Annotated in this window: 111 protein-coding genes, 2 tRNA genes and 1 riboswitch (2 of these 114 only partly in view); of the genes, 34 read left to right on the top strand and 79 right to left on the bottom strand. The window is 57.8% G+C overall.

All coding sequences use genetic code 11. The annotated features are described in order from the left end of the window. From parC to rpoZ, 11 genes are all read right to left on the bottom strand, one after another. Positions 1–435, bottom strand: partial view of a DNA topoisomerase IV subunit A gene (gene parC, locus ACN0TA_RS06960; RefSeq protein WP_417581160.1) — the beginning only. 1,821 nt of this gene lie to the left of the window's left edge; only the first 435 of its 2,256 coding nucleotides appear in the window; its start codon is at positions 433–435; its stop codon lies beyond the left edge, outside the window. Positions 436–583: 148 nt separating this feature from the next. Then, on the bottom strand, positions 584–913 hold the full coding sequence (locus ACN0TA_RS06955) for a hypothetical protein (RefSeq protein ID WP_417581158.1): 330 nt from the start codon (positions 911–913) through the stop codon (positions 584–586). A 112-nt stretch (positions 914–1,025) separates the two neighbouring features. Further along, a complete protein-coding gene (gene recO / locus ACN0TA_RS06950; protein ID WP_417581156.1) occupies positions 1,026–1,739 on the bottom strand; it encodes a DNA repair protein RecO in 714 nt (237 codons plus the stop codon). After that, positions 1,723–2,193, bottom strand: coding sequence for a GNAT family N-acetyltransferase (locus tag ACN0TA_RS06945; protein ID WP_417581154.1), 471 nt, complete (start codon positions 2,191–2,193; stop codon positions 1,723–1,725). The genes recO and ACN0TA_RS06945 overlap by 17 nt, the downstream gene beginning before the upstream one ends. A 64-nt stretch (positions 2,194–2,257) precedes the next feature. Beyond that, positions 2,258–3,169 (bottom strand): GTPase Era, encoded by a 912-nt coding sequence (gene era / locus ACN0TA_RS06940; RefSeq protein ID WP_417581152.1) that lies wholly within the window; start codon positions 3,167–3,169, stop codon positions 2,258–2,260. Then, on the bottom strand, positions 3,166–3,873 hold the full coding sequence (rnc, locus tag ACN0TA_RS06935) for a ribonuclease III (RefSeq protein ID WP_417581150.1): 708 nt from the start codon (positions 3,871–3,873) through the stop codon (positions 3,166–3,168). Before rnc ends, era begins: the two co-directional genes overlap by 4 nt. Continuing rightward, complete coding sequence (gene lepB / locus ACN0TA_RS06930; protein WP_417582086.1) at positions 3,870–4,625, bottom strand: signal peptidase I; 756 nt, start codon at positions 4,623–4,625, stop codon at positions 3,870–3,872. The genes rnc and lepB overlap by 4 nt, the downstream gene beginning before the upstream one ends. 35 nt (positions 4,626–4,660) lie before the next feature. Beyond that, entirely contained in the window at positions 4,661–5,080 is a 420-nt protein-coding gene (gene acpS, locus ACN0TA_RS06925; RefSeq protein WP_417581148.1) for a holo-ACP synthase, read from the bottom strand. Beyond that, positions 5,077–5,661: an orotate phosphoribosyltransferase gene (pyrE, locus tag ACN0TA_RS06920; RefSeq protein ID WP_417581146.1), complete on the bottom strand. Its 585-nt coding sequence runs from the start codon at positions 5,659–5,661 to the stop codon at positions 5,077–5,079. Before pyrE ends, acpS begins: the two co-directional genes overlap by 4 nt. Further along, positions 5,658–7,949 (bottom strand): RelA/SpoT family protein, encoded by a 2,292-nt coding sequence (locus tag ACN0TA_RS06915; RefSeq protein ID WP_417581144.1) that lies wholly within the window; start codon positions 7,947–7,949, stop codon positions 5,658–5,660. The genes pyrE and ACN0TA_RS06915 overlap by 4 nt, the downstream gene beginning before the upstream one ends. A gap of 101 nt (positions 7,950–8,050) precedes the next feature. Next, positions 8,051–8,419 (bottom strand): DNA-directed RNA polymerase subunit omega, encoded by a 369-nt coding sequence (gene rpoZ, locus ACN0TA_RS06910; protein WP_338607091.1) that lies wholly within the window; start codon positions 8,417–8,419, stop codon positions 8,051–8,053. Positions 8,420–8,611: 192 nt separating this feature from the next. On the opposite strand from rpoZ, the gene ACN0TA_RS06905 reads away from it, so the two are divergent. After that, positions 8,612–9,178 carry an NYN domain-containing protein gene (locus ACN0TA_RS06905; RefSeq protein ID WP_417581142.1) on the top strand — a complete coding sequence of 189 codons (567 nt, stop codon included), beginning with the start codon at positions 8,612–8,614 and terminating at the stop codon, positions 9,176–9,178. Further along, complete coding sequence (locus tag ACN0TA_RS06900; RefSeq protein ID WP_417581140.1) at positions 9,165–9,839, top strand: uracil-DNA glycosylase; 675 nt, start codon at positions 9,165–9,167, stop codon at positions 9,837–9,839. The genes ACN0TA_RS06905 and ACN0TA_RS06900 overlap by 14 nt, the downstream gene beginning before the upstream one ends. Positions 9,840–9,868: 29 nt before the next feature. Here ACN0TA_RS06900 and smpB read toward each other — a convergent pair whose 3' ends face one another. Together smpB and dapA are read right to left on the bottom strand one after the other, a co-directional pair. Next, entirely contained in the window at positions 9,869–10,348 is a 480-nt protein-coding gene (smpB, locus tag ACN0TA_RS06895) for an SsrA-binding protein SmpB (protein ID WP_417581138.1), read from the bottom strand. 10 nt (positions 10,349–10,358) lie between these two features. Beyond that, a complete protein-coding gene (dapA, locus tag ACN0TA_RS06890; RefSeq protein WP_417581136.1) occupies positions 10,359–11,237 on the bottom strand; it encodes a 4-hydroxy-tetrahydrodipicolinate synthase in 879 nt (292 codons plus the stop codon). A 222-nt stretch (positions 11,238–11,459) separates the two neighbouring features. Between dapA and ACN0TA_RS06885 the strand changes: the two genes are divergently transcribed. Further along, positions 11,460–12,422: an alpha/beta fold hydrolase gene (locus tag ACN0TA_RS06885; RefSeq protein WP_417581134.1), complete on the top strand. Its 963-nt coding sequence runs from the start codon at positions 11,460–11,462 to the stop codon at positions 12,420–12,422. Positions 12,423–12,482: 60 nt separating this feature from the next. Here ACN0TA_RS06885 and ACN0TA_RS06880 read toward each other — a convergent pair whose 3' ends face one another. From ACN0TA_RS06880 to ACN0TA_RS06870, 3 genes are all read right to left on the bottom strand, one after another. Then, entirely contained in the window at positions 12,483–12,908 is a 426-nt protein-coding gene (locus tag ACN0TA_RS06880) for a hypothetical protein (protein ID WP_417581132.1), read from the bottom strand. A gap of 209 nt (positions 12,909–13,117) precedes the next feature. Continuing rightward, the gene (locus tag ACN0TA_RS06875) at positions 13,118–14,302 is read right to left on the bottom strand and encodes an OmpA family protein (protein ID WP_417581130.1); all 1,185 of its coding nucleotides are present in this window, start codon (positions 14,300–14,302) and stop codon (positions 13,118–13,120) included. A 191-nt stretch (positions 14,303–14,493) separates the two neighbouring features. After that, complete coding sequence (locus ACN0TA_RS06870) at positions 14,494–15,675, bottom strand: porin (RefSeq protein WP_417581128.1); 1,182 nt, start codon at positions 15,673–15,675, stop codon at positions 14,494–14,496. 449 nt (positions 15,676–16,124) lie between these two features. Between ACN0TA_RS06870 and ACN0TA_RS06865 the strand changes: the two genes are divergently transcribed. Beyond that, positions 16,125–16,709, top strand: a complete 585-nt coding sequence (locus ACN0TA_RS06865) for a hypothetical protein (RefSeq protein WP_417581126.1) — start codon at positions 16,125–16,127, stop codon at positions 16,707–16,709. Positions 16,710–16,753: 44 nt separating this feature from the next. Beyond that, positions 16,754–16,829: transfer RNA gene (locus ACN0TA_RS06860), tRNA-Ala, on the top strand. A gap of 29 nt (positions 16,830–16,858) precedes the next feature. Here ACN0TA_RS06860 and ACN0TA_RS06855 read toward each other — a convergent pair. Genes ACN0TA_RS06855 through ACN0TA_RS06820 form a run of 8 tightly spaced genes read right to left on the bottom strand, consistent with a single transcriptional unit; the run spans position 16,859 to position 26,430 of the window. Continuing rightward, entirely contained in the window at positions 16,859–17,695 is an 837-nt protein-coding gene (locus tag ACN0TA_RS06855; protein WP_417581124.1) for an HpcH/HpaI aldolase/citrate lyase family protein, read from the bottom strand. Further along, positions 17,692–18,144 (bottom strand): MaoC family dehydratase, encoded by a 453-nt coding sequence (locus tag ACN0TA_RS06850; RefSeq protein ID WP_417581122.1) that lies wholly within the window; start codon positions 18,142–18,144, stop codon positions 17,692–17,694. Before ACN0TA_RS06850 ends, ACN0TA_RS06855 begins: the two co-directional genes overlap by 4 nt. Next, positions 18,141–20,042, bottom strand: coding sequence for an acetyl/propionyl/methylcrotonyl-CoA carboxylase subunit alpha (locus ACN0TA_RS06845; protein WP_417581120.1), 1,902 nt, complete (start codon positions 20,040–20,042; stop codon positions 18,141–18,143). The genes ACN0TA_RS06850 and ACN0TA_RS06845 overlap by 4 nt, the downstream gene beginning before the upstream one ends. Next, positions 20,043–21,653: a carboxyl transferase domain-containing protein gene (locus tag ACN0TA_RS06840; protein ID WP_417581118.1), complete on the bottom strand. Its 1,611-nt coding sequence runs from the start codon at positions 21,651–21,653 to the stop codon at positions 20,043–20,045. After that, a complete protein-coding gene (locus ACN0TA_RS06835) occupies positions 21,650–22,801 on the bottom strand; it encodes an isovaleryl-CoA dehydrogenase (protein WP_417581116.1) in 1,152 nt (383 codons plus the stop codon). Before ACN0TA_RS06835 ends, ACN0TA_RS06840 begins: the two co-directional genes overlap by 4 nt. 10 nt (positions 22,802–22,811) lie before the next feature. Beyond that, a complete protein-coding gene (locus ACN0TA_RS06830; protein WP_417581114.1) occupies positions 22,812–24,158 on the bottom strand; it encodes a dihydrolipoamide acetyltransferase family protein in 1,347 nt (448 codons plus the stop codon). Next, a complete protein-coding gene (locus ACN0TA_RS06825) occupies positions 24,155–25,174 on the bottom strand; it encodes an alpha-ketoacid dehydrogenase subunit beta (RefSeq protein ID WP_417581112.1) in 1,020 nt (339 codons plus the stop codon). Before ACN0TA_RS06825 ends, ACN0TA_RS06830 begins: the two co-directional genes overlap by 4 nt. A 2-nt stretch (positions 25,175–25,176) precedes the next feature. After that, entirely contained in the window at positions 25,177–26,430 is a 1,254-nt protein-coding gene (locus ACN0TA_RS06820) for a thiamine pyrophosphate-dependent enzyme (RefSeq protein ID WP_417581110.1), read from the bottom strand. 145 nt (positions 26,431–26,575) lie between these two features. On the opposite strand from ACN0TA_RS06820, the gene ACN0TA_RS06815 reads away from it, so the two are divergent. Genes ACN0TA_RS06815 through ACN0TA_RS06805 form a run of 3 tightly spaced genes read left to right on the top strand, consistent with a single transcriptional unit; the run spans position 26,576 to position 28,770 of the window. Further along, the gene (locus ACN0TA_RS06815; protein WP_417581108.1) at positions 26,576–27,046 is read left to right on the top strand and encodes an Lrp/AsnC family transcriptional regulator; all 471 of its coding nucleotides are present in this window, start codon (positions 26,576–26,578) and stop codon (positions 27,044–27,046) included. 48 nt (positions 27,047–27,094) lie between these two features. Then, a complete protein-coding gene (locus tag ACN0TA_RS06810; RefSeq protein ID WP_417581106.1) occupies positions 27,095–27,844 on the top strand; it encodes an electron transfer flavoprotein subunit beta/FixA family protein in 750 nt (249 codons plus the stop codon). Beyond that, a complete protein-coding gene (locus tag ACN0TA_RS06805) occupies positions 27,841–28,770 on the top strand; it encodes an electron transfer flavoprotein subunit alpha/FixB family protein (RefSeq protein WP_417581104.1) in 930 nt (309 codons plus the stop codon). The genes ACN0TA_RS06810 and ACN0TA_RS06805 overlap by 4 nt, the downstream gene beginning before the upstream one ends. Positions 28,771–28,827: 57 nt before the next feature. Here ACN0TA_RS06805 and ACN0TA_RS06800 read toward each other — a convergent pair whose 3' ends face one another. Beyond that, positions 28,828–31,116: a VWA domain-containing protein gene (locus ACN0TA_RS06800; protein WP_417581102.1), complete on the bottom strand. Its 2,289-nt coding sequence runs from the start codon at positions 31,114–31,116 to the stop codon at positions 28,828–28,830. Positions 31,117–31,437: 321 nt separating this feature from the next. Here ACN0TA_RS06800 and ACN0TA_RS06795 point away from each other — a divergent pair, with 321 nt between their 5' ends. Together ACN0TA_RS06795 and ACN0TA_RS06790 are read left to right on the top strand one after the other, a co-directional pair. After that, complete coding sequence (locus ACN0TA_RS06795) at positions 31,438–33,192, top strand: pyrroloquinoline quinone-dependent dehydrogenase (RefSeq protein ID WP_417581100.1); 1,755 nt, start codon at positions 31,438–31,440, stop codon at positions 33,190–33,192. 76 nt (positions 33,193–33,268) lie between these two features. After that, positions 33,269–34,111, top strand: coding sequence for a substrate-binding periplasmic protein (locus tag ACN0TA_RS06790; protein ID WP_417581098.1), 843 nt, complete (start codon positions 33,269–33,271; stop codon positions 34,109–34,111). A 19-nt stretch (positions 34,112–34,130) separates the two neighbouring features. Here the strand turns inward: ACN0TA_RS06790 and ACN0TA_RS06785 are convergent, their stop codons facing one another. The 8 genes from ACN0TA_RS06785 to ACN0TA_RS06750 all read right to left on the bottom strand — a co-directional run bounded on the left by ACN0TA_RS06785 (position 34,131) and on the right by ACN0TA_RS06750 (position 41,201). After that, the gene (locus ACN0TA_RS06785; RefSeq protein ID WP_417581096.1) at positions 34,131–34,571 is read right to left on the bottom strand and encodes a c-type cytochrome; all 441 of its coding nucleotides are present in this window, start codon (positions 34,569–34,571) and stop codon (positions 34,131–34,133) included. 163 nt (positions 34,572–34,734) lie between these two features. After that, entirely contained in the window at positions 34,735–35,625 is an 891-nt protein-coding gene (locus tag ACN0TA_RS06780; protein ID WP_417581094.1) for a carbohydrate kinase family protein, read from the bottom strand. Between the two features lie 2 nt (positions 35,626–35,627). Then, entirely contained in the window at positions 35,628–36,545 is a 918-nt protein-coding gene (locus ACN0TA_RS06775; RefSeq protein ID WP_417581092.1) for a pseudouridine-5'-phosphate glycosidase, read from the bottom strand. Between the two features lie 99 nt (positions 36,546–36,644). Next, positions 36,645–37,400, bottom strand: a complete 756-nt coding sequence (locus tag ACN0TA_RS06770) for an ABC transporter ATP-binding protein (protein WP_417581090.1) — start codon at positions 37,398–37,400, stop codon at positions 36,645–36,647. Then, the gene (locus tag ACN0TA_RS06765) at positions 37,390–38,400 is read right to left on the bottom strand and encodes a FecCD family ABC transporter permease (RefSeq protein ID WP_417581088.1); all 1,011 of its coding nucleotides are present in this window, start codon (positions 38,398–38,400) and stop codon (positions 37,390–37,392) included. Before ACN0TA_RS06765 ends, ACN0TA_RS06770 begins: the two co-directional genes overlap by 11 nt. Positions 38,401–38,535: 135 nt before the next feature. Next, positions 38,536–39,480, bottom strand: a complete 945-nt coding sequence (locus ACN0TA_RS06760) for an ABC transporter substrate-binding protein (protein WP_417581086.1) — start codon at positions 39,478–39,480, stop codon at positions 38,536–38,538. Then, on the bottom strand, positions 39,477–40,211 hold the full coding sequence (locus ACN0TA_RS06755) for a (2Fe-2S) ferredoxin domain-containing protein (protein WP_417581084.1): 735 nt from the start codon (positions 40,209–40,211) through the stop codon (positions 39,477–39,479). The genes ACN0TA_RS06760 and ACN0TA_RS06755 overlap by 4 nt, the downstream gene beginning before the upstream one ends. A 99-nt stretch (positions 40,212–40,310) precedes the next feature. After that, a riboswitch (cobalamin riboswitch) is annotated at positions 40,311–40,532 on the bottom strand. A 30-nt stretch (positions 40,533–40,562) separates the two neighbouring features. Further along, positions 40,563–41,201 carry a DUF1028 domain-containing protein gene (locus tag ACN0TA_RS06750; RefSeq protein ID WP_417581082.1) on the bottom strand — a complete coding sequence of 213 codons (639 nt, stop codon included), beginning with the start codon at positions 41,199–41,201 and terminating at the stop codon, positions 40,563–40,565. A gap of 292 nt (positions 41,202–41,493) precedes the next feature. On the opposite strand from ACN0TA_RS06750, the gene ACN0TA_RS06745 reads away from it, so the two are divergent. From ACN0TA_RS06745 to ACN0TA_RS06720, 6 genes are all read left to right on the top strand, one after another. Then, positions 41,494–43,047: an ABC transporter substrate-binding protein gene (locus ACN0TA_RS06745; RefSeq protein WP_417581080.1), complete on the top strand. Its 1,554-nt coding sequence runs from the start codon at positions 41,494–41,496 to the stop codon at positions 43,045–43,047. A 187-nt stretch (positions 43,048–43,234) separates the two neighbouring features. Continuing rightward, positions 43,235–44,182, top strand: coding sequence for an ABC transporter permease (locus ACN0TA_RS06740; RefSeq protein ID WP_417581078.1), 948 nt, complete (start codon positions 43,235–43,237; stop codon positions 44,180–44,182). Then, positions 44,179–45,969 carry a dipeptide/oligopeptide/nickel ABC transporter permease/ATP-binding protein gene (locus ACN0TA_RS06735; protein ID WP_417581076.1) on the top strand — a complete coding sequence of 597 codons (1,791 nt, stop codon included), beginning with the start codon at positions 44,179–44,181 and terminating at the stop codon, positions 45,967–45,969. Before ACN0TA_RS06740 ends, ACN0TA_RS06735 begins: the two co-directional genes overlap by 4 nt. After that, positions 45,966–46,766 carry an ATP-binding cassette domain-containing protein gene (locus ACN0TA_RS06730; protein WP_417581074.1) on the top strand — a complete coding sequence of 267 codons (801 nt, stop codon included), beginning with the start codon at positions 45,966–45,968 and terminating at the stop codon, positions 46,764–46,766. Before ACN0TA_RS06735 ends, ACN0TA_RS06730 begins: the two co-directional genes overlap by 4 nt. Positions 46,767–46,770: 4 nt before the next feature. Continuing rightward, positions 46,771–47,574: a FadR/GntR family transcriptional regulator gene (locus ACN0TA_RS06725; RefSeq protein WP_417581072.1), complete on the top strand. Its 804-nt coding sequence runs from the start codon at positions 46,771–46,773 to the stop codon at positions 47,572–47,574. Continuing rightward, positions 47,571–48,638, top strand: coding sequence for an osmoprotectant NAGGN system M42 family peptidase (locus tag ACN0TA_RS06720; protein ID WP_417581070.1), 1,068 nt, complete (start codon positions 47,571–47,573; stop codon positions 48,636–48,638). The genes ACN0TA_RS06725 and ACN0TA_RS06720 overlap by 4 nt, the downstream gene beginning before the upstream one ends. Positions 48,639–48,998: 360 nt before the next feature. Here the strand turns inward: ACN0TA_RS06720 and ACN0TA_RS06715 are convergent, their stop codons facing one another. The 15 genes from ACN0TA_RS06715 to gabT form a co-directional block, all read right to left on the bottom strand. Next, positions 48,999–50,516, bottom strand: a complete 1,518-nt coding sequence (locus ACN0TA_RS06715; RefSeq protein WP_417581068.1) for an aldehyde dehydrogenase (NADP(+)) — start codon at positions 50,514–50,516, stop codon at positions 48,999–49,001. Between the two features lie 115 nt (positions 50,517–50,631). Then, complete coding sequence (locus ACN0TA_RS06710; protein ID WP_417581066.1) at positions 50,632–51,237, bottom strand: ABC-type transport auxiliary lipoprotein family protein; 606 nt, start codon at positions 51,235–51,237, stop codon at positions 50,632–50,634. Positions 51,238–51,308: 71 nt separating this feature from the next. Beyond that, on the bottom strand, positions 51,309–52,976 hold the full coding sequence (locus ACN0TA_RS06705) for an MlaD family protein (RefSeq protein ID WP_417581064.1): 1,668 nt from the start codon (positions 52,974–52,976) through the stop codon (positions 51,309–51,311). 3 nt (positions 52,977–52,979) lie between these two features. Next, on the bottom strand, positions 52,980–53,765 hold the full coding sequence (locus tag ACN0TA_RS06700; RefSeq protein ID WP_417582084.1) for an ABC transporter ATP-binding protein: 786 nt from the start codon (positions 53,763–53,765) through the stop codon (positions 52,980–52,982). After that, the gene (locus ACN0TA_RS06695) at positions 53,762–54,901 is read right to left on the bottom strand and encodes an MlaE family ABC transporter permease (protein WP_417581062.1); all 1,140 of its coding nucleotides are present in this window, start codon (positions 54,899–54,901) and stop codon (positions 53,762–53,764) included. Before ACN0TA_RS06695 ends, ACN0TA_RS06700 begins: the two co-directional genes overlap by 4 nt. A 242-nt stretch (positions 54,902–55,143) precedes the next feature. Further along, positions 55,144–56,064, bottom strand: a complete 921-nt coding sequence (locus ACN0TA_RS06690) for a LysR family transcriptional regulator (RefSeq protein WP_417581060.1) — start codon at positions 56,062–56,064, stop codon at positions 55,144–55,146. A 44-nt stretch (positions 56,065–56,108) separates the two neighbouring features. Beyond that, positions 56,109–57,533 carry an aminobutyraldehyde dehydrogenase gene (locus tag ACN0TA_RS06685; protein WP_417581058.1) on the bottom strand — a complete coding sequence of 475 codons (1,425 nt, stop codon included), beginning with the start codon at positions 57,531–57,533 and terminating at the stop codon, positions 56,109–56,111. A 43-nt stretch (positions 57,534–57,576) separates the two neighbouring features. Then, positions 57,577–58,623, bottom strand: coding sequence for an ABC transporter ATP-binding protein (locus ACN0TA_RS06680; protein WP_417581056.1), 1,047 nt, complete (start codon positions 58,621–58,623; stop codon positions 57,577–57,579). 6 nt (positions 58,624–58,629) lie between these two features. Further along, positions 58,630–59,433 (bottom strand): ABC transporter permease, encoded by an 804-nt coding sequence (locus ACN0TA_RS06675; protein ID WP_417581053.1) that lies wholly within the window; start codon positions 59,431–59,433, stop codon positions 58,630–58,632. Then, a complete protein-coding gene (locus ACN0TA_RS06670; protein WP_417581051.1) occupies positions 59,426–60,250 on the bottom strand; it encodes an ABC transporter permease in 825 nt (274 codons plus the stop codon). The genes ACN0TA_RS06675 and ACN0TA_RS06670 overlap by 8 nt, the downstream gene beginning before the upstream one ends. A 69-nt stretch (positions 60,251–60,319) precedes the next feature. Next, positions 60,320–61,354 carry an ABC transporter substrate-binding protein gene (locus tag ACN0TA_RS06665; RefSeq protein WP_417581049.1) on the bottom strand — a complete coding sequence of 345 codons (1,035 nt, stop codon included), beginning with the start codon at positions 61,352–61,354 and terminating at the stop codon, positions 60,320–60,322. Positions 61,355–61,433: 79 nt separating this feature from the next. Next, positions 61,434–61,907: a DUF3830 family protein gene (locus ACN0TA_RS06660; RefSeq protein WP_417581047.1), complete on the bottom strand. Its 474-nt coding sequence runs from the start codon at positions 61,905–61,907 to the stop codon at positions 61,434–61,436. A 98-nt stretch (positions 61,908–62,005) separates the two neighbouring features. Then, on the bottom strand, positions 62,006–62,749 hold the full coding sequence (locus ACN0TA_RS06655; RefSeq protein WP_417581045.1) for a gamma-glutamyl-gamma-aminobutyrate hydrolase family protein: 744 nt from the start codon (positions 62,747–62,749) through the stop codon (positions 62,006–62,008). Continuing rightward, positions 62,746–64,188 carry an NAD-dependent succinate-semialdehyde dehydrogenase gene (locus ACN0TA_RS06650; RefSeq protein WP_417581043.1) on the bottom strand — a complete coding sequence of 481 codons (1,443 nt, stop codon included), beginning with the start codon at positions 64,186–64,188 and terminating at the stop codon, positions 62,746–62,748. The genes ACN0TA_RS06655 and ACN0TA_RS06650 overlap by 4 nt, the downstream gene beginning before the upstream one ends. A gap of 1 nt (position 64,189) precedes the next feature. Beyond that, complete coding sequence (gabT, locus tag ACN0TA_RS06645; RefSeq protein WP_417581041.1) at positions 64,190–65,464, bottom strand: 4-aminobutyrate--2-oxoglutarate transaminase; 1,275 nt, start codon at positions 65,462–65,464, stop codon at positions 64,190–64,192. A 124-nt stretch (positions 65,465–65,588) separates the two neighbouring features. On the opposite strand from gabT, the gene ACN0TA_RS06640 reads away from it, so the two are divergent. After that, the gene (locus tag ACN0TA_RS06640) at positions 65,589–66,467 is read left to right on the top strand and encodes a LysR substrate-binding domain-containing protein (RefSeq protein WP_417581039.1); all 879 of its coding nucleotides are present in this window, start codon (positions 65,589–65,591) and stop codon (positions 66,465–66,467) included. Between the two features lie 30 nt (positions 66,468–66,497). On the opposite strand, the gene ACN0TA_RS06635 is transcribed toward ACN0TA_RS06640, so the two are convergent. Next, the gene (locus ACN0TA_RS06635; RefSeq protein WP_417581037.1) at positions 66,498–68,171 is read right to left on the bottom strand and encodes a thiamine pyrophosphate-binding protein; all 1,674 of its coding nucleotides are present in this window, start codon (positions 68,169–68,171) and stop codon (positions 66,498–66,500) included. Positions 68,172–68,460: 289 nt separating this feature from the next. On the opposite strand from ACN0TA_RS06635, the gene ACN0TA_RS06630 reads away from it, so the two are divergent. After that, positions 68,461–69,606, top strand: a complete 1,146-nt coding sequence (locus tag ACN0TA_RS06630) for an alpha-hydroxy acid oxidase (RefSeq protein WP_417581035.1) — start codon at positions 68,461–68,463, stop codon at positions 69,604–69,606. A 32-nt stretch (positions 69,607–69,638) separates the two neighbouring features. On the opposite strand, the gene ACN0TA_RS06625 is transcribed toward ACN0TA_RS06630, so the two are convergent. From ACN0TA_RS06625 to ACN0TA_RS06590, 8 genes are all read right to left on the bottom strand, one after another. Beyond that, positions 69,639–70,487 (bottom strand): fumarylacetoacetate hydrolase family protein, encoded by an 849-nt coding sequence (locus ACN0TA_RS06625; RefSeq protein WP_417581033.1) that lies wholly within the window; start codon positions 70,485–70,487, stop codon positions 69,639–69,641. Between the two features lie 21 nt (positions 70,488–70,508). Then, entirely contained in the window at positions 70,509–71,792 is a 1,284-nt protein-coding gene (locus ACN0TA_RS06620; RefSeq protein WP_417581031.1) for an L-fuconate dehydratase, read from the bottom strand. A gap of 16 nt (positions 71,793–71,808) precedes the next feature. After that, positions 71,809–72,540 carry an SDR family oxidoreductase gene (locus tag ACN0TA_RS06615; RefSeq protein ID WP_417581029.1) on the bottom strand — a complete coding sequence of 244 codons (732 nt, stop codon included), beginning with the start codon at positions 72,538–72,540 and terminating at the stop codon, positions 71,809–71,811. 12 nt (positions 72,541–72,552) lie between these two features. Further along, positions 72,553–73,659 carry a mandelate racemase/muconate lactonizing enzyme family protein gene (locus ACN0TA_RS06610; RefSeq protein WP_417581027.1) on the bottom strand — a complete coding sequence of 369 codons (1,107 nt, stop codon included), beginning with the start codon at positions 73,657–73,659 and terminating at the stop codon, positions 72,553–72,555. 2 nt (positions 73,660–73,661) lie between these two features. Continuing rightward, positions 73,662–74,765 (bottom strand): ABC transporter ATP-binding protein, encoded by a 1,104-nt coding sequence (locus tag ACN0TA_RS06605; protein WP_417581025.1) that lies wholly within the window; start codon positions 74,763–74,765, stop codon positions 73,662–73,664. A gap of 3 nt (positions 74,766–74,768) precedes the next feature. Continuing rightward, positions 74,769–75,632, bottom strand: a complete 864-nt coding sequence (locus tag ACN0TA_RS06600; RefSeq protein WP_417581023.1) for a carbohydrate ABC transporter permease — start codon at positions 75,630–75,632, stop codon at positions 74,769–74,771. Then, positions 75,629–76,531 (bottom strand): carbohydrate ABC transporter permease, encoded by a 903-nt coding sequence (locus ACN0TA_RS06595; RefSeq protein WP_417581021.1) that lies wholly within the window; start codon positions 76,529–76,531, stop codon positions 75,629–75,631. Before ACN0TA_RS06595 ends, ACN0TA_RS06600 begins: the two co-directional genes overlap by 4 nt. Before the next feature lie 134 nt (positions 76,532–76,665). After that, positions 76,666–77,991 carry an ABC transporter substrate-binding protein gene (locus ACN0TA_RS06590; RefSeq protein WP_417581019.1) on the bottom strand — a complete coding sequence of 442 codons (1,326 nt, stop codon included), beginning with the start codon at positions 77,989–77,991 and terminating at the stop codon, positions 76,666–76,668. Between the two features lie 192 nt (positions 77,992–78,183). Here ACN0TA_RS06590 and ACN0TA_RS06585 point away from each other — a divergent pair, with 192 nt between their 5' ends. The 7 genes from ACN0TA_RS06585 (at position 78,184) to ACN0TA_RS06555 (ending at position 84,122) form a co-directional block, all read left to right on the top strand. Continuing rightward, positions 78,184–78,951, top strand: coding sequence for an IclR family transcriptional regulator (locus ACN0TA_RS06585; protein WP_417581017.1), 768 nt, complete (start codon positions 78,184–78,186; stop codon positions 78,949–78,951). Between the two features lie 19 nt (positions 78,952–78,970). Continuing rightward, positions 78,971–79,798 carry an amidohydrolase family protein gene (locus ACN0TA_RS06580; RefSeq protein ID WP_417581015.1) on the top strand — a complete coding sequence of 276 codons (828 nt, stop codon included), beginning with the start codon at positions 78,971–78,973 and terminating at the stop codon, positions 79,796–79,798. A gap of 13 nt (positions 79,799–79,811) precedes the next feature. Then, positions 79,812–80,141: an L-rhamnose mutarotase gene (locus tag ACN0TA_RS06575; protein WP_417581013.1), complete on the top strand. Its 330-nt coding sequence runs from the start codon at positions 79,812–79,814 to the stop codon at positions 80,139–80,141. A gap of 116 nt (positions 80,142–80,257) precedes the next feature. After that, positions 80,258–81,331, top strand: coding sequence for a Gfo/Idh/MocA family protein (locus tag ACN0TA_RS06570; RefSeq protein ID WP_417581011.1), 1,074 nt, complete (start codon positions 80,258–80,260; stop codon positions 81,329–81,331). Between the two features lie 57 nt (positions 81,332–81,388). Then, a complete protein-coding gene (locus ACN0TA_RS06565; protein ID WP_417581009.1) occupies positions 81,389–82,543 on the top strand; it encodes a CaiB/BaiF CoA transferase family protein in 1,155 nt (384 codons plus the stop codon). Beyond that, the gene (locus ACN0TA_RS06560; RefSeq protein ID WP_417581007.1) at positions 82,540–83,667 is read left to right on the top strand and encodes an extracellular solute-binding protein; all 1,128 of its coding nucleotides are present in this window, start codon (positions 82,540–82,542) and stop codon (positions 83,665–83,667) included. The genes ACN0TA_RS06565 and ACN0TA_RS06560 overlap by 4 nt, the downstream gene beginning before the upstream one ends. Next, on the top strand, positions 83,667–84,122 hold the full coding sequence (locus tag ACN0TA_RS06555; RefSeq protein WP_417581005.1) for a MaoC/PaaZ C-terminal domain-containing protein: 456 nt from the start codon (positions 83,667–83,669) through the stop codon (positions 84,120–84,122). The genes ACN0TA_RS06560 and ACN0TA_RS06555 overlap by 1 nt, the downstream gene beginning before the upstream one ends. 114 nt (positions 84,123–84,236) lie before the next feature. Here ACN0TA_RS06555 and ACN0TA_RS06550 read toward each other — a convergent pair whose 3' ends face one another. After that, entirely contained in the window at positions 84,237–84,458 is a 222-nt protein-coding gene (locus ACN0TA_RS06550) for a hypothetical protein (RefSeq protein WP_417581003.1), read from the bottom strand. Between the two features lie 106 nt (positions 84,459–84,564). After that, positions 84,565–84,654 (bottom strand) — tRNA-Ser (locus tag ACN0TA_RS06545). Between the two features lie 159 nt (positions 84,655–84,813). Here ACN0TA_RS06545 and ACN0TA_RS06540 point away from each other — a divergent pair. Further along, positions 84,814–85,017, top strand: coding sequence for a CsbD family protein (locus ACN0TA_RS06540; protein ID WP_417581001.1), 204 nt, complete (start codon positions 84,814–84,816; stop codon positions 85,015–85,017). 57 nt (positions 85,018–85,074) lie between these two features. Here ACN0TA_RS06540 and ACN0TA_RS06535 read toward each other — a convergent pair whose 3' ends face one another. Next, a complete protein-coding gene (locus ACN0TA_RS06535; RefSeq protein ID WP_417580999.1) occupies positions 85,075–85,782 on the bottom strand; it encodes a glutathione S-transferase N-terminal domain-containing protein in 708 nt (235 codons plus the stop codon). Positions 85,783–85,895: 113 nt separating this feature from the next. Continuing rightward, positions 85,896–86,336, bottom strand: coding sequence for a glyoxalase superfamily protein (locus ACN0TA_RS06530; RefSeq protein WP_417580997.1), 441 nt, complete (start codon positions 86,334–86,336; stop codon positions 85,896–85,898). Between the two features lie 298 nt (positions 86,337–86,634). On the opposite strand from ACN0TA_RS06530, the gene ACN0TA_RS06525 reads away from it, so the two are divergent. Further along, positions 86,635–87,390, top strand: a complete 756-nt coding sequence (locus ACN0TA_RS06525; protein ID WP_417582082.1) for a sulfite exporter TauE/SafE family protein — start codon at positions 86,635–86,637, stop codon at positions 87,388–87,390. Between the two features lie 20 nt (positions 87,391–87,410). Here the strand turns inward: ACN0TA_RS06525 and ACN0TA_RS06520 are convergent, their stop codons facing one another. From ACN0TA_RS06520 to ACN0TA_RS06505, 4 genes are all read right to left on the bottom strand, one after another. Further along, entirely contained in the window at positions 87,411–88,229 is an 819-nt protein-coding gene (locus ACN0TA_RS06520) for a DUF1206 domain-containing protein (protein WP_417580995.1), read from the bottom strand. A gap of 309 nt (positions 88,230–88,538) precedes the next feature. Continuing rightward, positions 88,539–89,159, bottom strand: a complete 621-nt coding sequence (locus tag ACN0TA_RS06515; protein ID WP_417580993.1) for a hypothetical protein — start codon at positions 89,157–89,159, stop codon at positions 88,539–88,541. Between the two features lie 476 nt (positions 89,160–89,635). Next, a complete protein-coding gene (locus ACN0TA_RS06510) occupies positions 89,636–89,818 on the bottom strand; it encodes a putative immunity protein (RefSeq protein WP_417582080.1) in 183 nt (60 codons plus the stop codon). Next, positions 89,746–89,913 carry a DUF1206 domain-containing protein gene (locus ACN0TA_RS06505; RefSeq protein WP_417580991.1) on the bottom strand — a complete coding sequence of 56 codons (168 nt, stop codon included), beginning with the start codon at positions 89,911–89,913 and terminating at the stop codon, positions 89,746–89,748. The genes ACN0TA_RS06510 and ACN0TA_RS06505 overlap by 73 nt, the downstream gene beginning before the upstream one ends. A gap of 480 nt (positions 89,914–90,393) precedes the next feature. On the opposite strand from ACN0TA_RS06505, the gene ACN0TA_RS06500 reads away from it, so the two are divergent. Further along, on the top strand, positions 90,394–91,062 hold the full coding sequence (locus ACN0TA_RS06500) for a hypothetical protein (RefSeq protein WP_417580989.1): 669 nt from the start codon (positions 90,394–90,396) through the stop codon (positions 91,060–91,062). Positions 91,063–91,267: 205 nt separating this feature from the next. On the opposite strand, the gene ACN0TA_RS06495 is transcribed toward ACN0TA_RS06500, so the two are convergent. Next, complete coding sequence (locus ACN0TA_RS06495; protein WP_417580987.1) at positions 91,268–92,260, bottom strand: DUF1624 domain-containing protein; 993 nt, start codon at positions 92,258–92,260, stop codon at positions 91,268–91,270. After that, the gene (locus ACN0TA_RS06490) at positions 92,257–94,356 is read right to left on the bottom strand and encodes a molybdopterin-containing oxidoreductase family protein (protein ID WP_417580985.1); all 2,100 of its coding nucleotides are present in this window, start codon (positions 94,354–94,356) and stop codon (positions 92,257–92,259) included. Before ACN0TA_RS06490 ends, ACN0TA_RS06495 begins: the two co-directional genes overlap by 4 nt. Before the next feature lie 190 nt (positions 94,357–94,546). Between ACN0TA_RS06490 and ACN0TA_RS06485 the strand changes: the two genes are divergently transcribed. Further along, entirely contained in the window at positions 94,547–95,302 is a 756-nt protein-coding gene (locus tag ACN0TA_RS06485; RefSeq protein WP_417580983.1) for a transferrin-binding protein-like solute binding protein, read from the top strand. 77 nt (positions 95,303–95,379) lie between these two features. After that, the gene (locus ACN0TA_RS06480; protein WP_417580981.1) at positions 95,380–96,687 is read left to right on the top strand and encodes a hypothetical protein; all 1,308 of its coding nucleotides are present in this window, start codon (positions 95,380–95,382) and stop codon (positions 96,685–96,687) included. 69 nt (positions 96,688–96,756) lie between these two features. Here the strand turns inward: ACN0TA_RS06480 and ACN0TA_RS06475 are convergent, their stop codons facing one another. Further along, a complete protein-coding gene (locus ACN0TA_RS06475) occupies positions 96,757–98,295 on the bottom strand; it encodes an MDR family MFS transporter (protein ID WP_417580979.1) in 1,539 nt (512 codons plus the stop codon). A 201-nt stretch (positions 98,296–98,496) separates the two neighbouring features. Between ACN0TA_RS06475 and ACN0TA_RS06470 the strand changes: the two genes are divergently transcribed. Then, on the top strand, positions 98,497–99,120 hold the full coding sequence (locus tag ACN0TA_RS06470; RefSeq protein WP_417580976.1) for a MarR family winged helix-turn-helix transcriptional regulator: 624 nt from the start codon (positions 98,497–98,499) through the stop codon (positions 99,118–99,120). On the opposite strand, the gene ACN0TA_RS06465 is transcribed toward ACN0TA_RS06470, so the two are convergent. Further along, positions 99,100–99,963, bottom strand: coding sequence for a LysR substrate-binding domain-containing protein (locus ACN0TA_RS06465; RefSeq protein ID WP_417580974.1), 864 nt, complete (start codon positions 99,961–99,963; stop codon positions 99,100–99,102). The genes ACN0TA_RS06470 and ACN0TA_RS06465 overlap by 21 nt on opposite strands. A gap of 107 nt (positions 99,964–100,070) precedes the next feature. On the opposite strand from ACN0TA_RS06465, the gene ACN0TA_RS06460 reads away from it, so the two are divergent. Continuing rightward, on the top strand, positions 100,071–100,346 hold the full coding sequence (locus tag ACN0TA_RS06460; protein WP_417580972.1) for a DUF1127 domain-containing protein: 276 nt from the start codon (positions 100,071–100,073) through the stop codon (positions 100,344–100,346). Between the two features lie 103 nt (positions 100,347–100,449). On the opposite strand, the gene ndk is transcribed toward ACN0TA_RS06460, so the two are convergent. Further along, a complete protein-coding gene (gene ndk, locus ACN0TA_RS06455; protein ID WP_417580970.1) occupies positions 100,450–100,872 on the bottom strand; it encodes a nucleoside-diphosphate kinase in 423 nt (140 codons plus the stop codon). A gap of 159 nt (positions 100,873–101,031) precedes the next feature. On the opposite strand from ndk, the gene ACN0TA_RS06450 reads away from it, so the two are divergent. Next, the gene (locus tag ACN0TA_RS06450; protein ID WP_417580968.1) at positions 101,032–102,906 is read left to right on the top strand and encodes an ABC-F family ATP-binding cassette domain-containing protein; all 1,875 of its coding nucleotides are present in this window, start codon (positions 101,032–101,034) and stop codon (positions 102,904–102,906) included. Positions 102,907–103,015: 109 nt separating this feature from the next. After that, positions 103,016–103,879, top strand: coding sequence for a DUF4344 domain-containing metallopeptidase (locus ACN0TA_RS06445; RefSeq protein ID WP_417580966.1), 864 nt, complete (start codon positions 103,016–103,018; stop codon positions 103,877–103,879). Positions 103,880–103,944: 65 nt separating this feature from the next. Here ACN0TA_RS06445 and ACN0TA_RS06440 read toward each other — a convergent pair whose 3' ends face one another. From ACN0TA_RS06440 to ACN0TA_RS06400, 9 genes are all read right to left on the bottom strand, one after another. Further along, positions 103,945–105,363, bottom strand: a complete 1,419-nt coding sequence (locus ACN0TA_RS06440; RefSeq protein ID WP_417580964.1) for a diguanylate cyclase — start codon at positions 105,361–105,363, stop codon at positions 103,945–103,947. 119 nt (positions 105,364–105,482) lie between these two features. Next, positions 105,483–106,100: a YitT family protein gene (locus ACN0TA_RS06435; protein WP_417580962.1), complete on the bottom strand. Its 618-nt coding sequence runs from the start codon at positions 106,098–106,100 to the stop codon at positions 105,483–105,485. Then, positions 106,100–106,549 (bottom strand): DNA polymerase III subunit chi, encoded by a 450-nt coding sequence (locus ACN0TA_RS06430; RefSeq protein WP_417580960.1) that lies wholly within the window; start codon positions 106,547–106,549, stop codon positions 106,100–106,102. Before ACN0TA_RS06430 ends, ACN0TA_RS06435 begins: the two co-directional genes overlap by 1 nt. Positions 106,550–106,701: 152 nt before the next feature. Then, entirely contained in the window at positions 106,702–107,097 is a 396-nt protein-coding gene (locus tag ACN0TA_RS06425; protein WP_417580958.1) for a c-type cytochrome, read from the bottom strand. A gap of 27 nt (positions 107,098–107,124) precedes the next feature. After that, positions 107,125–108,711, bottom strand: a complete 1,587-nt coding sequence (locus tag ACN0TA_RS06420) for an NAD(P)/FAD-dependent oxidoreductase (protein WP_417580956.1) — start codon at positions 108,709–108,711, stop codon at positions 107,125–107,127. A gap of 271 nt (positions 108,712–108,982) precedes the next feature. Continuing rightward, on the bottom strand, positions 108,983–110,113 hold the full coding sequence (locus tag ACN0TA_RS06415; RefSeq protein ID WP_417580954.1) for a substrate-binding domain-containing protein: 1,131 nt from the start codon (positions 110,111–110,113) through the stop codon (positions 108,983–108,985). A 39-nt stretch (positions 110,114–110,152) separates the two neighbouring features. After that, positions 110,153–111,133 carry an ABC transporter permease gene (locus ACN0TA_RS06410; RefSeq protein WP_417580952.1) on the bottom strand — a complete coding sequence of 327 codons (981 nt, stop codon included), beginning with the start codon at positions 111,131–111,133 and terminating at the stop codon, positions 110,153–110,155. After that, complete coding sequence (locus ACN0TA_RS06405) at positions 111,130–112,119, bottom strand: ABC transporter permease (RefSeq protein WP_417580950.1); 990 nt, start codon at positions 112,117–112,119, stop codon at positions 111,130–111,132. Before ACN0TA_RS06405 ends, ACN0TA_RS06410 begins: the two co-directional genes overlap by 4 nt. Continuing rightward, positions 112,116–113,613, bottom strand: the 3' portion of a protein-coding gene (locus ACN0TA_RS06400; RefSeq protein ID WP_417580948.1) for a sugar ABC transporter ATP-binding protein. Its footprint extends 14 nt past the window's final position; the window shows 1,498 of its 1,512 coding nt (coding positions 15–1,512); the start codon falls outside the window, past its right edge; it ends in the stop codon at positions 112,116–112,118. The genes ACN0TA_RS06405 and ACN0TA_RS06400 overlap by 4 nt, the downstream gene beginning before the upstream one ends.

Raw genomic sequence — 113,613 nt, 5'->3', positions numbered from 1 at the left:
CGCTTCGAGCAGACGCGAGGCCACTTCTGTCATGCGGCTTTCGGTATAACGCATGGCCGCAGCACTATCGCCGTCGACCGAACCAAAATTGCCCTGCCCGTCGACCATCGGATAACGCACCGAAAAATCCTGTGCCATACGCACCAGAGCGTCATAGACCGACTGGTCGCCATGGGGATGGTATTTACCGATCACGTCACCCACGATACGTGCGGATTTCTTGTAACCCTGCGCCGGATCGAGTTTGAGCAGGCGCATGGCATGAAGGATGCGTCGGTGGACGGGTTTCAGCCCATCACGCGCATCGGGCAATGCGCGCTGGGTGATTGTAGAGATCGCATAGGAGAGATAGCGCTCTTCCAGCGCACTTCTCAGATCGACTATGCGTTCCCCATCTTTTTTTTCGTCCTTGGGCGTGTCGATGATATCGGCCATTGGCCATCCTTTTCAGGGCATGCGAATCAGATCGCCAGTATAGCCAATGACGGCGGAAATTCCCGGTTTGCTTGGGGGTTTTGTGGAAAACCGCATAGCAAATGAACAATAACCGCGTCGGCATGACCGACGCGGCGGCATCAATCGATCAATCGGCGACCAGCGTGAATGTGCTCAATTCGCAGATGTCGATTTCGAACTCTTCGAGTTCAGGACCCTCGGCGGTTTCAAAACGGAAATCATAGAGGCACTGGTCGGAGCCGTCCCCAATGAAAACTGTGCTTTCATAGCCGGACTCGAGAACACCGATCTCTGCGAGCAGATCATCACCCCAATTTCCATCATCGGAAGCCGATGCATAGAAATAGGTCAGTGTGAAACCGGACTCGTTGACCAGTTTGAACTCGACATTCTGTGCGAGAACCGGACTTGCGAAAAGAGCCGATGCGGCCAGAAAGGGAAGAAGAATCTTATTCATCGCGTCCTCAAAATACACCGCGAATTGCGGTACATACCGAGATACGGGTAAGCGTGAATTGGCGCCAGCCACATTTTTGGCGCCAGGGTGAACAATAGACGGGGTTTGTTCATCACCCGGTCAGGTTGCTTATCAGCCATTCACGCGTTTCGGGTTGACGGATTTGTCGCGCTGACCAGACATGGCGGTCCAAAAAATAACCGGTCAATGCAAAGGCTGCGGAGATGTCCTGAGCACGCGCAGCCCCTTCTCCCGCGAGAAAGCCAGGCAGGGCAAACAGACGATCGCCGTAAGGCGCCGCAGCTTCAGCGCATACGGCCCTGCCTGATCTGGGCGACACGTGCGTGAGATTTTCGTGGACGCCAGTCACCGCGCAGGTTTCGAGATCCAGTCCAAACCCAAGCTCCTCGAGAAGGAACATTTCAAACCGCGCCAACTCGGCACCTAGCGCGAGCGGCTCCCAGTCGTCATCGATCAGTGAGATCACGCCTCCGAGAAGTTCGTCATGCGGATCGCGCTCAGGCAGCAGCCGCAAATGGTCGGCAAGCATTTGCACGAGATAGAGCCGTCTGCGGTCGGCAAGGATTTCCGCCGCCCGCAAGCGGGTGGCTTCGGCGGTAAAGGTGCCCAAATGGTCTTCGAGTCTGGCGCGCCAGGTCAATTGCGCCGAGTTGCCAGCCTGGAGGAACGCTGCGTGCTTTGGCGAGCGCCCGCCGCGCACCAATCCCAGACATCTGCCCCTGCCCGGCACCATGGCTTCAAGGATCAGCCCGGATTCCCCGTGCCGCCTGACCCCGATGATGAGCCCCTCAGAGGACCATTCCATTTGTCGCTCCCAGCGCGGGACGGATGTAAAGATCGGTTCCGGCTTCACCGTTCCAGTCGGTGTTGGCCAGTTCGAACTTGCGACTTTTCAGCAGCCGCACAGAAATCGCATTGTCGCGATCGACAGTGGCGCGCAGCCCGTCATTGGGGCGATTGACACGCCAGACGTCGATAAGTGCGTCAAGCAATTCACCGCCCATCCCGATACCCCAATAGGCATGGGCCAGACCATAGATCACTTCTTCCTCGTCCGGTGCCGGCCGCCCGAAACCGCACCATCCGATCAAGACGCCATCTGTACGATCAACAACAGCGCCAGTGCCGAAGCCGAACCGCTCAAGATTTTCGCGCGAATTGCGAACCCAGAGTTCGGCCATTTCAACACTTAAGGGATCGCCATCCCCGACATAGCGAGCGACGCGAGGATCAGCAAACAGTGCGACAAGATCTGGCACGTCCTAAACGGTGAACGGCCTTATGGCCAAACGGGCGGTTTCGATCCTGCCTTCTCGCAGCATGCTATTTGGTCCAGTCGAGCCCCATTTCCCGGTAACGCTCGGGATCGTCGGCCCAGTTGGCACGGACTTTGACGAACAAGAACAAATGAACGTCGGTTTCAAACATATCGATCAGTTCCTTGCGTGCCTCGGCTCCGATCGTTTTTATTGTCTGTCCCTTGGCGCCGAGCACAATCATCTTGTGAGTGTCGCGTGTGACGTAGATCACCTGCTCGATGCGATAGCTTCCATTCTTTTGGATCTTGAAGCTCTCGGTCTCCACAGTCGCCTGGTAGGGTATTTCGTCGTGGATGCGCAGGAACAGCTTTTCGCGCGTCACCTCGGCGGCGGTCAGCGCCATCGTCAGGTCGGTCAGATGCTCTTCGGGGAAGTGCCACTGCTCAAGTGGCGCCTTCTCGCGGCACCACTCGACAAAGTCTGCGACGCCATGCCCACGCAAAGCCGAGATCATGAAGGTGGTCTCGAAGTTGACTTTCTCATTGATCTTTTTGGACAGTCCGAGCAACTCCTCGTGCTTGACCTTATCGATCTTGTTGAGCACCAGAACCTTGGGTTGACGGATGTTGTCGAGCCCGTCTAGCAGCGCTTCGATCTCGCTGTTCAGGCCCTTTTGTGCATCAACGATCAGGGCGACCATGTCGGCATCCCCTGCCCCGGTCCACGCCGATTGCACCATAGCCCGATCCAGCCGCCGCTTTGGCGCAAAGATGCCCGGCGTGTCGATAAAGACAAGCTGGGATTCCTCGATGGTCAAAACGCCCCTGACCTGCGCGCGCGTGGTCTGGGCCTTATGGGTAACGATGGAAACCTTGGTTCCAACCAGCGAATTGAGCAGTGTCGATTTCCCCGCATTGGGAGCGCCGACCAGCGCGACGAAACCGCATTTGGTCGCCATGGTGTTGTCTTCAGTCATTGGTCAGCCTTCCAGACACCTTCACGCAGCAGGAATTTTTCTGCCGCCTGATGCTCGGCAAGTTTCTTGGATGTTCCGGTCGCTGTAATCGCTTCAAAGCCACGAACCGAGACCGAAATCGTAAAGACCGGCGCGTGATCGGGCCCCGAGCGCGCGGTTTCGACATAGGCCGGAGGTTCTAGCCCCTTGGCCTGCGCCCATTCTTGCAGCGCGGTTTTGGAGTCGGCACGACGCGCCTGGGCCACGTCCAGGTTATCACCGAACATGCGCGCCACGAAGGTGTAAGCGGGATCGATGCCACCATCGGCATAGATTGCTCCGATCACCGCTTCGCAGACATCGCCCAGAATGGCGTCCTTGTCGGCGCCGCCAGTACGCGCTTCGCTCTCGCCGAGCCTCACGAAGGACCCCATACCCAGCTTGCGGGCTACCCGTGCGCAGGTCTCCTTGCGCACAAGACTGTTCAAGGTTCGCGACAACTCGCCTTCATTGGCCTTGGGCAAGCGCTCACACAGCATGTCGGCCACTACCAGCCCAAGCACCCTGTCGCCAAGGAACTCGAACCGCTGATAGGAGTCCGCTGTACGTTTGGAGGGGGATACGGCGCTCGAATGGGTCAGGGCGCGCAACAGCAAGGCGGGGTCCTTAAAGACATAACCCAACCTTGCTTCGAGCGTTTCTCGGTCGCGGACCCTCAAATTCATTCGTAAACCGAGGTGAACATCCGGTCGAACCGGACGTTGCCCGGCCAGCGCCAGATCTGCCAGGGCGGAATGTTGTCGGTGATCGAGAAGAAACGCCATTCGGCCTTCCCAACGAAATTCTCGAAGGGAACGTAACCGACAGAGGACAATGAGCGCGAATCGAGCGAGCGATCGCGATTATCACCCATCATGAAATAATGGCCGGGAGGCACTCTATAGACGCCGGTGTTGTCGAACTGGGCGTTGTCGGAAATTTCCTGGGTGACGTAGCTCACGCCATTGGGCAGCGTTTCACGGTACTCGGTGACTGGAATATCCACGCCGGTGCTGTCGCGGTCGACTGTGGTGCCAACTTCCTCGCGCGGAACGGTTTCGCCATTGATGGTCAGACGTCCATCGATCATCTGGATCTCGTCACCTGGGATGCCAATGACGCGCTTGACGTAGTTTTCACGCTGAGGCACCGGACGGATGACGGCGATATCGCCACGCTGGGGTGCGTTCCCCATGATGCGCCCGTTCCAGGGCACGTCGGAATACGGCAGCGAGTAGCGCGAATACCCATAGCTGTATTTGGACGCCAAAATGTAATCGCCAATCATCAGATTGGACTGCATCGACGCAGTGGGGATCGAAAACGGCTCGAAGGCGAAGGTGCGGAACACCAGAGCGATCAGCAGCGCCTGAACGATGATGACGATGGTTTCGCGAAGTTCGCCCTTGCCGGTTTTCTTCTTGGCGGCGTCCGACATAGGGGTGCTCATGGGTTGGAAATCTCGGGAGTTTGTTACGGGAGCGACCGGGCCGGGTCAACAGGGAGCGCCTCGATGATCACGAAGGCTTGCGCCATGCCGTTATCATCGGTGATCGAGACGTGGATATGGGGCTGATGCCCCTCGGGCACAAGCCTTGCCAGCATTTTGGCCGCTCCGCCAGTGAGTTCCATCGTAGGCTTGCCGCTGGGCAGATTGACCACGCCCATGTCGCGCCAGAAAACGCCGTTGGACAACCCCGTTCCCAGCGCCTTGGCACAGGCTTCTTTTGCGGCAAAGCGCTTGGCATAGGATGCGGCGCGCAACCGCCGCCGGTTAGATTTCGTCCGCTCGATCTCGGTAAAACAACGCTGCGTGAACCGCTCGCCGAAACGCTCTAGCGTGCGCTCGACATGGGCGATTTCGCAGATATCATTGCCAAGGCCGATGATCATTGCAATCCGCGGCTCCCTGGTTTTACCGCCGGCATAGCGGCCAATTCGGGCGGCAGATCGTCTGGCGCGTAAGCGGGAACCTTGTATTGCGTCAGCGACACAAGCGGCACGCCCACATCGGCCTCGCCTCCCGATCGGTCAACGATACAGGCCGCAGCGATCACATCGGCGCCGAGCGCCTTGAGCGCATCAATACACTCGCGGATCGACAGCCCGGTCGAAACGATATCCTCGACAATGATGACCTTCTCTCCCGGCGCAACAGAAAAGCTGCGCCGCAGCTCGAAGACGCCATTCACCCGCTCGGTAAATATCGCTGGCACGCCAAGGTGACGCGAGGTCTCATAGCCAGGGATGATGCCGCCGACAGCGGGCGAGACGACTTGCGAGACGTCGCCAAAGCCTTCGGCCCTGATCTTCTCGGCCAGCGCCCTGCACAGTTTCTCGGCCTTGTCAGCGAACATGAACACACGGTTCTTTTGCAGGAATACCGGTGAGCGTAGCCCCGATGACAAGATGAAATGGCCTTCGAGCAGCGCATCGCACGAGCGGAAAATATCGAGGACGTCGTCCTGGGTCATTGTGTGTCGGTCTCCGTTGTCTCTTGCGTCCCGGCTTCGAGCGCACCTTCCATGCCGGAAATGGCGTTGGCCTGGATTATCGTAGCACGCTGGACCCGCGACAGGCCCGGTGTGCGTTTGAGCGTTGCAAGCACGTCTGTCAACTGAGTCAGGTCATGCACCTCAAGTTCGAAGATCAGCTCGTGGGAATCGGCAGCAAGCGCCCGCATCGCAAGGTTCGAGATATTGGCATCGCACGCAGCAATTGCGCCGGTGATCTGCGCCAGCGAGCCGGGCCGGTTTTGGGAGTACATGGACACGACAACCTTGAACCGCGCTTCTGGCTTTCCGGCCATATCCCAGCGCACGTCGATCCAGCCGACATCGACGTCGTGGAAACCGGCAAGCGCCTCGGATTCCATGGGGTAAACCTCCATGTGCCCAGCCTGGTGGAATATGCCGATGATGCGATCACCCGGAACGACACCCTCGCGCGAAACGTCAACGGGCATATTGAAATCGAATCCGACCATCGTGGCGAATTTCTTGATGGCGCTATGTTGCCCACCGGGCATGCGGAACTTGAAATATTGCGCATTGCGCAGCGAGAACCATCCCTCGGCATCATTGGCAACCGGCAGGACCAGCCTGCCCTTGCGCCGCCGCTTGCCCTTGAGCGAGGTTGTTTCGCGCGCCAGATCTTCGGCGGTAATTCGCCCCTCCCCAATGGCGGCCATCATAGAATTGCGATCCGCAATCGTGAACCGATTGGCAAGCGCGACGACCTCATCCTCGTTGAGTTCCAGTCCCTCGCGCTCGATGACCGCCATAAGCACCTGCTCGCCCAGTGAAATGGCGCGCGCAAATGCCCCCTGGCGTACCGCACGGCGGATCGCTGAGCGCGCCTTCCCGGTCATCGCTATGTTTTCCCAATTGGGCGGTGGGCTGTGGTCGGCATCACGCAGGATCTCGACCTCGTCGCCCGAATGCAATTGGGTGATAAGCGGCATTACTGTACCGTTGACCTTGCAGCCAACACAGGTATCGCCGACGTCGGTATGAACGGCATAGGCGAAATCGATAGGCGTCGCGCCTCGCGGCAAGGCAATGAGACGTCCGCGTGGTGTGAAGCAGAACACCTGGTCCTGGAACAGCTCGAGCTTTGTGTGCTCGACGAATTCCTCGGGATTGTCGCCCTCGGTTAATCGGGCAATCGTCGAGCGTAGCCAGTTGTATGCCTGGCTCTCTTCCTCGAGCCGGTGCATATCGCCGGAAATGGCTTCCTTGTAGAGCTGATGCGCTGCGATACCGAACTCGGCGATGGCGTGCATTTCCGAAGTGCGGATCTGCAGCTCGACACGCTGGCGGCCCGGACCGACGATGGTGGTGTGAATCGAGCGATAATCGTTGGCTTTGGGAACGGAGATATAGTCCTTGAACCGTCCGGGCACGACTTTCCAACTCGTATGGATGACGCCAAGGGTTCGATAGCACTCGTCGATTGTGTCGACGATTACGCGGAAACCGATCATGTCCGAGAGTTGTTCGAGCGCAATCGCCTTGCGCTCAATCTTGGAATAGATCGACCAGGCCGACTTCAGACGCCATGAGACCTTCGCCTTGATGCCCTGCCCGGCAAGATGCTCTTCGAGTTCGCTGCGAATTTCCGCCACGATCTCACGGCTGGAAATTTCCATCTGCGACAGGCGCGAGGTGATAGCGTTGTAGTGCTCGGGATAAAGTGACTTGAACGAGAGGTCTTCGAGCTCGTTGCGCATGTCCTGCATACCCATGCGGCCCGCAAGCGGAGCATAGATATCCATGGTTTCCTGCGCGATGCGGCCACGCTTGTGAACAGGCATGAATTCGAGAGTGCGCATATTGTGCAGGCGGTCTGCCAGCTTGACCAACAGCACCCGTACATCCTGGGAAATGGCCAGCAGCAGCTTGCGCAGGTTTTCCGCTTGGGCTTCCTCGCGCGAGACAAGATTTAGGCGTTCGATCTTGGTCAGCCCGTCAACGATCTGGCCGATCTCGGTGCCGAACATCTCATCGATCTCGGCGCGAGTGGCGTCGGTATCCTCGATCGTATCGTGAAGCAGCGCAACGGCGATAGTCGCGTCGTCCAGCTTGAGATCGGTGAGAATTGCAGCCACTTCGAGCGGATGGGCAAAATAAGGATCGCCCGACGCGCGCGTCTGGCTGCCATGCTTTTGCATGCCGTAAACATAGGCCTTGTTGAGCAAGGCCTCGTCGGCATTGGGATTATAGGCGAGAACGCGTTCGACGAGTTCGTACTGACGCATCATGCGCCGGGGTACTCCAGACAATTTCAGACCACAAACTGCAAAGGCGCCCGGCCCGAGAGCCAGACGCCTTTACAAACACTATAGGGAAAGGCTTGCGCCGATCAATCGTCGCGACGCTCGGGCGGGGCCAGAGACTCGATGCCTCGGAGCAGTTCTTCCTCGGAAATGGTATCGAACACTGGGCCTTCTTCGTCCGAAGACGTTTCGATGCGCGGCGCCGTATCCATTTCGGGTTCGTCGACTTCCACATATTTCTGGAGCGAGTGGATCAGATCTTCCTGCAGATCGTCGGGCGAAATCGTGCCGTCTCCGATCTCGCGTAGTGCAACCACGGGGTTCTTGTCGTTGTCGCGATCTACTGTGATCTGGCCGCCAGAGGAGATCATGCGCGCCCGGTGGGCTGCCGCAAGAACCAGCTCGAAGCGGTTCGGAATCTTTTCAATGCAATCTTCTACGGTGACGCGTGCCACAGCCGGTCTCCATTGCTTTAGGGGAGTTGCCCATTCTATTACACGAGCGGTTTGGCATTGACAAGCAGGGGTTTGCGCCGGCGGGACATCTTAATTTAGCGCTGGAATGAACTTCTTTCCCATCTGCGGCGTTGAGCGATGTGAACGATTGAAGTTTTTTCTGCAGATTTATTGTTTGGAGCTTTTATCCATATGTTCGATCCACGGGAAAAGGTCGTGCTGTTCATCGACGGCGCGAACCTTTACGCAACGTCCCGAGCACTGGGCGTTGATATCGATTACAAGCGCTTGCTGGGCGAGTTTCAAAATACCGGCTATCTGCTGCGCGCCTATTACTATACAGCGCTCGTTGAAGATCAGGAGTATTCTTCGATCCGGCCGCTCATCGACTGGCTCGACTACAATGGCTACACCGTCGTCACCAAGCCGGCCAAGGAATTCACCGACACCCAAGGGCGCCGCAAGGTCAAGGGCAACATGGACATCGAGCTGGCTATCGATGCACTCGAGATGTCCAGCCATTACGATCATCTTGTTCTGTTTTCAGGCGATGGCGATTTTACGGCCTTGGTTGCCGCTCTGCAGCGCCGGGGTAAAAAAATAACTGTCGCATCCACGCTTACCACCCCAACGCCGATGATCTCGGATGACCTTCGCCGTCAGGCTGACTACTTCCTGGAAATCGCGACACTTGCCAAGACTGTCGGTCGTCCCCAGGTTGACCGACAGCAGGCAGCCAGAGAGGATGCTACGGACTGATTCTCGTTCGAGTTTTCCCTTGGCGATCCCGACCAATCCACCACAAGACTGCCCTCTCTGTCCGCGGCTTGCCGAGTTTAGACGGGTTAATCGTGAGCAGTTTCCCGATTGGCACAATGGGCCCGTCGACAATTGGGGCGACGCCGCGCCAAGTCTATTGATTGTTGGCCTTGCCCCCGGTTTGCGCGGAGCCAATCGCACGGGGCGACCTTTCACCGGCGACTACGCAGGAGACCTGCTTTACGCCACACTCAAGAAGTTCGGGCTGGCGACTGGCGAGTTTGAAGCGGACCCTAACGACAGTCTGCGGCTTGTCGATACGCTCATCGTCAATTCGGTGCGTTGCGTGCCCCCACAAAACAAGCCCACCGGTCCCGAAATTGCGACGTGCCGCCAGTTTCTCACTGCGACCATTGATGCAAATCCACAGGCTAACGTGTTTTTTGCCCTTGGTCGCATCGCCCACGAATCACTCTTGAGTGCATTGGGTGAGCGCCGAGCCGCATTTCCCTTCGGCCATGGACGCGAACACCGGCTTACCAGTGGCAAGCTACTGGTCGATAGCTTCCATTGTTCGCGCTACAATACCAACACGGGTCGTCTGACACCGGAAATGTTCGAAGCCGCCATGGGGAAAGCGAAGGCGGCTCTGGCGGACTAAACGAGTTAGGCAGCAGAAATCGAGCGGTTCTATCCGTTCTTCAATATCCGCTGTTTGTCGCGCGCCCAGTCCCGATCCTTCTGGACGTCACGCTTGTCGTGAGACTTGCGGCCCTTGGCAAGCCCGATCAGCAACTTGGCCATGCCGCGATCGTTGAAATAGAGCTTGAGGGGGACGATGGTGTTGCCCTGCCGCTCTACGCCGCGCGCCAGTTTGACGAGCTCACGGTGCGAAACCAGCAGCTTGCGACGGCGCTTCTCGTCATGATTGAAGCGGTTGGCCTGTACATATTCGGGTATATTGGCGTTCACCAGCCACAACTCGCCGCCTTCGGGCGATACATAGGACTCGGCGATCTGGGCCTTGCCGTTGCGCAAGGATTTGACCTCAGTTCCGCGCAGCACAATGCCGGCCTCGATGGTATCGAGAACCTCGTAGTCAAACCTGGCGCGGCGGTTTTCAGACACCATGCCGGTTTCGAGCAGCTCTTTTTCCTTTTTGGGTGCCATTACCTGCCAATCAGTTGATAAGCCCGGCGTGAACCAGCGCAGCGTCGATTGCGGCGCGCGTCGTTTCCGCAGCCGGGACAAGGGGGAGCCGGATCTCGTCGCCAAACAGCCCAAGTCGTGTCGCTGCGTATTTTACGCCCTGCGGGTTAGGCTCAATAAACAGCGCCTTATGAAGCGGTGCCAAACGGTCTTGAATTGTCAACGCTGTTGCGAAATCACCCGCCTGACATGCAGCCTGGAGCGCCGAACACAAGCGCGGCGCCACGTTGGAGGTAACAGAGATACACCCCCTGCCCCCGTGAGCATTGAACCCGAGTGCGGTTATGTCTTCGCCCGACAGCATCGCGAAATCCGGGCCAAGCGCGGCGCGTGTCATTGTTGCCTTGCTCATGTCAGCTGTCGCATCCTTGACGCCGACGATGTTGGGGCAGGCATCGCGCAGCCGCTTCATCGTATCGACGTTGATATCGACCACTGTTCTGCCCGGCACCGAATAAAGAATGACCGGCAGGCTGGTCGCCCTTGCGATCGCCGAGAAGTGCTGGAACAGCCCCTCCTGGTTGGGCTTGTTGTAATAGGGTACGATCGTCAATATCCCGTCAGCGCCCACCTTTTCGGCGAACTCGGCAAGGTGGATCGCTTCACGCGTCGAGTTCGATCCTGCCCCTGCGATAACCGGCACGCGCTTTGCAGCAATTTCGATAGCGATCTCGATGATGCGGCGGTGCTCTTCGTGACTCACCGTCGGACTTTCACCCGTCGTCCCCACGGGCACAAGTCCATTGGTGCCTTCCTCGATCTGCCATTTGACGAAGCGCGCCATGGCGTCTTCATCAACAGCACCATTATGGAACGGCGTTACCAACGCCGTGATCGACCCGGAAAACATGTGAGACAGTCCTTGATTTCAACACTTGGCGTGCCTGGCAGCCGCCCATAGCTGGATTATCGCCCTTGATCCCTAACGGGATGTTTCTTGATGGCGCGAGATGACGGTTTTGTCACCCCCAAAACTGGCGCACCATAATGGCACTTGCGTGGCGCGACAAGCCGAGCATCCAACCGAAGATTACCACGATTGTTTGCACCGCCGGGCGTGGTATGAAGCATCATGTTCAAGCGTGCAACTCCCCTGCCCCAATCAGCGGTTTTTTCCGACCTGCCAATCCGGACTGTGGTTTGCGGTGCCGCCAACACTAGCATTGCCGTCCATATTCACGGTGAAATCCGCGACGATGTCGTGCCGGTTGTTTGCCTGCCGGGTTACGTGCGCAACATGTCCGATTTCGCCAGCCTGCCGCGAGCCGTAAACCGCCAGCCCGACACGGATTTTGCCTTCATCCTCATTGATTTGCCCGGGCGGGGTCGTTCTTCACGCTATCCCAAGAACGCATCATACTCGACGTTGGGCGACGCCGATTGCGTCCTTGCTGTCATGGCAGCGCTCGATGTGCCGCGTGCAGTTCTTGCCGGTGAGGGTCATGGCGGCCAGGTGGCAATGGTCATGGCGGGTCGCCAGCCACTTGCTGTCGCCGGCACCATTCTCATTGATGCGGGACCGGTGACTGACCCGCGCGGTTTGGTACGCACACGCAACAATTTCCGTCACCTGACGAGCATCAAGTCTCCGCAAGTGGCGCGGGCCGCGCTGCGCAAGATAATTGGCACCGACTATCCGGGAGAAACCGAAGCTCGTCTCGACGGTTTTAGCGAACGCTTTTATACTCAGGACGCCCGCGGTCGGCCCCTCGCCCTGTTTGATGGCCGACTGGTTGAGCAACTCGAACAGTTTGAATTCGACGACGTTCTTGAGCCGCAATGGCAGTTGTTCGATACCCTATCGCACGCACCGCTCATGATTTTGCGCTCACAACTCACCGACCAGGTTCGACGCGCAACGTTTGACGAGATGGTGCGCCGTCGCCCGGACGCTGCAACACTGGTGATCTCCGACCAAGGCTCGCCAGCGCTTTTTGAAGACACCGTGGAACATCAGGCAATCGCCGGCTTTTTGCGCGACATCTGCCGCCAGCCTGAAGAAAACCTTCCGACCGAGCACGCCGATTTTGCATGATCCTGGCATAAATGGCCGTATCACCGTACGTCGCAGGCTCGGCACCGCCCTCAATCCCGCTTAAACTTTCGAACCCTTGAGCAGCGCCTTGGCCTGCGAGACCCACTTCTCGCGTTCGATGCGCCCCTTGAAGGACAGCCGCGCATTCATCTCTGCAATGGATTTGGCATTCCAGGCCGCAATCTGGCTGAAGTGATAAACGCCATTTGCATGCAGGACCGATTCAAGTTTTGGACCTACGCCCTTGATAAGCTTGAGGTCATCGGCCTGTCCGCCGATCGGCCCTTCCAGCAACCCAAGAGATGGATCTCCCAAATCCTGAGCGTGCGGCGCAATGGCGGGCGTAGTCTTGGCTGAGTGAGCGGACGAGGGTACGGGCTGGCGCGAGCCCAAGACACGCTTCAGCATATAGCCGACAAGACAGCCGATGAAGAACGCGGCCAAAAGCAGCAAAGCGCTTGGAATGATGTGCGGTGTGGGATTCATGGATTCGCCCTCAACGCAGTTTTTCCGGCGCGCCGTACCACCCGGTCGCGATGCCAATCAGCAAAGCTAAGACCAGAAACGGCCAGTTTATGGCGATAAGATATGCAATATCACTCACTGCCAAGCCCCCCACTTCCCCATTCTTGCGCCATCCAGCGCATCCCGCTCTCGCCTAACGCTCCCAGACCAAACCGAGCGCGTGACGCCGCCTATTGCGCAATGTCCTCGAAACTGAAGACAATACGCCGGTTCTCCGCCTTACCGGAGGACGTCTCATTGGACGCCACTGGAAGGCTGGAACCATAACCGACAGCGAAAAGGCGCTGAGGATCGACCCCCAGCTCCACCAATCGATCGACAACGGCCTCGGCACGGTTCAGTGAAAGAACGAGATTGGTTTCCGTCCGCCCATCGGCGTCAGTATGACCTTCTACATAAACCGGTTGCGAAGGGCAAACGTCTAGTACAGCGGCGATGTTGGCAATCACACCCTCTGAACTCGCTGTCGGCAGCGTACTGCCGGATGCAAACGAGATCGGATTGCCCAGCATGAGGCCAGCCATTTGTTCGCGGCACTGTGCAACTGCTGCCTCATCATTGGCAGCAGACGTATCGCTTGCATCCGGGAAGACCGGTTCTGACTCTTCTACGACGGGCCCGGGTTCAGCACTGATCCCAGTCGGTGTCTCGATTTGATCCTGACCGGTGGCTGTCCCATTTCCGCTGACATCGTGTATCGATGTCGAACTCTCCTCTTGTGGGCTGACCTCAGCATCACGAGGAGGCGCCGACTCCGTACCGGATGCGATCGGCTCACCTTCGGCATTTTCTATTAAAGCCTCGGATCTAGCGCTGGTTTCCTCAAGCAATTCTTCAACGGAATCAACAACACTTTCAGCAACCGAATCGGAACCCTGTACGACCTCGCCGTCGCCATCGGTCGCAGCATCCATGACGTCGGGCTCCTGCGACAATCTGGCGCCAAGCACGTCGGCCAAGTCGTCAAACGTCTCGTCATCACGACGAACGCCTAAAATGACCCAACCAATGCCATCGTAAGCGATCGCTCCGTATTCGAGATTTTCGATTGCCGATATGGCGATCAAGGCGTCGCGCAGGAATCCGAGCGGCGCGCCCTCAGCGACAGTAAGGTTGGCCTCTCCCTCAACTCCGGCACGGCGCGAAAGCAGCGCCGCAACCGATTCATAGGGCACGTTGCCTGACAGTGTGATCTCGCCGCCATCGCTTTGCACGACCCAAGTGAAAGGCTCACTGGCTTCAACGGCTACCTGGGATGTTTCATTTAGCGCTTGATACTGCGCCAATGTGGACTGGGTCGGCATCACCACAAAAATGGCGGGAACGACGCATGCAAAAATACGGGAAGAGATCATTTAGGGCCAATAACTTGCAGCCACGTGTTGCGGCCAGTTCGAGTCGACTCGGTCAGTTGCCTTAGTCTAGACCATTTGACACGCTGGCAAAGCCGTAACCTTTGTCATCACGCGACAGAAACGACCGAATACAAAAAGAAAAGGCCCGGCAAATGCCGGGCCTTCCAAATTCGCCTTGAGGCGAAGAGTTCTTAGAACTCTTTCGAAGCTTCGAAAGTCAGCTTGTAGTGGTCGTCGGTATCGGCGAACACGTTCAGGCTGGTTTCGAAACCGCCGCCCGGTGCGTAGGTCAGGCCAGCAGCGCCGTAGATGTAGTCAGCGCCGCCGTTGTCGACGTAGCCGAGTTCAGCATTGGCAGCGATGGTTTCGGTGACGTCAGCGTTCACACCACCGTAAACGGTGAACTGATCAACAGCGACGACTTCCTGGTAACCGGCGCCGATATAGATGGCAACGGTTTCAGTGGCGTTGAACGAACCTTCGGCAGCAATGCCCCAGTCGTTGTCGCCAGCGATTTCGTCGATGTATGCGTCAACGTCGAGCGCGAACATGTCGAAGGTTGCCGTGGCACCAAGCGAAGCAATGTAGTCACCGGAGTCGTCAAAGATCACCGCAGCGCGGGCTTCGAACGAATCGAACTCAGCATTCACAGCAGCATAGAAGTTGATCGGATCGGTGGCACCATAGAGGTCACCGAGCAGAACAGCAGCTTCAGCAGAGAACATGCCGCCGTCATATTCGACGCCGAGCAGTGCAGTGCCGTCGCCATCGAGGTCTTCGAGACCGGCTATGACGGTGAAGCCATCAGCAACCAGCGATTCGATCGTGATGACGTGGCCGCCCTGAGCAACAGTGTTGGACAGTTCGCCCTCATCGAGATCCCAATCGAACAGTTCGTGCGCATCGCCACCACCATAAGTGCGGTCGAGAACTTCGGTGTCGAGGATCTTGTCTTTCTTACCAGCCGAAAGAACGGTGGTGTCGCCGAACTGGACGTAGGCCTGATCAACAACGGGATCGTCCGAGAACGTATGCACGAAGCCGGTAACGGTTTCGGTGTCGTCGTCAACGAACGAGATGAAGGCAACGGCAGCGCCGGCATCGGTCTGGGTGGTAGCTTCGAAGGCCAGTTCCCAATCGACGTTGGAGTAGATGCCGTAACCAGCACCGATGTCTTCGTGCGTGTATTCGTAGGACACTTCACCCGAGATCGACAGGCAGGTGTCGTCGGATTCGATGGTCAGGCCCGCGATGCCGTAGGCATCGCAAACGCCGAGCGACACAAAAGTCGCCGGAATCGGATCAGCGGCCTGGGCACCCGTCGACAGGGCCAGAACTGCTGCAGAACCCAGAAGAAGGCTCTTAAGTTTCATAATTGACCTCCAAAGTCAGTCATTCAATTTGCGCCGGGCTATCCGGCAGTTTGTCGAAACGCGACCACATTATTGTTGGTGTCGTGTGTTGCCGTCGCGTTGCGACCGACAAACGATCCCATGCATGGATTCGCAAGACCCACTCTAGCGATGCCGGACGGGTTCGCAACAACCGTTCGCCCGGTTCAGCAGCTGTTTGGACTGGTTGCAAAGGCAATGTTGCAAAATATCCACACATACGGAAACCACTCGTTAACACTTTTGGCAATCATCGTTTACGACTCCTTTATCCGTACCCTGCCAAGACCACGCGGCGGCGCCTTCGCAAAACAGCCACATTGGTAATGTGCTTGGTTTTGAGGCGTCGCTTTGGCTCGCAGAGGTATATTGTATTGTCCTATCGCTCATCATTCTTATCCGCCGCCTGCCCCGTTGCCGTGGTCCTCTCTATGCTGATGGTCGGCAATGGCGTGGCGCAGGATGCTGGGATCGATGTCGAGCAGATGATGACCGACGCCGACGCACTTGTTGTCGGTATTGACGTCACGACTCGATGCGCGGTGTTCGACACCTCGGTCAGTTATCTCTCCCCGCTCGAACAGGTGGCTGCCGAGATTCGGCTAGGCGAAATCATTTCGTCGGCTTCCAACGCCTTGGACGACGCGCCCGACAGGATCGCCCAGATGCGTGCGGCGGCGGCAGAGCAAACATGCGGTACAGCCGGGCTGGCACCTTATATGGATTTCAGTCGTCAGATTGCGCGCGACGTCATCGACATAGCGTTGGTCGCCTGGAAATCCATCGATGTGCCCGGCTGCAACTATTTTGCCGATGAAGATTTCATGCGCGCCGCCGAGCTGGCCAGTTCACAAGCTCAGCAGGCTACGCTGGAAGGGGAGGCCAACCGTGTCGCCTATATAGAGCAGCGCGGCGCCGTCTGGTCCGAGGTTTTTGCCGCCAATTGCGCCAATCTCGGTTTTGAGCCTGCAAAGACCCTTCCTGGCCAGATCGCCCTGGCCCTGCCCACCGACTAGGCCACTTCCAGCACATTCGGATTTGCGCTAATCCTTTTGGGGATGGGGCTGTAGCTCAGTTGGGAGAGCGCGTCGTTCGCAATGACGAGGTCGTCGGTTCGATCCCGATCAGCTCCACCATGCTTGTTTCTCGGCATCGGACCACCCCATCACTCAACCTGCGCCAACAACCGCTGTGCGGCGAGGAAATGCGGGCGGTCGATCATGCGCCCATCGAGTTGGATAGCGCCGGCGCCTTCGCTTCCCGCAAACGCTGCTATAACGGCCCGAGCGCGAACGAGTTCGGCTTCACTTGGCGCAAACGCTGCATTGATGACCGGGACCTGGGCTGGATGAACGGCCATCATGCCGGAAAATCCGTCCCGCCGTCCCCGCTCGGCATAAGCCCTGAGCCCTTCACTGTCCGCGATATCGGGATAGACGGTTTCGATGGCTGGTACGCCGGCGGCATGCGCGCCGAAAAGCGTGAGGTTGCGCACCATCTCGTACGGCGAGGTATATTGCCCGTCTTCACTGCGGGCTGTTGTGGCCCCGATAGCGGCGGGCAGATCTTCAGCGCCCCAGGTCAACCCGCACAATCTGTTGGCAATTGCCCCATATGTGCCCAGTCCGAAAACCGCATTGGGCGTTTCGGTCGCAATCGGCAGAACACGGATGTCCGAAAGCCCGAGCATGGCAACAAACTCGGCGACCGAATTGCCGCCTTCCGACTTGGGCAAAACCAAAGCATCGGGCTTGGTGGGCAAAATCGATTCCAGGTCGGCAGCAAGCTCCGGCGAACCCAGCGGATTGACACGGACCATGAGTTTCACATTGCCGTCCGTCGTCGCCAGAAACCGCGCCACATCCTTTCGCGCCCAAGGCTTGCGCTCGGGCAGAACCGAATCTTCGAGATCTACGATCACTGCGTCAGCGCCGCTCCTGAGCGCCTTTTCCATTCGCTCTGGTCGGTCTCCGGGAACAAACAGCAGCGCGCGCAGCCTCATGCCGGTCTCCGCTGGATCAATGCCGTGCGCGTACAGGTGCAGACAATCGCGTCGCGCTGGTTGAAAGCCCGGTGAGCGAAGGTAACAATCCCCGCTTTGGGTCGACTCCCCGAAGCGCGCAGTTCGATCACTTCGGTTTCAACCCGCAACGTATCGCCGATAAAGACCGGCATGGGCATCTTGACAGCATCATAGCCGAGATTGGCGACCAGCGTTCCAAGCGTGGTTTCCGCCACAGATATCCCGACCATCAGCGAGAATGTGAAGGTGCCGTTGACAACGACCTGGCCAAACTCGGTCCCCTTGGCATATTCGGCGTCGAGATGAAGGGGTTGAGGATTATGCGTCAATGCCGTGATCAGTAGGTTGTCAGCTTCGGTCACTGTGCGACGGATCGGGTGCGCTATCTGATCGCCGGACGCCCAGTCCTCGAAATATCGGCCGCTCATTGATCATCCTCCACAATATCGACAAGCACCGTGCCTTCGGTTACCTGATCGCCGTTACCGGCATTGAGTGTTGCGACAGTGCCGTCAAACGGTGCCTTGAGCGTATATTCCATCTTCATCGCTTCGAGCACGATCAGCGTATCGCCTTTCTTGACCCGCTGGCCATCAGCGACTGCAATGGCCGTGACCCTTCCCGGAATGGGTGCGCGGATGGCCCCGTCGGCTGCGCCCCCACCATGGCTCGGTTCAGAGCGGTCGGGCGAAAATGCGAATACAGTGCCCTGCTCGGCAACAAGTATGCTGTTGCCCTCTTCTCGAACGATAAAGGGCCCCGCCGCACCCGGTTCATACCCCTGCCTGCCCGCGCCAGCGCGTTCGGGAAGCGTGACGCTGACCGCACTGCCATCGAGCAGCATCCGAACCTCGCGCGCGGATGGCGCATTCAATCTGAAGCCTGCAAGCGCGTTCCACGCGCCACGCCCGCTTGGCAGCATGGATTGTCCAGCCCGTTCAAGGGCCTTTGCGGATGGCTCGACATTTCGATTCAACGAATCGATATGGCGCTCAACAAAGCCGGTATCGACATCGCCCGCGATGAAGTCCGGCTCGGACAGCGCACGCGCCAGAAACGCAGCGTTTGTCTTGACCGGATGGATTGCAATTGCCCCGCATGCCGACCGTAGCCGATCAATGGCCTCTTGCCGAGTTGGCGCATGTGCAATCAGCTTGGCGATCATCGGATCGTAAAAGGACGTGATGGCATCGCCCTGCGCCACACCGGTCTCGATACGAACCTCTTCGGGCAGCATGAACAGCTCTAGCGTGCCGGTCGAGGGCAAAAAACCATTCGCAGGATCTTCAGCATAGAGCCGGGCTTCAACGGACCATCCCGAAAAGTTGAGGGCATCCTGAGATTTGGGCAGGTTTTCTCCGGCAGCGATTCTAAGCTGCCATTCGACAAGATCAACATCGGTGATCGCTTCGGTTACCGGATGTTCCACCTGAAGACGCGTGTTCATTTCCATGAACCAGATACGGTCAGCCCGCAGCCCATCCGACGCGTCGGCGATAAACTCGATGGTTCCGGCCCCGACATAGTCCACGGCGCGAGCCGCTTTAACTGCAGCTTCGCAGATCGCGGCCCGTGTTTCGGCATCCATGCCGGGGGCCGGAGCTTCTTCGATCACTTTCTGGTGGCGGCGCTGTAGCGAGCAATCACGCTCGAACAGATGCACAACATTGCCATGACGGTCGCCAAATACTTGCACTTCGATATGACGCGGACGCGTGACATATTTTTCAAGAAGCACCCGATCTTCGCCAAAAGCGCTTTTTGCTTCGCGTTGGCACGATTGCAGCGCAGCAGCGAAGTCCTCGCTCTTTTCGACCTTGCGCATGCCCTTGCCACCACCACCGGCGATGGCCTTTATCAGCACCGGATAACCGATCCTGTCAGCTTCTTCAGTCAAGGTACCCGCCGACTGGTCACTCCCCATATAGCCAGGGGTCACCGGCACGCCGGCCCGATCCATCAGCCTTTTGGCTGCATCCTTTAATCCCATGGCGTTTATCGAGGCCGGATCGGGGCCGACCCAGATCAGACCTGCATCGATCACGCTTTGCGCAAATTTTGCGTTTTCGGACAGGAACCCGAACCCTGGGTGGATAGCATCGGCGCCGGCTTGTTGCGCGGCCGCAATTATTCTTTCGCCGCGCAAATAGCTCTCGCTCGCAGCGGCCGGACCGATATGGATTGCCGTATCGGCCATTCGCACGTGCAGCGCGCCCCGATCGGCGTCAGAAAAGACTGCGACGGACTCGATGCCCATGCGCCGCGCCGTGCGGATGATGCGGCAGGCGATTTCGCCGCGATTGGCGATGAGAAGTCTTTTCATCATCTACATCCTGAAAAGCCCGAACTGCGGGCGTTCTGGAATCGGCGCGTTCAGCGTAACCTTGAACGCAAGGCCGAGAACGTCGCGGGTCTGTACGGGATCGACGATGCCATCGTCCCACAACCGCGCAGTGGCGAAATAGGGATTACCCTCCGCCTCGTAGCGCTCGCGAATTGGATTTTTGAAGGCCGTCTCGTCGTCTGTGCTCCAGGTCTCACCCTTTGATTCAAGTCCGTCACGCTTGACTGTCGCCAGCACCGATGCCGCCTGCTCTCCGCCCATCACCGAAATTCGGGCGTTGGGCCAGGTAAAGAGAAACCGGGGCGAGTACGCCCTGCCGGCCATACCGTAATTGCCGGCCCCAAAACTGCCGCCGACAATAAGCGTGATCTTGGGGACCGTCGCAGTCGCAACAGCGGTCACCAGCTTGGCGCCATCCTTGGCGATACCACCGGCCTCGTATTTTCCGCCGACCATGAAGCCCGAAATGTTTTGCAGGAACAGCAGCGGAATCCGGCGTTGGCAGCACAACTCTATGAAATGTGCGCCCTTGAGCGCGCTTTCAGAAAACAGAACGCCATTATTGGCGATGATCCCGATCTGCGTACCCCAGATGTTGGCGAAACCTGTTACCAGTGAAGTGCCGTAATTGGCTTTGAATTCATGAAAGCGTGATCCGTCGACGATGCGCGCGATGATTTCACGGACATCATAGGGTGCCCGCACATCCTGAGGGATAATGCCGTAGAGTTCGGAAATATCGTAACGGCTGCTCTCTACGGCCTGTGTGTCATCGGCCTCTCCACCCGGCAGCGTTGAAACGATATCGCGAATGATGGTCAGCGCGTGCTCATCATTTTCAGCAATGTGATCCACCACACCCGATGTCTTGCCGTGCGTTTCCGCTCCGCCCAGTTCTTCGGCCGAGATCACCTCACCTGTTGCTGCTTTGACCAATGGCGGGCCGGCCAGAAAGATAGTCCCCTGATTGCGCACGATCACAGTCTCGTCGCTCATCGCTGGAACATAGGCGCCACCAGCAGTGCAAGACCCCATGACGCAGGCGATCTGGGGAATCGATTGGGCAGACATCTGCGCCTGATTGAAAAAGATGCGTCCGAAGTGATCGCGATCGGGAAACACGTCTGCCTGATAGGGCAAATTTGCACCGCCTGAATCCACCAGATAGATGCAGGGCAGACGGTTTTCCAACGCGATCTCCTGGGCACGGAGGTGCTTTTTGACGGTCATCGGGAAATAGGCACCGCCTTTGACCGTAGGATCGTTGCACACGATCATAACGAGCCGGCCCGATACCTGCCCGATCCCGCAAATAATGCCTGCGCCCGGCGCCTGGTCGTCATAAAGCCCGTTGGCCGCCAGTTGGCCAACCTCAAGGAATGGCGCGCCAGGATCGAGCAGCCGCTCCACCCGGTCGCGCGGCAGCAATTTGCCGCGATCCACATGGCGCCGGCGCGACGCCTCCGATCCACCGCGTACCACCTTGGCGACTGCGTCGTGCAGTTCCACTGCCAGGGCGTTGTTGTGCGCCGCGTTGGCGCGAAAGGCGTCCGAAGTTGGATTGACTGTGGATGTCAGCTCCGGGCCCGTCATATGCCAATAACCTCGCGACCGATCAGGAAACGGCGGATTTCGTTGGTTCCGGCCCCGATATCATAGAGCTTGGCATCGCGTACGAAGCGCTCGGCTGGCCATTCCTTGGTGTATCCGGCACCGCCCAGCGCCTGCACGGCCTCGAGCGACACTTTTACCGCATTCTCGGACGCTAGGAGAATGGCTCCGGCCGCATCGAACCGGGTGGTAAGGCCCGCATCGCAAGCTTTGGCCACAGCATAGACATAGGCGCGGGACGAATTGAGCGCGACATACATGTCGGCAATCTTGGCCTGCATGAGTTGGAAGGAACCAATGGGCGCACCGAACTGCTTGCGGTCTTTGATATAGGGCAGCACGGTGTCGAGGCACGCCTGCATGATGCCCAACGGGCCGGCAGCCAAAACGACGCGTTCGTAATCGAGCCCCGACATCAAAATCTTCACCCCCTGCCCTTCGTCGCCCAGCACGTTTTCAGCCGGTACCTCGCAATCGGCAAAAACGAGTTCGGCGGTGTCCGAGCCGCGCATCCCCATCTTGTCGAGTTTGGGAGAGACGGAAAAGCCTGTCATGCCCTTCTCGATGATAAAAGCGGTGATGCCCTTTGGTCCGGCGCTCGGGTCGGTCTTTGCATAAACGATCAGCACATCGGCTTTTGGCGCATTGGTGATCCAGAATTTGGTGCCGTTCAGGACGTAGTGGTCGCCCTTCTTTTCTGCCCGCAACGACATGGACACCACATCGGACCCGGATCCGGCTTCGGACATGGCAAGGGCGCCCACATGCTCGCCGGAAATCAGCTTGGGCAGATATCTGCGCTTTTGCGCCTCGGTGCCCCAGCGCCGTGTCTGATTGACAGCGAGGTTGGAATGGGCGCCATAAGAAAGCCCTACCGATGCAGAAGCGCGCGAGACCTCCTCTACGGCAACGCAATGTTCGAGATAGCCCAGCCCGAGGCCACCGAACTCTTCCTCGACTGTGATTCCATGCAAGCCAAGTGCGCCCATTTCCGGCCAGAGGTCGATGGGAAAACTGTTTGTCGCGTCAATCTCTGCAGCGCGCGGCGCAATCTTGTCAGTCGCGAAACGATGGGTGGTTTCGCGGATGGTATCGGCCATGTCGCCAAGGGCGAAATCGAGATGGGTCATTGGGGTCTCCTCAGCTCCATGATCGCTTTTCGATAAAAATCAGCGCAGGATTTTCCAGCAATCTCTTGAGGCGCTGGATGAACTTTGCAGCGTCATATCCATCGACGATCCGGTGATCGAAACTCGAGGACAAATTCATCATGGTGCGTACAGTCACCTGGTTGTTGATGAAGACGGGTCGCCCCATCAACTTGTTGGGACCGATGATCCCGACTTCCGGATGATTGATGATGGGGGTCGCTGCCACTCCGCCGAGCGCGCCGAGGCTGGTCAGCGTAATTGTCGATCCCGACAGCTCGTCGCGCGAAGCCCTGCCCTCACGTGCCGCATTGGTCACCCGGCTCATCTCCCTGGCACAATCCCAGATATCAAGCGCTTCGACGTGCCGGACCACTGGCACCATGAGGCCATCTGCGGTTTGGGTGGCAATACCGATATGGATCGGCTCGAACTGCCGCAGCAGGCCCGCCTCGGCATCGTAGTGGGCATTGATATGCGGAAACTCAGGCAGCAATTGCGCCAGTGCGCGCATAAAGAACGGCAGGAGCGTGAGCTTGGGCTGTGCGCCGTGACGTGACGCATTGATTTCCCGCCGCAAGCCCTCTAGCGCAGTCATGTCGCAATCTTCAACGTAGGAGAAATGCGGAATGGAGCGCGCGGACACCTCCATACGCTCGGCGATCTTGCGCCGTAGCCCGATAATCTTTTTCTCATGCACGCCGTGGCGCTCACGAGCAGCCGGTTCGGGCGTTAGCACTTTGAGATGGGCGTCGAGGTCTGCGTCCGTTATACGCCCTTCCGGTCCGGTTCCGGTGACATCGGTCAGATCTATGCGCAAATCTTCCGCACGTCGGCGTGTTGCAGGCGCGATCAGGATCGATGTGCTTTCGCCGTCACCGTCATCGTCGATCACTTCCCCAGCAGTCGCCACGGATTTGGTACCGTCGGAAGTTGCAGCCGTATCGCCAGCGCTGGCGGTGCGCCGTTCCTTGCCTCTGTCGGGCATGGGTGTGGCTGGAGTGTCAGCGACCGATGTCGCCTCGGCTGTCAGGTCGTCAGCAGATGTATCGGAAGAGGATGGCGTGGCAGTGGAGGTATCGGCGCCGCCCTCCTCGCCCTCGATCTCGAGTTCCACAAGCACCGACCCCACAGGCGCCTTGTCCCCCTCAGCGCCGCAGAGTTTTAGGACTGTGCCCGTAACTGGCGACGTCATGTCGATTGTCGCCTTGTCGGTCATCACGTCGACAAGTGTCTGATCCTCTTCGACGCGATCGCCAACCTTGACATGCCAGGCGGTGATTTCGGCCTCGGCAACCCCTTCACCGATATCGGGTAGACGGAAGCTGTAGGTCTTCATGCTACCGCCTCCACGCACCGTTTGAGCGCCTTTGTTACGCGGACCGGGCCGGGGAAATAATCCCACTCGAATGCGTGCGGATATGGCGTATCCCAGCCGGCGACGCGTTCGATAGGCGCGCGCAGATGATAGAAGCATCGCTCCTGAAGCAGGGCAGACAGCTCGCCACCAAACCCGCCGAACCGCGAGGCTTCGTGAACGATAACGCAGCGGCCCGTCTTCTTGACTGACTTTACTATAGTGTCGATATCGAGCGGGACGATCGATCGCAGATCGATCAGTTCGGCGTCGATGCCGGACTCCGCGATTGCCGCATTGCAAACATGGACCATGGTGCCATAGGCGAGCACCGTCACGTCTCTGCCCTCGCGCATCACTGAAGCCGAGCCGAGCGGCACAGTATAATGACCGGCGGGCACCTCTCCGAACTTGTGTTCTGCCCAGGTCGTCAATGGTTTGTCATGGTGGCCGTCGAACGGACCGTTATAAAGCCGCTTGGGTTCAAGGAAGATCACCGGATCGTCTTCTTCGATGGCCGCCAGCAACAGACCCTTGGCGTCATAGGGGTTGGACGGGATGACCGTTTTCAATCCGGTCACATGGGCGAAGATGGCTTCTGGGCTCTGGGAATGGGTCTGCCCGCCAAAAATGCCGCCGCCATAGGGCGAGCGGACAGTGATCGGACACCAGAACTCGCCATTCGAGCGATAGCGCAGGCGCGCCGCTTCGGAGACCAGCTGATCATAGGCGGGCAGAATGTAATCGGCGAACTGGATTTCAACGATGGGCCGAAGGCCATAAGCGCCCATTCCAATAGCGGTCGCCACGATTCCGCCTTCAGAAATCGGGGAGTCGAAACAGCGGCTTAGCCCGTGTTTCTTCTGCAACCCTTCAGTCACACGGAAGACGCCGCCGAAATAGCCGACGTCTTCCCCGAACACCAGCGTATCGGGATCGCTCGCCAGTTTGACATCGAGCGCCGAATTGAGCGCCTGGATCATGTTCATTGCAGGCATGACTACACTCCTGCCTCTCTGCGCTGTTCGCGGATGCGCCAATCGGGATGGGCAAAAACGTCCTCGAACATTTCGCGCGGATTGGGCTTGGACTGCCCCAGCGTCCCAATGGCTTCGGCCTGCTTGACCGCAGATTTGATCTCCGCGCCCAGGTCCGCCACCAGGGCTTCATGCTGCGCGTCGGACCATTCTCCAAGCCCGATCAAATGGGCTTTCAGACGCTCCAGAGGATCGCCCAAGGGCCACTGCGCTGCCTCGTCTTCGGGCCGATAGCGGGTCGGATCGTCCGATGTTGAATGGCCCGAAGCGCGGTAAGTGAAAAACTCGATCAGCGTCGGGCCATGATTGGTGCGGGCGCGGTCTGCTGCCCATTGGGTTGCCGCATAGACAGCAAGGAAATCATTGCCATCCACCCGCAGACCCGGAATGCCATAGGCAATGGCCTTGGCGGCAAACGTTGTCTCCCCGGCTCCCGCAATGCCCGAAAATGACGAGATCGCCCATTGGTTGTTTTCCACGCAGAGGATAACCGGGGCCTTATAGACGGCAGCAAATGTCAGGGCCTCGTGGAAATCGCCCTCGGCCGTCGTGCCGTCACCAACGTGGCCGACGGCAATCTTGTCGTCCGCCTTGAAAGCTGAAGCCATGGCCCAACCCACTGCATGTCCGAAGCGGGAGCCGACATTGCCTGAAAGCGAATAGAATCCGTATTCACGCGCAGAATACAATATGGGGAGCTGGCGGCCGCGCAGCGGATCGCGTTCGTTGGAATAGATCTGGTTGCACAAATCGATCAGCGGATAGTCCCGCGCCATCAGCCATGAGAGCATCCGATATGTGGGGAAGTTCATATCCCCCGCATCCAGAGCCAGCGCCTGTGCAGCGCCAACAGCCTCCTCGCCGAGCGATTTCATGTAGAAGCTTGTCTTGCCCTGCCGGTGAGCCCGGAACATACGTTCGTCAAACAGACGCGTCTTGAGCATTGCGGCAAGCCCGGCGCGAAGCGTATCGGGATCGAGCCTCGGGTCCCATGACCCAACGGCCACCCCCGCATTGTCGAGAACGCGGATCAGACCATAAGGCAGATCGCGCATGTCGCGTTCGGGTTCGGCCACATCGGGACAACGCACCGCCCCCGCCTCCGGCACTATGATGTGGGAGAAATCTACAGGCTCACCCGGCCGCGCTGGCGGCTCGGGTACGTAAAACGTCAGTGACGGGCGGTTGGATTTATCGCGTTGTGCGACTGTGTCCATGCTGCTCTCCTCCCCGATTGCAACAGTGGGCTATTTTCGAATATTACTACCAATCAAAGGGGAGAACTTGACTTCATTCTCCAACTATCGCGTAATGTTTGGATATTTCATCCTATCATGCAATGCGTATTGAGGAGACGATGACATGGACGATATGGATCGCAAGATACTGGCAGTCGTCCAGGATGACTCGTCTCTCTCTGTCGCCGATATGGCCGAGAAAGTGGGCTTGTCCCATACGCCCTTCTGGCGGCGCTTAAAGCGCCTCGAAAAGGATGGCGTAATCAAGGAGCGTGTTTCGATCCTTGACCAGCACAAGCTGGGGCTCGACATCACAGTCTTCGCCCACATTAAACTCAAGCAGCACGATGAGGAAACGCTTGAATCGTTTGAGCGCGACGTGGCCGGTTATCCCGAGGTCGTGGAATGTTATTCCATGAGTGGGGAGACCGACTATGTGGTGCGTGCGCTGGTGGCTTCTATTGAGGAATATGAGCGGCTTTTGAAACGCAAGCTGTTGCATTTGCCGGGCGTAGTGGCCATCAACTCTCATTTCGCGCTGAAATGCATAAAGCTTACGACCAAGCTGCCGATTGCTGCGGGCATGGCGCGGTAGGCGGGAAACGGCCTCAATTCCGCACAGACTATTAAAGAGGAGACGGCTTTGAAAATTCTAGTCCCGGTTAAGCGTGTGCTCGACGCCAACATCACCGTACGTGTGAAATCGGACGGCACGGGTGTTGATCTCGCCAACCAGAAGATGAGCATGAACCCGTTCGATGAGATCGCCGTCGAAGAGGCGATCAAGCTCAAGGAAGCCGGTATAGCGACGGAAATCGTGGCCGTATCGATCGGCCCGGCCCAGGCTCAGGACACACTCCGCACGGCATTGGCCATGGGCGCCGACAGCGCCATTCTGGTCAAGACCGAAGAGACAATCGAGCCACTTGCCGTCGCCAAGATCCTCAAGGCAATTGCCGGTCAGCAAAACCCCGATCTGATCATCATGGGCAAACAGGCAATCGATGACGATTCCAATCAGACGGCCCAGATGCTCTCTGCGCTGTTCGGCTGGCCACAGGCAACCTTCGCCTCCAAGGTCGAAATCGGCGACGGCACGGCCAGCGTGACGCGCGAGGTCGATGGCGGACTTGAAACCCTCGAACTTGACCTGCCTGCAGTGATCTCGACCGATCTGCGCCTCAACACTCCCCGCTACGCTTCCCTGCCCAACGTCATGAAGGCTAAGAAAAAGCCGCTTGAAGAGATCGATGCGGCAAGTCTGGGCGTAGCGCTCACGCCGACTTTGAGTGTGATTTCGACCACCAAACCTGCAGATCGCAAGCCCGGCTCGATGGTGAATTCGGTCGCCGAACTTGTCGAAAAACTCAAGACGGAGGCGCGCGTTCTATGACCGTTCTCATTGTTGCCGAACACGATAATGCAAACCTTGCCGTTGCCACTGCAAAGGCGGTTGCCGCAGCTCAAAAGATCGGTGGCGACATCGATGTGCTCGTGGCCGGTTCCGGCTGCGGTGCCGTCGCGGATGCTGCCGCCAAACTCGATGGCATATCGAAAGTGCTGCTGGCCGACAGCGATGCGTTTGCGCACCAGTTGGCCGAGCCGGTTTCCGAGCTGATCGTGCATCTGGCGGCGAGCTACAGCCATATCGTTTCAGCGGCCACAACAACTGGCAAGAACATTTCGCCCCGCGTCGCGGCGCTACTCGATGTCATGCAGATCTCCGATATCACTGCGGTCCTGTCTGAAAAACGCTTCGAACGGCCCGTCTATGCTGGTGCTGCAATCCAGACAGTCGAAGCCAGCGCCGATAAGATTGTCATTACGGTGCGCGCCTCAGCATTCGACGCCGTTGGCACCAGTGGTACAGCCAGCATAGAGGCCGTCGATTTCTCGCCCTCCGCTCCCAAAGTCAAATTCGTCTCTCGCGACACCGCGGTCAACGAAGGCCCGGAACTGGCCAATGCCCGGATTGTCGTGTCGGGCGGTCGGGCGCTCGGCTCGGAAGAGAAATTCAACGCAATCATCAAACCTCTGGCCGACAAGCTGGGCGCAGCAATGGGGGCGTCGCGCGCCGCTGTTGACGCCGGCTATGCACCAAACGACTGGCAGGTGGGCCAGACCGGAAAAGTCGTCGCGCCCGATCTCTATATCGCTGTCGGCATTTCAGGCGCGATCCAGCATCTGGCGGGCATGAAGAACTCCAAAGTGATCGTGGCGATCGACAAGGATCCTGAAGCGCCGATTTTCGCAGTGGCCGATTACGGGCTGGTGGGCGATCTGTTCGAGCTGGTCCCCGAGCTCACCGAGACGATCTGATACGCGCTCGCAAAAAATGCGATTTTGAGGGGCGGTGCCGTGGCACCGCCCTTTTCTTTATTCCACGGTGATCGGTGAACGACCCATCACGCTCTGGTTTGCGACATCGAGAAACCGGACTTCATAGGTTCCGGGTTCGTCGGGCAATTGCAGCTTTGTGGCCATTTCGCTGTTGGCCGGTTGCGCCTCGATCCAGGCGAAATCGGCCTGATCCGGGCGTGCCAGGGCGATACGCGCGCCTTCGACATCGGCAGTCCAGCTCACGAGTATCGTCTCACCGGGCGCCGCTGAAGAGGGCGCATCAAGGCCGGCGCCGAAGTCGATGGCACTTCCCTCTTCAAGCACCTCGACTGGCGTGGATGCCAAAGTGCGCGCGCCCTCATCGAGCACATAGCGCACCTCGTAAAGGCCCGGATCTTCGGGTGCTGTAAGATCCTGCTCGGTGTCATCGCCGACACGTCTGTAATCACCGAAATCGCCCTCGTCGGCACCGGCGCGAACAATGGTGACATAGTCGCTGACGTTGATTGCGCCGGTGTAGGTTACGGTAAAGCGCGCATTTGCGATGACGACGCCTGGAGCCGACACGCTGACGTCGCCGGCCACAACTTCCACTGGCGTGGACGCCAAGGTTCGCCCGCCTTCATCGAGGACGTAACGCACTTCGTAAAGGCCCGGTTCGGCCGGAGCCGTTAGCTCCTGGGCTGTAGCATCACCGACGCGCCTGTAATCTGTAAAGCTACCTTCCTCGGCCCCTGCAGCAACGATTGTGACGTAGTCACTGCCATTGACGGCGCCAGTGTAGTCCACAGTAAAACGAGCACCGATCGTGACGGTTTCGGGGGCAGATATAGTTGCCTGACCCTCGACCACTTCGACAGGCGTCGAGGCAAGTGTGCGCCCACCTTCGTCAAGCACATAGCGCACTTCATACAAGCCAGGCTCGGCAGGTGCTGTCAGGTCCTGCTCAGCGGCATCGCCGACGCGCCGGTAGTCTGTGAAACTGCCCTCGTCAGCTCCAACCGGTACAATCGTGACGTAGTCGCTTCCATTGGCCACTCCGTCATATCCGACAGTAAAGCGCGCGCCCACAGTTACCGTCTTGGGTGCGGAAACGCTCACTTGCGCTTCGACAACTTCGACTGGAGCGCTGGCTAAGGTGCGCGCGCCTTCATCGAGCACATATCGCACTTCATAAAGACCAGTTTCAGCGGGTGCCGTCAGTTCCTGGTCGGCGGCATCGCCCACTCGCCGGTAATCGCCATAACTGCCTTCATCGGCACCAACAGGCACAATCGTCACGTAGTCGCTTCCATCGACAGCGCCGGTATAGTCGACGGTAAATCTTGCGCCGGTGGTGACGGTTTCGGGCGCAGCAATTGTGACATTGGCATCGACAACTTCGACCTGGGCCGCACCTGCGGTTTCCCCGGTGCTGTCAACGACGTAGCGCACTTCATAGAGACCGGTTTCGGCCGGCGCGCGAAGCTGCTGCTCGGTTTCGTCGGCAACTCGCTGATAATTGCCGGAGCTGCCTTCGTCGGCCCCGACGGGAACGATCGTCACATAGTCGCTCGCATCGAGCGTCGGTGCCCAGCTCACGGGAAAACGCATCCCCACCGTAACGCTGGAGGGCGCCTTGATATCGACCTGCACGATTTCCGGTTCAGGCTCGGGAGGCAGCTCGGCTTCGGGCTCCGGCTGGGGCTCAGGCGCTGTTTCGATCACCTGCTTGACCTCAGCCAGCGCATCGGCAAGTTCGCTGGCATTGGATGCGGGCACAAAAACGCCCCCGGTATTCTCGGCGATACACGACAATTGAGCGTATTCGTCCGAAGCGACGTCAAAACCGATGACATGGGTGGTGAACGCAATGCCGCGCTCTTCGAGATGGGTTGCGAGCGCGCATGGGTCTGCCTCGCAATTTTCAATACCGTCGGAGATCAGAACCACTGTTGCCGGGTTTTCGAGATAAACCAGCTCTTCGGCGGCGTGTTCGACTGCGGCGGATAACGGCGTACGGCCCAGTGGGTTGATCGCGTTAACGGCATCGGTGAATGTTGCTGGAGAGATCGGCTGTGGCGCAAGCACAGTTTCAATGTCCGAGCAATCGCCCTCCCGGCGATGGCCATAAGCCACAAGACCCAGATTGGTCTCGGCAGGCCATTGATTAACCAGATCGCCCAGCACGTCCCGCGCTATCTCGATCTTGGTGACGCCGTCGATCTGCCCCCACATGGAGCCCGAAGCGTCATAAACCACCATCACGTCCTGCGCGCTTGCCGGGCCAGTGCCCAGCCCGCACGCAAGTATTGCCGCCATTGCACATGTCGGTATGCGTATCATCGTTGTCCCCTCACCGATGCGAAGCACTCGCAAATCAGCGGCCGAACGCAACACTAAAAAGAGGCAGCTCGGGCCGCGTGCGCAGTAAACGCAATTTTCCAACCTCTTGCAATCGTCGGCAGTTCCGCTCCCACAGTTGGGCGGATCCGCCCGGACCAAAGCCTCCCGGGAGGGCAAGAGTTAACCATTGGTTGACGCCCTGCGCGAAGAGGGCGTACGGTGGACTTGTGCTAGCAAGTAACTTTGTAAGTTGACGCTAATACGCCAGCCATAATTGCAGAGGAGACGGCTAGTAATTCTTGGCTTTGGAGGAGGCCCATCATGAAGGGAACTAGGAAATTACTTGGACTGTTGGCGGTCGCTGCATCGTCGGCATCCCTGCTGGCGGTACAAGCCGCTATCGCCCAAGACAATTCAATCGACAACCTCACGCCGGTTACCGACGAGATGTTGATCGATCCGCCAGATGGCGATTGGTTGATGTGGCGGCGCACCTATGACGGTTGGGGCTACAGCCCCCTCGAAGAGATCAATCGCGACAATGTCGGGGATCTGCAGCTGGCCTGGGCCTGGGGCATGTCGCCTGGTGGGCGCTCACAGGAAACCCCGCTTGTTCATGATGGCATCCTGTATTTGCAAAACTCCACCCATCTCATCCAAGCCCTCGACGGCGCAACCGGCGAGCTGATCTGGGAATATGAATACGAGTTGCCCGAAGGCGTAAATCCCAGCGGCCAGCGCTCCAAGGCCATCTACGAAGACAAGCTGATCATTGCCACCCGCGACGCCCATCTGCTCGCGCTCGACGCAAAGACCGGTCAGCTGATCTGGGACAAACAGGTAGCCAACTCCGACTATGGCTACAGCTTTTCGAGCGGGCCGATCGTGGCCAACGGCGTTGTCGTCCAAGGCATGACCGGTTGTGGCGGCGGCCAGCCGGGCGGTTGTTTCATCACCGGCCATGACGTCGAGACCGGTGAAGAAATGTGGCGCGTCAACACGATTGCGCGCGGCGACAGCCCGGAAGGCAACAGCTGGAACGGGCTTCCCGTCGAGAGCCGTCACGGCGGCTCAGCCTGGATCAGCGGATCGTACGATCCAGAGCAGAACCTGATCTTTGCAGGCGTTGGCCAACCCTACCCCTGGGTTGCCGAAATCAGCGGACTGCTACCGGAAAGCTCTGAAGACGGCGTTACAAACGACGCTCTCTACACGAACTCGACGCTGGCGATCGATCCTCAGACAGGCAATCTTGAATGGTATCACCAGTATCTGCCCAACGACTCCCTCGACCTCGATTATGCCTATGAGCGCATGCTCATCGACCTGCCGTTCGATGGCGACGACCGGCAGATGCTGGTCACGACCGGCAAGCTGGGCATCATCGAAGCCATCGACAGGGTTTCGGGCGAATGGTTGTGGGCGCAGGAAACAGTGCCCCAGAACGTCGTCGCTTCCATTGACGAGGAAACCGGCGAAAAGACAATAAATCCTGAAACCATTCCACGCATCGGCGAGACCACGTTCAACTGTCCGGCAGATCCGGGTGGGCGGGCATGGCAGGCAACGGCATACAGCCCGCGCACGCAGATGCTGTATTTACCGACTGTCGAGTTCTGCTCGAACACCACGCCCAATCCGCTCGATCCGGGCGAAATATACACCGGCGGCGGCATGGCGACATTCGCCCGTGTCCCGCATCCGGATGGCGATGGCAATATAGGGCAGGTCCGTGCCATTGACATGACCGATCAATCAGAAGCCTGGCAGTATCGTCAGCGCCCGCCGGTCACAAGCTCCACCCTGCCGACTGGCGGCGGTGTTGTGTTCGTCGGTAGCCTTGATCGCAAATTCCTCGCGCTGGATGACGAAACGGGCGAAGTGCTCTGGAGCAGCGGTTCGCTGAGCAACTCGCTTGAATCGTTCCCGATCAGCTACGAGGCAGATGGCAAGCAGTACGTGGCCGTCGTGGCCAATTGGGCGTCAGGACTGGGCCGACTGGCTTCGTTGACCCCGGACATCCGCCTGCCACCGGACAATCCAGCGACACTCTACGTGTTCGCGCTTCCCGATTGATCGGCAGGCATTTCGACAATGCGGGGGGCGGGCTTGAATTCTCAGGCCCGCCCCGCCTCAATTCGTGAGGTCAAAATTGCCTTCAGCTTTGCGCTTCCCGGTTCTCATCGCGATCTCTGCGATCGCCGCCCTTTCGAGCGCCGCGCCGGCTCAGCAGCCCGAATTTTATGACGTGCCCTTTGCGCCCGGGCAGTGGAATATTGGTCGTACACTCGATCAATCCCATTTGCGCTATTGCGTCGACGAACGCGATCCTGACTGGGAGGTGGCCGTTTCGATCGCCGATGCCATAGCTGCAGGGCTGCTGCTTGAACCGCAGCAATATGTCATCGAAAGCGATATGGTCCGCGAGGACATCACCAAGGTCTATCAGACCCTGCTTGAACACTGTGATGTCCAAATGGGCTTCAAACTGATCCCCGAAGGTTTGCCCGAATGGGTCATCCCTACCCGGCCCTATTACGATGCCCAGTACGTTTTCGTTACGAGCGACCCGGACATTCTCGCGCTTGGAGACATGCCTGCAGGCCGGCCTATCGGGGTGACGATGGGCACGTCGGCCCACCTGCAATTGCTCAGCTACAATACGACATTGCCGGCGGACAATCGCTGGCCCATCTTTCCCATGGGTACCAACGATCTCGCTCTGCAATCGCTGCTCAACGGCACTGTGGTAACCGCGCTGGTCTGGGCACCAAGCCTTTGGCAGCAGCAAAGGGAAAACCCTGAAATAGCCGCGCTGCGCATCATCGATCCCACCCCCTTGCCCGCAACCCGTCTGGGCGTTGGCGGTTTATTGCTCGCCGAGCAGACCTATCTGCGCACGGCAATCGACGAGGCGATTACCGCGCTGACGGCGGATGGCACCATCGGCGCTATCATCGATGATTATGATTTTGTGGCGACGCCGGCTGAATAATCGCCGGCGCTTGCCAACTCTATTTCTCGACAATGAGATTGTTCAGAGCCGCCATATCCGAAGGCAGCGGCTCACCTGCCGGAAACCCGTTCTCTTGCAGGATATAGGCCATCAAATCGGCATAGACTTCAGGGGAGTAACGGCCGGGCGCGTTAGGCGGCATCAGGCTGCTCATGAATACAAACATTGCAGACGCCGGGGCACCATTGGCAAATTTTTGCTCGAATGCTGCGCCGCGTAATGGCGGCCCACCGATCAGCCCACCCCGCAGGTCGTCTCCGTGACAGTCTTCGCAATCGCGCTCGAACCTGTCCTCGCCGCGATCGGCCTGTTCGGATGAATAATGCACAGGGCCGGGAGTCCCCTCGTCCTGGGCATACCCCGGCGCCGAAAGTGACAGAACAAGTCCGACGGCGGCCAGCACCGCGGACGGCGCACAGTTACGAATGATGGAATCCATAAATTTCCTCCCGTTGCGGACCAGCTGCTACGGAATTCAATGTAAAAGCCATTCATAGTCGAAGCAGAATGGTCCTTGCTGCTCAGCAAAGCCGACACCAATTGCAATTGCAACAGTAAATGTTGGCGACCGGCCTGCGAAAACCTAAAGAAACACTGAGCCGTCAAAGCGTCAGCGGCTGTGCTCCCAACCGTGAGACCGCACGTGCACCTGCAGCTATAGCCGCCGCCAGGGCCAGATCGGGCGCCTCACCACGCATTTCGGCCGCTAGAAAGCCTGCCAGGAAGGCATCTCCAGCTCCCGTCGTATCAACGACGTCCACTGCGTCCGCCGGCAAGGCCCGCGCCTGCCCGTTCCTCGCCCCATAAACAGCACCCAGCTTGCCGCGCTTGAGCACCACGCGTGGAAACAATTCCAGCAATGCAGAAACCTGGTCTTCCGCGGCTGATTTTCCGGTCAGCAGTTCGGCCTCATCGGCGTTGGGAAAAATGATCTCGGCGTGACGCGCCCAGCCAAGAAAATTGTCCTGGCCGACGGCCGCAAGAAAACCGGTGGAGGCCGGATCGACGCTGACGGGGATGTTTCTTGCATTGGCGCGGTCGGCAAGCGCCATGACCGCAGCACGCGGTCTTGGCTCGAACAGCGCATATCCCGAGATGTGAAGCCGATCCATGCCGTCGAGCAATTCGAAAGGCAAGTCGGTTTCCCCAAGGTGGGCGTTGGCGCCCCGGTCGGTCAGGAAGCTGCGTTCACCATCGGCGTCAACAAGGCAGATCAGCGTGCCCGTGGGGTTGATTTCATCACCCCCCAGATGGGCCGCGACGCCCTGTCCGTCAAAATGCCGTCCGAGCCGCACCACATCGTTTGCCCCGACCCGCGCAGCAAAATGCGCGTCTATCCCCATCGCCGCCAGCCAAACGGCCTGATTGGCGCCGGAGCCGCCCGGCATCTGTCGAATGGTCGCCGGCGTATCGGTACTATGGGCGATCGGGCCCTGGGGCATGACAGCGATATCGGTCATGACGTCGCCGACAACGAGGATACGACCGGCCACTGTCAGTTGCGCTTGGTTAGCGCAGCGGCAATCCGGGCCGCCACTGCTGCGTTGTTCTTGACCAACGCAATGTTGGCGACCAGCGATTTGCCATCGGTGAGCTCAAATATCCGATTGAGCAGGTACGGCGTCAGATCCTTTCGCGTCACACCCTGCCGCTCGGCGTCGGCAATCGCATCGGCAATGCGAGTGTCGATCTCGTCGGCATCGAGTGCATCGGCTTCGGGGATAGGATTGGCCACCAGAACACCACCCGGCATGTTGAGCGCCGCCTGCGTCGCTATCAGTGCCGCCACGTCCTCGGGCGTGTCCAGTCGGTAATCGACGCCATATCCGCTTTCGCGCGCAAAGAAGGCGGGGAACGCATCGGTGCCAAATCCGATAACCGGAACGCCATTGGATTCAAGCACTTCGAGGGTTTTCGGAATGTCGAGAATCGACTTCGCGCCAGCGCAAACGACAGCGACCGGCGTTTGGGACAGTTCTGTTAAATCGGCGGAAATATCGAATGTGGATTCAGCGCCGCGATGCACGCCCCCAATGCCGCCAGTCGCAAACACCTTGATGCCAGCCATGGCAGCGATCTGCATGGTTGTGGCCACCGTGGTTCCCGCCGTCAGCCCTTTGACGAGGATGGCAGCCAAATCGCGCCGCGACGCTTTTGCGGCCTCAAGTCCGGTCTTGGCCAACGCCTCTAGCGCATCTCCGGCGACGCCGACATGACACTTTCCGCCCATAATGGCGATGGTGGCGGGAATGGCGCCATTATCGCGCACCACCTGCTCGACAGCGAGCGCGGTTTGCACATTCTGGGGATAGGGCATGCCGTGGGTGATAATCGTGGATTCGAGCGCCACGACGGGCTGGCCATCGGCAAGTGCGTATTTGATCTCGGGGGAAATCTCGAGGAAGTCGGACATGTGCGGACCTTTGACGTTTGGCTGATGCAAACCACACGCGCACTGCAAGCGCAAGCGTCACAAGCAGTAGCGCATGTGCCAAAGCATTGGAAAACGGCCCTACCCCGTGATAGCGCCACGGATTCTGATCGCACCGTCGATGAACTGGGCATCGATCCTGTAAACTTCAGCCAGGCGCTCGGGTGTCAACACTTCGGGCAACGTGCCCGAGGCAGCGAGCCGACCATGGTCAAGCAGGAAGGCCCTATCGCAAAACCGGGTCGCTAGCGTCAGATCGTGAAACGACGCCAATACGGTCCGACCGCGCCGTTTGACAGCTTCAAGCAGCACATATTGATAGTGTAGGTCGAGATGGTTGTGCGGTTCATCGAGAATGTAGATTTCCGGGTCGAGTGCCAAAAGTTGGGCAAAAAACAACCGCTGCTGCTCACCCCCCGAAAGATGCGCAGCATCTTCTCCTGATCGTTCGGCTAGCCCGACGAGCCGTAGCGCCTCATCACAGCGCGCATCGGCCTGCTCCCTGCTCAAAGCAAGCGGTAGCAGCCCAAGCGCCACCACCTCATGCAGCGAAAGCCCGGCCAACGACACTGCCTCCTGAACGAGCGCGCCAACCCGCGCCGCATACACTTTTCGCGGCCAGTCCTTGAGCGGCTTGCCCTCGAGCAGCACAGCGCCGGCATTGCCCGATTCAGCGCGATAGAGCACGCGCATCAGGCTCGATTTACCGGCGCCATTCGGACCGAGCAAGGCGTGGAAGCGGCCCCGCTCCAGGGCAAACGACACATCTTCGAGCAACCGCGCCTCGCCCTTGCTGAGCGAAATGGCATCGAGGGTGAGAATGGGCTCACAGTCCACGGCGTACCCTCCTGAGAATGAAAACGAAGGGCGGCGCCGCAAACAGCGCCAGCAGGACACTAAGCGGCAGCTCTTCAGGAGCCAGTACAATGCGGCACAACAGATCGACCACAACCAGCACAATCATTCCGAGCACCACGGCGAGTGGGATCAGCCTTTTGTGGGATGCTCCAACCATCAGTCGCGCCATGTGGGGCACAATCAGGCCCACAAAGCCGATAATTCCTGCCCCCGCGACGGCTAGCCCGGTCAGAAGGGCAGCAAGCGACAAAAGCCCGAAGCGCATCACCGGAAGCGGCACGCCAAGCGCCACTGCCCGCTCGTCACCCAAAAGCACGGCGTCCAGCATCTTGGCGCAGGCAAAAGTGACGATGAACCCAAGCGGCAGCACAATGGCCAGTGGGGGAATATCGCCCCAGCGCGCTCCGGCAGCCGATCCCATCAAAAATGCCAGCGCATTGCGGGTCACATGGGGATCGGCCAGATGCAGAAAAAAGGCCGAGATCGATTGGAAGAACAAAGAAATGGCAACCCCTGCCAATATAAGCACAAGCTTATCCATGCCTCGGCCGGGCTGAAAGGCCAGTCCCAACGTCAGTATGAACGCAAGCATGGCCCCCAGAAATGCCAGAAGCTCCAGCCCGAAACTGGCGACGAATGCGGCCGGCATCCAGACGATCGCCGCTGTCGCCGCAGCCGAGGCGCCTGACGACAATCCAAGAAGATAGGGATCGGCAAGAGGATTGCGCAGCAGCCCTTGCATGATAACGCCCGACAGCGCCAGGCCACCGCCGACAAGCGCCACCATGATAACCCGCGGCAGCCGCCACTCCCAGATAATCAGTTGCAGATTGGGTTGCGCATCAGGCAGCCGCAGCAACGCCCGGATCCGCTCGTCCCACGGCAAATCTGCAGTACCCCAGAAGGCGCCGGCGATCATGGCAAGAGCCAGCGCCGCAATGGCCAGCCCAAGCATGACACCATAATTGGTATGTCTCATAAGCATAACCGGGCAAGTTTGGGAAAATCGGTCATTGAAATCAATTTCATAGTCTGTGGCTGTGCCGAGAAAACAACACTGCAGTTGGAGTTGGCGCCGGACACCTCCGGCACCAGGGTGATTGCCAAGTGCGCGCTAGTGCTCCAGCGCCAATGCTTCAAGACCAGCCGAAAGCCTATCGACGCCATCGACGAACCGCATGCCAAGGATCGTTTCGGAAAACGGCACGATGACGTAGCTCTGCGCCTTCACGGCACGGAGTTGAGACAAAACGGGGTCAGCTTCCATGTAGTCGATCTTTTCCTGTGCGGTGGACCACCCGGCGTCGTTGACCACAATAACGTCGGGATCGGCGGTCACGACCGCTTCCCACGCAAGGTCAGCCCAGCGCCCTTCTACGTCGCCCGAAATGTTGGTCAAACCCACGCTGGACAACAGCAGAGCAGGCGAACCGCAACAGCCTGCCGAATAGGGTGCGTCCGTTCCTGAATCGTAGAGAAAGGCCGTCAGGCCATCACCTGCGTTGGTCTGGAGCGCTGCGTCCAGTCGCTCGCGCAACTCCGCGCTTACGGCCTCGGCACGATCTTCGACTGCAAACAGGCTACCAAGGCGCTCAATATCGACAAAAATGGGTTCGGTCGTCATCGGCTCGGTGCCATCGTAGATCGTGCGGCACTCGGCGTTCACCAGATAGGTGCCAACCCCCATGTCGTGCCACTCTTGCTGTGTTCCCAACTGCTCATCGCGAAATGCCGATACAAAACCGGACAGCAGAAAATCAGCATTGGAGGCCAACACCACTTCGCGAGCCGGCACTTCCTCGTAATGGGTTTCGATACCATCATAGGCAGCCCGCCACTGCTCCGGAATCTCGTCTTCAAGATAGGCGGTCGCGATCAGGTGGTCCTCAAGCCCCAGCGCCAGCATGTATTCTGTCGCCTGTTGAAACACCGATATGGCGCGCGTTGGCGGGCTGTCGTAGCTGAACGCCACCTCGCCGCAACTGTCGATCGATTGTGCGAAAGCGGAACTGGCAAATAGGGAAGCGGCGACGGCAACCGTCAAGCGTGGCAAAGTCATTGCGATACCTCATGGATCACGAATTGGGAGAGTGTTTCGCCATCCTTGAGGACGGTCGAGACAAAGCGGGCAACGTCGTTGCGGTCCCGCAGGCGATACCAACGTCCAGCCGGATAATGGGCCACGACAGGGCCGTTGTTGCAGGGGAAAAGGCATCCGGTCGTGGCAACCAGACACTCTCGCGCCACACCTTGGCGCGTGAGTTCCTCTGCAAGAACGGTCCTGAGCGGTCCGGCTTCGCGGAAATTGCAGCGCGGACCATTGCAGACCAGTAGATGGTGGCGATGCGCGGGCACCTCGTCCCATCCGGCGCCGTCGATAGATCCGGCTTCCGGCGTGACCGGTTTTGCCTCCGCAGCGCGATCGATGCTCGATTGAGCGAGTGCCGCAAGCACGGCCTCATCGTCGATCTGGTCGGCGGCCAGGGCCAGGTTGCCGTCAAAGCCGCGCTCACGCTGCCAATGGGCAAGCGCCCCTGGCAACCAGGCAAATAGGCTGTCGGAAAACGGAATTCCGACCGGCTGAACCACGATAGTGCGCGCGCCTTCGCCGACCAGCGCATCCAGCGCAGTCATCGGCCCCGGCTCCCGACCCTCCATCCGCACAACGGCGCAAGGCACTGGACATGCCCGCGTTAGCGACGCCTGCAATGCCTTGAGGCGCTTACCCTTCAGATAGGGCTGCGAAATGAGAAAGAGTATGGCGTCTGGCGCCGGTGTTTCAGACGTCATCGCCCCACCTTCTCTTGCGAGAAGGCGGTCGGCTTCGTGTCAGCTTTAGTGCTGCGTAAAGATCCATTCCTGCCCCCTGCCGGCACACCTCGTCCGGCTTGTTGGTCTGTTGCAGGCGGCAGGTCTCCTGACTCGCGGCATAGTCTTTTGTTTCAAAGACCTGCAATGCCCCTTCCCGACTCGCGTCAGTGGTCTGGCATCGCAATTCGCCGCTTACAGTTGCGAGGGCAGCTCCGGAATTGGCCCCTTATGGGTAATCCGCACCGGTATTCCCTTTTCATCCGCACTCTACTTGGCGGAACCGTCAGCACAGTCAGTCATAGCGATCGACGTCGGCGGAGGCAATAGGATTTAACGCCTTGGCAGTCCGGCATAGAACTCGGCGTACTCGCCGGACCGAACTTTCTCAATCAATGTGGACAGGTCATCGAGAGGATTGCGCGCATAGTCGACGCGCACATCTATCGCCGGATAGGGCTGATCGACATAGATTTTGATCGCTGCAGACTGAATACCCCGCGCGTCGCCGCCGGCTACATCACCGGCCGTCAAGGCAGCCAGCAGACGTGATTCCAGCGGCCCGCTCGCCCGCTCGAAAGCCTCGACCATGGCTGGAACAACATCGCCATTCGCCAGCAAATTTCCCGCCACGGCAAGATCTGTCTCCAGGTGCATACCCACAGCATCTGTCAGCCCCGAACCGCACCAGCCCGCAGCGTGACCGGTACGATCGAGCACAATGAATTGGCGCCGTTCACGGTCGGGATCGGCAGTGGTCAGCGCATAAACAATGGCCTCGGCACCCTGCCCGGCCTCGAGTGCGGCCAGTCCGTCGAATGCGTAAAGCGGGTTTGTGTACCCTTGCGTCGCAAGCGCGCCCATTCCGGCCCGTGCATGGGGCACGAGCGAACCGACGGCAGGGCCGCCTGTGGCTGTCGCAACGCCGAACGCACCGCTTTTGCGGTCATGGGCAAGAATTGAGAACGTCATGGGCAGTCTATCTCCCTGCCGCCCTGGAGACGGCTTTTCTTGGCTTGGGGGCTTTGAAACGGATTAGCGGGCAACACGCCTTCGAAGCGCCCTCATGCAATTTATAGCGATAAATGTGTTGCCATGTCTATTTATGCTGATAAATTAATTCTCAGGCCAGTGCCTTCAAGACCCGTTCTTGGGGCCAAAGTCAGACCCGGACAACGATCCGGAATGTTCACGAGTCGTCGCGTTCCCGATCCGAGAAAGTGGGAGCCACTTTTTCGGGGAACGCTCCAAAGGAGAGGTTTTCATGAAGAAGCTTTTAGTCGGCGCCGCTATCGCCGCGCTGATGGCCGCATCCCCGGTCGTCGCCCAAACCCCACCCAATGTGCTGATTGTCGGCCAGATCGCAGAGCCGCAGACGCTCGACCCGCAAGTTTCCACAGCGGCCAATGATTTCCGCATCCTGACCAACGTTTTCGAAGGTCTTGTGCGCTTTGCCGAAGGCACGCTGGAAGTCGAACCTGCGCTCGCGACCGACTGGACCATTTCCGACGACGGTTTGATCTACACCTTCAATTTGCGTGAAGATGTCACCTTCCATGACGGCACGCCGTTCAACGCCGAGGCGGTCAAATTCACTTTCGATCGCATGCTCGACGAAAACCATCCCTATTATGGCACCGGCCCCTTCCCGCTTTCGTTCAACTTTGCCGATGTGACGTCGGTCGAAGTGGTTGACGATTTCACCATCGAATTCACCCTCGGCGTGCCCTTTGCGCCGTTCATGACCAATCTGGCGACCAATACTGGCGTTATCGTTTCCCCGGCCGCCGTGGCCGAGTTTGGTGAGGACTTCGGGCGCAATCCGGTCGGCACCGGCCCCTTCAAGTTCGAGGAATGGCAGTCCAACACCCGCGTTGTGGTTTCGCGCAACAATGAATATTGGGGCGACCCGGCCGGGATGGAAACTGTCGTCTTCCGCCCCATCACCGATGCCAATACCCGCGTTGCAGAAATGCTGTCAGGCGGAATCGACATCATGGTGGAAGTGCCACCCGATAACGTCTCCATGTTCGGCGACGATCCCAGCTTCACTGTCTATGACGCCGTCGGGCCGCATACATGGTACGTGATGCTCAATGCCAAGGAAGGCCCTTTCGCCGATCCGCTGGTCCGTCAGGCAGCCAACTACGCCGTCAACAAGGAAACATTGGTCAACGACGTGCTTTCGGGCACTGCCGACGTCTCCGCCGGCCCCATCCCGCCCGCTTTTGCCTGGGCCTATAACGATGCTGTAGAGCCCTATCCTTACGATCCTGAAATGGCACAGCAGCTAATCGAAGAGTCCGGGGTCGAAGACCTTTCGGTGACCTTCTACGTCACAGAAGGGGGTTCGGGTATGCTCGACCCCATCCCCATGGGCACTGCCATTCAGGCCGATCTCGAAGCTGTCGGCTTCGATGTCGAGATCGAAACCTATGAGTGGAACACCTTCCTTGCGAATGTGAACCCGGGCCTCGAAGGCAAGGCGGACATGGCGGAGATGGCCTGGATGACGTCTGACCCTGACACGCTCCCTTTCCTTACTTTGCGCACTGCGGCCTGGCCGGAAGAAGGCGGGTTCAACTCGAGCTATTATTCCAATGTCGATGTGGATGAAATGCTCGATCAGGCCCGCATGGAGACCGATCCTGAAACCCGCGCTGCCCTGTATCGCGATGTGCAGCAGGTCGTCCATGACGATGCGCCTTGGATCTTCGTGGCCAACTGGAAGCAGAACGCGGTTTCCACAGCCAACGTCGATGGGTTTGAACTCCAGCCGGACTTCAACCTGACGCTGCGCAATGTGACCAAGCATTAGCAGCGCCATGGGTAGGGACGAGGCGTAAATTCGCCTCGTCCCTCTCTCGCACTCGTCGCTTCCCGGAAAATCCGGGTGGGCGCGCCGAATGACTGGCCCGCCAGCGCGATAACGAGCTACTCGGCCCCGGTTGCACCGGGGGAGCAAGGCGGGGAGAGACATCGCCCCACAAGGAGGAAGCGCAGACATGCCCGGTTACATCCTCAAACGCCTGATTTCGGCCATCCCGGTCATCGTCGGGCTGTCGGTTATCGTTTTCGGCATCATGGCGCTGATCCCCGGCGATCCGGCGCTGGCCATTCTCGGCTCTTACGCGACACCTGAGAATGTCGCCCGGATCAATCGCGAACTCGGTCTCGACCGGCCCGTCTGGGAGCAGTATTTTGTCTGGGTCGGCAATATGGTGCAGGGCGATTTCGGCCGCTCGTTCATCCTCAATCGCCCGGTGATTGACGAAGTCCTCGAACGCTTCAGCGCCACCCTTATCCTAGCGGGCGCTTCGCTTGTGATGTGCTCGATCCTTGGCATACTCGCCGGCGTGATTTCGGCCGTCCGCCAGTTCGGTTGGACCGATCGGATTGTCACCTTCTTTGTTCTGATCGGGATTTCCACGCCAGCCTTCTGGCTGGGGCTGATCTTCATCCTGTTGTTTGCTGTACAATGGCGCATACTGCCAGCTTCGGGCATGTACGCGGTCTATGGCGGCGGCGACCTGCCTGACCTCCTGATCCATCTGATCCTGCCGGCCACAACGCTGGCCATCGTCGCCACCGGCGTTATTGCGCGTCTAACCCGCGCCGCCATGCTCGAAGTGCTGCGCCAGGATTTCGTGCGCACGGCTCGTGCCAAGGGACTGAACGAAAGCGCCGTCATCTATCGCCACGCCTTCAAGGCTGCCCTTGTTTCGATCATTCCGGTCATCGGCATTCAGGCCGGGTTCGTGATGGGCGGCGCCGTGTATATCGAAACCGTGTTCCAGTGGCCGGGCATCGGCGCGATGCTGGTCAACGCCATTTCCACGCGTGACATTCTGCTGGTGCAGGGCGGCGTATTGGTCGTCGCCGTCACCTATGTGCTCATCAACCTTCTCGCCGACGTGGCGCAGGCCATTCTGGACCCAAGGCTCAAGACATGACACAGGCGATTGCGACCACACCTCCCAAACAATCCTCTGCACGGCTATCAAGCTGGAGCCTTTTGCTCAATAACCGACTGGCGGCCGGTGGACTTGTGGTGCTTGCGCTGATTGGCGCAATGGCACTGCTTGCCCCTCTGCTCCCCATCCCCAATCCCGATGCCACCTTGCCAGCCAACCGCTTGCAACCGATATTTTCAGACGGCCATCTTCTGGGCACCGATCACCTTGGCCGCGACATCCTCGCCCGGCTCATCTGGGGCTCGCGGGTCTCGATTGCCGTAGGGCTGTCGGCCACCTTGATCGCGGCGGTTTTCGGCTCGCTTATCGGTCTTGTCTCGGGCTATGCGCGCGGCATCACTGACAACATCTTGATGCGCGGCATCGATATGCTGATGGCTTTTCCCTACATCCTGCTGGCGCTAGCCATTGTCGCAGTGCTCGGGCCGGGACTGCTCAATGCGCTCTACGCCATCGCCATAGTCAATATTCCCTTCTTTGCCCGTAATGTGCGCGGCATCGCCGTGGGCCTGGCAAGCCGCGAGTTTGTCGATGCGGCCCGGCTTTCGGGCAAATCGCACGCGGCGATCCTTTTCTCCGAAGTGCTGCCCAACGTGCTGCCGGTCATCGTCATCACCATGTCCACCACCGTGGGCTGGATGATCCTTGAGACCGCCGGGCTGTCGTTTCTCGGCCTCGGCGCGCAACCGCCCCAGTCCGATCTGGGCTCCATGCTCGGCGAAGGCCGCCGCCTGTTGTTCAATGCGCCCCACGTTTCCATCATCCCCGGCCTGATGATCTTTGCCATCGTCATGAGCATCAACCTTTTGGGCGACGGGGTGCGCGACGTTCTCGATCCCCGCCTACGGGCGGGAGACCTCACCCGCCCCCTTTCGGTAACGCGCATCGAGCGCAAAAAAGCTGTCGAGCCGCAGGAAAAGCCCACTGCAATCCTCGACGTTCGCAACCTCGAAACCAGCTTCCAGCGCGGCAGGGCCACGATGCCGGCAGTGAAAGACATTTCCTTCACTCTCGATAAGGGGGAATGCATGGGGCTGATCGGGGAGTCCGGGTCGGGTAAATCTGTCACAGCCCTCTCCCTGCTCGGCCTCGTTGCCTCCCCTCCGGGCATCATCACAAACGGTTCGGTTTCTATCGAGGGAGAAGATGTATTTTCGCGTTCGGAGAGCGGCATCAGAGCATTGCGCGGCTCGAAGGTTGCCTATGTGTTTCAGGACCCGCTGACCACCCTTCACCCGCTATACAAGGTGGGTGAGCAGATCGCCGAGGCGATTACCACGCACCAGCCGGTCGGCAAGAGCGAAGCGAAAAAGCGCGCCATTGAATTGATGGAACAGGTGGGAATCCGCGACGCGGCCGAACGCGTTGATGCCTTCCCCCATGAAATGAGCGGCGGGCAACGCCAGCGTATCGGCATTGCCATGGCATTGGCCAACGATCCCGATATCATCATCGCGGACGAGCCAACAACAGCCCTGGACGTTACAGTTCAGGCAAAAATCCTCGATTTGCTGCAAACCCTGCGGCGAGAGCGGGGCATGGCGCTCCTGCTCATCACCCATGATTTCGGTGTGGTTGCCGAGGTCTGCGACCGTGTAGCGGTGATGAAGGATGGCGCCATTGTGGAAAGCGGCAAGACGCTCGATGTCTTGCGCGCGCCGCAGCATGACTACACCAAAAAGCTCATCGCGTGTGTGCCCGAATTGGGCAAGGGCAAGGACTTCCTTGCCACTGTCCGTCCATTGTTTGCGGAGGGCAAATCATGACCAATGCCATCGTCGTAAAGGATCTGGTCAAGACATTCGGCGGCAATCGCGCGCTGTTTGGCGGCAAGAGCCATGAAGTTCAGGCTGTAAAGGGGGTATCGTTCGAATTGCAACAGGGCGAAACCCTTGCAATCGTTGGTGAAAGTGGATCAGGCAAATCTACAATCGCACGTATGCTGGTTGGACTGGAAGCACCAACGTCTGGTTCGATCGAAATCGGCGGCAAGGAATATGCAGCGCTGCAATCGGAAGGATCTCGCGCATTTGGCCAGATGATACAGTATGTGTTTCAGGATCCTGTTGCATCTTTGAATCCGCGCAAGACGATAGACAAGATACTTGATGTCCCGCTCAACCTTTTGCGCGACTATGATGCCGACAAACGAAAGGCCCGCAAGCGCGAGTTGCTCGACGCTGTGCAGATGCCCAAGGATACCCTGGAGCGCTACCCGCACGAATTCTCCGGTGGCCAGGCCCAGCGCATCGCCATAGCTCGCGCGTTGGCGGCAGAGGCCAAGATCATGGTTCTCGACGAGCCGGTATCGGCCCTCGATGTGTCGGTCCAGGCCCAGGTACTGCTGTTGCTTGACGATCTCAAGCGCGAGTTCGGCCTCTCTTACCTTTTCATCAGCCATGATCTGGCTGTCGTCGAGTCCGTTTCGAACCGCGTTGCCGTCATGTATCTGGGCAACATGGTCGAACTCGACACTGCCGAGAAACTGTTTGCCGCACCGGGTCACGACTATACAAGGGAGTTGATTGCCAGCGCGCCCAAGCTGGCCGCAGCAGCCCAATAGACTCATGATCACCCTGGACACACCCTCCCCCCTCCGCCGCAAGCGTACCGACGAAATCGTCGATGCGATCAAGAAGACAATCATCGAGCACGGTCTGCAGCCCGGAGACCGGCTGCCGCAGGAGCGCGAGCTCATGGAGCAGTACGCGGCGTCCAAGGGCACGATCCGCGAAGCGCTGAAATCGCTCGAGGTACAGGGACTGATCCGCACCCGCACCGGGCCTGGTGGCGGGGCGTTCATCGACACCATGTCTGAAAATCGGGCAATGAGCCTGCTGTCGAACTACCTGTTCGCCAAAACCGTGACCATCGGCGAAATCTATGCGCTGCGAAAGGTCCTCGAGCCGTTGGTCGCCGTTAGCGCAATGACCAATATGGATGAAACAGCCTATCGGCGCCTTGATGGCATTATTGCGATTTACGACCATGAGCCCGCCGATGCTCAGGAGCGCTGGGACCAGCGCATGGCCGAGCTCGATTTCCATGCGGTCGTCGCCGAATATGCAGACAACGCACTTCTGGCATTCACCTGCCGCTTCCTGCAACGACTCCTGAAAGATCTCGCTGTCTGCCATGACATCTATATCCAGCCCAAGCCGGTGCTGCGTGCGCAAGGGATCCAATACCAACGCAAGATGATTGCCGCCATGCAGGCCGGCGATGCTGAAAGTGTTCATGCGATCATGTCGGATCATATGGCCTATGCCGAACGTTCAATGCTGGACCTGCAGGCCGAGTTGAACGGTGACTTTCTCCACGATCCCGTGGCCCGCGGTGGTAACGAAAAACGGCGAAAGAGGCAAAAATGATCGACATAGGATACCTCAAGCGCTGCCTTGAAGACCTCGTCAACACCCCGTCCCCCGTCGGAATGACCGAACGCGCCAGTGTCAAGCTCGCCGCCTGGCTTGAAACGCTAGGCTATCAGGTGCGTTACACCCGCCGCGGTGTGCTTAGCGTTACGCTCGGTACTGGCGAACCGCGCCGGGCATTGGCAGCACATATCGACACGCTAGGTGCCATGGTCATAGGCTTCCACAGCAACGGCCGTCCCAGGTTGCGCAATACCGGAACATGGGCGGCACGTTTTGCCGAAGGAGCGCGCTGCACCATCTTTACCGACACTGGCCAATTGCGCGGCACCATCCTGCCCCTCAAGGCTTCGGGTCATCTGTTCAACACCGAAGTCGATACCCAACCCGCCGATTGGGACAACCTTGAAGTGAGGCTTGATGAATTTTCCAATGTTGAGGCAATTTCCGGTCACCGAACGGACAAGTCCACACCTTTTGGCGTCAATGTTGGCGACATAATCGCCATCGACGCACAGCCCGAATTTCTCGAAAACGGCTTTATCGTTTCCCGCCATCTTGACGACAAGGCCGGTGTTGCCTGCCTTTTGGCGGCACTCAAGCACTTCTCAGATCAAGGCATCTCGCCTTCCGTTCCAGTCCAGGTGATGTTCACGATTTCCGAGGAAGTGGGGATCGGGGGAACGCACGGATTTGGTGAACAGGTTCAAGAACTTGTGGCCGTCGACAACGGTGTCACCGGCCCCGGTCAGACCACGCACGACGCCGCTGCAACCATCGCTTTTCGCGACCGGACAGGCCCGTTCGACCTGCCGATCACCAAGCACCTTCTCGCGCTGGCGCAGGCCAATGACATCACCCATGTGCGCGATACCTTCCGCTCCTACCGCTCCGATAGTGCCGCCGCCATCGACGCGGGCTGGGATCTGCGGGTCGGACTGATCTGTTTTTCGCTGGACTCGTCGCATGGCTGGGAGCGAACGCATATCAAGTCACTGGAAGAACTGACGAAATTGATTGTCGCCTATATCGGAAGCGATTTGGTTCCTCTCCCCGTCTGAGCGGAACCGACGCGGTTTATCCCCGCTGTTACTGAACCTGCCATAATGGATGCGGAACTGGTGTATCAGCGCTCGGAACCAATAAGGAATCAGAGCCGCTTTCCGTTGGGCTTTTGCGCAGGGCCGGCAGCACATTGACATCTGCCCTGCCCCAAATCATGACGACGGAAATGTGGCAGCTTGGCATGACTTTGTATCGCTGGCTGCTACCGATCCTGCTGTGCACCGGCCGCAGATGGCGAGGGAAAAGCGCTTTATCACGCTCCGATATCTTCCAGCTGAAAATGAGGACGTGAACGCGCTGGGCTTTCCGTAGCAATTCGGGCCGGAGCGCCTCGCGCTCCGGCCCGTTGGTTATGCTTATCCCTGAAGATCCGCCGGGAGCAGCGCATCGGGGATATTCTGGTAAGACACCGGGCGCAGGAAGCGACGGATCGACAAGGTACCGACCGAAGTATGCCCGAAGTTTGTCGAGGCCGGGTAAGGCCCGCCATGCACCATGGCATCGGCAACTTCAACACCCGTGGGGAAGCCATTGGCCAGAACCCGCCCCGCCTTACGCTCAAGGATCGGCAGCAACGTCCGCCCCAATTCCGCGTCGCCTTGATCCATATGGATCGTGCATGTCAGCTGCCCCTGCAAGGACTTGGCAATCGTGCGCATCTGATCTTCGTCCTTGACGGTAACGATCAATCCTAGCGGACCAAATACCTCTTCACCGAGCGCGTGGTTTGCAAGCCAAGTGTCCCCATCAGTTTCGAAAAGATAGGGCGTCGCGTTCCGTAAATCACAAGTCGAGGTCAAAAGCTCCTGCACGCCGGCGGAACCGGCAATACGGTCCCGCCCGTCGCGGTAGGCCTTGGCGATCCCATCGGTTAACATAGTCTGCGGTCCGACTTCCGAAAGCGCAGCTTTGGCCATTGCGGCAAACTTCGATGCCGTTTCACCTTCTATAACCACTGCGATACCGGGGTTCGTACAGAACTGACCAGCGCCCATAGACAGCGAACCAGCCCAGCCTTTTGCCATTTCATCGGCCCTTGCGTTGAGCGCTTCTGGCAGAACGAACATGGGATTGACCGAGCCAAGCTCGCCAAAGAACGGAATCGGCTCAGGACGCGAAGCACAGAGGTCGAAAAGCGCCCTGCCTCCACCGAGCGAACCCGTAAAGCCGACGGCCTTGATATCGGGATGCTGAACCATCGCCTGACCTACCGAGCGGTCACCACCCTGGACCAGCGAAAACACGCCCGGATGCAGGTCGAGTTTCTGACGAGCGGCATCGATAGCCTGCGCGACGATCTCACCGGTGCCAGGGTGCGCGCTGTGACCCTTTACGACCACCGGACAACCTGCGGCAAGCGCCGCAGCTGTATCGCCGCCGGCGGTGGAAAACGCCAACGGGAAATTTGATGCACCGAACACGGCGATCGGTCCGATAGGGCGCTGTACCATCTTGATGTCCGGACGCGGCGCAGGCTTGCGATCAGGGAGCGCTTCGTCATGGCGACGATCGAGGTAGTCGCCCTTCAGGATGTGATCGGCAAAGAGGCGCAGCTGACCTGTGGTCCGGCCTCGTTCCCCTTCCAGGCGGGCCGCGGGCAAACCGGATTCCTGGGTGCCAATTTCGGTGATTTCTGCGCCGCGCGCTTCGATCTCGTCCGCGATCAGATTGAGGAATTTGGCGCGATCTTCGCGGCTGGAATAGCCATAAGACCAAAATGCCTCTTCGGCCGCTTTTGCAGCCTTATCAACAAGCGCAGGCGTGCCAACAGCGAACTGGTGGCTTGGTCCCGATGCTGGCTCGGACGCAAATGTGCCAGCGCCGTCAACCCATTCTCCCGCGATCAGATGCTTGCCGGTGGGCTCGAAGGTCATGTTGTTTCCTCTTTGGTCTATTGGTCGGCGTGATGCCGAAAAGATTAAGTATGACTTATTTATCGCAGCGCCGGTTTACAACCCCGGACCGCAGTCAGCCGCTACAACTTTTTGCTTAGACGCGCGCTGCGGTCCAATCCACGATCTGGCGCAGCAGGGCGTCAACCGCACTGTTGAGGGCACCGACAACGTTGGTCTGATCGAGAGAGGCCGAAGGCACATCGGCGCTGAACGTCTGGCTGGCGATGACAGTGCGACTGCGATCGCTGACAAGTTGTATGGCGAGTGCAACGCGGGCAATGGCGTCACCACTCGTGGTATCGAGCTCGAACGCCCGGATGTCCGTCGACAAGATCACATCAAGCGCGATGGGGTCGGTGGGTTTGCCGATATTGGTCACGCCGGCATCTCGAAATGCCTGCAACATGCGTGTTTGAACCAGCATGGGAAGTGTATCGGACCATTGAGAATCGCTGAGATAGCTCAACACCCCGCCCGGCTGACGCACGACGATCCTTTGGGTATCATAGGTTGAAATTGTTGCCGGTTCGCGCACGACGATAGTCCGATTGCTGCGCTGCGTGACAGGACTGGGCGCGCCCGGTGTCAGATCATAGGTAACAGGAGCCGATGCCCCCAGCCCGATACAACCGCCAAGCGTTGACGTCAGACCCGCTGCGGACAGCGAGAGAAAGGCGCGGCGGCCAAAATTTGCAGTCATCTGACTCGTCCCTTGTTTCCGTTTCCGCTCTCAAGCCGAAAAATCCCATTCATTCTGACGGGCAGCGTTAGTTACGGGGTGAAATCGCGCACGGTTTCTCCGCCGAAGACCAGTGACTGCGGATTGCGCTCAATTTGTTGCATAACGCGGTTGAACAGCTCAAGGCTCCGAACAGCCTCATTTGCTAGAGTGGTATAAGCACCCAGACCGTTATTGGTGAAGTTGGTAAGACCATTTGATATCGCAAGCGTGCGCTCATCCAGCGCATTTGCAAGGCTTTCGATCGAATTGGCAGCAGTCGCAATATCGGCGATCACCCTCTGTCCTTCTGGCGAAGCAGCGACACGGTTCAGCGTGTCGGAGAGTTCGCGGATCGACGTGGCCGCTTCACTGAAATCGGCGAACAGCGATTGTCCATCATCTGATGCTACCATGCCGTCCACACGGTTGATCAATTGCCGCAGCGAGGTCGCCGTCTCCCCAAATTCCTCAAACAACATGCGCCCGTCCTCGGTGGTTATCATGCCATCGATGCGTGCGATGATCGTGTCAGCGCGTTCGGTCGCGTTACCCAACGTCTCGGTAAATGCGCGCGTATTCGTCAGAATCTGATCAACATTGACGGCGTTGTTGCCCAGCGCAGTTGAAAATGAGTCAATGTTGTCCATGGCGCGCGCGATGACATCAGGGTTTACAGCAGCGGAGGCGCGGTCAATCAGACCGAGTGTATCCTGCAGACCATCGGACACACCCGACAGATTTGTTGCAAGGACGCGGGCATCATCGAAAAAGCCCTGAATGTTGTCCGTGTTGTTTGCAAGCGTCTGCGCGAATGTCCCGATATCGGAGACTGTCGAGCGAACATCCTCTGGAGGAATTGCCGCCACGATTTCTCGCACTTGTACTGTGAGGTCCCGCAATTCGTCGGCCAGCGGGCCTATCCGTTCGCTTGTCTCGGTCATTGAAGTCAGGAAACCGTCAATGCCATCGGAATTGGAAGCAAGCGCCGAAGAAAACGCCTCAGCATTGGCAATGGTTTGCGAGAGATTTTCACGATTATCGGAGACCAACAGCTCTAACTCGGAGAGCGTCGCCGTCGCGCTCTCGAGAGCGGAGCTGACGTTTGACACAACGGTATCAAAATCGGATCCGTCTCCGGCCCCAGCCACAAGGTTGGCCAACCCGCTGGACAATTCATCAATGCTTGCCAGGGTCGAGGCGAGCCGTTCTTCGTTGGAGGCAAAAAAGGTATCTATACGCTCGAATGTGGACTCTGCGCTGGCAATTATGTCACGCGCGCCTTCCATTATGAGCTGGAAATCCGACGCTTCGCCCCGCATCACGGCGATGGTCTGTCCTGGTTGAGGTTCGAGCCGTCCTGCCTCCAATGTGCCGCCGAGCAACTGAATATTGGCGAACCCCGTCAGCCCCTGCACCTCTAGAATTGCGCGCGTGTCACTCATGACAGGCGCATCGGCTTCTACGCCGATCCGCGCCAGCACCTGACTGGGATCATCGGGATTTATAGACACAGCCTCGACGGTACCTACGGGTAGACCGTTGAAGAGAACGTTGGTGCCGGGTGCCAGGCCAGTGACAGCACCATCAAAGACAATGCGATACGCTGCGCGTTCTCTGACCTGGTCGGCAATCGAAAACCAATAAACAAAGCCCATGAACCCGACGAGAACCAAGGTCACGAAGGCTCCGACTATGGCGTAGTTGGCTTTATTTTCCATCGTTTAGGTCCGCTCCAAATGATGTTCGGCGCGGGGGCCGTGGAAATAGTCGACGAGCCATTGATCGTCGGATGCCTGCAGTTCGGCCAGGGTGCCCACCTGCAGCAGCTTGCCCTGCCCCAGCGCTGCAATACGGTCGCAGACCGTTACGAGGCTGTCGAGGTCATGGGTCACCATATAGACGGTTAGGCCCAGTGCCGTCTTGAGGTTCAACACAAGTTCATCGAACCTTGCTGCACCTATTGGATCCAGCCCGGCTGTTGGCTCGTCGAGAAAAATGACGTCAGGATCAAGGGCGAGAGCACGCGCCAATGCCGCACGTTTGATCATGCCGCCGGACAGCTCAGACGGGTAGAGATTTTCCGATTCCGGGCTCAGACCGACAAGATCAATCTTGAAGCGCGCAATCTCGCGACGCAACTTCTTGGGAATTTCAAAATGCTCTCGCATTGGAAATTCGACGTTCTCAAGAACTGTCAGCGAAGAAAATAGCGCGCCTTGCTGAAACAGCACCCCCCAGCGGCGTTCCATCGCAACGCGCTGGCGTGACGAAAGACTGGAATAGTCCTGTCCGAAAACCTCGATTATTCCGCCACGCTTGGGCAACAGACCGATCAACGCACGCAAGGTCACTGACTTGCCCGAACCGGACGGCCCTATGACCCCCAAGACTTCTCCCCTGCGAACATCAAGCGAGAAGCCGTCGATGACCATTCGATCTCCGAACCCCACCTCAAGGTCACGAATGGAAATGATGGGATCTGGGGCTGATGCGACGACCACGGCTATACTCCTATGGCCGCGAAAAACATAGCGAACAGTCCGTCCGCCACGATGACCAGAAAGATGGAGCGGACCACCGATGCCGTTGTATGCCGACCAAGAGATTCAGCGCTTCCCTGGACCTTAAAACCCTCATTGGTGGCTACTAGGCCGATAATGACCGCCATAAAGGGTGCCTTGACCATCCCCACAAGCAGCGTCTGCAAATTGAGAGCGCCTTGCAACCGATCGAGAAATATGTCGAATGGAATTCCGCCATACACCAGAGCCACGATTGCTGCGCCCAAAAGCCCCGACAGCGCGCCAATGAAGGCGAGAAATGGCAGCCCAATCAACAAGGCGATAATGCGTGGCAAAATAAGAACCTGATAAGGGTCGACTCCCATGACCTTTAGCGCGTCAAGCTCTTCGCGCATCCGCATTGAGCCCAATTCCGCAGTGATGGCCGACCCTGATCGACCGGCAATCATGATGGCCGCGAGCAAAAGCCCCACCTCACGCAGCATCAGGATCGCGGCAAGATCAACGACATAGATCGCAACGCCAAAATTGTTGAGTTGCAGGATCGACTGCTGGGTAATAATCGCGCCGACAACGACCGAAATCAGCATCACGATTGGAACTGCCCGAAAGGCGATTAGATCAAGCTGATTGACCAGTGCGGCTACCCTGAAAGGCGCCCGAAACGTCAGAGTTGCGCCCGCGGCGGCAATAACGCGACCGAGCACCGCGTGGATGCTCACGACGTCACCGAGCGCACTTGTCGTCATATGTCCGAGCCGGTCAAATGGCCGCATGAGCCAAGGCAGCTTGGATTTTGCGACGGGAGCATGTGGCTCGATGGCATTAACGTGGCTAAGCAGAGCTTTCTGCGCCTCGGTGGTACCGGTTATCACAGTCTCGACGGACGCGCCGATCTGATCTCTGCGCCGGGCAAGAAGAAACGCACCAACAGTATCCAGAGCTGTCACCCCGGCGAGGTCAAACTCGAGCCGGCTTGGCGCAGCGTCGCCCGAGAAGGCCGCTTCTATTCGTGATTGAATCTGGCGTGTCCACTGCGTCGTCCACGCACCCGAGAGGCGAGCAACGAGAACACCACCGGCGCCGGACATCTCGATCTGGGGCTCATCGAGCTGGGTCATGACGTCTGGTTTCGTACTCCCGTCCCTGCGGCCCCTTCAAGCGAGCCGCGCTCATAGCTCTCTTAGCACGAGGAATCTGCGTTGTCCTGACCGGGTTGCCTTGCAATCGCTCAACTTTTCGGGTTCGGCGTATAGTGATGCAATTGTGCACGTCCAACGGCGGCGACCAGCTATAAATGGATATAGACAGAGGAAAATTAGAATCCAATCAAGGCGCTGGCCACGAAGCCTAGTGCATAGAATTAATCGATCCAGGCGTGTGCAGGGTTAACTTTAGCGCAATAGTGCTCGGCGGTTTCGCGTGCTCTCCTGACGACCCGCCTGATGAAATCCTGCTGGGTCGATGCCTGATAGCTGGCAATTATCGGCATTGGCGGAAACCGTTTGGCAACTTTGATCGGATTGAGCAATCCCGAGTTCAGCTCGCGGCTGATCGTGACGCTCGGCACGGCCCCAACACCAAACCCGTCGATCAACAGATTGATGATGGCGTAAAGCGAATTGCAGCTCGTGAGCTTTGACGCCAGTACCTGTTCGTCATGAAAGTATGGTGCCACCATTTGATAGGGAGGCGAATCTTTTGGGAATGAGATGATCGGCATGTCCGCCAGGGCGGCGACCGAATAGGTACGATCGGGATCGATCAGTTTGGGCGACCCAGCCCAGGTCATCTGAAAGACACAGGCTGTGTAGTTGCGAAAGCCATCGTCGAGCACAGGATGCAGGCAGAAAACCAGGTCGAAGTCGCCCTTGCGCATCCCATTGACCAGCGGCTTGGTGCCATCCACCGTCATCTCAATCTTGAGCTTGGGAAACGTGTGGTGCAGAGAGTCGATAAGAAGTGGCATCCACGTTGACGACACTGAATCAATGGCGCCTATGCGCAACGGGCCCGGAGCGTGTCCTGCACCCTCGCCGATTTCACCGCGCAGTGTTTCCACATTCTCAAGGATCGTTTCGAAATGGCGCAGCACGTGCTCGCCATCCAGCGTTAGAGCGAAACGCCCCTCGCCGCGTTCGACGAGCCTGCAGTCAAACTCCCGTTCAATGGCCGCTAGCCGGCTCGAGATCGCCGGCTGCGTCGTATTGAGTTCTTCAGCCGTCCGTCCGAAGTGGCGATTGCGAGCCAGAACGACGAAAGTTTTCATGTCGAGTGTGCGCATGGCCGTCTTCTAGCTTGCCATGCGCTCGAGAGGAAGCGCCGGGCTCAGGACGCGATCATCACATGCCGGGCCTGGGTGTACTCAAGCAGTGATTGCATTGAGAGATCTGATCCATAGCCGGAGTTCTTCATTCCACCGTGTGGCATCTCTGTCGCAAAGACACCATGCGTGTTTACCCATGTCACGCCATATTCGAGCGCATTGGCAATCGACATTGCAGACGTCGCGTCCCGCGACCACACTGAGGATGCAAGTCCATATTCAGACGCGTTTGCCCAGCCCAGCGCCTCTTCAGGCGACTCAAAGGGCGTAACCGTCACAACCGGACCAAACACTTCCTTTTGGACGATCTCACTTGAAATCCCCGCCTGGATAAGCGTCGGCTCATGAAAGAAGCCCGCCCCTTCGGGCGTCTTCCCCCCAGAGAGAATTTCCCCACCATCCGATTGTGCTCGAGAAACGAACCCGGCAACGCGCTCCTGTTGCGCTTTTGAGATCAATGGCCCAAATTCCACGCCGTCGCGCTCGGGCGCTCCGTACACCAGGCTGTTGACCATCGATTGCATGCGTGCGTTCAGGTCGGATACGATCGAGCGATCGGCGAATATGCGACACGCCGCTGTACAATCTTGACCCGCGTTATAAAAACTGGCTTCGCGCAGCGTTTCTACAACTGCATCGAGATCGGCGTCCTTTAGAACTATGACGGGCGCCTTGCCCCCCAATTCGAGATGGGTGCGCTTGATCGTTTCGCCCGCTGCCGCCTTTAGAACCGCCCTGCCCGTCCTGACATCACCGGTAACCGAAATCATCCGCACCAAAGGGTGCGTGATGAGCTTTTGGCCCACATCGAGTCCATTGCCGCAAATGATATTGACGACCCCGTTGGGCAAAAAATCATTGAGGAGCCCGCCAAGCGTCAGCAGACTGAGGGGGGTGTTTTCGGAAGGCTTAATAACAACGGTATTTCCCGCAGCCAGAGCCGGCGCGATCTTCCATGCTGCCATGAGCAGCGGGTAATTCCAGGGCGCAATCGAGGCAACGACACCGATGGGGTCGCGCCGAAGCATCGACACCATATTGTCGGCCCGATAGCCGTTTGCGGCCACACCCGGCACATTCCTCGCTGCCGTAGCAAAATAGCGGAAAACATCTGCCACATTGGCCAATTCGGCAGCCTTAACGAATCTAACGGGTTTGCCGGCGTTGCGGGACTCAACGTCAGCCAACAGGTCGGCATTTGACTCGACGGCGTCGGCGATTGCCCACAGAAGGCGCGAACGCAGTTTCGGCGTCGTCTTGCGCCAGTCCCCGAAGGCTCTGTGAGCAGCGACAACTGCCTGTTCGACCTGCCCGGCGTCGGCCGACGCCACTTCTGCAAGCACTTTGCCACTGGCAGGCTCAAAAGCCGTCTCGCTCAGTCCCTGCCCTGCGACATAGGCGCCATCGATCAAAAGGCGAGTTTCCATTGTTCACATTCTCCGTAGTCGGTGGGCAGCCAATGGCCAGTTGTCAGGCGGGTTCACTCTCATCGAGAACCCTGATGCGCGCGGGGTCGATCTTGAGACCGACTTTGTCGCCACGTTCGTAGACGGGGTCGGTGCCAGCCAGAACGCGCAATTCGGTGTCGGCGAGGCGGAGGACATAGCGATTGCGCGCGCCGAGAAAGATGCGCGTTCCCACTGTGGCAGTGATCTGACCTTCCTCGATCGGGCAGATTACAATGTCTTCCTGACGCATGGTCAAAAGGCCCTTGCCCTGCGCTTCAGGCGTAGATTCAAGTGGAATTGTCTGACCGTCGGCAAGGCGGGCGTTCGATCGCGAAACGGTCGCTGGCAGCAGATTTGCAGCGCCCAGGAAATTCGAGGCGTACCCCGTTCGCGGTTGAGAATAAATCTCTGCTGGCGCCCCTTCCTGTTCGACCTTTCCCTTGTTGAGCAGCACAATCCTGTCTGAGAGGCTCAGCGCCTCTTCCTGATCGTGCGTCACAAAAATGGTGGTCAGACCGAGCCGCTTATGAATTTCGATGAGTTCCACCTGCATGTCTTCCCGCAAGCGGGCGTCCAGATTCGACAATGGTTCGTCCAGCAACAAGACCAAAGGCCGCGTAACAATTGCACGGGCTAGTGCTACACGTTGTTGCTGCCCTCCGGAAAGCTGGCTGGGCTTACGATCAGCAAGGTGACCCAACTGGACCGTATCGAGTGCGCCACGCACCTTGTCCTGCTGCTCGTCACGATTGCCGATTCCCCTCATTCTGAGCGGAAAGCGCACGTTTTCTGACACCGAAAGGTGTGGCAGCAACGCGTAGGATTGAAACATCATGGCGATGTCACGTTTCTCAGGCGGCAGTTGCGTGACGTCGGCGCCGTCGATTTCAACTTGACCGCTGGTCACCCCCTCAAGGCCTGCGACGATGCGCAAGAGTGTCGTCTTTCCGCACCCCGACGCGCCTAGCAGGCTTATGAATTCCCCCGACGCAATATCGAGTGAGATGCCATGCAGCACTTGGATTGGACCGAAAGATTTCTTGATCGAAGTTAGACGAACATCAGCCATGGCAAATCAGGAACTCGCGAATTTCTGCACGCCGAGCATGCGGTCGATGATGAGGATCAGGGCAATCGTGATGCCGATCATGATGGTAGAGACTGCAGCAACCGAAGGGTCCGGACTGAATTCCAGTTGGCCATAAATCTGCACTGGCAGCGTTGTCAGTCCCGGTGTCCTCAAAAACAGCGCCAGCACGGCCTCGTCGAAAGAAATATTGAAGGCAAAGAATGCACCGGCGATCAGGCCAGGACGGCATTGTGGCACAACGACCAGCCAGAGGCGCTGGAGCCGGTTGGCACCCATTGTCTGAGCCGCTTCTTCGAGAAATGGGTCGGATTCGGAGAGCACGGCCAATGTGGTACGCACGACGTAAGGGATCGTGATCACAGTGTGGCTGATCCAAAGTGTGACCAGTGTCACAGGTCCGAAAACAGCACTCCAAAGCATCAGCATGCCAATGGCGTAAATGATCGTCGGCAGCACAAGCGGCGACAAAAAAAGTGTAGCGAGCGCGCCGGAAAAGGGTAGCGAACGCCGATGGATGGCAATAGCGGCTGCGCCACCGATCAGAGTGGAGCTCAAAGTCACTAGCAAAGCGACTTGCAAGCTCAACCAGGCAGCGCCGAGATAGGCATCCGAAGCCAGCACATTTTCATACCACCGCAGCGAAAATCCCGCTGGCGGAAATGCTATGAACTGGCTTTCCGATACTGACACACCGATAACGACCACCAAGGGTGCCAGCAGGAACAGCGCCGTCACTAAGACAAAGATGGCTGTTGCGACGCGCAATGGGGTGGAAATGGACTTAACCATGCGAACGCCCTCCCCCAAGTCTGGCATAGGGCACGAGAATGATCAGGATACCCAGGAACAAGATGACGGCCTGGGCTGCGGCGAAGGGCCAATCCAACGTTTGGGTGACCGACCGATAAATCGATGCGGCGAGCACCTGGATACGAGACCCGCCCAGCAGATTTGGGGTTACGAATGAGGACGCAGACAGCGTGAAGACCAATAGCGACCCGGCAACAATGCCGGGAAGCGCCAATGGCAGCACCACGGTTCGCAGCGTCTGTAAGAACGAACAGCCCATCGTGCGTGCAGCTTCTTCAAGTCGCGTATCGATACGCGTTACGACACCCAGGATGGAAAGTGTCATAAACGGCAGCAACACCTGAACCATACCGATCACGATGGCGGTTTCAGTCTGCATCAGCGAAAAATTGCGCCCCACAAGACCGAGGTTCTGCAGTGTTTCGGAAACGAGGCCGGACCGACCAAGCAGCACCATCCAACCGAAGGTACGCACGACCACGCTCGTCATGAGCGGCAAGATGACAAGCACGATCAACCACAAGCGCAGCCGGGACCCGACACGCGCCATGATGTAAGCAAGAGGGAACCCGACGGCAGTACAAATTACCGTGATGAGCAGTGAAAGCCTCACGGTGCGCCAGAGCACGCCGAGATAGTAGCTATCACCCAGAAAACGCGTGAAATGCTCGAGGGTAAACCCCTGTTCTCCCGAGACCGCCAGAACCAGCATCTGCGCAATCGGAATGAAAAATGCCAGCGCCAAAAGCAGCACGCCTGGCAATAACAGCAGCGAATTCTCCGTACGGTCGGTCATTGGTGGCCTCGGAAAACTGGAACGCCATGCGCGGACGAATTCCGCGCATGGCAGAATAGGAAGTGACCCTTACTGGGCGATCGTGCGGTTCCAGGCATCGACCCAGGCGGCGCGGTTGGCCTCGATCACTGTGGGGTCGAAACGCAGCAGACCCGCGACGGCTTCCGGTCCGTAGACCACATCGGCCGCAACTTCATCGCTAAGCTCCACCATGGAATTGGTGGGTGTGTAACGCAGTGCTTCAGCAAAACAAGCCTGTGCTTCCGGCGAAATCTGCATATCGATGAACTTGAGTGCCAGTTCGTCATTGTCACGACCAGCAACCAGGTTGGCTGTTATGAAGCTGGCGGGCGTGCCCTCTTCGCCCTGCACAAATGCTGTAGGCAGTCCGGCATTGCGCAAGGTGAAGGCATAGTCGGAAGCGTAAGGGGCGACCCACGCATCGTTCTGCGCAAACTCCTGCTGAATCTCGGGTGATGTCGAAACGATGATGGCGCCATTCTCGAGCAAGCCGCTCACAGCGTCCAGCCCCGGCTGAATGTCGTCTAGGCTGCCGCCCTCAACCTGATTGAGCATCAGGAAACCCAACATGCCATAGCCGTTAGAGATATCGGTCAGGACAATGTGATCAGCATATGCCTCATCAAAAATATCAGTCCAGGAAATTGGCGCTTCAGGGGCGTTTTCTGTGTTGTAGATCATGCCGATAGCGGCGATCGAATAGGCAGGGCCTTCACCGGCTTCGAGATTGGCCTTGGCGAAGTCGTAAAGATCGGCCGCGTTTGGCAGGCTTGAGGGGTCGATGGGATCAAGCAACCCCTCCTCCGCGCCCACGATTTCCTGACCACCAGAGAAGTGGATGACGTCGAATTGAGGCGCCTGTGCCTGAGCGCGCAACTGTGCAAACGCATCTGCGGAGTAAGCTGTCACGATCTGGACCGAAGCACCGGTCTCAGCTTCGAACGGATCAATAACGCATTGCCGGTGAGCTTCTTCGTAAGCGCCGCCAAAAGAATTTATCGTGATAGAGTCGCCCTGTGCGAACGCTGTCGTGGCCATAAGGGCAGCAACGCCAGAAAGGGCGATTGACGCATAGATTTTCATGATTGTTATCCTCTCTTTGGGTTCAAGCATAACTTGTCGATGCGCGGCCATCCCTCTTGCGACCGCGCATCTCGAAGGATCAAAGGCGACCAAACTCGATAGTCTTGATACCTTCCTTGCGAATAAGCCGGCATTGCTCGGCAACAGCATCGAGCCCTTCGGTCATTTTCGCGAAATAAGTGCAAGGTATCCAACCGGTCGGGCCAAACGTCCGCCCACCAACGCCGTAGAACATACCTACTTCCCAGAACTCATCCGGATCGATCTTAAAGAAATTCTTGGGCTGGTAGAACCACAGCATGTCACCCGGTTCCGGCAAAACTGTCTGGTTCTCGGGCGGCAAGCTCTTAGGATCGAAGTTGCGCGCACTTTCTGGCAAGCCCATCATGATTTCCGGGCCCGAAAAGATCGCGTGGCTGGCCGGGACCTGAATGGGCTTTTCGAGCGCACCCCAGATCGCCTTGCACGTCTCCGGCGCATTGTCCCAATAAAGAGAAATGATCCCTTTAACGTCTGACTCGACAAATTTTAGGTAGAGCTTACGGTCTGTCATTCTGCCTCCAGCAATGCGATATGCCAGCATCACACGGCATGGGATCAGATCTGTCCAATCTTAATGCGCAATTGATCCGATAAAAAAAGTTTATCGACTTACCGCATAGCGGCACGAGCTGCTCTGCCGACATAGCGCCAAAAGGCGAGATCGTGGTGTCGACCATCAGGTTGCCACTCAGGATGCCACTGAACAGCCAAAACGGGTGCAGCAGAATTTCTTGCGGAGAGCGCCTCGACGACGCCGTCGGCCGATCGAGCTTCTATTTGGAGCCCGTCACCTATGCGATCGCCCCTCTGAAAATGCACGCTGTTGATTGTAATTTCGCCCTCTCCGACAATCTCTGACATGAGCCCGTCGCCGGAAATTGCAGCAGGATGGCTATACCCAAACATTGCCTCAAGATTGGCGCCCACCGGCGCATGATGAGAAAATGCAGCATAGTTCGCTTCCCGTTCGTCAGCCAATGTTCCTCCGAACGCAACGTTGATTTCCTGAAGGCCTCGACAGACCCCGAAAACCGGCTTTTCCATCGCGATTGCAGCATGAATGAGCCGCTGGCTAATGAAATCGCGCGCAGGATCCAATGGCGTCGATCCGCTGCCAGCCGCCCCATAGCGTTGGGGCTCAATGTTCGAGTTCGAGCCTGTAAGCAGCACGGCATCGACGCGCTCAAGCAAGCTTTGCACCGCAAGCTCATCGCTCCAGGCAGAAACTATGATCGGGATTGCGTCAGCATAGTTGGTCACAGCATCCAGATAGCGCTTTTTGACGATGCTAGCCGGCTCGCCCTCCACTTCCCGAACACAGGACACAACGGCTATCAAAGGTTTGGATGTCAAACGCCGAGCCCTCCGATAAGGCCATATTTGAGTTCTGTGAACTCGGTGATCCCGTGATGTGAACCTTCGCGAGCATTGCCACTTTGCTTAATTCCGCCGAATGGAGCCATCTCCGACGACAGTATGCCAGTGTTGATGCCAACCATCCCGTATTCAAGTCCATCGAGCATGCGATAGCTGCGCGCCATATCTGTAGTAAACACATATGCTGCCAGCCCTGTCTCGCTTGCATTGGCTTCGGCCAGGACCTCGGTCTCGCCTTCGAAAGAAAATACCGGCGCCAATGGTCCGAATGTCTCTTCACTGGCGACCTGCATGTGTGCGTTCACGTTTTTTAGTACCGTCGGTTCAAAAAATGTTCCGCCGAGTGCGTGTCGGCGTCCGCCCGCAACAAGCTTCGCACCCCGATCCAGCGCATCGGCAATGTGGGCTTCTACCTTCTCAACAGCGGCGAGATTGATGAGCGGTCCCTGCGTTACGTTTCCATTGGCTCCATTGCCGATTGTCAGGGCATCAACTTCTGTTGCCAGCCTGGATACGAAATCGTCATGGACGCTTTTGTGCACATAGATGCGATTTGCGCAAACGCAGGTCTGGCCCATATTACGAAATTTGGATGCCATCACGCCGGCCACCGCGGCATCGAGATCAGCATCTTCAAAGACGATGAATGGCGCGTTTCCTCCGAGCTCTAGCGCCACACGTTTCATTGATTGGGCCGCGCGAGCCATGAGATATTTGCCCACATCCGTCGAACCGGTGAAGCCGATGAGCCGGACGTCGGGATGTGTGACGAAGGCTTCACCTATTGCCTTTGCATCGCCGGTCACAACATTGAACACACCATCGGGCAAACCGGCACTTCGAGCCAGTGCTGCCAAAGCCAATGCCGTCAGCGGGGTTTCAGGCGCAGGTTTGAGTACCACCGTACACCCACTGGCCAACGCCGGAGCCACTTTTCGCGTGATCATCGCAGCCGGAAAGTTCCACGGCGTAATCAGCGCTACAACGCCGATCGGCTGGCGTAATACCATCGCATAGGTATCATCGCGGGGTGGAGGCAATATCTCACCCAGGATACGTTTTGCCTCTTCTGCGTAATACTCGATATAGGATGCCGCGTAGTCTATTTCGCCGCGGGCCTCGGCGATGGGCTTTCCCTGCTCTGCTGTCAGCAGCGCAGCAAGATCCTCGCGATGGTCGATGATCAGGTTGTACCAAGCTCTCAGCATGGTCGAGCGTTGCTTGACCGACTGCCGTTTCCATTTAACAAGCGCCTTGGCAGCCGCATCCAGCGCTCCCTTGGCCTCTTCCTCTCCAAGCTTAGGGACACTCGTGATTATGTCACCAGTAGCGGGATTGGTGACGGGCGACTGCGGTGACCCAATCCAGTTGCCATCGACAAGACACCTGTTTTCCATCCAGTCCTTGATGATCATCTCAGTCTTCCTTTCCCAATGCCACACCCAGGCGGGTAAGGCCGTCATCAAGTTGATCGTCCGGTACCGTCAGTGGCACAAGGATCCGGATGGTGTTCCCAAATATTCCACATGTCAGGATAACTAGGCCAAGCTCCAGCGCATGATGGGCCACAGCCTTTGCCGCCGCAGCATCAGGCTGACCGTTCGCGTCAATGATGTCGAAAGCGATCATCGCGCCAGGTCCGCGCAAACCAACAATCCGACGCCCGGCTTCGTTCGCGATGTAGCTTTCCAAACGATCTCTAATGCGGTTGCCGATCAGACTGGCCCGCTCGAGCAGAAATTCATCTTCAATAACGTCAAGGACCGCCAGCGCCGCTGCACAGGCAACAGGATTGCCAGAGTAGGTGCCGCCCAGGCTACCGGGCGACGCCTGATCCATAAGATCTGCTCGCCCAATGACACCCGAAAGAGGGAATCCACCGGCAAGAGATTTTGCTACGGTTATTAGATCTGGCCTTACAGTGCTGTGCTCCATGGCAAACATCTTGCCGGTGCGCCCAAAACCAGTCTGGATTTCGTCGGCAATCAATACAATCCCATGCTGGTCAGCCAATTGGCGCAGTTCTGCCAGCAAAGCTTCCGGTGCGGAATGAAATCCGCCTTCTCCCTGCACGGGCTCAATGATGATTGCTGCCACATCTGCAGGAGAGATGTCAGCTCGGAACAACCGCTCCAGCGCCTTCAAACTCTCCTCTACGCTGACGGAGTCAGCCTCACAGGGAAATGGGACATGGAAAATGCCGGCCGGCCCGACGCCGAACTGATCTCTGTAAGGTGACACCTTCCCGGTAAGGCTCATCGCGAGATGAGTGCGACCGTGGAACCCGCCGGCAAAAGCAATAACCCCTGCCCTTCCCGTTGCAGCGCGGGCGATCTTTATGGCGTTCTCGACAGCTTCGGCGCCGGTTGAAAAGAACACGGACTTGGCCGGGCCATCGATCGGTGCCAGAGCATTCAGGCGTTCAGCCAGCGCGACGTATGGCTCGTAGGGAAGAATTTGGAACGCTGTGTGAGTGTAAGCTTCGATTTGGCGTATTGCCGCTGCCAGCACTTTGGGGTGTCGATGTCCAGTATTGAGGACCGCTATGCCTCCTGCAAAGTCAATGAACGACTTGCCATCGGCATCCCAGAGAATGGAATTCTCTGCGCGCTCAACAAATATCGGATAGGCACTCGCTAAACTGCGCGCGACTGCTGCATCACGGCGGAAGATAAGCTCACTGTTTGTCACCACGGCTCCTTGCTCAAGCTTGTTTCGACTTGGTGCTAACACGCCGGCAATGCCGTGGGAGGTGACATTGCGTTAGCCATGGTGGTGCTCTAAAGCTTCCACTACATCACGCTTGGAGGCCCGTTTGACTGTCCCCGATCTTCCACCATTGCATTTGCTTCGCGCTTTTCACGCCGTCGCCGACACGGGCAGCATTCGTAAGGGAGCCGAGGCGCTTGGCATCACGCACACCGTTGTGAGCAGGCATGTGCGAAACCTCGAAACCTATCTGAGTGCAAAGCTCTTTGAGCGGCATACAACCGGGGCCAAATTGACCAGCGACGGTCGACAATTGTACGTTTCAACCGATGCAGCGCTTGCGCAATTGGAGGACGCCGTTCAAAAGTTCATGCCGCGAACAGTTCAGGGCCGCCTGCGGATTTGGGCAATGCCTGGCCTTGCCGCCAGATGGCTCAGCCCGAGACTAACGGATATCCAAACTGCATTGCGGAATGTAGAGATAATTTTGCGTGCTTCCGAAACGGCCCCTGATCTGGATGGAAGCGAAGCAGATCTTTTTATCGGGTTTGCTGAAGTCGCTCGAGTGCCCAGTAATACCGTGCTGCTGGCGACGCCAAGAATGTTTCCGGTCGCCAGCCCTCAATGGCTGGCCGATCACGGAACCCCGAAAAATCTTCGCGGGCTTTCGCGCCTTCCGCTGATACACGAGAACGACCACCGACAATGGACTGCATGGTTTAGAGCCGCCGGTCTCGACGACTTGCCGCCATTGATTGGCCCGAGCCTATGGAATGCCAGTCTTGGCCTGGATGCCGCGCTCTCTCATCAAGGAATCGCATTGGCCACCCAACTCAGTGTAGCAAACGACATAGCTGCCGGTCGGCTCAAAGAGATACTGGATACCAATGTGACGACCGGCAGTTATTATCTTGAGACAGCCCCAGACAAAAGAAACAAACCCCACCTGGTTCGCTTCCGAGCATGGCTCCAGAACGCCATGTGAAATAGGCTTTTGCGATATCGCCGCTGTTCGCTAACGACGCGCTTTTTCCAGTGCAGTCTCGCGCAATTTGTCGAGCGTTGTCCGTGGCGTGATCGCTTGCGGGTCCAGTTTCAATTCCACCACTGCCGCCGTGCCTGCTGCCAATGCCCGCTCCATGGCTGGTGCAAATTCGGCCGTCGTGTTCACGGTTTCGCCGTGAGCGCCAAACGCGCGAGCGTAGGCCGCGAAATCGGGATTGACCAGGTCGGTCGCCGAGATGCGGCCAGGGTAATGGTTTTCTTGATGCATCCGTATGGTGCCCAGAATGCCATTGTTGAAGACGATGGTGACCGGTATTGCACCCGCCGCTATCGCTGTGGCCATATCTTGAGCGCTCATAAGGAAATCCCCGTCACCGGCAAAGCAGATGACCGGCGTGTCAGGCCTAACAATGGCGGCAGCTATGGCTGCGGGGAACCCGTAGCCCATTGAGCCCGAAGTCGGCGCAAGTTCGGTTGCAAACTGACGATAGCGGTGGAAGCGATGTAGCCAGACAGAGAAGTTGCCCGCTCCATTGGTATATATTGTTTCCGGCGGCATGTTGGACTCGAGCCATTCCATGACCGCGCCAAGCTGTATGTCTCCCGGATTGGGGGGGCATACCTGCCATTCGGCATAGGCAGCGTGCGCCGCCTGGCCGGTTCCCCGCCAAACCGGATCCGGAACAGGGACGAGCTCAGAAAGTGCATTTGCAAATTCGCGAGGCGTTGCGTTGATAGCAAGCGTCGGGTGATAGACCCGTCCCAGCTCTTCAGGATCGGGATGGACATGGACAAGCGTCTGGCTTGGTACCGGGATATCGAGCAGCGTGTAACCTCCAGTCGTCATTTCCGTGAGGCGAGCGCCTATCACAATCAGTAGATCGCTACCCTCGATGCGTTCGACCAATTTGGGATTTGGCCCTATGCCCAGATCCCCGGCATAAAGGGGATGAGCGTTATCAAAGCGGTCCGCGCGGCGAAAGGTTGTTGCCACCGGCAGTTGGTTGGCTTCGGAAAAGCGATGAACTGCCGCCACAGCGGTCTTGTCCCAAGGAGCGCCGCCAAGCAGGAGCATGGGGCGCTGCGCATCCGCTAGCATTGCACGCAGTTGCGACATCTGGAGCGGCCCTGGCCAACTTTCGAGCGGCGTGAATGGCAAGGCGTCAGCAACGTCGATGGCCCGAGTTAGCATATCTTCGGGCAAGGCAAGCGCAACTGGGCCTGGCCGACCACTTGTCGCAACCCGAAACGCACGCGCGATAAACTCCGGCAACCGAGACACGTCATCGATCTGGGCGGTCCATTTGGTGACTTGCCCGAACATACGACGATAATCGATTTCCTGAAATGCTTCACGTTCGACCTGATCGCTGGCGACCTGTCCGATAAACAAGATCATTGGTGTTGCGTCCTGCATGGCCACGTGCAGCCCGGAACTTGCGTTGGTCGCCCCTGGCCCACGCGTCACCATACAAATCCCAGGGCGGTTTGTGAGCTTGCCATGGGCCTCTGCCATCATGGCCGCATTGCCCTCATGGCGGCATGTGTGCGTCTTGATTTCCGCAGTGTCGTAAAGCGCATCGAGAACGGCCAGATAGCTCTCGCCCGGTACACAGAATACATGGTCGGAGCCATGAATTTTGAGCTGATCGACAAGTATCTGTCCGCCAGTGCGAATGGGCATGTAGGTCTCCTCTGAGGTTTTGACATCACCAACTCCTCGACTGGCGCTGCCCTTGGTCGGAGACAATCAGATTTTCTCTCCTTGGTGGAGACCAATGAAGATTGCAACACCTCTCATCCACCGATTTCGCGATCGGTCAAAGAGCGACACTGCGACGGTCTATTTATTTGTAAACTGGATATTCATTGACGGATGCGCTAGAGATTTTGCGACAAAGCATTGCAAAATACCAACCGCTCTTGTCTGTTCTGGCTGGAGCACAATGCCCCAGTTAACAGCAGGATGCGCCATGCGGCTCAGTAATTGCCACAATTTCCAGGATTTTCGGCGCATGGCACGCCAGCGGCTCCCTGGCCCCATATTCAACTATATTGACGGAGCCGCTGATGACGAAGTCACACACCGTCGGAATACTGAGGCCTTTGATACAGTCGATCTTGTCCCGAGCATACTCAAAGGCGTCAAAGACATAGACATGTCTGTGAACGTGCTGGGACAGAAACTGTCGATGCCTGTTTACTGCTCGCCAACCGCACTACAGCGGCTGTTTCACCACGAGGGCGAACGCGCTGTAGCCGCTGCAGCCAATAAATTCGATACAATGTTTGGGGTCTCGTCGCTGGGAACCATAAGTCTTGAGGAGGCGCGGCAAATCTCCTCGGGCCCGCAGGTCTATCAGTTCTATTTCCATAAAGACCGTGGACTGAACCGTGAGATGATGGCGCGCGCTAAGGAGGCAGGCGTCAACGCCATGGTGCTCACTGTCGATTCGGTAACCGGCGGCAACCGCGAGCGGGATAAACGTACCGGCTTTTCCATTCCCTTTAAGCTCAACCTCGCCGGAATCGCACAATTTGCAATGCGGCCAGCCTGGGCTCTAAACTACCTTACCCATGAAAAATTCTCGCTACCCCAGCTCGATGACCATGTCGATATGGGTGGGGGAACCATGTCCATTTCGAAATACTTTACCGAAATGCTCGATCCTGAACTTTCGTGGAAAGACGTCGAAGATATGGTAGCCGAGTGGGACGGCCAGTTTGCGCTTAAGGGCGTAATGTCGACCGAAGACGCAAGCACCGCCGCCGAAATCGGATGCACCGGAATTGTGCTCTCAAACCACGGCGGACGACAGCTCGACGGCTCTCGCACCGCTTTTGAGCAGCTAGGCGAAATCGTCGATGCGGTCGGAGACAAAGTCGACGTCATGATGGACGGCGGCGTGCAACGCGGCACTCATGTGTTAAAGGCCCTGGCCATGGGTGCAAAGGCGGTTGGACTGGGTCGATACTACCTCTTCCCTCTTGCCGCAGCCGGTCGACCAGGTGTCGAGCGCGCTCTTGCCAACATGCGTGCGGAGATTGAGCGCGGGATGCGCCTGATGGGCGCTCAAAAGGTCAGCGACCTCTCACGCAAGTCATTACAATCCCGGTAAATACTAAGGGCGCCGTAGCGCCCTTAGAACAACTATGACCAGGCAACAGTTCTCTGGTGTTGCTCGCCAAGTCCTTCAATCCCAAGGCGCATTGTCTGGCCGGCCTTGAGGTAGACGGGCTCGGGTTTGATTCCCATTCCTACCCCTGGGGGCGTACCGGTTGAAATAACGTCACCGGGCTGCAGACTCATGAACTGCGAAAGATAGCTCACTACCTTCGCTACACCGAAGATCATGGTCTTCGAGGAGCCATCTTGATAGCGGCGACCATCGACCTCGAGCCACATGGCAAGGTTTTGGGGGTCGGCGATTTCGTCCTTGGTGACAAGCCAAGGGCCAATCGGGCCAAACGTATCAGCCGATTTGCCCTTAACCCATTGTCCTGAACGCTCGATCTGAAACTCGCGCTCAGAGAGATCGTTGATCAGGCAATAACCTGCAACGTGATCTAAAGCATCCGCCTCGTCGACGTAGCGGGCCTCTTTGCCGATCACGATGCCGAGTTCGACTTCCCAATCTGTTTTTTTTGAGTTCTTCGGGATTATGACATCGTCATTGGGACCGTTGATTGCGCTTGTCGCCTTCATGAAAATGATTGGCTCTGCCGGAATGCTCGCGCCCGTTTCTGCAGCGTGGTCTGCATAGTTAAGTCCGACACAGATGAATTTGCCTACCCGTCCCACGCAAGCGCCGATACGTTGATCCGCGTCGAGTTCTGGCAGACTTGATCGGTCGACATCTTGGAGTTTGGCGAGCCCTTCAGGGGTCAACACGCTTCCAGCAATGTCATCGACGACGCCTGAGAGATCCTTAATCTTGCCGTCAGTGTCCAGAATGGCAGGTTTCTCGGCGCCTTTGGCTCCAATGCGCATAAGTTTCATGCGACGACTCCTAGTTTCCAGTTAGTTTGGCACGGCATCAAATAGATGCGCCTGTATGGATTCAGCATGCATCTCGATAGAAAATCCGGGCAGTTTTGGGGGCATGTAAGCCGCATTCGAAATGAAGCAGGGTTCGACGAAATGTTCGTGCAAGTGGTCGACATACTCGATCACCCTGCCCTCCTTGGTTCCAGATACGACAAGATAATCAATCATGGAAAGGTGCTGAACGTATTCGCACAGCCCTACGCCTCCAGCATGGGGCCAAACGGGCTTGCCAAATTTCGCCGCCATGAGCAGCACTGAAAGCACTTCGTTCAGTCCGCCGATACGGCAAGCATCAATCTGCACGATATCGATGGCATCGCGGGTGATGAATTGCTTGAAGAGTATGCGGTTCTGGCACATTTCGCCTGTCGCGACCCTAACAGGCGAAACGCCCTCCCGGATCTTGCGATGACCTTCAATGTCGTCGGGACTTGTCGGCTCTTCGATAAAATAGGGATTGAAGCGCTTTAAGGCGTTGATCCATTCAATTGCCTCATCAACCTCCCAGACTTGGTTCGCGTCGATCATCAGCTTTCGATCCGGCCCCATGATCTCGCGCACGATCTCAAGGCGCCTGATATCATCGTCCAGGTCACGACCCACCTTCATCTTGATGTGGCAGAACCCGTTATCCACGGCCTCCTGCGCAAGGTGCCGCAACTTGTCATTTGAATACCCTAGCCAGCCGGCTGACGTTGTGTAACAGGCATAGCCCTCTGCTTCCAAGGTGGCCATACGCTCCTTCTTGCCGAACTCGACGCGACGAAAGATATCAAGCGCTTCCGCCGGCGTGATGGCATCGGAAAGGTAACGGAAATCGATGATGCGCACCAATTGCTCCGGCGTCATCTCGGATACGTATTGCCAGACCGGCTTTTGCGCCTCCTTGGCCAACAGATCCCAGACCGCGTTGACAACTGCACCGGTTGCCAAATGCATGGCTCCCTTATCAGGACCAATCCATCGGAGCTGGCTGTCGCCGGTGATACTATGCCAGAAGGCTCCAGGATGGTCTGCAATCGCCTGCAAGTCCAGACCTTCCACGCGATATGCCAGAGCTTTGACGGCAGCGCAGACGACTTCGTTGCCTCGACCGATCGTAAATGTCAGCCCGTGACCCTGATGCGATCCGTCGGTATGCAATATCACATAGGCAGCAGAGTAGTCGGGATCAGGATTCATAGCGTCCGAGCCATCGAGTGACTGCGACGTCGGGAACCGCAGATCGAAGCATTCGAGGCGGGTGATCTTTGTCATGGTGTTCAAAATGCTCTTAGGCAGTCCAACCGCCATCAATATTGTAAGCTTGGCCCGTGGTGTAAGTCGCACCGGCCAAATAGACTGCAAGGTCAGCGATCTCTTCGGCGGTGCCGATGCGTCCGATTGGCTGACGGGCGATAAAGGCAGCCCGAGCGGCTTCGTAGTTGCCCATGGCCCGCAATCTGTCCTGCAAGGACGGGCTATCGACAGTGCCGGGGCAAATCGCATTGCACCGAATTCCCTTGTCTACAAAATCGACGGCAACCGATTTTGTAAGACCTATCACCGCTGCCTTTGATGCTGAGTAGGCAAAACGGTTTGCGACGCCCTTAACCGAAGACGCGACCGAAGACATGTTGATGATTGCGCCGTCACCTCGTTCGAGCATACCTGGCAAAACGGCCTTGATTGTCCGCATCTGCGCCTTGAGGTTGAGTGCGAGCGCGAAATCAATGTCCTCATCGCTGCACTCAAGAATGTTGCCGCTGTGAACAATCCCCGCACAGTTAAACAGAATGTCGATCTGCCCGAATGTGCTTATGGAATTGGCGACCGCTTCCGCGGACAGCACATCCAACACGTGGGTGGAAATCGCGTCTTGGCCTTTCAAGTCCTCTAGCTTTTCAGCGTTGATGTCCGTCGCAATCACGTATGCGCCTGCCTTGGCAAACGCCAGCGCCGATGCTTGCCCGATCCCTTGCGCCGCAGCTGTAATCAGACAGACTTTGCCTTTGAGATTGTTCATATCGAGTTCGTCCTATGACACTGAAGACCTGCTGCCATCGACGGTAAGCCCTTCAATGGCATCGAAATCCCAGGCTATGCCGAGACCCGGTGCGTCGGAAGGAACAGCCTTGCCGTCGTGGATCGTCATGCCCTGTGAAGTTATTGAATCAAGTTGCGGAATGTACTCCACCCAGCGTGCGTTCGGAACGGCAGCACAAAGCGAAACGTGGAGTTCCATGAGAAAATGGGGCGCCACCGTCACGTTGAAACACTCAGCAAGGTGAGCAACCTTGAGCCATGGCGTTATGCCACCAATGCGTCCGACATCGACCTGGACAATGGAACAGGCGTGCCGCTCAAGGTATTCGCGAAAATGCAGATGCGAATAGATACTTTCGCCGATTGCGACCGGAATGCTCGTGTGACCGACTAGCCGCGTGTGACCGGCGATGTCATCGGCTGGCAGGGGTTCTTCGAGCCAACCGATATCAAGCACTTCATATGCCCTAGCCCGTCTGATGGCTTCATCAACGGTGAAAGCTTGATTAGCGTCAGTGAAAATCTCAAACCCAGGCCCTACTGCGTCGCGTACCGCTGAAATGCGAGCGACATCCTCGTGCAAGGGCCGACCAATCTTGAGCTTGCATCCAGAGAAACCACGCGCTTTTGCGGTTACTGCGTCCTCAACCAGCGCTTCCAGTTCCAGATGCAGCCATCCGCCTTCAGTTGTGTAAAGTGGTATTGCATCCTGAGCCCCGCCAGCAAGTTTGTGCAGAGGCAGGCCAAGCTTCCGAGCCTTGAGATCCCATAGGGCTGTGTCGATGGCAGCGAGTGCGATTGATGTAATCGCGCCGACGCTGGTCGCGTGTGTAAGGAAAAGCAGGTCGCGCCAGATTTTTTCGACATCATAAGCTTCTCGGCCAATGAGTGCTGGGGCCAACGTCCGCTCTAGCAAGCTCATTACGGCGTGGCCGCCAGTACCGATTGTATAGGAATAGCCTGTTCCCACGGTTCCATCGGCATCATAGATCCGCACAATCGGCGTTTCCTGTGATACGAAAGACTGGATGGCGTCGACCCTCTTCACCTTCGGCTTGAGGTCGACCATCAGCAGTTCAACGCGTTCGATCAATGCCATGTCTAAAGTCCAAGGTTCCTGCCAGAGACCTTGTCGAAGACATGCAGGCGCGACAGATCGAGCGTGAATTCAAGCTGCTCACCTGGATTTACCGGGCGTGGATTAAGCATTTTACCCTGTACTTCCTTCCCACCGAGTTCGGTGATCAGGATTGATTCATTGCCCAACAATTCTGCAATGGTGACGTTTCGGGTTACAGAAACAGAAAGTGCGCCTTCGTGAAGCGAGTGGCCGCGTGGCGCAAAACCATCTGGGCGAAAACCCACAACAACAGACTGTCCGTCGGCCACCTTGTCGGCAATCGGAGCGGGCACCGGTATGGCGAAACCATCGCTCAAGGTTGCGACAGGTTGCCCTCCACTGATTGAAATCGTCGCATCAAGCTGGTTCATCGGCGGAGATCCTATGAAACCGGCAACGAAGGTATTCACCGGATTCTCGAAAACTTCGGTGGGCGTCCCTACCTGCTCCACATAGCCGTCGCGCATGATGACGATCCGATCCGCCAGCGTCATGGCCTCGACCTGGTCATGAGTGACATAGATAACCGTGGTCTTGACCCGCTGATGCAGCTTTTTGATTTCCACCCGCATCTGGCCCCGCAGCTTGGCGTCGAGGTTAGAAAGGGGTTCATCGAATAGAAACACGTCGGGATTGCGAACTATGGCGCGGCCCATGGCAACGCGTTGACGTTGGCCACCAGAGAGATTGGCTGGCAAGCGGTCCATGAAGTCCACGAGACCAAGAATAGCGGAAGCATCATCCACCCGTTTCTTGATTTCGGCCTCATTTTCGCCGGCGATTTTAAGGCCAAACCCCAAATTCTCGCGAACGGTCATGTGCGGATAAAGTGCATAGGATTGAAACACCATCGAGATGTTTCGCGCACGCGGCGGCAGCTCGTTGACGACGCGATCGCCGATGCGAATCTGCCCGCCCGAGATATCCTCCAACCCGGCAATCATTCGCAGGGTCGTGGACTTTCCGCAGCCGGACGGGCCGACCAGGACAACAAACTCATTCTGGGCAATCTTGAGGTCCACACCATGAACAACTTCGAGTTGTCCGTAACGCTTTACGACCTTTTCGAGGGTAACTTCGGCCATTGATTAACCCTTCACTCCGCCGAAAGTCAGTCCGGCAATCAAATGTTTCTGTACGATATATGTGAGCACGAGAGCCGGAATGATGATCAGCACCGCCATGGCGCTCATCCCAGTCCAGTCCACTGTGAACTGAGCAGTAAAATCCATTAGCCCGACCGGCATGGTTTTTGACGCCGTCGTGCGTGTGAGCTGACTGGCCAGCGCGTATTCATTCCAAGATGTCAGGAACGCAAAGATCGCTGCAGACGCCAGCCCGGACCGGGCCAACGGAAACTCTACTTTCCAAAACGCCTGCCAACGGGTGCACCCATCGATTTGCGCTGCCTCCGACAAATCGGCGGGAATCTGGCGGAAGAACCCGTCTGTGAGCCAGATCGTGAATGGGATGTTGATCGCCATATACACAAGGATCAAACCGAATTGGGTGTCGATCAGACCGATACGGCTCCATAGCACGAATAGGGGAAGGCTCAGTGCGACGCCCGGCACCGTTCTACTCAGCATGAAGCCCAGGAACAGCGCACCTTTGCCCTTGAAACGGTAGCGCGCGAAAGCGTACCCGCCAGCCATACCGACAAAGATTGCCACCGCAGTCGATGTCAGTGAAATCACCAAGGAGTTGATGAAGTACTGCGCAACCGGCAAGCCCTGCTGGTTCGCAGTGAGCCCGAAGAGACGCTGAAAATTGTCCAGCGTCCAACGCTCGGGAATCCAGACCGGCGGTCGCGCAAGAATTTCGATGTTGGGTCGAAAAGCCGTCAGAACGACCCAAAGGCCAGGGACGCACAAGATGGCCATGGCGATGAAAACGCCGAGACGGATCAGCCAACGCTGCCAGGGCTGTTCTATGGTCCTTGTCCGGCTCATTGTGCACCTCCCATGAAGCCGCGGGCCTTGATCAGTTGGCGGTAAAAATAGACCGTGAACGCTATCGAGAGCAGGATCGAGACGTACCCCATCGCATTGGCCATCCCCATCTGGGAGTTCTGGTAGCCAGTCCGGGTCATGAGCGTCCAGATGAGTTCCGTTCGCCCCGCCGGCCCACCATTGGTCATTATCCTGACCATGTCGTAAGCCCGCGCGACGTCCAGAGAGCGGATCGTCATTGCGATGAATATGAACGGCATCAGAAACGGCAACGTAATATGCCTGAACACCTGGAAGGCATTGCACCCATCCACTTTGGCCGCCTCAAGCGGCTCCTTAGGGAGCGCTAAAAGACCGGCCAAAAGCAGGATCGCAAAGATCGATGTAGACATCCACATTTCGGCAAAAATGATAGCGAAATTTGCAAGGGTGCCATCGACGAGCCAAGGGATTGGTGTGTCGATGAGCCCGAGGTCAAACAGCGCGTTGTTCACCAGGCCGATGGAGTCGTTAAAAATGTACTTGAACTGAAAACCAACAAGGATGGGTGAGAACATCATGGGAAACATCATGATCGTTCGCAGCGTCCGCTGGCCCCAGGTAATTTTGTTGACCAGCAGAGCCAACCCCAAGCCAAGAAGCAGCTCGAGATTGAGCGCTATGGTAATGAAGACAACAGTTCGCCCGAATGCCCACCAGAAATCGTCATCACCCATCAGGCGCTGATAATTTCTCAGTCCGACGAAGTTAAACAGGGAGTCGGGGCGGGTGAGATTATAGGACGTAAAGCTCGTCCAGAACGAGATGACCAACGGAACAAGCACCACCGCCAAGATCACCAGTATGGCGGGCATCAAGAGCAGGTAAGGAACGGCCCGTGGCGAGCGAAGGAATTTCATGCGGTTCGGCGTCCCGGTTTCAATTGGGGATTCGGGCCTGAATCGGCCTTGCGGGCGGCGTCTTTGCGCACCCGGCAGGCATAGGACGTGGGATGCCGCACAGTTTCGGCACCCCACGCCTGGGAGGAGTTGGTCTAGATCAAACCCGCATCTTCCATGATGTAGGTTGCTTCTTGGGCTGCATCGTCCAATGCCTGCTGGGCGTCTTTTTCACCCACTATGGCTGCCTGGAGTTCAGGCCAAAGAACGTTTGAAACCTCAATCCACTGCGCGATCAGCGGCGGGGTCCGGGCCTCGTCGAGCGAGCCTTGGAAGACTTGGAACATTTCAGCCATATGCGGCATGTCGTTTTCATTGAACCAAGCAACTGCTTGATCGAATGTGGCCGAACGCGTCGGCAGGTTGCCTGCCTGCGCTTCGAGCAACTCGCTTTCGTCATTGGTCATGAAGACGGCAAAAGAAACTGCGGCATCCTTGTTGTCACACGCCTCGGTGACCGAGAATGAGTGTGAGCCGGACCAAGCACCACGAACGCCTGCCGAACCGACCGGCGCGACGGCAAAACCGAGATCGTCTGCAATTCGCGAGGCTTCAGGGTCAGCATAGAAGCCAGCAAATCCTGGCCAATCAAGATCAAGAACAAGCTGACCAGCCGCCATTGCCTGACCTATGTCATCCCAAGTGTAATTGACTGTGCCAGCAGGAACCGCGCCGGCCTCATAGATGTCGATAAACCACTGCAGAGCTGCCACGCCTTCGGGTGAATTAAACGTGGGATTCCAGTTCTCGTCGAACATGTCCCCGCCATTCGCACGCAGGATTTCCATGAAGCGACCCGACATCCCCTCGTCCTTGCCAGCAAACGCGGTTCCATAGACGTTGGGAGGGTCAGCAAAGAAAATAACCTGCTGCCTGAATTCGTCATAAGTGGTCGGCGGCGCCAGTTCGACACCAAACTCCTCCATATAGGCCGCCTGGTTGTCGGCATCGTCGTATGCGGATTTCCGGTAATAGAGGTTGGATACATCTGTGACGCGCGGCAACTGCACAAGGCGACCGTCGACCTCGGAAGCGGCCAGCGTGCCTTCGACGTACTGTGAGAGCTCAGACTCTGGGATGTGGTCATTGAGGTCGATATAAAGGTCGCCATATTGCGGCGCGAAACTCGTGTGGTTTGAACCAACGCACCATGAAATCTGCCCGGCGGCCATGTCTTGCTTGATCTCCCGATCAAGGTCGAAGTGGTTTTTGGACGAAACGATCTCGACAGTCGCGCCTGTCATCTCCTCCCACTCGGGGATGCGCGTGTAGAGGCGCTCATACTGAGTGCCACCAATCAGTTTTACGCGAAGCGTATAGCCATCGAACGAGCCGTAGTCGAATTCTTGTGCAACGCCAGCTCCGGCAACGGCCAGAACAGCGCAGGATGCAAGAAGCCCTTTTTTCCAAATCGTATTCATCTTCCCAGTTCCTCCTCCAATGATGGGCTGATGTCGGTCGATCAAATCAAGTCTTGATCATCCATATTTGAAAGTACTATTTGTATGTAATCACAAATCAAGCAGAATGGTCAATGGCGGTAGCGCGACAAAGTCGATGGAGGGCGGCACACCGAGCGCCTATAGTGCGCGCAAATCGCTTGGAGGATACGCATGGCATTGGATGATGCAGACCGTTACAGGGCCCCTGCTCTCGACAAGGGTCTTGATATTATTGAGCTCTTGGCCAGCACCGAAGAGGGCCTGAACCAGGCAGAGATTTCGAAGGCATTGGGACGGACACCCAACGAGATCTACAGGATGCTAGATCGGCTCGTGCGCAGGAACTACGTTCGACGCACAACCGAGGACCGCTATGAACTGACGCTGAAACTCTTTGAGCTGGCCCATCAGCGACCGCCGATTAAGCGCCTCGTCAGCCAGGCGATGCCACTATTGCGCGACTTCGCCAGGCAATCCCAACAAGCGTGCCATCTCGTCATTCACGATCGCAACGCCCTTGTTGTCGTGGCCCAAGTCGATGGGCCTGGTTATTGGAACGTGTCGATCCGGGTTGGATCGCAGATGGGCCTTGTCAATACAGGCTCAGGGCACGTCTTCCTGGCCTTTGCCAGCAAGGAAGAACGTCAGTTCATGCTTGAAGAGCATGGTGTCGCGCATATTGAGGTCATCTCACCGGCCTTGGAGCAACGGCTCGAGAAGGTGCGCGAACAGGGATTCGAAAACATGCCGAGCGCGCAGGTTGGTTCTGTTTACAACCTTTCAGTCCCCATATTCGGACCGCTTGGCACGATCAAGGCGGCACTCACCTGCCCCTATACGGACCGACTTGATCGCAACGATTCCCCAGACACGGCCAAGACAATAGAGCTCTTGCTTGCCGCATCAGCCGAACTATCCCAGCAGCCAAAATCCCTCTGACGGTTGGAGAAAAAGCCACATGCGCATTGTGGACACCCATTTGCACCTGATCTACCCCGAGCGCTTCCGTTATCCTTGGCTGTCTGGAGCACCTGCCATCAATAAGCGCTGGTCGGCCGAGGACTACTTTGCGCAAGCCAGCACACTCGGAATAGAAGCTGCTCTTCACATGGAAGTCGACGTCGCCGAAGCTGACATGATTGCTGAAACGCAGTTCATGACTTCAGCTAACTCCGGTATCGTTGGCGCAATTGCTTCATGTCGCCCGGAAGATGACGGTTTTGATGCATTTCTGGATCGCGTGGCCGCCATTGACGGCGTAAAAGGGCTTCGGCGGGTGCTGCACCAGTCACCCGACGCGCTCTCAGAAACTGACCTCTTTGCCAGCAATCTCTCAAAACTCGCTGATCGTCAGCTAACTTTCGATCTTTGCGTCAGGGCCGACCAATTGCACATTGGTCGATCTCTGGTCGACAGGGTCACAGACGTCCAGTTTGTCCTTGATCACTGCGGCGTTCCCGACATCGCCGGCGATGACTTCCAAAGCTGGCGAAGAGCTATCAGTGATATTGCAAAGCGTCCAAACCTCGTAGCCAAGCTCTCGGGTATTGTCGCCTATGCCGGCCCCAATTGGACTGCAGACGATCTGCGTCCTTATGCCGAGCACATCATAGAGGCATTCGGATGGAACCGCCTTGTGTGGGGATCGGATTATCCAGTTTGCACGCTTACTGCCGACCTTGAACGCTGGGTCGAGGCAACGCACACGCTGCTATCGGGTTCAAGTGAGGACGAAAAAGCTCGGCTGCTCCATCGTAACGCCGAGCGAATCTACCGAATTTCATAAGAGGAAATTGGACATGCAACGCATAGGATCAGTGATCGGGCTCAAACCCGAACAGATCGACGAATACAAACGCATTCATGCAGCGGTTTGGCCTGACGTGCTCAAGCAGATCAAATCGAGCTATATCCGCAACTATTCAATTTTTCTCAAAGAGCCAGAGAACTTGTTGTTCTCTTACTATGAGTATGTGGGCAGCGACCACGGAGCGGACATGGCCCTGATGGCCGCAGACCCTAGAACGCAGGAATGGTGGGCCATTTGCGAACCCATGCAATCGCCCCTCGCCACGCGTAGAGACGGCGAATGGTGGGCTGGCATGGAACAGGTCTTCCACGTGGATTGAGGTGCCATCTGGGTACGGTGCATGACAGCGTCAGCATGGTCTCTTGCAACCGACCTGCACATGTGAAAAGATTATTTACATAAGAATTTAGCAGTTCCACGGAGGAGGGCTGTATTTTGACACTTGAGGTGGCCGCACTGCAGCAGGCCTGGCCGCTGCCATCAGCCCCCCGCCCGATCGTCATCATCGGCGGAGGTGGGATCGTCAATGACGCGCATTTGCCCGCCTACAAACTGGCGGGACTTCCGGTCGCAGGCGTCTACGATCTCGATAATCAACGCGCTAGAACCTTAGCTGAAAAGTGGGACATTGCGGCGTTTGAAACCTTGGGCGACGCTGTTTCGACGCCCAATGCAGTGTTTGATCTGGCGCTACCGCCTTCTGCCCACCTGAAAGTTATGCCGGAACTACCCGATGGTGCATGTGTGCTGTTGCAAAAGCCAATGGGGAGTACGCTGGGGGAAGCGAGCGAAATTCTTCAACTGGCGCGCAAGAAGTCGCTAAAGGCCGCTGTCAATTTTCAATTGCGCTTTTCCCCTATCATACTGGCCATAGCCGATGTGCGACGCCGTGGATGGTTGGGAGACCTGATCGACGTTGATCTGCACGTTAACATTTTGACGCCCTGGCATCTGTTCCCCTTTCTCCAGGGCTTACCGCGCATCGAAATAGCAGTGCATTCGATCCATTATCTCGACATGCTTCGTGGTTTGCTCGGAAACCCTTCAGGGGTTCACGCCCGCACCATGGGCCACCCCAAATCCGATATGGCTCAGACCCGAACAAGCGCTTTGCTCGACTTCGGCGACGAAATCCGCACAACAATGTCGGTTAATCACAACCACGGTTTCGGCAGGAAGTTTCAAGATGCGACCTTCAAGTTCGAAGGCACAAAAGGGGTCGCCGTAGCCAAGATGGGTGTCCTGCTCGACTACCCTAACGGGGAACCTGATGAGTTGTGGATTGGCCAGGGTGAAGACCAATGGACCGAAGTGCCCCTTGCGGGCTCATGGTTCCCGCATGCATTCATCGGGACAATGAGCAATCTTCAGCGTTTTGCTGCTGGCGAAGATAAAGACCTTGTGACCTCTGTGGAAGATGCGTGGCACACAATGGCCCTGGTTGAAGCTGCATTCGACTCTGCGGCACGGCCCGCAACACCTCTTCAATCCAAACCGCGATCGATTTGATGCACTTGGGTGAAAAGACTCCAACCAATGCCCCTGCCCGGTTCCAAAGTGAAGCTCATGAATGATCAAGACCTCCCCCTGTCGGGGCTGCTCGTTATCGATATGTGCCAGTTTCTTTCGGGTCCATACGCATCGCTGCGATTGCAGGATCTGGGTGCCCGCGTCATCAAGATAGAGCGGCCCGGAGCTGGCGACCTCTCGCGCTCTCTGTACCTGTCCGATACTGAAATTGGCGGCGACTCAACGATTTTTCATGCCATAAATCGTTCCAAGGAGAGCCTCGCGCTCGATCTCAAGAATTCCGACGACCTAGCGTCCCTAAAACGCCTCCTGACCAGTGCTGACGTCGTCTTGCAGAACTTTCGTCCAGGTGTCATCGAGCGCATCGGACTGAGCTACGATTCTGTAAGGGAACTAAACCCGCGGATCGTCTATGCATCAATTACCGGCTATGGAAACTCCGGCCCCTGGGTCGATCGGCCTGGACAGGATTTGCTTGCGCAGGCGCGATCGGGCGTGATGTGGCTTAACGGCGATGACGATCAAGGACCTGTCCCGTTCGGCCTTGCAGTCGCCGATATGCTTGCAGGTTCCAATGTGGCTCAGGGCGTGCTTGCCGCGCTTGTACGCCGAGGCGTGACGGGCACTGGCGCGCATGTAGAAACGAGTCTTCTCGAGTCGATGGTGGACTTTCAGTTCGAAGTCCTGACCACCCACCTTAACGATGGTCAACGCCTTCCCAAGCGGTCCGAATTCCGATCGGCTCACGCCTATCTATCAGCGCCCTATGGAGTTTATCCCACAGCTGACGGCTACATTGCCGTCGCCATGACACCGATCGGCAAACTTGGCAAATTGCTCGAACTTGATGCGCTCACAAACTACTCCGACCCCGGCTCCTGGTTCTCCGACCGAGACGCCATAAAGAAGTCCCTGGCCGAGCATCTGGCGACACACACCACAGACCACTGGCTGGCCATTCTCGAACCGGCCGACATCTGGTGCGCCAAGGTTCTCAGTTGGCCTGAATTGATGGCCAGCGAAGGCTTCAAGGTTCTCGATATGCTGCAGACCGTCACACGAGAGGACGGCGTTTCAATTCAAACGACACGCTCACCTCTGCGGATCAACGGCCGGCGTGCCCAGACACATCGCGCGGCACCGAAAATCGGAGAGCAAAGCAGCACGATCCGTGAGGAGTTTGGACTATGACGAAGCTGAGCGGCATGACCTGGCGCCATCCGCGCGGTTATGACCCGATGGTGGAAACGTCGCGAAAATGGATGCAAAAGACCGGGGTTGAAATCGCGTGGGACCAGCGGAGCTTGCAGGACTTCGAGAGCTTTCCTGTCAAAGAGCTTGCCCGACAATACGATCTGATTGTCATCGACCACCCCCATGTTGGGCAGATCACAGATGAAGGATGTCTTGTCGCTCTCGATACCCCGTCGCGGCGATCCGAACTCGACGAGATGAGCCGAAATTCCGTCGGCCCCTCTTTCAAGAGCTATAACTGGCGTGGTCGCCAATGGGCATTTCCGATCGATGCTGCGGCGCAAGTCCAGGCGTGGCGCCCCGACATAATGGAAACGCCGCTCACGCAATGGGACGACGTTCTCGATATGGCACGAGAAGGACGCATTGTTTTGCCGCTACGCGAGCCACATGCTCTGATGTGCTTTTTCACGCTGGCCGCAAACATCGGAACACCATGCGCAGCCGATGGCGGCGCAGATATGATCGGCCTCGATGCGGGCGTGCGCGCGTTGGATCTGCTCGCCGAATTGCTGCCATTTCTCGATGATGCAAATTTTGAAATGGACCCGATCGCGGCGTCCGAAGCCATGGCAGCAGAAGGCTCACGGCTTGCTGTAATGCCTCTTGGATACGGTTATGTCAGCTATTCTCTTAATGGCTTCCGACCGCACCGGTTGAGGTTCGCCAACATCCCCGTCGCTGGAACGGAAGGTCCGACCGGTTCGGCAATTGGCGGGACAGGGATTGCCGTTTCTGCGTTACGTCAGCACGCCGATTTGGCGACCGACTATGCATTTTGGGTTGCCAGCAGCGAAGTGCAGCATACTCTTTATCCGTCAGCCGGCGGCCAGCCGGCCCATGCAGCGGGCTGGGAAGACGACATCGTCAACGCTACCACCAGGAACTTCTATAGGAGCACCCGCTCGACCCTCGAACACGGATGGCTGCGGCCGCGACATAACGGATACATGACATTCCAACAAAGCGCTTCACGCAGGCTGACTGAAGGGCTTCGCGAAAAACACAGCCCCCGGTCTATCATTGCCGACCTCAACACGCTGTTCAGGGAGAGTTTTTGATGGAGCGTCCCAGGCATTTTGAAGACTATAGACGGGGTGAAATTCGCTCCACATATGGTCGGACGATAACCGAAACCGACTTCGTCGTTCATGCCGGTCATACTGGCGATTTTTTTCCGCACCATATGGATGCAGAAGCGATGAAGGACAGCGCATTCGGCCAACGCATAGCGCACGGCACTATGACATTTGCAATCGGTATTGGGCTGACAGCAAGCGAGATTAACCCGCTGGCATTCACATATGGCTATGAACGGCTTCGCTTCCCCAAACCAGTGTTTATTGGCGATACGATCCACACCGAAATTGAGATCGCATCGCTTGACGATGATCCCAAACGTCCTGAGCATGGTCGCGTTACAGAACGCATTCGAGTGCTCAACCAGCGCGGGGAGACGGTTCTGGCCTGTGACCACATCCACCTAGCCAAGCGCCGACAGGCCCTAACTGCTTAATTGGCGAACGCTTTCTAAGGGCCATTCGAGAATTGAGCCCTTAAAAGCAGCGACAATGGACGATTGTCTATTGTCCTGCTGCGGGATCGCTCGGGCCGGTATCGGGTATAAGAATTAGGTCAATGGCTGGATCGACGTCGACGTTGCCGATGATATCGATGCGAATCCTTTGATCGTGACTGCCGGACCAAGTTGGGAGGCGTTGATACCGAAAACATCAAGGTAGCCTTGGTCCAGGGAAACCCGGCGTGCCGGCAGCAGGCGCTTGTTCGTATCCAACCGCTTGCGGATAAAAGTCCATCGGATCGAGCGGAACAGGACTTCGAATCTGGACATGCCAGCCGGAGTTCATTTTCGAGAGGTAGGAAAGACGCATTTTTCCGGCGTTGAACCGGCGCGCGATCGAGCGATGAAAGCTTCAAGATCAATAACTTAGGCGCGATGGCGGAGAGGAAGGGATTCGAACCCTCGAGACAGTTACCCGCCTACGCCCTTAGCAGGGGCGCGCCTTCGACCACTCGGCCACCTCTCCGAGGCGGGTGGTAGCCCGGATCGTCCCGGAAGCGCAAGGGGTTTTTGTCGCTGAACGCGAAAATGGGTCGGCAAGCGACAATTTGTTCCGGTTTGACGGTTGGAACCGGTTGGCCGGTCAAACCGTTTTAAAAACAACGAACAAAAAAGGAGACCCAAAATGAATCGCGATCAGATGGAAGGCAACTGGAAACAGTTCACCGGCAAGGCCAAGGAACAGTGGGGCAAGCTCACTGACGACGACCTTGACGTGATTGCGGGCAAGCGCGAGCAGCTCGAAGGCAAAATCCAAGAACGCTATGGCAAGTCCAAGGACGAAGCCCGCAAGGATGTGGATACCTGGTTCGACCAGAACGGCTGGTAAGCCACATATTTGTTTGACAACAAAAAGGCGGCACCGTGAGTGCCGCCTTTTTCTGTTTCATTTAGCGCGTTGATTAAAAAGCACTTTTTGGGCATCCTTGTCATCAGCCAAGTCCATCTGCTGATCCTCTGGCAGCTTTACGGCTAAACCGCGCTCCACTGCGGGGCGGGCTTTCAAACGCTCCTGCCAGGCGGCGACATTGGGAAATTCACTTATGTCCATCCCCTGCTTTTCCCACCCGAGCGACCAGCTGAGCGAGGCCATGTCTGCAATCGAGTACTCACCAGCGATGTAATCCTGACCCTCGAGCTGCTTGTTCAGCACGCCATAAAGCCTGTGGGTCTCGTTGACATAGCGATCGATCGCATACTGGATTTTCTCAGGCGCATACTGCTTGAAATGATGATTTTGACCAAGCATCGGGCCAAACCCACCCATTTGCCAAAACAACCATTCGTCCACTTCTACCCTGGCGCGCTGGTCCTGGGGATAAAATTTGTCAAATTTTTCGGCGAGATATTTGAGAATTGCCGCGGATTCGAACACCGATATGGGCGCGCCGCCCGGCCCTTCAGGATCGACGATGGCCGGAATTTTGTTATTGGGCGAAACCGCCAGAAACTCTGGTTTGAACTGGTCGCCTTTGCCGATATGGATGGGATGGACCGAGTAGGGAACGCCCAATTCCTCGAGCATAATCGAGACCTTATGTCCGTTGGGCGTGGGAAAATAATAGAGCTCGATAGGTTGAGTCTGCTCGGCCATTAGAAATCCAATCTGCTGATTATTCAGGAGTTGCACGCACTTCATCGTAATTGAACGATGAATGCAAGGCCCGGACTGAGAAAAACCGGGGCGCGGCGGGCGCCCCGGTCGATTCAGGCACTGATCAGGACCATATGTGGTTGTCCATCGCTGGTGCGGCTCGGCGATACACCGTCGCGGTTGACTGTGGCGTCGACCCGATGGCGGAAGGCAGAAAAGCTATCGAAAGCAACGACATCGACCGGCTCGTCGAACTGGATGGTCAGGCGGAACATCTCCCCTGCCCCCAGGGCCTTGACGCCGATGATGGTGCCGGTGAAGGGCTGCTTGAGATAGGTTCCTGCGACCTGCTGGCTGACGGCATAGGCAGGTCCGCGGGTGACGGGAAGCACGCCGGAGGCCGTATTCCAATCACGGAAACCGTGAAATCTCGCAACCATTTCAAGAGCTTGCGACTGGCTCAGAGTGCGACCGGCATCAAGCTGGGTGGCACGATACTGGCGCGCCTCGGTCTTGAGATCGGTCGTGGTCAGATGGGATGCTGGTTTGCGCATCGTCATATCTCCACGGCGGAATTTTCGTCTTGGGAGTCCGCATTGCCAAGCACCGCCAATGGGTTGGGACGATGTTTGCTGGTGCGCGCGGCCCGGAAAATCGGGTTGGCGTGGAAGACTTCACCGTAGGACATATGCCCTTGCGGACGGCAGGCGCTTCAACCAAGCCGTGAGATAAGCACGCTGCGACGCTTTGTCAATGCCGGCAACAATGGGCCCAATATCTATGGACTTGAGCGTTCGGTGACCGCAAATTGCACAATGTTGTGGGTCTGTGGGAATCCCGAAATTGACGTATATGTTGCTGTTCGCCGCCGGCCTGGTCGGCGGGATGATCAATTCGCTCGCCGGGGGCGGCTCTTTTGTGATTTTTCCGGCCCTGTTGTTCGCCGGTGTGCCGCCGGTGCTCGCCAATGCATCAAACACCTATGCTTGCCTGCCCGGCTATGTGACCGGGGCCATCGGCTACTGGAAGCATATAGCGCCGCACAAGGGGCGGCTGCCCCTATATTGCGCGCTTGGGCTGGTGGGGGGATATCTCGGCGCAGAGGCACTGATGCGGATTTCCGACGAAGCCTTTGCCGGGATCATCCCCTGGCTGATGGCGTTCGCGGTGGCCATCTATATTTTTGGGCAGCGGATCAACCGGTTTTTTGCTGCACGGTCGGAAGGCTCGAAACGCGCGGCCAGGGTCGGCGCCATCGGGTTGTCGGTACTGCTGCTGGCCATCAGCTTTTACGGCGGGTTCTTCAATGCGGGTCTGGGGATCGTGCTTTTGGCTTGGCTGGCGCTTGCCGGGTTCGAAGACGTCCACGCCATGAACGGGCTGAAACTGCTGATCTCGGCTGTGGTGTCGGTGGTGGCCGTGCTGCGGTTCGCGGCAACGGGCTCGATCGCCTGGGGCGAAGGCAGCGTGGCACTGGCCGGGGCAATGGTCGGCGGCTTCGCGGCAGCCTATTTCTCACACCTGGTGCCGGCCAAGGTGATCCGCGGGTTTGTCATCATTTATGGGGTGGGGCTGACCCTGTATTTCTTCTGGGGCGTTTACGGCTGACCGAACTTTCGCCTGCGCGTTCAGATGCGGGCAGCAGCGCTAACATCATCAAGGTCGGGCGCATCGACGTGTCGATACCGGCCCTGGATGATGCCATACACTCCAAAGGCCATCAGACCCAACGCCACGACACCGTAGAGGATACGGCCGAACGGCAATGCGTACACATAATCCAGCGCTTCCTTGGTGCCTCCCGCCTGATCCGGTGAAACGGTCAGCGCGGCATAGAAGAGAAAGCCACCGATGATGGCGAAAATTGTCCCGCGGGCAATGAGACCGAACGCGCAAACCGGGTCCATCCAGTACTGGTGCGCGCCTGGTATCCGAACACGTTTTCGATAGCCGCGCGAAGCGCCGTACCAGATCTGCACACCACCTGCAATAATCACGCCGCCGGCGACAACGCCCAGCAAATACGGACCGAATGGCTGCTGTAAGAGCCACGCTGAAGCGGCTTCCTCGCCGTCTCCACCGCCGCCGCCCTGGCCAAGACTTAACGCCAGGCGCGCCGCTGTCAGCATGAGGAAAAGATTGGCGCCACCGCTTATCAACTGCCCCGCCCGCGTTGCAAAGCCCTGAAGGTCGTTGTCGCGGTTATCGGCGTTGAGCAGCCCCTGTGCAAATTTCCAGAGCGCATAGCCGAGAAGACCGATGGCAACCAAGCCAAGCAAAACGCGACCGAATGGCAAGCCCAGCAGGCTCGACAGCGCTTCGGACGACCCATTGGAATCGCGCCCGCCCCAGATCGCCGAAGTCAGGGCGAGCCCTCCCAGCAGCAAATACACCACGCCGCGCGCCGCGTAGCCCCACCGGGCCAAGGTCTCGAAATGGTCTGACATGCTCGCCGTTACCGGTTGAAGACGTCTCTGTAACGGTTATGGGGGCGTTGGTGTTCCGTGGGCAGGGTATGGGCATTGGCGCGCAACGATCGGTTTGGTGTGCAATGTCCGGCGTGGGGTGGGCTGCGGACCGACCGGTTTTGGACGGAGGCCATCTGGAAAGCAGACATCGGCCGATTGGCAAAATTCGAGTAGCAGTTCGATTTTACTCGTCAGCGCGGCGTAAGGTGGCGGGCAGAGAGCCCTCCTGCGACATGTTCTGCGGCGCAGCCAACAGCTTAGCTTATCATTGGCTCATCAGGAAAAAGGTCACACTACCCGTTCGAACAAATAGGCCCATGGCGTTTTGGTATAGGCAATGCCACGCCCCGATTTCATCAGGCTGTCACGGGTGATCGTTTGCGGCCTTTTGGGGATCATGTAGCTGTCGAGGTCTTGATCGGTGACCCGGTAGTGCTTGTTTGTCGATAAGACAACCGCGACTAACTTGAACCGTGAGTCGAGCGCCGCAAGCGCTGCGTCACCGTGACTTGAATTAACAAGCAAATGGCCACCGATGCGCAAAAAACGTCCGCAGGGCTCTGATATGAACCCTGCATAGAGCGAAATTAGCAGATCAAAGCTATCCGCCTCCATATCCAGCGTTCGATAATCGCTGTGGACGAACTCGAACCGCCCCTCGACGTTTCCGTCATGGTTGGCAATGATCTGCTTCACGCCCTCGGTATCGGCAAAAAATGCTGCCGCCCGATTGTCCATGTCCGCATAGGTGACGTCGTCATAAACGAAGGACGGCGCGACATCCACGTAGCTGCCCGCATAAAGCACTCGACGCGCGGGCACCGCCGCGCATATCGCTTGAAACAGTCGCCATCGATCGCCCTTGTGCTGATCCTGCTTTTCCCAAATCGCTAGTGTCTTTTCCTTCATGATTATCCAGCCTCCCCGTGGGTTCGAGTCTACAGCCGAGAATTACCGCTCAGCCGACTAGCTCTCTAAAACCCACTTAGGTTCTTGTCGAGGAATTAGGAAATAGGAACAAATGGCAGCTGTATGAAGCGTTGAATTCACCTCCCATCGTCCGGTATGGGGTCGACAGCCGAATCTGCTTTTGCCCCTTTGCGCCGTTGCTGCGATGATGGGATCCCCCCGCGGATGACCGGCATGGGGCGGCAAGCGGAACGTCCGCATTGCATCACAGGACGAAATAGCCGACCCGAACGGGCATGTCACATCGTTGGTAGCTTAACCCAGGCCCTTTGAATGGTCACAAACAAGCCCTTTCTTTCGAGGCTCAACAATTATCCTGCTCATGATCTCCTCGGGTAGATGATCTGGCAACTTAGCTGATTGCCAGGCCCGCTCCTCATCGACAATCCATTCGGCAGCCTCCAGACGAGCTGCTATTATTGCCTAAGGGCGTAATAGGCTCCTCCATAGGCATGCTGAGGAACATGCGCGGTTGCGACTGCCTGTCCAGCAGCGTGTGCCGCCTCGCACGCTGCTTCGTCTGTTTTTACATCCTTTGCCGATGCATGAGCGGCGAGTGACGCGCTTCGGACGACCCCTTGGAATCGCGCCCGCCCCAGATCGCCGAAGTCAGGGTGAGCCCGCCCAGCAGCAGATAAACCACGCCGCGCGCTGCGTAGCCCCACCGGGCCAAGGTCTCGAAATGTTCTGACATGCTCGCCGTTACCGGTTGAAGACTTCTCTGTAACGGTTATGGGGCGTTGGTGTTCCGTGGGCGGGGTGTTAGCGCGGGCCATGGCCGGAATTTTGTTGCAGCGTTTTTTGGGGTACCTAGCGGTCGGCAAAGTGATGGGGTGTAGGGGCGGAGGCGCGCAAGGATTGGTTTGGTGCGCAATGTCCGGCGTGGGGTGGCTTGCAGACCGTCCGCTTGTGGACACCAAAGGTGAATAGTGTAAATCCGGGTTGCCAGTTGACCCGTTCCTGGATCACCGCGCATCTTCTGCTCGGATCACAATTCCCAACTCATTTCCAAGCTCGTCCCTTTCTTTACCCAGTCCGATACCTTTTGGGGTTGGAGCCAACAGTCAGGACATGATTATCCGAGGGGCTTAACAGCGGTCTTTAAGCATTTCAGGCAATCGTTGTTGTCAGCCAATGGATTGCGCCTAAGGTAAGTGGATTCCTGAGGACAGAAATGGCGCTATCAGAACAATCGATCCTTTTAATTTCAGGCCATCTTCGGCCGATCAAAACCATCATTGGTCAGCTGCCATACGTTCTGTTTGGCGTCGGAATGCTGTGGCTGTCGTCGCTGAGCAGTTGGACAGATATCCAAGACTTTTTTTTGTGGCTCGTTCTGTTCATGTTCGGGTTAGCCGCTTTAGGATCGTCGCTATATTTCGTCGCCTGTGCGTTATCGGGATATCCAAAAATCGTGCTGATGGATGGCTTACTGATCAGCTTTGGCATGATGAACCGATCACTTCATCTGGACTTGTCTAACCATGGGAAGGCAGAGGTGGTCCAATTCGGGCGATCCACGCAAACCGCTCTCGCGTTTCACACCGTCCAGGAAGAAGCAGTTCTTGCCAAGGCGGGATTGGCGCATTCGCCCACCTCATTGAACGCGGCCAAGTTGTTTCCTTTGACACAAAGCGTCGGGAACGACCTTGACCGGGCGCAGGAAATTGCAGATCAGATCAACGCCTATCGAGAGAATTTCACAAAGAAAGTGGATATCGAAGGCCTTACGGTAGAACGTATCCTAAGCAGGAAAATGAATGCCCATCTATGGGGCTTTCTCGCCACCGTAGGTGCAGCCATTTTTGTGGCCGTCATTCTGAAAATTCTACTTCCCGGGTAGCCGATCATCACCTACCGCGAAAGACTGCTTTGCAGGCGAATGGCGCCAAGTTTAGCGGCTGCAATGGGGTCGCAAACGGAAGCCGACGCATTTTGCCGTTTTAGTCATACCATGACTGTTGTGGAGATCGCCGCGCAGCGGATCCCCGGGTCAAACCCGAGGATACGCGGGGGACAGTGAGGTGCCGGGCGCCTCGCCCCCGTCCCTACTCTGCCTGTGGCGCCAAAAGCATTTCGTCGAGCACTTGTGCGGCGCATTGGTTGGTGAGGTCGGAGAGGGCGATGTCCTGCTCGGGGGTGCGATCGGGAGTTTCGAGGAGGGGCCAGAGGTTGTCGGATTCGATGCTGTCAAGGGTGCAGGCGCAGTAGGCGGTGCAGTAGGTGGCATCGGGGGCGGTTTCGATGCAACTTGTCTGGCAGCTTGCGAGGAAATTGTCGGCGCGACGGGTTTCGCTGATGCCGGTCAGGGAGGCGATGCCCATTAAGATGCCGATGAGGATGGGCTGGTGCAGGACGTAGATGACGAGGCTCCAGCGGCCGAGTTTTGCCAGGGCGCGGGCGGGCGTTGATGTGCCCTTGAATTGGGCGAGACGGTTCGTGACGCCGCTATTGATCGCCCAGCGGGTAGCGGCGATGCCAAGCAGGGCGACGCCGAACCAGGGGAAGATGGGGACCAGATCTTCGCTGGGGGGCGGCGCGTCCCAGAGGCCGATCCAAGACCAGAGCTTTTCGCCGAAGAGCGGGCTCTGGATGAAGAGTTGCATGCCGATGAGGATGACGGCCAGTCCAAGCACCAAAACCAGCGGCGCTGTGAGGAAGGCCAGCCCCATGAGGGAAAACAGCGCTATGGCGTGCAGGACGCCGAAATAGACGAAGGTGGATGGATTAAAGGCGTAGGTGCCAGCCGTGATGATCAGCGCGGCGCCGAGGAGGATGGCGAAGCGGCGCCAAAAGGGGCGCCAGCGGATTGTTTCGCCATGGCCGAGGACCAGGGACACGCCGGTCAAAAAGATGAAGGTGCCGACGATGGATTTCTGGAAGATGATCCAGGGGAGTGACTGGGTGGGGTCGAAACTCACGAACCCCAGAAAGGCCAGATCCCAGGAGAAATGGTAGATGATCATCGCGACGATGGCGACGCCGCGTGCGACGTCGATGGCCGCGATGCGCGGGCGGGATGCAGGGGCGATGGAGGTCATAGGTCTGACGCCCGGACCCAGACGGCGGCATCATGGAAGGCGGCACCGCCAAAGGGTCTGACTGCATCGGACCCGATAAGCGTATTGATGCCCCTGCCCTTGCGATGAGCCTTGTTGGGGTGCAGGCCCTCGGCAATGACAACGCCGGTTTGCAGACCATTGAAAAGGCGCAAGGTCAGCTCGACGCTGCCACGGTGATTGCCAATGGTGACAGGCGCGCCATCATCGAGCGCCAGACGAGCGGCGTCTTCGGGGTGCATGAGCAAGGACGGGGTTCCTTCGCGCTTCTGGCTGCCAGGCGTTTCGCCAAAGGTGGAGTTGAGGAAGGTGCGGGCCGGCGATGTGGCGAGCCGAAATGGCACGGTCGGGTTGGTCGGCTCGTTCCAATTGCAGAAATCGACAAGAGCGGGCATTTCGGACGGATCGCAGACCCAGCTGACGCCGCGCTTGATGCGCGTTGCTTCCCAATCGGGCTTGAAACGATATTTACCGCCGGGCCAGGCAAACCCTTTGGTGTAGCGCGACTTGTCGTCGGGCAAGGCGCGATCGACAAAGCCGGCATTGGCTTCGATCTCGTCGAGGTCGCCATACCCCGAACTTGCGAAGGTTTCAGCGACCAACTCGCGATCGGTCTTTTCGGTTACGGCGTCGGCGGCCCCTACCCGTTTGGCGATTTCGTTGATAACGAAATGGTTGGGCATTGCCGCGCCGGGAGCATCGATGATTTTCGGGCCGTAAAGGACGCGCGTGTGGCCGCCACGGGTGTAATAGTCATTGTGCTCGACGAACATGGTGGCGGGCAGAACGATATCGGCCATCTGGGCGGTTTCGGTCATGAACTGCTCGTGAACCACAGTGAACAGATCCTCCCGCTCAAAACCCTGCCGGGTGAGCGCATGATCGGGGGTGACGACCATCGGGTTGGTGTTCTGGATGAGAAGCGCCTTGACAGGTGCACCACCCTTGAGTGCCTCAGCATCGCCGGTGAGGATGGCGCCGATCCTGCACATGTCGAGTTCGCGGACGCCGGACTTTTTAAGCGCGGCGCCGGTGATCTGGGATTTATCGAGCCCCCACGTACCCGAATTTGAATGGAAGGCGCCGCCGCCGCGATGACTCCAGGCGCCGAGCATGGCGGGAATGGACAGCGCGGCATGCATGTTGGTGGCCCCATTGCGCTGGCGCGAAAAACCATAGCCAAGGCGGAAATAGCTACGCGGGTTTTCGCCGACCAGACGGGCGAAGGCCTCGATTTGTTCGATAGAAAGCCCAGTGATGCCGGCGGCCCATAGCGGGGTTCTTGCCGCAAGATGTGATTCAACATCTGAATCGAAGTCAGTGTGACTGCTGAGAAATTCCCGATCGGCAAGATTGTCGCGCAGCAGCACATGCATGACGGCCAGCGCCAGCGCGCCATCGGTGCCAGGGCGGATGAGCAGCGCCATGTCGGCCTGCTCCATGGTGGCTGTGCGGTAGATATCGACAACCACGAGTTTTGCACCACGTTCGCGCCGGGCGCGGATGGCGTGGGTCATCACATTGATCTGGGTGTTGACCGGATTGGTGCCCCAAATGATGACGCAATCGCTTTCGGCCATCTGCTCGGGATTGGTGCCGGCCAGAAGCCCGGTGCCGGCGATGTAGCCGGTCCACGAGATCATCGTGCAGATCGTGTCGTACTGTTCGGAATAGCCTTTGGCGTGTCGCAACCGGTTTATGCCGTCGCGCTGCACATGGCCCATGGTGCCCGCGTAATAGTAGGGCCAGATGGATTCAGGGCCATGTTCGGCCTCGATCGAAACGAAGCGTTTGCCGATTTCTTCGAGCGCTTCATCCCACGAAATCTGTTCGAATTGCCCTGAGCCCTTTGGACCGATGCGGCGCAGCGGGTGCAGGACGCGATCGGGGTGATGGGCACGCTCAGCATAGCGGGCAACCTTCTCGCAGATAATCCCGGCCGTGTAGGGATCGTCCCTGGCGCCGCGGACGCGACCGATCGTGCCGTCGTCACGCACTTCGATATCGAGAGCGCAGGTGGAAGGGCAGTCGTGTGGGCAGACTGTGCGGGCGGTGCGGAGGACGAGTGGCTTGGTCATTCAGATCAGGTTCATTGTGGACGGCGCTATTGTAGGGCGGATCGGGGCGCATGTCAGCCGCTTGCGACCAAGTTGCAACACCTTGTTATTTAAGGACACTTGTCCCGGAACCAACACATTCGGGCCGCATTATCGTCGGCTGCGCGGGGGCACAATTGACGACTAAAACGATCATGGAAGGTAATTCCCAGTGACCACCAAGCTCCTCGCCCTTTCTGCAATGGCCGCCGCTCTTGCGGTTTCGGGCTGTTCCAGCACATCGCCCACGCCGCCCCCTTCGCCGCTCAACTATTCCTCGGTCGGACTCAATGCAGCCGGTACCGGGGTGGGGAATGGTGCGTTTTCCGCCAATTCCAGCACGATCTCGGTCGCTGTCGATGGGCGGAACTACACTGTTGGCAGCGGCAGCCGAACACCTGGCATTCCTGGAAATCTGACCGGCTACACCTATGCCGACGGCAACGGCACCGCGGCCTATATCGGGGGCAGCCATGCGGCGACGGCGTTGACCAGTCCAGCCGGGTCCAATGCCGTTTATGCAATCGTCGATGGACGGGAGACGACAAACAGCCAGATGCAGAACCTTCCAACCCAGCGCGCCAATTACAATGGTGTGTGGGGCATTTCCAGCTCGACCGGCCAGCAGGCGGCCGGCACGTTCCAGGCCGGGGCCAATTTTGATTCCCGGACGGTAGGTTTCGAGCTGAGCGATCAGTCCGGACTTGTCGGTGGCGGGAACGGGCGCATCATCGGCACCGGCTTCACCAGCACGCTCGATACGCGCGGGGCGGTTGATAATGGCACTGCCGGGCGGAGCCTCAATTCCAACAATACCATCGACGGCCAGTTCTACGGGCCGCGGGCAGAGGAAATGGCCGGGCTGGTGCGCGGTGGCACGACCGACGGCAATGGCTCGACTGCCGGGTATCTGATCGGCACGCAGTAATCGCGATTCGGGGCGGCGGCGTGCGCCGTCCCGACTTTTACGGATGGGCCGCTGGCCCGGGGGATCGGGTTCAGTTCATGGGTTTTTCCAGAATCTTAGGCAGGCTTTTGCTGGCTGGGGTTGCCGCGCTCGGGACGGTTTCCGGGGCTGCGGCGCAGACGATTTCTCTTGCAGCGCTCGATGAAGCGATCGGAGCCCGCAATTGGTCGCGTGCCGATCAGATTGCCGGCCAGCTCGACGCGCAAGCCGGGCAAGGCGATATCATGGCCGCCTATGCGGCGTCGGTGCGGCACGCCCAGAATGGACAGTGCTCGGACGCCGTTATCCTTGCCGATCTGGCGATCCAGGCAGTGCCGTTCTTTGTGCCGCCCTATCTGGTTGCGTATCGTTGTTATTCCGACCTTGGGCAATCCGGCGCCGCGGCGCAAAGGCTGGCCACGTTGCAGGCAATATTGCCCGAAGGACCCGAACGCGACGTGATTGCGCAGCTCCTCCAGAATGAGCAGTCGCGCGGCAAGCCGGTGTTTGGCGGCTATTTCACCGCCGCTCCGTCAACCAATGTGAATCGGCAGACCGGCGAAGACACTATTGATGGTGGCATCTGGGGGCCGGGCCAGATCCCCGAGGAAGCGCGCGGGCAACGCGGCGTATTGTTCAGTCTCGGCGGCTCTGTGGCCGTGGAACTGGCGCGCAGCGAAATGGCCAGCGTTTCCAGCGTGCTGCGTACCGACATTCGCTATTCGACAGCCGACAAGAGTTTCGAGCCCAGTTTTACGGCTGAGCTGCCAGTGACCTTCAAGGTCGGCGAAACGGCGCGGGCGGTTGTTGCACCGTTCGTGACCCTTGGGCTTGATGACAATAGACTGGATCGGACAGAGATCGGCGTGCGTTCGAGCCTGTCCATACCACTCGATTCGCAGCAGAGACTGGCTTTCGATCTGCGGCTCGCGGCAGTGGAGCGTCATCTCGACCCCAACCGGTCGGGCTTCCTGGCCGATGGCGCGGCTTCATACTCGACGTCGCTGGCGCGCAATGTGAACCTGACGACGACTGCGCGCGCGGTTTACAACCATACCGAGGACGAGACGCTGCGCACGCTCGTTGGGACAGTGCAGGCTCGGGTAGATACGCTGTTCGACAACGGCTTGCTGCTGGGTGTCGAGGGTACACTCGGGCAGCGCTGGCACTGGCGCCCTGCCCCGTTTCAGCTCAACGATCAGGTTGACCGGTTTGCGACCGGACGGGTCGAGGCGAGCCATCGCGATTTCACAATCGGACCGCTGATGCCTTCGATCTATTACGAGTACACAAACAGCTGGTCGGACAATGTGTTCTACACTTATGACAGCCATGATATCGGACTGACACTACGGGCCAGTTTCTAGGTTCAAGCCCCGATTCAACCCGTTGTGAGATTGAATCGGGGCCTGGCCCCAAGTCCTTGCGAGAGAATCTTATTCTGCGGCTTGCGGCTCGGCTTTGGCGTCCGGCTCGGCGCCCGGTTTGCGGTCCGAGAGTGGGATTTCGATCAGGAACCAGCCGATGATGCTGGCCACTGCCGCAGCGGCAGCGGCGACCCAATAGATAGGGTGCAGCGCATTGGTATAGGCCTGAAGCACTGCAAACTGATCGGCAGCATTCATTGCCGCCAGCGTTGCGTCATTGAATGCCGCAGTGCCTTCGGGGTGACCGATGGAAGCGGTTTCAAAAGCCAGCCGATTGGCAAAGATGGCGCCAAGAACAGCGACGCCAAGCGAACCACCGATCTGACGGAACATCTGGGCGCTGGCCGTAGCGACACCGAGAACGCTGTGGGGCACTGCGTTCTGGATGGCCGTAACGCCAACGCTCATCACCGGACCAATGCCGATTCCGACCAGCAGCATGTAGGTCATCACCAGCGGGAACGGCGTTTCCACGCCCAGCGTGCCAAGCAGCAGCGCGCCAACGGCAAGGATCGCCGTGGATATGATCGGCAACATTTTATAGCGGCCGGTCCGGGCGATGAAGATGCCCGAAAGGGTCGATGACCCGATCAGGCCGATCATCATGGGCAACAGGGCGAGCCCTGCCTGCGTGGGAGCAAACCCCTGAACGATGAGCAGGTAAGAGGGCATGTAGGTGATGGTGCCGAACATTGCGGTGCCAACGATGAAGCCCACAGCATTGGATACCAGGAATGCATTGTTGCGGAACAGGTCAAGCGGAAGGATCGGTTCGGCAGCGCGCAACTCGACCATAAGGAACGCGATCATCGCCACAATACCGATTGCCGGTAGAACAAGTGCCTGGAGTGAGAGCCAAGGCAGGATCGTCCCGCCAATGCTGGTGTAGATGACAAGAGCAGAAAGGGCCGTGGTCAGCAATGCTGCGCCGGCGTAATCGATCTTGCGCTTGTGACCCTTGGTGCGGCTTTCAAACGCAATTGCGATTACGGCGAATGCGACGATGCCGATGGGGATGTTGACGAAGAACAGCCAGCGCCAGGACAGCGCCTCGACGATTAGCCCGCCAAGCAAGGGGCCAACGACAGTGGACAGACCAAAGGCTGCGCCGAGGAAGCCCTGCGCCTTGCCACGTTCACGGGGCGGCAGCACGTCGCCAATGGCGGCCATGGCGGTCACGATCAGTCCGCCCCCGCCTATCCCCTGTATGAAGCGGCAAAAAACCAACATGTTGAGATCGACGGACATTGCGGCGAGCACCGAACCCGCCAGAAAGATGGCTATACCCGATTGCAGCATGACCTTGCGGCCATACATGTCTCCCAGCTTGCCAAAAACCGGTGCGGCAACGGTTGCGGCCAGCAGATAACCGGTTATGGCCCAGGATATATGTTCGATGCCGCCAAGATCGGCGACGATGATGGGAAGCGCGGTCGTGATGATTGTCTGGCCGAGAGAGGCCAGCAACAGGGTCGCGACCACCGCCCCGATCACCAATTTTACATTGGGATCGGATACCTGCGGCACTGTTTGTGCGGGCTGCGACATGTCAAACTCCGGAAACAGAACAGTTCTGCGCCTCAACGCGACGCTTCAAATGCTCTAAACTTATACTTGTTAGCGATTCCGACCGGGCAAACGGCGCCCATCGGCACCGGAACAGCGCTATTGACTTGATATATCTGCTCAACGCAATTACATGTCAATAGCATGTAATTGTTTTTGGCATGCAATTAAGGATTACCTCCTATGCCGACACGACTGGACACAGTGCGGGATCTTCTCGCTAGAAGCGGCAAGAATACCGATTTGGCAGACGCGCTGCTCCGCATCGACACTGTTGTGCAGAACTGGCGCCGTCAGATGCACAAGCGCGAACTTGGTCATCGGGCCACGCACGCGCTAGGGCTGGAATTGGATATGGCCCAGATCGACGTACTCTTCGCCATCGCCTACCCGTCGCTATCCACCGAACCTAACGAAGACGGCGAGACGATGGTTTCAACCGTTGCCGAGCGTTTGTATATCGACCCCTCCCGCGCCAGCCGGCTGGTGTCGGAAATGGTCAATTCCGGCTACGCACGCCGGGCCGTGTCCCAGAAGGACGCACGGCGCACCATATTGGAGTTGACCCCGGCGGGGGAAGCCGTGCTCGATGCCGTGCGTGGCTATAAATGGCTATTGCTCGGGGAGTTCTTCAGCAGTTGGTCACCTGAGGACGTCGCCACCTTCGTGCCGCTTCTCGAGCGGTATTCGAACTGGATGACAACCAGCGAGGAAACCGAAGAGAAGTTCGCCGACGAGATCAATGAGCTTGCACGATCGATCGAACGGGCCAAGGCGGGGATTGCGTCAGGCAGCAAGAGCGGGTGAGTTCAGCTCTGACTTCACATGCACAAGGAACGCATCAAGCACCTCGGTTGACGCTGAACCGCGCTTGATGCCGATTTCGGCAACACCCAGCGGATAGCGAGCATCCATCGCCTCAAGTATGCGCAATCCCGGCCCCACAAACCAGGCGGGAGCAACTGCGACTCCAAGACCTTCGCGCACGGTCAGCGAGATCAGAGCAGCGTTCGACGTCGTGACAGCAAGGCGCCATTTGCGGTCGTCGCGCACAAGAGCGGCAGAGGCCATTTCCCTCCATGAACAGGCGCGAGACCATGCGCAAAGGGGCAGCGGGTCATCGCAATGAGGCGAGGCACTTTCACTGCCGATCCAATGTAACCTGTCCGAACGCAGCGTTTCGGTGTCGGTATCGCCTGTCCGGCATGAGATGATCGCCGCGTCCAGTTCCCCATCAGCCAGCATCTCCCGCAACGAAAGACTTGTACCGGTGACGACTTCAACCTGGACCGCCGGATGGGCCGCGCCAAAGCTGCGCAGAGTGCCGGGCAGGAACGCCTGGGCATACTCATCGATAGCACCGAGGCGCAGACGGCCGGTGATGGTCAAAGGCTGGAAAGCACGCAAAGCCTCATCATTGAGCCGCACCATCGATGCCGCGTATTCGAGCAGCTTCATCCCGTCAGGAGTCAACACATTGCGCCGCCCTTCCCTTTCGAACAGCGAGACGCCGACAATTTCTTCCAGGCGCTTCATCTGCGCGGAAACCGTCGACTGCGTCTTGTTTACCCGCTCACCGGCAGCACCGAAACTTCCAGTTTCGGAAATGGCCAGAAAGGTGCGCAGAAAGTCTGGATCGAGCGAAAACACGGCGAACTCCTTTCATCAGAAATTTCGATGTTTTTAACAAAAAACATTCGTTAGATCAATTTATCGTCTCGTTTCATCATGGACGTCATCGAACAAGGAGATGTCAGATGACCCTAATTGAACGGAACGATCTATTGGAACAGGACGAATTCGAGGGACGGCCGCGGTACCGCGCCGCTATATGGCGCCATTTCAAGGCTGTGATCTCAAGCTGGTGGCGGGCTGGGCGCGTCCATGCCAACCGCCGGCATTCAAGAATCGCGCTAGCTGAAATGAAAGACTGGCAATTGCGCGATATCGGGATCAATCGCGGAGAAGTGGACACGCTTCTCAACCGGAACGGCGTCGCCCGCGATCGGATCATACCGCTTGAGGTGCGCTGATGCGCTGCACAAAAAACGCCGCGCTCTCTCGAACGCGGCGTTCATATCGATAATCGGACATGTGGATATGGGCGATGCCCATCCCGTCCGGAATTGCGGCTGATTAGCCGACGATTTCATCGTCTTTAAAGAAGAACTTGATTTCTTCAGCAGCGGTTTCGGGAGCGTCCGAACCGTGAACCGAGTTTTCGCCGACCGAAAGGGCAAATTCCTTGCGGATAGTGCCGGCATCGGCGTTTTCCGGGTTGGTGGCGCCCATGACTTCACGGTTCTTGGCAATGGCATCTTCGCCTTCGAGAACCTGCACGACTACCGGGCCCGAAATCATGAAATCGACGAGTTCGCCGAAGAACGGGCGTTCCTTGTGGACGGCGTAAAAGCCTTCGGCCTGTTCGCGGGTCATCTGGATGCGCTTGGAAGCGACGATGCGCAGACCGGCATCTTCAAATTTGGAGATGATCTTGCCGGTGAGGTTACGCTGTGTGGCGTCGGGCTTGATGATCGAAAATGTGCGCTGAATGGCCATTGTGTCTGGTCCTTATTGGAAGGGATCGGAGAAGGTGGGGCCTTTTAGCGTTAGTGGATGGCAGTGGCAAGACGGCATGGAAGCTGGCCGCGACGCGCACCTGCTCTGCACCCTGCCCACTTGCGCGGGGACACAGTCAAGGTTACTGACCGCCCCATCATGCTTACGATTACAAACCTCCATTACAAAATTGCCGGTCGTCCCCTGTTCGAGGGGGCGTCAGTGACGTTGCCTACCGGGGCGAAGACCGGTTTCGTGGGCAAGAACGGATCGGGCAAGACGACGCTGTTCCAACTTGTCCAAGGCTTCCTTTCACCCGAGCAAGGGTCGATCGAACTCAACAAGCGCGCGCGGATCGGTGCCGTTGCACAGGAAGCGCCGGCGAGCGAGATGAGCGTGCTCGACATGGTACTGGGCGCCGACACCGAGCGCGCGGCGCTGCTCGTGGAAGCCGAAACCGCCGAAGATCCTCACCGGATCGCCGAAATTCACATGCGGCTTGCCGATATCGACGCCCATACCGCCGAAGCGCGGGCCAGCGCGATCCTGAAGGGGCTTGGGTTTTCGCTGGAACGGCAGAACGGACCGTGCCGGGAGCTTTCGGGCGGGTGGCGCATGCGCGTCGCACTGGCGGGAGTGTTGTTTTCGCAGCCGGATCTTCTGCTGCTGGACGAGCCGACCAACTATCTCGATCTCGAGGGTACGCTGTGGCTGGAAAAATACCTGGCCACTTACCCCTACACTGTCTTCATGATTTCCCATGATCGTGACCTGCTCAACAAGGCTGTCAATTCGATCATCCATCTCGAGCGCGGCAAGCTGACCTTCTACAAGGGCAGCTACGATACGTTTGAAGAAACGCGCCGGCTGCAGATGGAATTGCAGAACAAGGCGCGCGAAAAAACGCTTGCCCAAATCGAGCACATGCAGAAATTCGTCGATCGCTTCAAGGCGAAGGCGACAAAGGCCAAGCAAGCCCAGAGCCGCGTCAAGGCGATTGCGAAACTGCGCCCGCCCGAGGCGCTTTTCGATGAATTTGCCGCGCCGTTCAGTTTCCAGCAGCCCAAAAAATCTCCGGCAACGCCGATGATGACCTTCGACAATGTGTCCGTGGGCTATGGCGAAAAAGTCATTCTGAGCCGGATTACCCATCGCATCGACCCCGACGACAGGATTGCGCTGATCGGGCCGAACGGGAACGGCAAATCGACGTTTGCCAAACTGCTTTCCGGCGAGCTCAAGGCTATGGGCGGGCAGATGTTGCGAGCAAAAACGCTCGACGTTGCTTATTTCGCCCAGCACCAGCTCGACCATCTCAAACCCGAGCAGACCCCTTACGAGCATGTGATCGATCTTATGCCGCTCGAAAGCGAAGCCAAGCGCAGGGCACGGGTGGCGCAAATGGGGCTTTCGACAACCCGCATGGACACCAAGGCGAAGAACCTTTCGGGTGGCGAGCGGGCACGGCTCTTGATGGGCATCATTACGTTCGGCGGGCCGGGCATGCTGGTGCTGGACGAACCGACCAACCATCTCGACATCGACAGCCGCGATGCGCTGGTCCATGCGCTTAACGACTACAAGGGCGCCGTGCTGATCATTTCGCACGACCGGCATTTGATCGAGGCGACGTGCGATACACTGTGGATTGCCGAGAACGGCACCGTCAGCGAATACGAAGACGATCTTGACGGGTATCAGCGCAGCCTCGTCTCGAACGGGTCGGGCGGCAATGGCGGGGGCGGTTCGGCATCCGACCGCAAGCGCGAGCGTCAGGAAGCTGCGGCCCGGCGCGCCGAACTTGCGCCTTTGCGCAAGGAGATCAAGTCGCTCGAGCAAAAACTTGACTGGAAGCGTAAGGACCTGGCCAAAATCGATAAACAGCTCGATGACCCGGCGCTTTATACTGGCGACGCGGAAAAGGCGATTGCGCTGGGAATCGAAAAATCGAAATTCGAAGGTGAAATTGCAGCCCTCGAAGATCAGTGGCTCGAAAAAAGCGCAGCACTTGAGGACGCCCAGACCGATGCCTAGCGCCCTCTAGCAAGTTTCTTTACCCAAGCGCAAAAACCTGTCTGGATCGGAACAATGCGCCGCGCTAGATACACAAGCGTCGCGACCAAGGCACAGGGACACAATGGCAATGGCAAAGGCAAAGTTGGCAATCGCAACGTTTGTTGCCGCCATGGCGGTGATCTCACCAGCCGTAGCGCAACAGCTGAGCAATGCCCAACGCGATGCAGCTGTGCAATTCGCGCTCAACAACACGCGTCACACGATGTTTCACGAAATCGGTCATCTGTTGGTCGATCAGCTCGACCTGCCAGTTTTAGGCCGTGAAGAAGATGCCGTCGATACCATGGCAACGCTGCTCATGCTCGACACCGGGACCGAAGCAGACGTTGTTGGGCTCCAGGACACCATCGAGGGCTGGCTTTATTCGGAATCGTTCCGGCCATCGCGCGGCTACGTCAATTCGGCGTTCTATGGCGCGCACAGTCTCGATATTCAACGCTCCTACGCCATGGTTTGCCTGATGGTGGGGAGCGATTACGACCGTCACACCCAATACGCCACGCGCATATCGTTGCCCATCGACCGGCAGACGAGTTGCGCTGAGGACTACAGGATTGCCGAACGCGGTTGGTCGGCAGTGCTTGAGCCGCACCGGCGCGAAGGGGCTCCCGCCTCGGATGTAAGCGTTCAGTACCGCGATACGCGGGGAGAGTATCCCGAGGCCCAAGCGCTGCTGGAACAGGCGCAGGTACTTGAGCAGTATGCCGACTGGGTGGCGAAGAATTATGTCCTGCCCCGGCCAGTGCGGATGACCGCGGAAAATTGCGGCGAGGTCAACGCGTTCTACGATCTGGAAACACGCGAAGTCATTCTTTGCTATGAGTGGGTCGACTTTTTCTACGAGCTATACGTTTCCGACATCATGCCGGTGCGTGAGCATTTTGAACTCATGCGCAAGCTGAAGCTCGACAAGCTGGGCCGGCTGGACTAGCGAAACTCTGCAATCGCCATGCCTGCCGCAATCATGTGATGGGTCACGTCGAGGCGGCAATCGGATCAAGTGGCAACGACACGGTTCCGACCTGCCTGCTTGGCACTGTAAAGAGCGGCATCTGCCTTGCCCAGCAAATCGGAGAAGCTGACGTCCGGATCACTGCCCGATTGGGCGGTGCCGATACTGACCGTTATCGATATAGCGTGCCCGTTCTCGATCACTTCCAGCTTTTCAACCGCCGCGACGATCCGTTCGGCGATGCGGGTAGCGCGTTCCAAGCTCACGCCAGACAAAACGACGGCAAACTCCTCGCCCCCCAGACGGCCAATGGCATCGCGCGACCGGACGACGTTGGAAACGGCATCCGCAAAAGCCTGAAGAACCCGATCGCCAACAGCGTGACCGAACTGATCGTTGATGGATTTGAAGTGATCGATATCGAGCATCATGACCGAGATGGGCAGGTCATTGCGCGAACCGGTCATGAGATCCTGTCCGCATTCGTGAAAAGCGGTGCGGGAGAGAACCCCTGTCAGGCTGCAATGATCGACCATATAGGACAGCTGGTTCATCAACCGTATGCGGGCCGCATTGATGGTAACGACCGCCAGAGGCGCCAGGACCATCAGTGCGATGCCAAGCCGCAACGACCCCGTCCAGTAGAGCGGATCACCGGCGACCCCGATATCGACGAAGCCCAATTGAACCGCGACAAGTAACCATGCCGCTGTTGCGGAGGTGACCATGGCTGTTGCGAACCGGGTGGTGGTCAGCGCGCACCAGATCAACGCCGGGATCGGAAAGGCGATCATCCCCGGCCCGCCGATTACACCGCCGGCGGTCAGCGAGACGATCAGTGCGGCCAAGGGCGCCAGGCTGGCCCTGGTCGAACGGCGCATAGCCGACCATTCGGCACTCGAAAACCGAAAGCGCGCGGGGACGGTAAGAAGGACAGGCAAGATCACGAGGCTGTTGACGATCTCGGTTACAAACCAGAATTCAAGCCCATCCAAGAAACCGCGACCGAACACCAAGCGCGCTGCCCCTGCCCCAGCCAGCGCCGACATGAACGCAGAGGCGGCGCAGACTCCAAGAAGGTAGAGCACCGATTTCGGTCGGCAGAGGCATCGGTCGCCATCGGACAAAAGCTGATAGAGCAGAAAGCCCGTCAGAGCGCCTACCATGTTGGCAAAGGTCAACCAGGCCGTAACGACCGGCTCCCCTCCAGTGACAAGATCGGCAAGAAGATACCCCGCCAGAGCACCGATCCATCCCGAGGGGATGGAAAGACGTGGCACACGCACCATCAGACCCAGCAGAATTGCATTGGCGGGCCAGAACGCTGCCAGAAAGCCCATGGGACGCGTCAGGATGCCCAACAGGGCTGCCGTAAGCACCACGGCCCCAACGATCAGAAATGGAAACGCGCTACGCCAGGCCAAGCCCGAAAACGCTTCTGGCGTATTTGAAGCACCTTTCATTGCGATCCTACTCGCTGGCACGAACAACGGCGCAAGCAGGTCAAGCCCATTCGCCCCCTAAACGGAGCCTATATCAGTTGAAACGAATTTGACCATCAGGTTGATGCGCCAAGCCGCCGTCAGCTAACGCCCAAATAGCGGCCAGGCTTGTGATTGAGCAGAATGACAAGGCTCATGAAAACCGCACCGACCAGAGACAGAACCACCCTGTCGAATGGCAGGATGAAGAATGCTGCGATCAGGATGAAAAAATCGATGCCAAACTGGACATAACCAGCGGGAATTTTGTGATTGTCTTGTAGGTAAAGCGCGAGAATGTTGACGCCGCCAAGGCTTGAGCGATGGCGAAACAGCGCGAGAATACCCATTCCCATCATGGCGCCGCCGGCAATGGCCGCAAAGAATGGATTGATGCCGGAGATATTCAGCCAGTTGGGCATCAATGCTGGATAGAGCGACACAAGTCCCACGGCGATAAAGGTCTTCAGCGTGAACTGCCAGCCCATGCGCAGGAACGCCAGGATGTAGAACGGCAAGTTCACAACGAAGAACACTGCCCCGAACGGCAAGCCAGTTGCATATTGGACCAGAAGGGCCAGGCCGGCCGTGCTGCCTGTCGTGATCTGGGCTTCCGAATAGAATGTGACGCCAAGCCCGACAAACAAGGTCCCGAGCAGAATGGCAAGCACATCTTCGAGCGGTGTGTGTTTGACCTTGGGTTCAAACGAAGAATCCATCAGGCTCTCTTGCTCCAGCGGCCTTCGCCGTCCTGCTGCCAATAGGTGAGATCGTAGACAGGTTTCAGGTTGCGCCACACCTGACGCGCTTCGGTTACGGCATCGGGATCATGGCCGTTGAAGATATAGACCAGTCTTTCATAGCCCTCGAGCTGGCGCGGCGTGGCACGATCAACGAAAAAACGGATGGTGGCGCCATTGGGATTTTCATCGCCGCCTGTCAGCAATACCGGCTGAACGGCATCAACAGCCTCCCCAGCAGCAACGGCGTGAGGCAGAAAGCTGTCGTCGGAATAGGTCCAAAGCGCTGAATCGATGGCTTCGATGCGCTCGGCGCTGCCGATTTCGACTACGGCACGCCAGCCGCGCTCGATGGTCTTTTCCAACAGCATCGGCAGAACGGATTCAAGTGGTCGGCTTTCGAGGTGATAGAACAATAGGTCTGTCATGTTGCCATTATCGCATCGGATCGCCCAAGGCGCTAGAGGATGTGATGGCTGGCGACGTGAAGATGCCATCTGTAGTCGCCAGTGGCGACCTGCTGGATTGTATCATGAGAGCGGCGACAGGCAGGTCGTTGCAGACCCGCCTGTCGTATCAATCAACGCGAGTCGGTCACTTGCTGTACACTGACTTCGTCGGTGTAGTCATTGCCGAAACTGGTGCGGATATAACCGACCACGGCGGCAACCTGTTCGTCGCTGAGCACGCCACCAAGCGAAGGCATCGCCTTTTGTCCATGAAGGATAAGGTAGATGGCGTAGCCGGGGAACTCGAGGTTCGGATTGTTGGCCAGAGCCGGATACATTCCGGCGCCCTCAGCTCCCTCCCCTTCGGGCATATGACAGCCCGAGCAGATGGCATTGTAGATATCCTCACCATCTGTCTGGGTCAGCATGCCCGGATCTTCGAACATCATATCGGCGTCCGATTGCGCAATGGCAGGTGTCACCAAGAGCGCGAGGGCCGCCGCTACGGCGAGTTTGAGCGATTTCATATCAAAAGTCCTTTCTGGTAGCGGCGATCAGGCGCCCGTAACGTGCTTATGCAAGCGCGCTATGGCATCGAGAGCGGAGAGGATGGCCCCCTCCTGCCAAGCCGGAAGATAGGAGATATGTTCGCCAGCCATCAGCGTGCGACCGTCCATGGCTGCGGCTGTGGCATACTGAGCTTCCTTGTCGTCCCAGATGCCGTAGCATCCGAGCACCCAGGGCACACGATGCCAGCTTACCGATACGCCGTTGGAAAACTCCTCGGTATATTGCGGGTGGATCTGGGCACCGTATTCAACTGCCTTGGCCACCCGTTCTTCGGGCGCCAGCGCGTTGAACTGATAGGCTGTTGCCCCCCAGCTATAGCCGCCCAGCAACACGCCTGGGCCATCGCTGAAATAGTCGCCCGACGGGTAGGAAATCTGCGAGATGGGCAGGTTGGTATAGGTGATGCCGCCGTAGATGTGCTCGTCCTGCTCCCAAAAGCGACGCTTGAATTCGAGCCCGAACTTGACCGATCCCGCATAAAACATCGAGTCGATGATGCTGGTCATCGGACCGGAGAAGTTATGGTCGATCTGTCCGAGAATGGAGAACGGGATTGTGCAGATGCAGTAATCCGCACTTGCCGTCATTTCGCCCTCGGCGCCGTTGCTGTCCACATAGGTGACGGTGACGCCACTATCGCTCTGGTCGATCTTGGTGACCTTGGCGTTGTAGGTGATGAGATCGCCGATGACCTTTTCGAAACCCTGGGCGATCATGTCCATGCCACCGACCGGCTGGAACATCGTGCCCTGGTGGTCGATAGATGAACCAGTGACAAGATTGGACCATAGCTGCGACTGGAGAATATCGCTCATTGCCAACGGTTCGGACGGAACCGGTTTACCGTCGACGCCGCCGCCGGGATCCTTTTCCCAGCCCCGGAATTCCGAAGTGTCTTCGCTCTTTATGTAGGCGTAGTTGTCGTCAAGCACGCCATAGGTCTTGAGTGAATCGAGGAGAAGCTGGGCATCCTCGGCCGTCACCGTTTCATCGAGACCGTCCTGATTGACGACTTTGGCCAGCAATTCAGAAATATGGCCGCGATAGTCCGCATCGATTTCGCGGAAACGCTGCGGCTTACCATCGAATGCATCGGTGCGGTGCAGATAGGCATTGTAGTTGACCTGCATGAACGGCTCAAGCTTGACACCAAGCCTCTTGCAATAGTCGAGCACCCCGTAATGGTGATGCGGAATGCGCCACGGACCGGGGTTGATGTAATTGCCTTCGGCAAATTTCACATCCTGCTCGAAGCCGCCGAGTTCGACATATTTGTCGCCGCCGCGCAGGGTCCAGCAGCGCCCACCCGCCTTTTCCCGATACTCAAGAATCTGGACATTGTAGCCAGCATCGCGCAACTCCAGCGCCGCCGTCATGCCCGCCAGCCCCGCTCCAAGAACCAACACCGAAGCGCCGTTGGGATCACCTTCGAGATTGATGGGACCGCTATAGGTCGACTCCTGGGCAAACCCCAGGCTTGTCATCGCGTTGTACATCGCTGCACTTCCCGCAGCAGTACCGATCATCGTCAGGAGCTGACGACGACTCATTTCCGTCTGAAACCCAGACATATTCCCTCCCACAAAAATACCGGTGAACGCGTGAGACGCGCGCCCACCATCATCCACGCTAGCCCATGAACTCATGGCTGGCAACCGGTTGCCGAGGCGCACATCTTCAGGGATGCAGGAGTAAGAAATTTAGTAAAAACAGCGCAATAAGAGACGCAGTCGCCATGGCCGGCGCAACCGCCAAGCGGATCGTCATGCCAGCGCAAAGCCGGGAAAGAACGCAAAAATGGGCGCCGTGACAGCGCCCATTTCCAGATTTCAGTATCGATGATTATTCGACGCCGCCCCAGGCCTGGGGATAGTTGTCCATCTCGTCACAGCCGCACATTGCGTAATGCAGCGGCGGCATGTTGGGATCGATGAAGCTATTGAGGTTTTCCTGGGTAATTGCGGGCTGTGGCAGAACCCATTCGGGCGCCGGAACGGCTTCACCCGAGAGCACACGAACTGCGGCGATGATCGGGGTGCGCCACTGATACGAAGGATATGTCGGCGCGATTGCCGTCATGTCCAGATCGTTCCATTTTTGCAGGAAATCCTGCTGGTCTTCACCCACGAACACTGGAATGTCGTAGCCGCCATCTTCGAAGGCTTCGACAGCTGCCACGGCGGTTGCACCGGCATCCATCCACACAGCGTCGATTGAGCCACGCTGAAGATAGTCTTCAACTATCGACTTGGTGTTGGCGTTGTCGCCATCGGTAAATTCGGCACCAACGACGTTGAGACCGGCTTCATCCAGAATGCGACGGCCAGCGGAGTAGCGGGTTTCGAGCACATCGACGCCCGGCAGAATACGCAACATCAGGACATTGGCCCCTTCATCGACGTTGTCGGCGATGAACTGGGCACCCTGGATACCGAAACCGTAACCGCCGACCGGGTGAATGAACGTCACCGGGCAGTCGGTCTGTACACCACGATCGAATACGATGACCGGCAACTGCTCGCAGGCGTCTTCGACGGCAGGTGTCAAAGCAGCAGTCGTATTGGGCGAAACGATCAGAAGATCGCAATCGCCGCTGGCAAGAAGATCGGCGATGTCGGCAATCTGCTTGTCGTCCGAGCCTTCGGCATCGACGTGAATGAACTCGCCGATCTCGTCATGGAGTGCAACTTCCTCGGTCATGTTGGTGTAGCCCACCACCCGCCAGGGATTGTTGACGCCAGCATTGGAAAAACAGATCGTATGCGGACCTTCTGATGCGTATTGGGCCGTATCACCCATCTGATCGACCAGATACTGTTCCCAGGGCTTACCTTCCGGGCCCATGGGCTCCATCGAGAGCTGGTCCATCTGGCGGGCGAACTCTTCGGGGTCGTCGAAATTCTGCGCACCTGCAACGCCTGGCCCCGCGAGCACCATGCCCGTCGCCAATGCGTAGGTCAGTAATTTTCTCATCGTGGTTTCCTCCCTTTCGATGAAGGCTGCATGACGGGCTTATTGCCCGGTCCGTTTGCGGCGATACATGGCTAGCGCCACCGCCGCGATCAGGATTCCTCCCTGCACGACCTGGCGCACCGGCTGGGGCAGACCAAGGAAGTTCAGAAGGGTGAAGATGGCCGTCAGGGTCAGCGCGCCAGCGATCGCGGCGGGTACAGACCCCTTGCCGCCCAGCAGGAGCGCGCCACCAAGAACGGCAGCCGTTATGGCCTGAAGCTCAAAGCCCGTGCCCACATCGGTCGAGACGCCGGCGAAGCCGCCAAGCAAAATACCGGTGACGACGGCGCTGAGCGCTGAAATGACGAAGGCGGATATCCGCACCCGATTAACCGGGACGCCAGCCAATTGCGCGGCGCGGGGATTGTCTCCGATGGCGTGGATCATGCGACCGAGATTGGTGCGGTGCATGAGCCAATAGAGCACAAAACCGACACCGACGAGCACGATGAGCGCGACTGGCAACATCCGGATGATCGGGATATCCATGATGTTAACGCGACCGAAATAACGGAACGTATCGGGCAGATAGCCGCGCGGCGCGCCGCCCGACCACATGAACGCAAACCCGTTTAGCGTGATCATCATGCCCAGCGTCGCAATCAGCGAGGGGACCTTGAGATAACAAACGACCAACCCGTTGACGACACCGACGGCAAGACCAATGCCCAACATGACCGGAATGACCCAAGCAGTCGCGTTGGGGTCGTTGTTGGACAACATCGAGGAGCCGACCACGACCAAGGTAATCAGCGAGCCGACCGAAAGGTCGAAACCGCCCGAGACGATGACATAGACCTGCCCGGCAGCGAGGATCGCCAGAGGCGCCGCACGCTTGAGAAAGTTCATGTAGCCGGTTGGCTCAACGAAATTTGGATTGTTGAAGATGATCGCGACGATCAACGCGGCGAGAATGAAATAGACAGGGTTGATGGGCGGCAGCGTCCGCGAACGCTTTTGTGGAATGGCGTGTTCGCTCATGCGACAATCCTCCGCGAACGGGCAGCGTAAAAGGCAACCGCAGCCACGATGATGACGCCACGCAGAACCTGCTTGGCAAAGGCATCTACGCCCAAGACGTTGAAGATGGAATCGATGAGCGAGAAGATCATCACACCGCCGACGGTTCCCCAGACACCGCCCCGGCCACCGGCAAGGATGGTACCGCCGATAACGACGACCGCGATGGATTCAAGATCGTAGACGCCATCCGAGCCGATCCAAGGCGCGCCCGAGCGTAGGCGGCTTGCAAGATACAGCCCAGCCAGAGATGCGCAGACCGAGCAGATGACATGCGCCCAGACAACGACTTTGTCCGTAGAAATTCCGGCGAAGCGCGCAGCATCGCGGTTGCCACCGACTGCATAGATGTTCGAGCCAAAGCGCGTGAAGCGCAGCACGACGAAGGCGACAATTGCCAGGGCAAAAAAGAACAGTATGGCGAAGGGAACACCCGCCACCGTGCCATATGCAAAGAACTGGAAGTCGGGTGGGACAGCACCGGCGAAGTTGGACACGAATGCCGACAGGCAGCCTTGGATGACCAAGCTCATGCCCAGCGTGGCGATGAGCGGATTGACATCGAGGCGGGTGATGATCAGCCCGTTCAGCAAGCCCACAACAATGCCCAGCCCCAAAGCGGCGGCGATAGCGGGCACGATCATCGCCGGGTCGCCGTTCATCACCACCGAGGCGACGACAGCCGTTGCCGAAATCAGACTGGCCACCGAGAGATCGATCGATGCGACCAGAATTGCAAAAGTCTGCCCGATTGCCGTGATCCCCAGAGCAATGGAGCGCCCAAGCACAGCGAGCAGATTACCCCATGTCAGGTACTGGGTTTGGCCCGTGATGATGCAGGCCAGGATGTACAGGATGACCGCACCTGCCAAAAGGATTGCCGGCGCCCAACGTTCAAATCGGAATTTCGGACGAGCCCGCAGGGACTCCGTGACAGATTCGCTCATGCCGCGGCCTCCTTTTCGCCCGTCGCATCGAGCATGATCGCTGTTTCACTGGCGCCGTGCGCATGCTCGGCGACAATGGTTCCTTCACGCATGACGAGCACGCGGTCGGCAGCGCCGATGATTTCGGGAAGGTCGGACGAGATCATCATGATCCCGGTTCCCTGACGGGCCAGATCGCGCATCAGATGGTAGATGCCCGCCTTGGCGTTGACGTCGATGCCGCGGGTCGGTTCAATGAAGATCAGCACTTTGGGTTTGAGCGCAAGCCAGCGTGCGACGATGGCCTTTTGCTGATTGCCGCCCGAGAGAAACTTGATTTCCTGCTCGTAAGACGCCGCCTTGACCTCCATCCTGTCGAGCAGCACATCCATACCCGCAAGATCGGTGAAGCTGTTGGATCTATGGCTGGCCAACAATGGATCGAAGGCGCGAGCTGTGAGCATGCCGTTATCACGCACCGACTGCATGAGGATCAGCCCTTCCCCCTTGCGATCGCCCGGCAACAGACCGATACCGGCCCGAATGGCCTGGCGAGGATGCGTGAATTTGACCGGTTCTCCGGCCAGTGTCATTTCGCCCTGCGTAAACGGGCGATGCCCGAACATGGCCATTGCAAGGGCAACGCGGCCCGCGCCCTGTATGCCGGCAAAGCCTAAGATCTCTCCGGCCCGCAGGTCAAAATCGATCCCGTGCAGCTCCGCATTGGCACCGCCGCGCACCGAAAGCACGGCATCGCCCAATTCTGAAGCGATTGCCGATGGCGCATAAAAATCGGCAATGTCTCGCCCGACCATTGCGCGGACGATCTCGTTGGGCTGGGGCAGCGTATCAAAGCGTGCTGCGACTTCGCCATCCTTGAGCACCGTCACCCTGTCTGCAAGGCGGGTCACTTCACGCATGCGATGGGTTATATAGATGACGGCGGTACCATGGGCACGCAGAGCATCCACGCTCTTGAACAGCTCGACACATTCGGATTCGTTGAGCGCCGCAGTGGGCTCGTCCATCACCAGAACCTTGGCATCCAGCGAAATTGCCTTGGCAATCTCCACAATCTGCTGGGATGCAACATCGAGATCGGCAATCAGGGTGTCGGGATCGATGCGGCCACCAACACCGAACATGTCAAGAGCCCGGCGGGTTTGTGCCCGCATGGCACCGAAATCGAGCATGCCGTTGCGCGTGATCTCACGGCCCAGAAATATGTTCTGGACAACAGTACGGTCGGGAAGAAGTGAAAATTCCTGATAAATGACTGAAATGCCAGCACGCAAGGCATCAACAGGATGGCGGAAGTGCACGGGTTCGCCGCTCAAAGTCACCGAGCCATCGTCGGGCTGATAAACGCCAGAGAGTATCTTGATGAGCGTTGATTTACCCGCGCCGTTTTCGCCGACCAGCGCGTGAACTTCGCCGGGGCTGCAGGCAATGCTGACGTCATTAAGCGCGACAACGCCAGGAAAGCGTTTGCCGATGCCCTTCATTTCAATAACC

Origin of the sequence: Pelagibacterium sp. (assembly GCF_048264985.1) — a bacterium.
Classification (GTDB): domain Bacteria; phylum Pseudomonadota; class Alphaproteobacteria; order Rhizobiales; family Devosiaceae; genus Pelagibacterium.
Note: the sequence above shows the minus strand (reverse complement) of the source record. Positions and strands in the feature narration are given on the sequence as shown.

What these genes read in the sequence shown, in the direction of transcription:
- ACN0TA_RS06955 (WP_417581158.1), bottom strand. Translation starts at nt 913, where the DNA reads ATGAATAAGATTCTTCTTCCCTTTCTGGCCGCATCGGCTCTTTTCGCA.
- recO (WP_417581156.1), bottom strand. Translation starts at nt 1,739, where the DNA reads ATGGAATGGTCCTCTGAGGGGCTCATCATCGGGGTCAGGCGGCACGGG.
- era (WP_417581152.1), bottom strand. Translation starts at nt 3,169, where the DNA reads ATGACTGAAGACAACACCATGGCGACCAAATGCGGTTTCGTCGCGCTG.
- rnc (WP_417581150.1), bottom strand. Translation starts at nt 3,873, where the DNA reads ATGAATTTGAGGGTCCGCGACCGAGAAACGCTCGAAGCAAGGTTGGGT.
- lepB (WP_417582086.1), bottom strand. Translation starts at nt 4,625, where the DNA reads ATGTCGGACGCCGCCAAGAAGAAAACCGGCAAGGGCGAACTTCGCGAA.
- acpS (WP_417581148.1), bottom strand. Translation starts at nt 5,080, where the DNA reads ATGATCATCGGCCTTGGCAATGATATCTGCGAAATCGCCCATGTCGAG.
- pyrE (WP_417581146.1), bottom strand. Translation starts at nt 5,661, where the DNA reads ATGACCCAGGACGACGTCCTCGATATTTTCCGCTCGTGCGATGCGCTG.
- ACN0TA_RS06915 (WP_417581144.1), bottom strand. Translation starts at nt 7,949, where the DNA reads ATGATGCGTCAGTACGAACTCGTCGAACGCGTTCTCGCCTATAATCCC.
- ACN0TA_RS06905 (WP_417581142.1), top strand. Translation starts at nt 8,612, where the DNA reads ATGTTCGATCCACGGGAAAAGGTCGTGCTGTTCATCGACGGCGCGAAC.
- ACN0TA_RS06900 (WP_417581140.1), top strand. Translation starts at nt 9,165, where the DNA reads ATGCTACGGACTGATTCTCGTTCGAGTTTTCCCTTGGCGATCCCGACC.
- smpB (WP_417581138.1), bottom strand. Translation starts at nt 10,348, where the DNA reads ATGGCACCCAAAAAGGAAAAAGAGCTGCTCGAAACCGGCATGGTGTCT.
- dapA (WP_417581136.1), bottom strand. Translation starts at nt 11,237, where the DNA reads ATGTTTTCCGGGTCGATCACGGCGTTGGTAACGCCGTTCCATAATGGT.
- ACN0TA_RS06885 (WP_417581134.1), top strand. Translation starts at nt 11,460, where the DNA reads ATGTTCAAGCGTGCAACTCCCCTGCCCCAATCAGCGGTTTTTTCCGAC.
- ACN0TA_RS06880 (WP_417581132.1), bottom strand. Translation starts at nt 12,908, where the DNA reads ATGAATCCCACACCGCACATCATTCCAAGCGCTTTGCTGCTTTTGGCC.
- ACN0TA_RS06875 (WP_417581130.1), bottom strand. Translation starts at nt 14,302, where the DNA reads ATGATCTCTTCCCGTATTTTTGCATGCGTCGTTCCCGCCATTTTTGTG.
- ACN0TA_RS06870 (WP_417581128.1), bottom strand. Translation starts at nt 15,675, where the DNA reads ATGAAACTTAAGAGCCTTCTTCTGGGTTCTGCAGCAGTTCTGGCCCTG.
- ACN0TA_RS06865 (WP_417581126.1), top strand. Translation starts at nt 16,125, where the DNA reads ATGCTGATGGTCGGCAATGGCGTGGCGCAGGATGCTGGGATCGATGTC.
- ACN0TA_RS06855 (WP_417581124.1), bottom strand. Translation starts at nt 17,695, where the DNA reads ATGAGGCTGCGCGCGCTGCTGTTTGTTCCCGGAGACCGACCAGAGCGA.
- ACN0TA_RS06850 (WP_417581122.1), bottom strand. Translation starts at nt 18,144, where the DNA reads ATGAGCGGCCGATATTTCGAGGACTGGGCGTCCGGCGATCAGATAGCG.
- ACN0TA_RS06845 (WP_417581120.1), bottom strand. Translation starts at nt 20,042, where the DNA reads ATGATGAAAAGACTTCTCATCGCCAATCGCGGCGAAATCGCCTGCCGC.
- ACN0TA_RS06840 (WP_417581118.1), bottom strand. Translation starts at nt 21,653, where the DNA reads ATGACGGGCCCGGAGCTGACATCCACAGTCAATCCAACTTCGGACGCC.
- ACN0TA_RS06835 (WP_417581116.1), bottom strand. Translation starts at nt 22,801, where the DNA reads ATGACCCATCTCGATTTCGCCCTTGGCGACATGGCCGATACCATCCGC.
- ACN0TA_RS06830 (WP_417581114.1), bottom strand. Translation starts at nt 24,158, where the DNA reads ATGAAGACCTACAGCTTCCGTCTACCCGATATCGGTGAAGGGGTTGCC.
- ACN0TA_RS06825 (WP_417581112.1), bottom strand. Translation starts at nt 25,174, where the DNA reads ATGCCTGCAATGAACATGATCCAGGCGCTCAATTCGGCGCTCGATGTC.
- ACN0TA_RS06820 (WP_417581110.1), bottom strand. Translation starts at nt 26,430, where the DNA reads ATGGACACAGTCGCACAACGCGATAAATCCAACCGCCCGTCACTGACG.
- ACN0TA_RS06815 (WP_417581108.1), top strand. Translation starts at nt 26,576, where the DNA reads ATGGACGATATGGATCGCAAGATACTGGCAGTCGTCCAGGATGACTCG.
- ACN0TA_RS06805 (WP_417581104.1), top strand. Translation starts at nt 27,841, where the DNA reads ATGACCGTTCTCATTGTTGCCGAACACGATAATGCAAACCTTGCCGTT.
- ACN0TA_RS06800 (WP_417581102.1), bottom strand. Translation starts at nt 31,116, where the DNA reads ATGATACGCATACCGACATGTGCAATGGCGGCAATACTTGCGTGCGGG.
- ACN0TA_RS06795 (WP_417581100.1), top strand. Translation starts at nt 31,438, where the DNA reads ATGAAGGGAACTAGGAAATTACTTGGACTGTTGGCGGTCGCTGCATCG.
- ACN0TA_RS06785 (WP_417581096.1), bottom strand. Translation starts at nt 34,571, where the DNA reads ATGGATTCCATCATTCGTAACTGTGCGCCGTCCGCGGTGCTGGCCGCC.
- ACN0TA_RS06775 (WP_417581092.1), bottom strand. Translation starts at nt 36,545, where the DNA reads ATGTCCGACTTCCTCGAGATTTCCCCCGAGATCAAATACGCACTTGCC.
- ACN0TA_RS06765 (WP_417581088.1), bottom strand. Translation starts at nt 38,400, where the DNA reads ATGAGACATACCAATTATGGTGTCATGCTTGGGCTGGCCATTGCGGCG.
- ACN0TA_RS06760 (WP_417581086.1), bottom strand. Translation starts at nt 39,480, where the DNA reads ATGACTTTGCCACGCTTGACGGTTGCCGTCGCCGCTTCCCTATTTGCC.
- ACN0TA_RS06755 (WP_417581084.1), bottom strand. Translation starts at nt 40,211, where the DNA reads ATGACGTCTGAAACACCGGCGCCAGACGCCATACTCTTTCTCATTTCG.
- ACN0TA_RS06750 (WP_417581082.1), bottom strand. Translation starts at nt 41,201, where the DNA reads ATGACGTTCTCAATTCTTGCCCATGACCGCAAAAGCGGTGCGTTCGGC.
- ACN0TA_RS06745 (WP_417581080.1), top strand. Translation starts at nt 41,494, where the DNA reads ATGAAGAAGCTTTTAGTCGGCGCCGCTATCGCCGCGCTGATGGCCGCA.
- ACN0TA_RS06740 (WP_417581078.1), top strand. Translation starts at nt 43,235, where the DNA reads ATGCCCGGTTACATCCTCAAACGCCTGATTTCGGCCATCCCGGTCATC.
- ACN0TA_RS06735 (WP_417581076.1), top strand. Translation starts at nt 44,179, where the DNA reads ATGACACAGGCGATTGCGACCACACCTCCCAAACAATCCTCTGCACGG.
- ACN0TA_RS06730 (WP_417581074.1), top strand. Translation starts at nt 45,966, where the DNA reads ATGACCAATGCCATCGTCGTAAAGGATCTGGTCAAGACATTCGGCGGC.
- ACN0TA_RS06725 (WP_417581072.1), top strand. Translation starts at nt 46,771, where the DNA reads ATGATCACCCTGGACACACCCTCCCCCCTCCGCCGCAAGCGTACCGAC.
- ACN0TA_RS06720 (WP_417581070.1), top strand. Translation starts at nt 47,571, where the DNA reads ATGATCGACATAGGATACCTCAAGCGCTGCCTTGAAGACCTCGTCAAC.
- ACN0TA_RS06715 (WP_417581068.1), bottom strand. Translation starts at nt 50,516, where the DNA reads ATGACCTTCGAGCCCACCGGCAAGCATCTGATCGCGGGAGAATGGGTT.
- ACN0TA_RS06710 (WP_417581066.1), bottom strand. Translation starts at nt 51,237, where the DNA reads ATGACTGCAAATTTTGGCCGCCGCGCCTTTCTCTCGCTGTCCGCAGCG.
- ACN0TA_RS06705 (WP_417581064.1), bottom strand. Translation starts at nt 52,976, where the DNA reads ATGGAAAATAAAGCCAACTACGCCATAGTCGGAGCCTTCGTGACCTTG.
- ACN0TA_RS06695 (WP_417581062.1), bottom strand. Translation starts at nt 54,901, where the DNA reads ATGACCCAGCTCGATGAGCCCCAGATCGAGATGTCCGGCGCCGGTGGT.
- ACN0TA_RS06690 (WP_417581060.1), bottom strand. Translation starts at nt 56,064, where the DNA reads ATGCGCACACTCGACATGAAAACTTTCGTCGTTCTGGCTCGCAATCGC.
- ACN0TA_RS06685 (WP_417581058.1), bottom strand. Translation starts at nt 57,533, where the DNA reads ATGGAAACTCGCCTTTTGATCGATGGCGCCTATGTCGCAGGGCAGGGA.
- ACN0TA_RS06680 (WP_417581056.1), bottom strand. Translation starts at nt 58,623, where the DNA reads ATGGCTGATGTTCGTCTAACTTCGATCAAGAAATCTTTCGGTCCAATC.
- ACN0TA_RS06675 (WP_417581053.1), bottom strand. Translation starts at nt 59,433, where the DNA reads ATGGTTAAGTCCATTTCCACCCCATTGCGCGTCGCAACAGCCATCTTT.
- ACN0TA_RS06670 (WP_417581051.1), bottom strand. Translation starts at nt 60,250, where the DNA reads ATGACCGACCGTACGGAGAATTCGCTGCTGTTATTGCCAGGCGTGCTG.
- ACN0TA_RS06665 (WP_417581049.1), bottom strand. Translation starts at nt 61,354, where the DNA reads ATGAAAATCTATGCGTCAATCGCCCTTTCTGGCGTTGCTGCCCTTATG.
- ACN0TA_RS06660 (WP_417581047.1), bottom strand. Translation starts at nt 61,907, where the DNA reads ATGACAGACCGTAAGCTCTACCTAAAATTTGTCGAGTCAGACGTTAAA.
- ACN0TA_RS06650 (WP_417581043.1), bottom strand. Translation starts at nt 64,188, where the DNA reads ATGATCATCAAGGACTGGATGGAAAACAGGTGTCTTGTCGATGGCAAC.
- ACN0TA_RS06635 (WP_417581037.1), bottom strand. Translation starts at nt 68,171, where the DNA reads ATGCCCATTCGCACTGGCGGACAGATACTTGTCGATCAGCTCAAAATT.
- ACN0TA_RS06630 (WP_417581035.1), top strand. Translation starts at nt 68,461, where the DNA reads ATGCGGCTCAGTAATTGCCACAATTTCCAGGATTTTCGGCGCATGGCA.
- ACN0TA_RS06625 (WP_417581033.1), bottom strand. Translation starts at nt 70,487, where the DNA reads ATGAAACTTATGCGCATTGGAGCCAAAGGCGCCGAGAAACCTGCCATT.
- ACN0TA_RS06620 (WP_417581031.1), bottom strand. Translation starts at nt 71,792, where the DNA reads ATGACAAAGATCACCCGCCTCGAATGCTTCGATCTGCGGTTCCCGACG.
- ACN0TA_RS06615 (WP_417581029.1), bottom strand. Translation starts at nt 72,540, where the DNA reads ATGAACAATCTCAAAGGCAAAGTCTGTCTGATTACAGCTGCGGCGCAA.
- ACN0TA_RS06610 (WP_417581027.1), bottom strand. Translation starts at nt 73,659, where the DNA reads ATGGCATTGATCGAACGCGTTGAACTGCTGATGGTCGACCTCAAGCCG.
- ACN0TA_RS06605 (WP_417581025.1), bottom strand. Translation starts at nt 74,765, where the DNA reads ATGGCCGAAGTTACCCTCGAAAAGGTCGTAAAGCGTTACGGACAACTC.
- ACN0TA_RS06600 (WP_417581023.1), bottom strand. Translation starts at nt 75,632, where the DNA reads ATGAGCCGGACAAGGACCATAGAACAGCCCTGGCAGCGTTGGCTGATC.
- ACN0TA_RS06595 (WP_417581021.1), bottom strand. Translation starts at nt 76,531, where the DNA reads ATGAAATTCCTTCGCTCGCCACGGGCCGTTCCTTACCTGCTCTTGATG.
- ACN0TA_RS06590 (WP_417581019.1), bottom strand. Translation starts at nt 77,991, where the DNA reads ATGAATACGATTTGGAAAAAAGGGCTTCTTGCATCCTGCGCTGTTCTG.
- ACN0TA_RS06585 (WP_417581017.1), top strand. Translation starts at nt 78,184, where the DNA reads ATGGCATTGGATGATGCAGACCGTTACAGGGCCCCTGCTCTCGACAAG.
- ACN0TA_RS06580 (WP_417581015.1), top strand. Translation starts at nt 78,971, where the DNA reads ATGCGCATTGTGGACACCCATTTGCACCTGATCTACCCCGAGCGCTTC.
- ACN0TA_RS06575 (WP_417581013.1), top strand. Translation starts at nt 79,812, where the DNA reads ATGCAACGCATAGGATCAGTGATCGGGCTCAAACCCGAACAGATCGAC.
- ACN0TA_RS06565 (WP_417581009.1), top strand. Translation starts at nt 81,389, where the DNA reads ATGAATGATCAAGACCTCCCCCTGTCGGGGCTGCTCGTTATCGATATG.
- ACN0TA_RS06560 (WP_417581007.1), top strand. Translation starts at nt 82,540, where the DNA reads ATGACGAAGCTGAGCGGCATGACCTGGCGCCATCCGCGCGGTTATGAC.
- ACN0TA_RS06555 (WP_417581005.1), top strand. Translation starts at nt 83,667, where the DNA reads ATGGAGCGTCCCAGGCATTTTGAAGACTATAGACGGGGTGAAATTCGC.
- ACN0TA_RS06550 (WP_417581003.1), bottom strand. Translation starts at nt 84,458, where the DNA reads ATGTCCAGATTCGAAGTCCTGTTCCGCTCGATCCGATGGACTTTTATC.
- ACN0TA_RS06540 (WP_417581001.1), top strand. Translation starts at nt 84,814, where the DNA reads ATGAATCGCGATCAGATGGAAGGCAACTGGAAACAGTTCACCGGCAAG.
- ACN0TA_RS06535 (WP_417580999.1), bottom strand. Translation starts at nt 85,782, where the DNA reads ATGGCCGAGCAGACTCAACCTATCGAGCTCTATTATTTTCCCACGCCC.
- ACN0TA_RS06530 (WP_417580997.1), bottom strand. Translation starts at nt 86,336, where the DNA reads ATGCGCAAACCAGCATCCCATCTGACCACGACCGATCTCAAGACCGAG.
- ACN0TA_RS06525 (WP_417582082.1), top strand. Translation starts at nt 86,635, where the DNA reads ATGTTGCTGTTCGCCGCCGGCCTGGTCGGCGGGATGATCAATTCGCTC.
- ACN0TA_RS06520 (WP_417580995.1), bottom strand. Translation starts at nt 88,229, where the DNA reads ATGTCAGACCATTTCGAGACCTTGGCCCGGTGGGGCTACGCGGCGCGC.
- ACN0TA_RS06515 (WP_417580993.1), bottom strand. Translation starts at nt 89,159, where the DNA reads ATGAAGGAAAAGACACTAGCGATTTGGGAAAAGCAGGATCAGCACAAG.
- ACN0TA_RS06505 (WP_417580991.1), bottom strand. Translation starts at nt 89,913, where the DNA reads ATGTCAGAACATTTCGAGACCTTGGCCCGGTGGGGCTACGCAGCGCGC.
- ACN0TA_RS06500 (WP_417580989.1), top strand. Translation starts at nt 90,394, where the DNA reads ATGGCGCTATCAGAACAATCGATCCTTTTAATTTCAGGCCATCTTCGG.
- ACN0TA_RS06495 (WP_417580987.1), bottom strand. Translation starts at nt 92,260, where the DNA reads ATGACCTCCATCGCCCCTGCATCCCGCCCGCGCATCGCGGCCATCGAC.
- ACN0TA_RS06490 (WP_417580985.1), bottom strand. Translation starts at nt 94,356, where the DNA reads ATGACCAAGCCACTCGTCCTCCGCACCGCCCGCACAGTCTGCCCACAC.
- ACN0TA_RS06480 (WP_417580981.1), top strand. Translation starts at nt 95,380, where the DNA reads ATGGGTTTTTCCAGAATCTTAGGCAGGCTTTTGCTGGCTGGGGTTGCC.
- ACN0TA_RS06475 (WP_417580979.1), bottom strand. Translation starts at nt 98,295, where the DNA reads ATGTCGCAGCCCGCACAAACAGTGCCGCAGGTATCCGATCCCAATGTA.
- ACN0TA_RS06470 (WP_417580976.1), top strand. Translation starts at nt 98,497, where the DNA reads ATGCCGACACGACTGGACACAGTGCGGGATCTTCTCGCTAGAAGCGGC.
- ACN0TA_RS06460 (WP_417580972.1), top strand. Translation starts at nt 100,071, where the DNA reads ATGACCCTAATTGAACGGAACGATCTATTGGAACAGGACGAATTCGAG.
- ndk (WP_417580970.1), bottom strand. Translation starts at nt 100,872, where the DNA reads ATGGCCATTCAGCGCACATTTTCGATCATCAAGCCCGACGCCACACAG.
- ACN0TA_RS06450 (WP_417580968.1), top strand. Translation starts at nt 101,032, where the DNA reads ATGCTTACGATTACAAACCTCCATTACAAAATTGCCGGTCGTCCCCTG.
- ACN0TA_RS06445 (WP_417580966.1), top strand. Translation starts at nt 103,016, where the DNA reads ATGGCAAAGGCAAAGTTGGCAATCGCAACGTTTGTTGCCGCCATGGCG.
- ACN0TA_RS06440 (WP_417580964.1), bottom strand. Translation starts at nt 105,363, where the DNA reads ATGAAAGGTGCTTCAAATACGCCAGAAGCGTTTTCGGGCTTGGCCTGG.
- ACN0TA_RS06435 (WP_417580962.1), bottom strand. Translation starts at nt 106,100, where the DNA reads ATGGATTCTTCGTTTGAACCCAAGGTCAAACACACACCGCTCGAAGAT.
- ACN0TA_RS06430 (WP_417580960.1), bottom strand. Translation starts at nt 106,549, where the DNA reads ATGACAGACCTATTGTTCTATCACCTCGAAAGCCGACCACTTGAATCC.
- ACN0TA_RS06425 (WP_417580958.1), bottom strand. Translation starts at nt 107,097, where the DNA reads ATGAAATCGCTCAAACTCGCCGTAGCGGCGGCCCTCGCGCTCTTGGTG.
- ACN0TA_RS06420 (WP_417580956.1), bottom strand. Translation starts at nt 108,711, where the DNA reads ATGTCTGGGTTTCAGACGGAAATGAGTCGTCGTCAGCTCCTGACGATG.
- ACN0TA_RS06415 (WP_417580954.1), bottom strand. Translation starts at nt 110,113, where the DNA reads ATGAGAAAATTACTGACCTACGCATTGGCGACGGGCATGGTGCTCGCG.
- ACN0TA_RS06410 (WP_417580952.1), bottom strand. Translation starts at nt 111,133, where the DNA reads ATGAGCGAACACGCCATTCCACAAAAGCGTTCGCGGACGCTGCCGCCC.
- ACN0TA_RS06405 (WP_417580950.1), bottom strand. Translation starts at nt 112,119, where the DNA reads ATGAGCGAATCTGTCACGGAGTCCCTGCGGGCTCGTCCGAAATTCCGA.